At 57.7% G+C, this 114,051-nt stretch carries 111 protein-coding genes, 1 other RNA gene and 1 riboswitch (1 of these 113 only partly in view); of the genes, 40 read left to right on the forward strand and 72 right to left on the reverse strand.

The features are described from left to right. Positions 1-137: 137 nt before the first annotated feature. The 3 genes from fusA to rpsL are packed head-to-tail and all read right to left on the reverse strand — an operon-like array spanning position 138 to position 3,131. Positions 138-2,255: an elongation factor G gene (fusA, locus tag AC2FH8_RS12455; protein WP_281995384.1), complete on the reverse strand. Its 2,118-nt coding sequence runs from the start codon at positions 2,253-2,255 to the stop codon at positions 138-140. Positions 2,256-2,273: 18 nt separating this feature from the next. After that, a complete protein-coding gene (gene rpsG / locus AC2FH8_RS12460; protein WP_008756926.1) occupies positions 2,274-2,744 on the reverse strand; it encodes a 30S ribosomal protein S7 in 471 nt (156 codons plus the stop codon). A 15-nt stretch (positions 2,745-2,759) separates the two neighbouring features. Then, the gene (gene rpsL, locus AC2FH8_RS12465) at positions 2,760-3,131 is read right to left on the reverse strand and encodes a 30S ribosomal protein S12 (RefSeq protein WP_005621086.1); all 372 of its coding nucleotides are present in this window, start codon (positions 3,129-3,131) and stop codon (positions 2,760-2,762) included. A 386-nt stretch (positions 3,132-3,517) separates the two neighbouring features. On the opposite strand from rpsL, the gene AC2FH8_RS12470 reads away from it, so the two are divergent. Next, positions 3,518-4,324, forward strand: a complete 807-nt coding sequence (locus AC2FH8_RS12470) for a putative rhamnosyl transferase (RefSeq protein ID WP_281995385.1) — start codon at positions 3,518-3,520, stop codon at positions 4,322-4,324. On the opposite strand, the gene AC2FH8_RS12475 is transcribed toward AC2FH8_RS12470, so the two are convergent. The 5 genes from AC2FH8_RS12475 to rplJ all read right to left on the reverse strand — a co-directional run bounded on the left by AC2FH8_RS12475 (position 4,309) and on the right by rplJ (position 15,018). Next, the gene (locus AC2FH8_RS12475) at positions 4,309-5,196 is read right to left on the reverse strand and encodes a DMT family transporter (RefSeq protein WP_281995386.1); all 888 of its coding nucleotides are present in this window, start codon (positions 5,194-5,196) and stop codon (positions 4,309-4,311) included. The genes AC2FH8_RS12470 and AC2FH8_RS12475 overlap by 16 nt on opposite strands. A gap of 174 nt (positions 5,197-5,370) precedes the next feature. Next, complete coding sequence (gene rpoC, locus AC2FH8_RS12480) at positions 5,371-9,612, reverse strand: DNA-directed RNA polymerase subunit beta' (protein ID WP_271949832.1); 4,242 nt, start codon at positions 9,610-9,612, stop codon at positions 5,371-5,373. A gap of 49 nt (positions 9,613-9,661) precedes the next feature. Then, positions 9,662-13,795, reverse strand: a complete 4,134-nt coding sequence (rpoB, locus tag AC2FH8_RS12485; RefSeq protein WP_142636910.1) for a DNA-directed RNA polymerase subunit beta — start codon at positions 13,793-13,795, stop codon at positions 9,662-9,664. A gap of 250 nt (positions 13,796-14,045) precedes the next feature. Then, positions 14,046-14,420: a 50S ribosomal protein L7/L12 gene (gene rplL / locus AC2FH8_RS12490; RefSeq protein ID WP_142636911.1), complete on the reverse strand. Its 375-nt coding sequence runs from the start codon at positions 14,418-14,420 to the stop codon at positions 14,046-14,048. 79 nt (positions 14,421-14,499) lie between these two features. Further along, positions 14,500-15,018 carry a 50S ribosomal protein L10 gene (gene rplJ, locus AC2FH8_RS12495; protein ID WP_142636913.1) on the reverse strand — a complete coding sequence of 173 codons (519 nt, stop codon included), beginning with the start codon at positions 15,016-15,018 and terminating at the stop codon, positions 14,500-14,502. Positions 15,019-15,419: 401 nt separating this feature from the next. Between rplJ and AC2FH8_RS12500 the strand changes: the two genes are divergently transcribed. Then, positions 15,420-16,379 carry a phosphotransferase gene (locus AC2FH8_RS12500; protein WP_496689898.1) on the forward strand — a complete coding sequence of 320 codons (960 nt, stop codon included), beginning with the start codon at positions 15,420-15,422 and terminating at the stop codon, positions 16,377-16,379. 70 nt (positions 16,380-16,449) lie between these two features. Here AC2FH8_RS12500 and rplA read toward each other — a convergent pair whose 3' ends face one another. From rplA to AC2FH8_RS12555, 11 genes are all read right to left on the reverse strand, one after another. Beyond that, positions 16,450-17,148 carry a 50S ribosomal protein L1 gene (rplA, locus tag AC2FH8_RS12505; protein WP_142636917.1) on the reverse strand — a complete coding sequence of 233 codons (699 nt, stop codon included), beginning with the start codon at positions 17,146-17,148 and terminating at the stop codon, positions 16,450-16,452. A 1-nt stretch (position 17,149) separates the two neighbouring features. Next, positions 17,150-17,599 (reverse strand): 50S ribosomal protein L11, encoded by a 450-nt coding sequence (gene rplK / locus AC2FH8_RS12510; protein ID WP_085823307.1) that lies wholly within the window; start codon positions 17,597-17,599, stop codon positions 17,150-17,152. A 1,187-nt stretch (positions 17,600-18,786) separates the two neighbouring features. Next, entirely contained in the window at positions 18,787-19,650 is an 864-nt protein-coding gene (locus tag AC2FH8_RS12515) for an EamA family transporter (RefSeq protein ID WP_496689899.1), read from the reverse strand. Positions 19,651-19,653: 3 nt separating this feature from the next. Further along, a complete protein-coding gene (locus AC2FH8_RS12520; RefSeq protein ID WP_496689900.1) occupies positions 19,654-20,439 on the reverse strand; it encodes a phosphodiesterase in 786 nt (261 codons plus the stop codon). A gap of 207 nt (positions 20,440-20,646) precedes the next feature. Next, positions 20,647-21,180 (reverse strand): transcription termination/antitermination protein NusG, encoded by a 534-nt coding sequence (gene nusG, locus AC2FH8_RS12525; RefSeq protein WP_142637254.1) that lies wholly within the window; start codon positions 21,178-21,180, stop codon positions 20,647-20,649. 201 nt (positions 21,181-21,381) lie between these two features. Next, positions 21,382-21,579 carry a preprotein translocase subunit SecE gene (gene secE, locus AC2FH8_RS12530; protein ID WP_142636925.1) on the reverse strand — a complete coding sequence of 66 codons (198 nt, stop codon included), beginning with the start codon at positions 21,577-21,579 and terminating at the stop codon, positions 21,382-21,384. 70 nt (positions 21,580-21,649) lie between these two features. After that, positions 21,650-21,808, reverse strand: a complete 159-nt coding sequence (ccoS, locus tag AC2FH8_RS12535; protein ID WP_142636927.1) for a cbb3-type cytochrome oxidase assembly protein CcoS — start codon at positions 21,806-21,808, stop codon at positions 21,650-21,652. Between the two features lie 5 nt (positions 21,809-21,813). Beyond that, complete coding sequence (locus tag AC2FH8_RS12540; protein WP_496689901.1) at positions 21,814-23,991, reverse strand: heavy metal translocating P-type ATPase; 2,178 nt, start codon at positions 23,989-23,991, stop codon at positions 21,814-21,816. Between the two features lie 3 nt (positions 23,992-23,994). Then, entirely contained in the window at positions 23,995-24,453 is a 459-nt protein-coding gene (locus tag AC2FH8_RS12545) for a FixH family protein (RefSeq protein WP_271949816.1), read from the reverse strand. Between the two features lie 2 nt (positions 24,454-24,455). Beyond that, on the reverse strand, positions 24,456-25,883 hold the full coding sequence (gene ccoG / locus AC2FH8_RS12550; protein WP_271949814.1) for a cytochrome c oxidase accessory protein CcoG: 1,428 nt from the start codon (positions 25,881-25,883) through the stop codon (positions 24,456-24,458). A gap of 100 nt (positions 25,884-25,983) precedes the next feature. Further along, a complete protein-coding gene (locus AC2FH8_RS12555) occupies positions 25,984-26,859 on the reverse strand; it encodes a LysR family transcriptional regulator (protein WP_271949812.1) in 876 nt (291 codons plus the stop codon). A 100-nt stretch (positions 26,860-26,959) separates the two neighbouring features. Between AC2FH8_RS12555 and AC2FH8_RS12560 the strand changes: the two genes are divergently transcribed. Continuing rightward, positions 26,960-27,142, forward strand: coding sequence for a hypothetical protein (locus tag AC2FH8_RS12560; protein WP_142636937.1), 183 nt, complete (start codon positions 26,960-26,962; stop codon positions 27,140-27,142). A gap of 103 nt (positions 27,143-27,245) precedes the next feature. On the opposite strand, the gene ccoP is transcribed toward AC2FH8_RS12560, so the two are convergent. From ccoP to ccoN, 4 genes are read right to left on the reverse strand one after another with little or no spacing between them, the layout of a single operon-like run. After that, positions 27,246-28,109, reverse strand: coding sequence for a cytochrome-c oxidase, cbb3-type subunit III (gene ccoP, locus AC2FH8_RS12565; protein WP_142636939.1), 864 nt, complete (start codon positions 28,107-28,109; stop codon positions 27,246-27,248). Further along, positions 28,106-28,318, reverse strand: coding sequence for a cbb3-type cytochrome oxidase subunit 3 (locus AC2FH8_RS12570; protein ID WP_142636941.1), 213 nt, complete (start codon positions 28,316-28,318; stop codon positions 28,106-28,108). Before AC2FH8_RS12570 ends, ccoP begins: the two co-directional genes overlap by 4 nt. Before the next feature lie 11 nt (positions 28,319-28,329). Next, positions 28,330-29,058 carry a cytochrome-c oxidase, cbb3-type subunit II gene (gene ccoO / locus AC2FH8_RS12575; RefSeq protein WP_142636943.1) on the reverse strand — a complete coding sequence of 243 codons (729 nt, stop codon included), beginning with the start codon at positions 29,056-29,058 and terminating at the stop codon, positions 28,330-28,332. 14 nt (positions 29,059-29,072) lie between these two features. Continuing rightward, positions 29,073-30,680: a cytochrome-c oxidase, cbb3-type subunit I gene (gene ccoN, locus AC2FH8_RS12580; protein ID WP_142636945.1), complete on the reverse strand. Its 1,608-nt coding sequence runs from the start codon at positions 30,678-30,680 to the stop codon at positions 29,073-29,075. A 195-nt stretch (positions 30,681-30,875) separates the two neighbouring features. Between ccoN and AC2FH8_RS12585 the strand changes: the two genes are divergently transcribed. Beyond that, entirely contained in the window at positions 30,876-31,715 is an 840-nt protein-coding gene (locus AC2FH8_RS12585) for a universal stress protein (RefSeq protein ID WP_271949806.1), read from the forward strand. A gap of 28 nt (positions 31,716-31,743) precedes the next feature. On the opposite strand, the gene AC2FH8_RS12590 is transcribed toward AC2FH8_RS12585, so the two are convergent. Beyond that, positions 31,744-31,998: a GlsB/YeaQ/YmgE family stress response membrane protein gene (locus tag AC2FH8_RS12590; RefSeq protein ID WP_271949803.1), complete on the reverse strand. Its 255-nt coding sequence runs from the start codon at positions 31,996-31,998 to the stop codon at positions 31,744-31,746. Positions 31,999-32,070: 72 nt separating this feature from the next. Further along, positions 32,071-32,814 carry a transcriptional regulator FnrL gene (gene fnrL, locus AC2FH8_RS12595; protein ID WP_281973102.1) on the reverse strand — a complete coding sequence of 248 codons (744 nt, stop codon included), beginning with the start codon at positions 32,812-32,814 and terminating at the stop codon, positions 32,071-32,073. Between the two features lie 61 nt (positions 32,815-32,875). On the opposite strand from fnrL, the gene hemN reads away from it, so the two are divergent. Beyond that, complete coding sequence (gene hemN, locus AC2FH8_RS12600) at positions 32,876-34,231, forward strand: oxygen-independent coproporphyrinogen III oxidase (RefSeq protein WP_281995392.1); 1,356 nt, start codon at positions 32,876-32,878, stop codon at positions 34,229-34,231. Positions 34,232-34,438: 207 nt separating this feature from the next. After that, complete coding sequence (locus tag AC2FH8_RS12605) at positions 34,439-36,367, forward strand: elongation factor G (protein WP_271949797.1); 1,929 nt, start codon at positions 34,439-34,441, stop codon at positions 36,365-36,367. Positions 36,368-36,386: 19 nt separating this feature from the next. Here the strand turns inward: AC2FH8_RS12605 and AC2FH8_RS12610 are convergent, their stop codons facing one another. The 5 genes from AC2FH8_RS12610 to AC2FH8_RS12630 all read right to left on the reverse strand — a co-directional run bounded on the left by AC2FH8_RS12610 (position 36,387) and on the right by AC2FH8_RS12630 (position 42,751). Further along, complete coding sequence (locus AC2FH8_RS12610; protein WP_496689902.1) at positions 36,387-37,964, reverse strand: ABC transporter ATP-binding protein; 1,578 nt, start codon at positions 37,962-37,964, stop codon at positions 36,387-36,389. Next, positions 37,961-39,067 carry an ABC transporter permease gene (locus AC2FH8_RS12615; RefSeq protein WP_142636960.1) on the reverse strand — a complete coding sequence of 369 codons (1,107 nt, stop codon included), beginning with the start codon at positions 39,065-39,067 and terminating at the stop codon, positions 37,961-37,963. The genes AC2FH8_RS12610 and AC2FH8_RS12615 overlap by 4 nt, the downstream gene beginning before the upstream one ends. Further along, on the reverse strand, positions 39,068-40,153 hold the full coding sequence (locus AC2FH8_RS12620) for a microcin C ABC transporter permease YejB (RefSeq protein WP_142636962.1): 1,086 nt from the start codon (positions 40,151-40,153) through the stop codon (positions 39,068-39,070). A 9-nt stretch (positions 40,154-40,162) separates the two neighbouring features. Further along, the gene (locus tag AC2FH8_RS12625; RefSeq protein WP_496689903.1) at positions 40,163-42,067 is read right to left on the reverse strand and encodes an extracellular solute-binding protein; all 1,905 of its coding nucleotides are present in this window, start codon (positions 42,065-42,067) and stop codon (positions 40,163-40,165) included. 174 nt (positions 42,068-42,241) lie between these two features. Beyond that, the gene (locus tag AC2FH8_RS12630; protein ID WP_142637256.1) at positions 42,242-42,751 is read right to left on the reverse strand and encodes a c-type cytochrome; all 510 of its coding nucleotides are present in this window, start codon (positions 42,749-42,751) and stop codon (positions 42,242-42,244) included. A gap of 119 nt (positions 42,752-42,870) precedes the next feature. Here AC2FH8_RS12630 and AC2FH8_RS12635 point away from each other — a divergent pair, with 119 nt between their 5' ends. Beyond that, positions 42,871-43,704: a prephenate dehydratase gene (locus tag AC2FH8_RS12635; RefSeq protein ID WP_142636966.1), complete on the forward strand. Its 834-nt coding sequence runs from the start codon at positions 42,871-42,873 to the stop codon at positions 43,702-43,704. Between the two features lies 1 nt (position 43,705). Here AC2FH8_RS12635 and AC2FH8_RS12640 read toward each other — a convergent pair whose 3' ends face one another. From AC2FH8_RS12640 to nudC, 3 genes are read right to left on the reverse strand one after another with little or no spacing between them, the layout of a single operon-like run. Further along, positions 43,706-44,173, reverse strand: a complete 468-nt coding sequence (locus tag AC2FH8_RS12640; protein ID WP_496677811.1) for a GNAT family N-acetyltransferase — start codon at positions 44,171-44,173, stop codon at positions 43,706-43,708. A gap of 24 nt (positions 44,174-44,197) precedes the next feature. After that, positions 44,198-44,665, reverse strand: coding sequence for an SRPBCC family protein (locus tag AC2FH8_RS12645; protein ID WP_142636970.1), 468 nt, complete (start codon positions 44,663-44,665; stop codon positions 44,198-44,200). Positions 44,666-44,705: 40 nt separating this feature from the next. Then, positions 44,706-45,686, reverse strand: coding sequence for an NAD(+) diphosphatase (gene nudC / locus AC2FH8_RS12650; protein ID WP_496689904.1), 981 nt, complete (start codon positions 45,684-45,686; stop codon positions 44,706-44,708). 195 nt (positions 45,687-45,881) lie between these two features. Between nudC and AC2FH8_RS12655 the strand changes: the two genes are divergently transcribed. The 3 genes from AC2FH8_RS12655 (at position 45,882) to rsgA (ending at position 49,048) form a co-directional block, all read left to right on the forward strand. Beyond that, a complete protein-coding gene (locus AC2FH8_RS12655; protein ID WP_496689905.1) occupies positions 45,882-47,723 on the forward strand; it encodes a 5'-nucleotidase C-terminal domain-containing protein in 1,842 nt (613 codons plus the stop codon). 39 nt (positions 47,724-47,762) lie between these two features. Next, an RNA gene (gene ffs, locus AC2FH8_RS12660) (signal recognition particle sRNA small type) lies at positions 47,763-47,861 on the forward strand. Positions 47,862-48,019: 158 nt separating this feature from the next. Beyond that, positions 48,020-49,048, forward strand: a complete 1,029-nt coding sequence (rsgA, locus tag AC2FH8_RS12665) for a ribosome small subunit-dependent GTPase A (RefSeq protein ID WP_496689906.1) — start codon at positions 48,020-48,022, stop codon at positions 49,046-49,048. Positions 49,049-49,072: 24 nt separating this feature from the next. On the opposite strand, the gene AC2FH8_RS12670 is transcribed toward rsgA, so the two are convergent. After that, positions 49,073-49,930, reverse strand: coding sequence for an alpha/beta hydrolase family protein (locus AC2FH8_RS12670; RefSeq protein WP_271949780.1), 858 nt, complete (start codon positions 49,928-49,930; stop codon positions 49,073-49,075). Positions 49,931-50,069: 139 nt separating this feature from the next. Then, a riboswitch (cobalamin riboswitch) is annotated at positions 50,070-50,289 on the forward strand. A gap of 83 nt (positions 50,290-50,372) precedes the next feature. On the opposite strand from AC2FH8_RS12670, the gene AC2FH8_RS12675 reads away from it, so the two are divergent. Continuing rightward, positions 50,373-50,777, forward strand: coding sequence for a hypothetical protein (locus AC2FH8_RS12675; protein ID WP_271949778.1), 405 nt, complete (start codon positions 50,373-50,375; stop codon positions 50,775-50,777). Between the two features lies 1 nt (position 50,778). Here the strand turns inward: AC2FH8_RS12675 and AC2FH8_RS12680 are convergent, their stop codons facing one another. After that, positions 50,779-51,279 (reverse strand): protein-tyrosine phosphatase family protein, encoded by a 501-nt coding sequence (locus tag AC2FH8_RS12680; RefSeq protein ID WP_496689907.1) that lies wholly within the window; start codon positions 51,277-51,279, stop codon positions 50,779-50,781. 156 nt (positions 51,280-51,435) lie between these two features. Between AC2FH8_RS12680 and AC2FH8_RS12685 the strand changes: the two genes are divergently transcribed. The 4 genes from AC2FH8_RS12685 (at position 51,436) to AC2FH8_RS12700 (ending at position 54,994) form a co-directional block, all read left to right on the forward strand. Continuing rightward, complete coding sequence (locus tag AC2FH8_RS12685) at positions 51,436-53,187, forward strand: DNA polymerase III subunit gamma/tau (RefSeq protein ID WP_496689908.1); 1,752 nt, start codon at positions 51,436-51,438, stop codon at positions 53,185-53,187. A 143-nt stretch (positions 53,188-53,330) separates the two neighbouring features. Next, complete coding sequence (locus tag AC2FH8_RS12690) at positions 53,331-53,675, forward strand: YbaB/EbfC family nucleoid-associated protein (protein WP_142636987.1); 345 nt, start codon at positions 53,331-53,333, stop codon at positions 53,673-53,675. A gap of 64 nt (positions 53,676-53,739) precedes the next feature. Beyond that, positions 53,740-54,333 carry a recombination mediator RecR gene (gene recR, locus AC2FH8_RS12695; RefSeq protein ID WP_142636989.1) on the forward strand — a complete coding sequence of 198 codons (594 nt, stop codon included), beginning with the start codon at positions 53,740-53,742 and terminating at the stop codon, positions 54,331-54,333. A 295-nt stretch (positions 54,334-54,628) separates the two neighbouring features. Then, entirely contained in the window at positions 54,629-54,994 is a 366-nt protein-coding gene (locus AC2FH8_RS12700; protein ID WP_281995398.1) for a thermonuclease family protein, read from the forward strand. 141 nt (positions 54,995-55,135) lie between these two features. On the opposite strand, the gene AC2FH8_RS12705 is transcribed toward AC2FH8_RS12700, so the two are convergent. Beyond that, positions 55,136-55,765 carry a ribonuclease T2 family protein gene (locus AC2FH8_RS12705; protein ID WP_281995463.1) on the reverse strand — a complete coding sequence of 210 codons (630 nt, stop codon included), beginning with the start codon at positions 55,763-55,765 and terminating at the stop codon, positions 55,136-55,138. Positions 55,766-55,895: 130 nt separating this feature from the next. Between AC2FH8_RS12705 and AC2FH8_RS12710 the strand changes: the two genes are divergently transcribed. Both AC2FH8_RS12710 and AC2FH8_RS12715 read left to right on the forward strand, forming a co-directional pair. After that, entirely contained in the window at positions 55,896-56,654 is a 759-nt protein-coding gene (locus tag AC2FH8_RS12710; protein WP_142636995.1) for a DUF1013 domain-containing protein, read from the forward strand. Positions 56,655-56,705: 51 nt separating this feature from the next. Continuing rightward, entirely contained in the window at positions 56,706-57,095 is a 390-nt protein-coding gene (locus AC2FH8_RS12715; protein WP_142636997.1) for a hypothetical protein, read from the forward strand. A gap of 42 nt (positions 57,096-57,137) precedes the next feature. Here AC2FH8_RS12715 and AC2FH8_RS12720 read toward each other — a convergent pair whose 3' ends face one another. Together AC2FH8_RS12720 and AC2FH8_RS12725 are read right to left on the reverse strand one after the other, a co-directional pair. Beyond that, a complete protein-coding gene (locus tag AC2FH8_RS12720) occupies positions 57,138-58,169 on the reverse strand; it encodes a permease (RefSeq protein WP_271949736.1) in 1,032 nt (343 codons plus the stop codon). After that, positions 58,162-58,470: an ArsR/SmtB family transcription factor gene (locus AC2FH8_RS12725; protein WP_142637001.1), complete on the reverse strand. Its 309-nt coding sequence runs from the start codon at positions 58,468-58,470 to the stop codon at positions 58,162-58,164. Before AC2FH8_RS12725 ends, AC2FH8_RS12720 begins: the two co-directional genes overlap by 8 nt. 135 nt (positions 58,471-58,605) lie before the next feature. Here AC2FH8_RS12725 and pdxR point away from each other — a divergent pair, with 135 nt between their 5' ends. The 6 genes from pdxR to AC2FH8_RS12755 all read left to right on the forward strand — a co-directional run bounded on the left by pdxR (position 58,606) and on the right by AC2FH8_RS12755 (position 67,509). Beyond that, complete coding sequence (pdxR, locus tag AC2FH8_RS12730; RefSeq protein ID WP_281995399.1) at positions 58,606-60,066, forward strand: MocR-like pyridoxine biosynthesis transcription factor PdxR; 1,461 nt, start codon at positions 58,606-58,608, stop codon at positions 60,064-60,066. A 126-nt stretch (positions 60,067-60,192) separates the two neighbouring features. After that, positions 60,193-61,971 carry a sulfoacetaldehyde acetyltransferase gene (xsc, locus tag AC2FH8_RS12735; protein WP_496689909.1) on the forward strand — a complete coding sequence of 593 codons (1,779 nt, stop codon included), beginning with the start codon at positions 60,193-60,195 and terminating at the stop codon, positions 61,969-61,971. A 5-nt stretch (positions 61,972-61,976) separates the two neighbouring features. Further along, on the forward strand, positions 61,977-62,990 hold the full coding sequence (gene pta, locus AC2FH8_RS12740; protein WP_281995400.1) for a phosphate acetyltransferase: 1,014 nt from the start codon (positions 61,977-61,979) through the stop codon (positions 62,988-62,990). Positions 62,991-63,077: 87 nt separating this feature from the next. Continuing rightward, on the forward strand, positions 63,078-65,891 hold the full coding sequence (locus AC2FH8_RS12745; RefSeq protein WP_496689910.1) for a molybdopterin oxidoreductase family protein: 2,814 nt from the start codon (positions 63,078-63,080) through the stop codon (positions 65,889-65,891). Continuing rightward, entirely contained in the window at positions 65,888-66,637 is a 750-nt protein-coding gene (locus AC2FH8_RS12750) for a 4Fe-4S dicluster domain-containing protein (RefSeq protein ID WP_142637011.1), read from the forward strand. The genes AC2FH8_RS12745 and AC2FH8_RS12750 overlap by 4 nt, the downstream gene beginning before the upstream one ends. After that, complete coding sequence (locus tag AC2FH8_RS12755; protein WP_142637012.1) at positions 66,637-67,509, forward strand: dimethyl sulfoxide reductase anchor subunit family protein; 873 nt, start codon at positions 66,637-66,639, stop codon at positions 67,507-67,509. The genes AC2FH8_RS12750 and AC2FH8_RS12755 overlap by 1 nt, the downstream gene beginning before the upstream one ends. 99 nt (positions 67,510-67,608) lie before the next feature. Here the strand turns inward: AC2FH8_RS12755 and dapA are convergent, their stop codons facing one another. Continuing rightward, on the reverse strand, positions 67,609-68,481 hold the full coding sequence (gene dapA, locus AC2FH8_RS12760) for a 4-hydroxy-tetrahydrodipicolinate synthase (protein WP_142637014.1): 873 nt from the start codon (positions 68,479-68,481) through the stop codon (positions 67,609-67,611). A gap of 133 nt (positions 68,482-68,614) precedes the next feature. Between dapA and AC2FH8_RS12765 the strand changes: the two genes are divergently transcribed. After that, positions 68,615-70,579, forward strand: a complete 1,965-nt coding sequence (locus AC2FH8_RS12765) for a lytic transglycosylase domain-containing protein (RefSeq protein WP_142637260.1) — start codon at positions 68,615-68,617, stop codon at positions 70,577-70,579. Here AC2FH8_RS12765 and AC2FH8_RS12770 read toward each other — a convergent pair. Then, the gene (locus AC2FH8_RS12770; protein WP_496689911.1) at positions 70,553-71,422 is read right to left on the reverse strand and encodes a DMT family transporter; all 870 of its coding nucleotides are present in this window, start codon (positions 71,420-71,422) and stop codon (positions 70,553-70,555) included. The genes AC2FH8_RS12765 and AC2FH8_RS12770 overlap by 27 nt on opposite strands. Next, the gene (mnmC2, locus tag AC2FH8_RS12775) at positions 71,419-72,084 is read right to left on the reverse strand and encodes a tRNA (5-methylaminomethyl-2-thiouridine)(34)-methyltransferase MnmC2 (RefSeq protein WP_496689912.1); all 666 of its coding nucleotides are present in this window, start codon (positions 72,082-72,084) and stop codon (positions 71,419-71,421) included. Before mnmC2 ends, AC2FH8_RS12770 begins: the two co-directional genes overlap by 4 nt. A gap of 49 nt (positions 72,085-72,133) precedes the next feature. Here mnmC2 and AC2FH8_RS12780 point away from each other — a divergent pair, with 49 nt between their 5' ends. Continuing rightward, the gene (locus AC2FH8_RS12780) at positions 72,134-73,174 is read left to right on the forward strand and encodes an NAD(P)/FAD-dependent oxidoreductase (protein ID WP_496689913.1); all 1,041 of its coding nucleotides are present in this window, start codon (positions 72,134-72,136) and stop codon (positions 73,172-73,174) included. After that, positions 73,171-73,650: a GNAT family N-acetyltransferase gene (locus AC2FH8_RS12785; RefSeq protein WP_281995404.1), complete on the forward strand. Its 480-nt coding sequence runs from the start codon at positions 73,171-73,173 to the stop codon at positions 73,648-73,650. The genes AC2FH8_RS12780 and AC2FH8_RS12785 overlap by 4 nt, the downstream gene beginning before the upstream one ends. Here the strand turns inward: AC2FH8_RS12785 and AC2FH8_RS12790 are convergent. The 4 genes from AC2FH8_RS12790 to AC2FH8_RS12805 form a co-directional block, all read right to left on the reverse strand. Beyond that, positions 73,642-74,430 (reverse strand): HTD2 family dehydratase, encoded by a 789-nt coding sequence (locus AC2FH8_RS12790; RefSeq protein WP_281995405.1) that lies wholly within the window; start codon positions 74,428-74,430, stop codon positions 73,642-73,644. The genes AC2FH8_RS12785 and AC2FH8_RS12790 overlap by 9 nt on opposite strands. Positions 74,431-74,479: 49 nt before the next feature. Continuing rightward, positions 74,480-75,022 (reverse strand): NADPH-dependent FMN reductase, encoded by a 543-nt coding sequence (locus AC2FH8_RS12795; protein ID WP_142637034.1) that lies wholly within the window; start codon positions 75,020-75,022, stop codon positions 74,480-74,482. 114 nt (positions 75,023-75,136) lie between these two features. Then, positions 75,137-75,808, reverse strand: a complete 672-nt coding sequence (locus AC2FH8_RS12800) for a YiaD family glycine zipper/OmpA-like lipoprotein (RefSeq protein ID WP_281995406.1) — start codon at positions 75,806-75,808, stop codon at positions 75,137-75,139. A gap of 117 nt (positions 75,809-75,925) precedes the next feature. Continuing rightward, the gene (locus AC2FH8_RS12805; protein WP_271949714.1) at positions 75,926-76,618 is read right to left on the reverse strand and encodes a helix-turn-helix transcriptional regulator; all 693 of its coding nucleotides are present in this window, start codon (positions 76,616-76,618) and stop codon (positions 75,926-75,928) included. A 103-nt stretch (positions 76,619-76,721) separates the two neighbouring features. Between AC2FH8_RS12805 and AC2FH8_RS12810 the strand changes: the two genes are divergently transcribed. Continuing rightward, positions 76,722-76,907 carry a hypothetical protein gene (locus tag AC2FH8_RS12810; protein ID WP_142637040.1) on the forward strand — a complete coding sequence of 62 codons (186 nt, stop codon included), beginning with the start codon at positions 76,722-76,724 and terminating at the stop codon, positions 76,905-76,907. A gap of 2 nt (positions 76,908-76,909) precedes the next feature. Here the strand turns inward: AC2FH8_RS12810 and AC2FH8_RS12815 are convergent, their stop codons facing one another. After that, complete coding sequence (locus AC2FH8_RS12815) at positions 76,910-77,716, reverse strand: RluA family pseudouridine synthase (RefSeq protein ID WP_496689914.1); 807 nt, start codon at positions 77,714-77,716, stop codon at positions 76,910-76,912. Here AC2FH8_RS12815 and AC2FH8_RS12820 point away from each other — a divergent pair. Further along, positions 77,654-78,064, forward strand: a complete 411-nt coding sequence (locus tag AC2FH8_RS12820; RefSeq protein WP_496689915.1) for a nuclear transport factor 2 family protein — start codon at positions 77,654-77,656, stop codon at positions 78,062-78,064. The genes AC2FH8_RS12815 and AC2FH8_RS12820 overlap by 63 nt on opposite strands. Continuing rightward, positions 78,061-78,777, forward strand: a complete 717-nt coding sequence (locus AC2FH8_RS12825) for an SGNH/GDSL hydrolase family protein (RefSeq protein WP_496689916.1) — start codon at positions 78,061-78,063, stop codon at positions 78,775-78,777. Before AC2FH8_RS12820 ends, AC2FH8_RS12825 begins: the two co-directional genes overlap by 4 nt. Here the strand turns inward: AC2FH8_RS12825 and rarD are convergent. The 10 genes from rarD to AC2FH8_RS12875 all read right to left on the reverse strand — a co-directional run bounded on the left by rarD (position 78,768) and on the right by AC2FH8_RS12875 (position 89,840). Then, positions 78,768-79,670: an EamA family transporter RarD gene (rarD, locus tag AC2FH8_RS12830; protein ID WP_496689917.1), complete on the reverse strand. Its 903-nt coding sequence runs from the start codon at positions 79,668-79,670 to the stop codon at positions 78,768-78,770. The two genes, AC2FH8_RS12825 and rarD, sit on opposite strands and share 10 nt — an antisense overlap. Before the next feature lie 142 nt (positions 79,671-79,812). Next, positions 79,813-82,266, reverse strand: a complete 2,454-nt coding sequence (locus AC2FH8_RS12835; protein ID WP_142637045.1) for a GcvT family protein — start codon at positions 82,264-82,266, stop codon at positions 79,813-79,815. 89 nt (positions 82,267-82,355) lie between these two features. Then, positions 82,356-83,330, reverse strand: a complete 975-nt coding sequence (locus AC2FH8_RS12840) for a GlxA family transcriptional regulator (RefSeq protein WP_142637047.1) — start codon at positions 83,328-83,330, stop codon at positions 82,356-82,358. Positions 83,331-83,341: 11 nt separating this feature from the next. Further along, positions 83,342-84,232, reverse strand: a complete 891-nt coding sequence (locus AC2FH8_RS12845) for a homocysteine S-methyltransferase family protein (RefSeq protein ID WP_142637049.1) — start codon at positions 84,230-84,232, stop codon at positions 83,342-83,344. Between the two features lie 12 nt (positions 84,233-84,244). Next, complete coding sequence (locus AC2FH8_RS12850; protein WP_496689918.1) at positions 84,245-85,297, reverse strand: alcohol dehydrogenase family protein; 1,053 nt, start codon at positions 85,295-85,297, stop codon at positions 84,245-84,247. Between the two features lie 2 nt (positions 85,298-85,299). Continuing rightward, complete coding sequence (locus AC2FH8_RS12855) at positions 85,300-85,776, reverse strand: cupin domain-containing protein (protein WP_142637051.1); 477 nt, start codon at positions 85,774-85,776, stop codon at positions 85,300-85,302. A gap of 19 nt (positions 85,777-85,795) precedes the next feature. Then, positions 85,796-88,246 (reverse strand): GcvT family protein, encoded by a 2,451-nt coding sequence (locus AC2FH8_RS12860; protein ID WP_496689919.1) that lies wholly within the window; start codon positions 88,244-88,246, stop codon positions 85,796-85,798. A gap of 15 nt (positions 88,247-88,261) precedes the next feature. Further along, a complete protein-coding gene (locus tag AC2FH8_RS12865; protein WP_496689920.1) occupies positions 88,262-88,642 on the reverse strand; it encodes a GFA family protein in 381 nt (126 codons plus the stop codon). Between the two features lie 5 nt (positions 88,643-88,647). Beyond that, the gene (locus AC2FH8_RS12870) at positions 88,648-89,271 is read right to left on the reverse strand and encodes a LysE family translocator (RefSeq protein WP_496689921.1); all 624 of its coding nucleotides are present in this window, start codon (positions 89,269-89,271) and stop codon (positions 88,648-88,650) included. Next, entirely contained in the window at positions 89,271-89,840 is a 570-nt protein-coding gene (locus tag AC2FH8_RS12875) for a helix-turn-helix domain-containing protein (RefSeq protein ID WP_142637059.1), read from the reverse strand. Before AC2FH8_RS12875 ends, AC2FH8_RS12870 begins: the two co-directional genes overlap by 1 nt. Before the next feature lie 117 nt (positions 89,841-89,957). On the opposite strand from AC2FH8_RS12875, the gene AC2FH8_RS12880 reads away from it, so the two are divergent. After that, positions 89,958-90,227, forward strand: coding sequence for a DUF1294 domain-containing protein (locus AC2FH8_RS12880; protein ID WP_142637060.1), 270 nt, complete (start codon positions 89,958-89,960; stop codon positions 90,225-90,227). A 39-nt stretch (positions 90,228-90,266) separates the two neighbouring features. Here the strand turns inward: AC2FH8_RS12880 and AC2FH8_RS12885 are convergent, their stop codons facing one another. The 3 genes from AC2FH8_RS12885 to AC2FH8_RS12895 form a co-directional block, all read right to left on the reverse strand. Then, the gene (locus AC2FH8_RS12885) at positions 90,267-90,791 is read right to left on the reverse strand and encodes a GNAT family N-acetyltransferase (RefSeq protein ID WP_142637062.1); all 525 of its coding nucleotides are present in this window, start codon (positions 90,789-90,791) and stop codon (positions 90,267-90,269) included. A gap of 57 nt (positions 90,792-90,848) precedes the next feature. Continuing rightward, positions 90,849-91,316: a GAF domain-containing protein gene (locus tag AC2FH8_RS12890; RefSeq protein WP_271949692.1), complete on the reverse strand. Its 468-nt coding sequence runs from the start codon at positions 91,314-91,316 to the stop codon at positions 90,849-90,851. 73 nt (positions 91,317-91,389) lie between these two features. Next, positions 91,390-92,562 (reverse strand): thiolase family protein, encoded by a 1,173-nt coding sequence (locus AC2FH8_RS12895; protein ID WP_142637066.1) that lies wholly within the window; start codon positions 92,560-92,562, stop codon positions 91,390-91,392. A 100-nt stretch (positions 92,563-92,662) separates the two neighbouring features. Here AC2FH8_RS12895 and AC2FH8_RS12900 point away from each other — a divergent pair, with 100 nt between their 5' ends. From AC2FH8_RS12900 to AC2FH8_RS12910, 3 genes are all read left to right on the forward strand, one after another. After that, a complete protein-coding gene (locus AC2FH8_RS12900) occupies positions 92,663-93,001 on the forward strand; it encodes an STAS domain-containing protein (RefSeq protein ID WP_142637067.1) in 339 nt (112 codons plus the stop codon). Positions 93,002-93,033: 32 nt separating this feature from the next. Continuing rightward, entirely contained in the window at positions 93,034-93,474 is a 441-nt protein-coding gene (locus tag AC2FH8_RS12905) for an ATP-binding protein (RefSeq protein WP_496689922.1), read from the forward strand. 212 nt (positions 93,475-93,686) lie between these two features. Continuing rightward, positions 93,687-95,264: a gamma-glutamyltransferase family protein gene (locus tag AC2FH8_RS12910; protein WP_496689923.1), complete on the forward strand. Its 1,578-nt coding sequence runs from the start codon at positions 93,687-93,689 to the stop codon at positions 95,262-95,264. Positions 95,265-95,298: 34 nt separating this feature from the next. Here the strand turns inward: AC2FH8_RS12910 and hspQ are convergent, their stop codons facing one another. After that, a complete protein-coding gene (hspQ, locus tag AC2FH8_RS12915; protein WP_142637073.1) occupies positions 95,299-95,625 on the reverse strand; it encodes a heat shock protein HspQ in 327 nt (108 codons plus the stop codon). A gap of 80 nt (positions 95,626-95,705) precedes the next feature. On the opposite strand from hspQ, the gene AC2FH8_RS12920 reads away from it, so the two are divergent. Both AC2FH8_RS12920 and AC2FH8_RS12925 read left to right on the forward strand, forming a co-directional pair. Beyond that, a complete protein-coding gene (locus tag AC2FH8_RS12920) occupies positions 95,706-96,587 on the forward strand; it encodes an AEC family transporter (protein ID WP_496677830.1) in 882 nt (293 codons plus the stop codon). A gap of 60 nt (positions 96,588-96,647) precedes the next feature. Then, complete coding sequence (locus tag AC2FH8_RS12925; RefSeq protein ID WP_142637077.1) at positions 96,648-97,229, forward strand: transglycosylase SLT domain-containing protein; 582 nt, start codon at positions 96,648-96,650, stop codon at positions 97,227-97,229. Between the two features lie 12 nt (positions 97,230-97,241). On the opposite strand, the gene AC2FH8_RS12930 is transcribed toward AC2FH8_RS12925, so the two are convergent. The 4 genes from AC2FH8_RS12930 to AC2FH8_RS12945 all read right to left on the reverse strand — a co-directional run bounded on the left by AC2FH8_RS12930 (position 97,242) and on the right by AC2FH8_RS12945 (position 103,398). Continuing rightward, positions 97,242-97,838, reverse strand: a complete 597-nt coding sequence (locus AC2FH8_RS12930; RefSeq protein WP_142637078.1) for a LolA family protein — start codon at positions 97,836-97,838, stop codon at positions 97,242-97,244. A 39-nt stretch (positions 97,839-97,877) separates the two neighbouring features. Then, positions 97,878-100,766 (reverse strand): DNA translocase FtsK, encoded by a 2,889-nt coding sequence (locus AC2FH8_RS12935; RefSeq protein ID WP_281995414.1) that lies wholly within the window; start codon positions 100,764-100,766, stop codon positions 97,878-97,880. A 14-nt stretch (positions 100,767-100,780) separates the two neighbouring features. Continuing rightward, positions 100,781-101,962: an aminotransferase class I/II-fold pyridoxal phosphate-dependent enzyme gene (locus tag AC2FH8_RS12940; RefSeq protein ID WP_496689924.1), complete on the reverse strand. Its 1,182-nt coding sequence runs from the start codon at positions 101,960-101,962 to the stop codon at positions 100,781-100,783. A 107-nt stretch (positions 101,963-102,069) separates the two neighbouring features. Continuing rightward, entirely contained in the window at positions 102,070-103,398 is a 1,329-nt protein-coding gene (locus AC2FH8_RS12945) for an amidase (protein ID WP_496689970.1), read from the reverse strand. An 89-nt stretch (positions 103,399-103,487) separates the two neighbouring features. Here AC2FH8_RS12945 and AC2FH8_RS12950 point away from each other — a divergent pair, with 89 nt between their 5' ends. Next, entirely contained in the window at positions 103,488-104,714 is a 1,227-nt protein-coding gene (locus AC2FH8_RS12950) for an FAD-dependent monooxygenase (RefSeq protein ID WP_496689971.1), read from the forward strand. On the opposite strand, the gene AC2FH8_RS12955 is transcribed toward AC2FH8_RS12950, so the two are convergent. The 6 genes from AC2FH8_RS12955 to AC2FH8_RS12980 form a co-directional block, all read right to left on the reverse strand. Then, a complete protein-coding gene (locus AC2FH8_RS12955) occupies positions 104,711-104,896 on the reverse strand; it encodes a Trm112 family protein (RefSeq protein WP_142637084.1) in 186 nt (61 codons plus the stop codon). The genes AC2FH8_RS12950 and AC2FH8_RS12955 overlap by 4 nt on opposite strands. Further along, the gene (locus AC2FH8_RS12960; RefSeq protein WP_496689925.1) at positions 104,893-105,534 is read right to left on the reverse strand and encodes an LON peptidase substrate-binding domain-containing protein; all 642 of its coding nucleotides are present in this window, start codon (positions 105,532-105,534) and stop codon (positions 104,893-104,895) included. The genes AC2FH8_RS12955 and AC2FH8_RS12960 overlap by 4 nt, the downstream gene beginning before the upstream one ends. 27 nt (positions 105,535-105,561) lie before the next feature. Beyond that, positions 105,562-106,476, reverse strand: coding sequence for a thioredoxin (gene trxA / locus AC2FH8_RS12965; RefSeq protein ID WP_281995418.1), 915 nt, complete (start codon positions 106,474-106,476; stop codon positions 105,562-105,564). 75 nt (positions 106,477-106,551) lie between these two features. Beyond that, positions 106,552-107,340, reverse strand: coding sequence for an exodeoxyribonuclease III (locus AC2FH8_RS12970; RefSeq protein WP_496689926.1), 789 nt, complete (start codon positions 107,338-107,340; stop codon positions 106,552-106,554). 71 nt (positions 107,341-107,411) lie between these two features. Further along, a complete protein-coding gene (locus tag AC2FH8_RS12975; protein ID WP_496689927.1) occupies positions 107,412-107,804 on the reverse strand; it encodes a GFA family protein in 393 nt (130 codons plus the stop codon). A 228-nt stretch (positions 107,805-108,032) separates the two neighbouring features. Next, complete coding sequence (locus AC2FH8_RS12980; RefSeq protein WP_142637092.1) at positions 108,033-108,719, reverse strand: response regulator transcription factor; 687 nt, start codon at positions 108,717-108,719, stop codon at positions 108,033-108,035. A 163-nt stretch (positions 108,720-108,882) separates the two neighbouring features. Here AC2FH8_RS12980 and ribA point away from each other — a divergent pair, with 163 nt between their 5' ends. After that, complete coding sequence (ribA, locus tag AC2FH8_RS12985; RefSeq protein WP_496689928.1) at positions 108,883-109,977, forward strand: GTP cyclohydrolase II; 1,095 nt, start codon at positions 108,883-108,885, stop codon at positions 109,975-109,977. Beyond that, positions 109,974-110,474, forward strand: a complete 501-nt coding sequence (locus AC2FH8_RS12990) for a L,D-transpeptidase family protein (RefSeq protein ID WP_496677835.1) — start codon at positions 109,974-109,976, stop codon at positions 110,472-110,474. Before ribA ends, AC2FH8_RS12990 begins: the two co-directional genes overlap by 4 nt. On the opposite strand, the gene AC2FH8_RS12995 is transcribed toward AC2FH8_RS12990, so the two are convergent. Beyond that, a complete protein-coding gene (locus AC2FH8_RS12995; RefSeq protein ID WP_282021969.1) occupies positions 110,458-111,117 on the reverse strand; it encodes a YggS family pyridoxal phosphate-dependent enzyme in 660 nt (219 codons plus the stop codon). The genes AC2FH8_RS12990 and AC2FH8_RS12995 overlap by 17 nt on opposite strands. A 102-nt stretch (positions 111,118-111,219) precedes the next feature. Further along, positions 111,220-112,257 carry a porin gene (locus AC2FH8_RS13000; protein ID WP_281973064.1) on the reverse strand — a complete coding sequence of 346 codons (1,038 nt, stop codon included), beginning with the start codon at positions 112,255-112,257 and terminating at the stop codon, positions 111,220-111,222. 283 nt (positions 112,258-112,540) lie between these two features. On the opposite strand from AC2FH8_RS13000, the gene AC2FH8_RS13005 reads away from it, so the two are divergent. Further along, positions 112,541-113,029 (forward strand): DUF3576 domain-containing protein, encoded by a 489-nt coding sequence (locus tag AC2FH8_RS13005; RefSeq protein WP_142637277.1) that lies wholly within the window; start codon positions 112,541-112,543, stop codon positions 113,027-113,029. A gap of 71 nt (positions 113,030-113,100) precedes the next feature. After that, positions 113,101-114,051, forward strand: partial view of a leucine--tRNA ligase gene (leuS, locus tag AC2FH8_RS13010; protein WP_496689929.1) — the 5' end (the start) only. The gene runs 1,587 nt beyond the window's last position; 951 of the gene's 2,538 nt are visible here — the first part of the coding sequence; it begins with the start codon at positions 113,101-113,103; its stop codon lies beyond the right edge, outside the window.

Consider the following 114,051-nt stretch of genomic DNA (forward strand, 5'->3'; position numbering starts at 1 on the left):
GTCTTGCCGTGGTCAACGTGGCCAATCGTGCCGATGTTGACGTGCGGCTTATTACGCTCAAACTTTTCCTTTGCCATGATGGCCTCCTTTATCGGTAATGAAGGGAGCCCGCTAATCGAGCTCCCTCAAATTTTCGCTTATGCGTATTTCGCCTGGATCTCGTCCGAGATGTTCTGCGGAACCGGATCGTAGTGGTCGAACTGCATGGTGAACTGGGCACGGCCAGACGACATCGAACGCAAGGTGTTGATGTAGCCGAACATGTTGGCCAGCGGCACAAACGCGTCAATCGCGATGGCGTTGCCACGGTTTTCCTGCCCGGAAACCTGTCCCCGACGCGATGTCAGGTCACCAATGATGCCACCGGTATATTCTTCCGGTGTGATCACTTCGACCTTCATGATCGGTTCAAGCAGTTTCGCACCCGCTTTGCGCATGCCTTCGCGCATACCCATACGAGCGGCGATTTCAAAGGCCAGAACCGAAGAGTCCACATCGTGGAATTTACCTTCGATCAGGGCAACCTTGAAGTCGATCACAGGGAAGCCAGCCAGCGGGCCGCTATCCATGACGGATCTGATGCCTTTTTCAACGCCCGGGATGTATTCCTTGGGCACCGAACCACCAACAACACGAGATTCGAACGAATAACCTTCGCCCGGCTCTGTTGGGGTGATGATCATCTTCACCTCGGCGAACTGACCCGAACCACCCGACTGTTTCTTGTGGGTGTAAACGATCTCGGCTTCGTGACCGATGGTTTCGCGATAGGCCACCTGCGGCGCACCAATATTCGCTTCAACCTTGAATTCACGCTTGAGACGGTCAATCAGGATGTCCAGGTGAAGTTCGCCCATGCCCTTCATGATGGTCTGACCCGATTCCAGATCAGTTTCCACACGGAAAGACGGGTCTTCGGCGGCCAAACGGCCCAGACCCTGGCTCATTTTTTCCTGGTCAGCCTTGGTTTTCGGCTCAACCGCGATCTCGATCACCGGATCGGGGAAGGTCATGGTTTCCAGAACTACCGGATCGCCGGTCGAACACAGAGTGTCGCCCGTGGTGGTGTCTTTCAGACCTGCCAGCGCAATGATGTCGCCCGCGAACGCTTCGGTGATTTCCTCACGTTCGTTCGAGTGCATCATCATCATCCGGCCGATACGCTCTTTCTTACCCTTGGTCGAGTTCAGAAGCGTGTCGCCCTTGGACAGAGTGCCCGAGTAGATGCGGGTAAAGGTCAGCGAGCCAACAAAGGGGTCGTTCATGATTTTGAACGCCAGACCCGAGAACGCCATATCATCATCCGCACGGCGGGCGATGTTACGGGTTTCTTCTTCGTCACCGGGTTTGAAGCCCATGTAATCGACAACGTCCAGCGGGCTGGGCAGATAGTCGATCACAGCGTTCAGCAGCGGCTGAACACCTTTGTTTTTGAACGCCGAACCACCCAGAACCGGAACAAACGCGATTTCCAGAGTACCTTTGCGCAGCAGGGCGCGCAGGGTTGGAACGTCGGGCTCATTGCCTTCCAGGTATTCCATCATCGCGTCGTCGTCCATTTCGACGGCCGCTTCGACCATTTTACCGCGCCATTCGTCAGCCATGTCCTTCAGGCTGTCGCGGATCGGTGCTTTGACCCAGCTTGCGCCTAGGTCTTCGCCCTGCCACAGCCATTCTTCCATGGTGACCAGGTCGATCAGGCCTTCCAATTCGGTCTCTGCGCCGATCGGAATACCAACCGGAACAGCGCGTGCGCCGGTACGGTCTTCGATCATTGCAACGCAGTTGAAGAAGTCCGCGCCGATCTTGTCCATCTTGTTGACGAACACCATCCGTGGAACCTTATAGCGGTCAGCCTGACGCCACACGGTTTCGGTCTGAGGTTCAACACCGGCGTTTGCGTCAAGAACGCAGACGGCACCGTCGAGAACCGCCAGCGAACGCTCAACTTCAATGGTGAAGTCAACGTGGCCGGGGGTGTCGATGATGTTCAGGCGGTGCTTGGGCGAGTCAGCAGTTTCACCGTCTTCAGTGCGTTCCCAGAAAGTGGTGGTCGCAGCCGAAGTGATAGTGATTCCGCGTTCCTGCTCCTGCTCCATCCAGTCCATGGTGGCTGCACCGTCGTGCACCTCACCGATGTTGTGGGATTTGCCGGTGTAGTACAGGATGCGTTCCGAGCAGGTCGTTTTACCTGCATCGATATGCGCCATGATACCGAAGTTACGGTAATGGTTGAGTGTATATTCGCGTGCCATTTCAATAAGCCTCTGGAATTACCAACGGTAGTGGCTGAAGGCTTTGTTCGCCTCGGCCATCTTGTGGGTGTCTTCACGCTTCTTCACAGCGGTACCGCGGGACTGTACAGCGTCCAGCAGCTCACCGGCGAGGCGTTCTTCCATGGTGTTTTCGTTGCGGCCACGCGCAGCAGTGATCAGCCAGCGGATGGCCAGTGCTTCGCGGCGCTCGGGGCGCACTTCGACCGGAACCTGATAAGTTGCACCACCAACCCGGCGCGAGCGAACCTCGACCGACGGCTTGATGTTGTCGAGTGCTTCGTGGAACACTTCGACAGGGGCGCGCTTGATCTTGCCTTCAACGCGGTCAAAGGCGTTGTAAACGATGCGCTCTGCAACCGACTTTTTACCGTCGATCATCAGGTTGTTCATGAATTTAGTCAGTACCTTGTCGCCAAATTTGGCGTCAGGCAGGACTTCGCGTTTTTCGGCGGCGTGACGACGTGACATATCAGCCTCTCCTTCTTATTTGGGACGCTTCGCGCCGTATTTCGAACGACGTTGCTTACGGTCTTTGACGCCTTGGGTATCCAAAACACCACGCAGAATGTGGTAACGGACACCGGGAAGGTCTTTTACACGGCCGCCACGGATCAGAACAACCGAGTGTTCCTGCAGGTTGTGGCTTTCACCGGGGATGTACGAGATGACCTCGAACCCGTTTGTCAGGCGCACTTTGGCAACCTTACGCATCGCCGAGTTCGGCTTTTTCGGTGTGGTTGTGTAAACACGTGTGCAGACGCCGCGTTTCTGCGGGCACTGCTCCAGGTGCATGGACTTCGAGCGTTTTACTTTCGGCTGCCGCGGCTTGCGGATCAGCTGTTGGATCGTTGGCATTCCGGTTATATCCCCGTTTTGCAACACACATGACATGCACGCGTGATGCGTGCGGTTAAATTCGCTGCACTCGTGCGTCCACAAGCGCAAAACCCGCGAGCGTTCCCATTCCGAGGTGAACGTCGCGGTTTGTTATCAGAGGGCGCGAACGATAAAAGAGTTCGGGCCTTGACCAGTTCATTACTGAAATCGGTTTTGGGGCGGCCCCCGGTACCGAGATGTGGCGCGTAATAGGGGGAGTCGGACCCAGTGTCAACAGTACAGCTGATCCGTTCCACATCAGGCCGTTTCGCGCTGGAACCAAAGCTCATCCAGTCTTACCGCCCGTTGCAGGAACAGGTCCGTGCAGGCATAGTCAGCCCATTGGTCTGGACCACGGATGAATCATGCAAATACTTGGCCTGTGTCGTTTTTCCTATCCCGCCCATGGCGGCTTTCAGATCGAACACGAAACGATCGAGGACCGGCGCTCCTATCTGTATCAATCTGACCGGCTGGAAGAGCGGTTTCGCCTGTTTGAAACTACTAGCCTGCCCTGCATAAAAGAGCAAACCGACGAGGATTTTCAGTTTCTCATCGTGATCGGTACATGCCTGCCAAACCCGGCACGCGAACGTCTTTACGACTTAACAGCGGGCATGCCTCAGGTACAGATAATCGCACGCGAACCAAAGCGTCATCGCAGGGTCATGAAAGAAATCCTGAATTCAGCACGCACCAAACCGGACGCCCCCTGCATCCAGTTCCGCCACGATGATGACGATGCGGTTTCGGTCGATTTCGTTGAGCGCTTGCGCATCGCCGCAGATGAGGGTCAGGGCTTAATGCGGAACCACAGAACCGTTGCGATAGACTACAATCAGGGGTTCCTGGCCCGTTTCGGTGCTGATGGCATCAGGGCGGCACAGGTGTATCAACCTTTGCTGGGGGTCGGCTTTGCGATGTACTCCGACGGGGGGAGTGACTTGACGATCATGAATTTCGCGCATCACCGGATCGGAAATTTCATGCCCGTTATCAGCTATCCGGACGCACCTATGTGGGTCCGCACGCTTAACCAGTTCAACGATTCTCCGCATGCGCGAAACAGCAAGACCGAGCTGTCCCCCCTAACCTCTGAACAGGAAGGCGAATTCATCGCACGGTTCGCCATCGACCAGGACGCCGTTCGCCGCATTCATTCGGCAGATTGACGCGTCCTTTCACGGAACAGCATGAACATTCCTGCCCCAACCACTAAGGCCGCGCCCGCCATCGTAATCCTGTCGGGCCAGTCCCCAAATACGGCCCAGCCCAAACCCAACGCCCAGATCAGACTGGAATAACGAAACGGCGCGATAAAGCCGATCTCACCAGCGCGCATGACAATGACGCTGAACAAATATCCCGTCAGAACAAAGACTGCAGCACACGCTACCATCGAACCGGCGGCTGCCGGAACTGGAACCCAGCCCGAGACAGAGGTGACAAGAACCGCCGTCAATGTAATCGTCGCGGTTGTTGCCAGCGTTACTGCAAGTGATGGCACATGCACCGACATGCGTCGCGTAATCAAATCCCGGGCAGTTACCGAAGCAACTGCGATCAAAGCATATATCGCGTAGATGCTGAAACCATCCGTGCCCGGGCGAACGATCAGCAACATACCGGCGAACCCGAAAACGATGGCAAGAATCCGACGCCAACCGATATACTCTTGAAAAAACAACGCGGCTCCAAGTGTTACGGTTAATGGCAAGGCCAGCAGAATGGCCGTCACGTTTGCCAACGGCATATGCAGCAGCGCGACCAAAAAGAAAATTGTCGCCAACAATTCGGCGAGACAACGTGCCGCGACCAACCACTTGTCATGCCGCGGAAAGTTCAGATGCAACGCCCCATAGTACCGTGCCAGAAGATACACCAGAATGGTCGCCAAAACCCCGCGGATGGCAACCATCTGAAACAGCGGTATCTGGGCTCCGGCGGCCTTGATCAAAGTGTCATTGATGGTGAAGGCAGCCATGCTGCCCATCATCAGCAAAGCACCCCTGAAATTCGGCGTCACTCTTTTTGAACTCCGCATTTGGCCACGAAGTGCATTTGGCGGCGTTCAAGAAAGAGATGTCAATATGGCTCCGCTCGCCAATGCTCTGCTAGCATGACATTTCCAATGGCGCTTCATGCAGAGCCACACCCGAGCCTGAAATGAAAAGGCCCCGCGAAATCGCGGGGCCTGATCTTTGGAATGTAGGATCGCTTATTCGCGGCTTTCCGGTGTTTCCACCAGAACATCCAGCTCATCCCCGACCATATCGTCATCCATCATCGGCGCAGCCAGAGCAGCGGCGGCTTCGGCCTCTTCCCGGCGGGCTTCGATGACAACGTTGTCACGCGACTGCGCGACGCGCTGTACGCTTTGCGTTGCGCCACCGGTACCGGCTGGGATTAGACGACCGACGATGACGTTCTCTTTCAGGCCAACCAGTTTGTCTTTCTTACCCTGAACCGAAGCTTCGGTCAGAACGCGTGTGGTTTCCTGGAACGACGCCGCCGAGATGAACGAACGCGTCTGCAGCGAGGCTTTGGTGATCCCCAAGAGGATCGGCTCGCCCTGAGCCGGACGTCCACCGCGGGCGAGGGTCTTCTCGTTGGCCGCGTCGAACTCCTGCTTGTCGACATGTTCGCCTTTCAGCAGGGTGGTGTCACCTGAATCCAGGATCTCCCACTTCTGCAGCATCTGGCGCACGATCACTTCGATGTGCTTGTCGTTGATCTTCACGCCCTGCAGACGATAAACATCCTGCACTTCGTCGATCATGTAATCCGCCAGCGCTTCGACACCCATGATGGACAGGATGTCATGCGGGGCCGGGTTACCGTCCATCAGGTACTCACCCTTCTGGATGAAGTCACCTTCTGCAACCGGGATGTGCTTACCCTTGGGCACCATATACTCGATGGTCTCCATGGACTCGTCAGCCGGCTCAATGCTGATGCGACGCTTGTTCTTGTAGTCGCGGCCAAAGCGCACGTAACCATCGGCTTCTGCGATGATCGCGTGATCTTTCGGGCGACGAGCTTCGAACAGTTCGGCAACACGCGGCAGACCACCGGTGATGTCCTTGGTCTTGGCACCTTCACGCGGGATACGCGCGACAACTTCACCAGCTTCGATCTGCTGACCGTCTTCGATCGACAGGATCGCGTCCACCGACATCGGATAGTGAACCGGGTTGCCCGCATCGTTACGGACCGGTTCGCCATCTTCGCCAACCAGAATGATCTCAGGCTTGAGGTCGCTGCCTTTGGGGGCCGCGCGCCAGTCGATCACGATCTTCTGGGTCATACCGGTCGCATCGTCGGTCACGTCGCGGACAGCAATGCCCGAAACCAGATCAACATATTTCGCGGTACCGGACTTTTCGGCGATGATCGGCAGGGTGTAAGGATCCCATTCGAACAGCTTGTCGCCACGGTTCACCTTGGTGCCATCCTTGACGAACAGCTTCGAGCCATAACCCAACTTGTGGTTGGCACGCTCTTCGCCATGTTCGTCTTTGATCACCATCTTCATGTTCCGGCCCATGACCAGGCTTTCGCCCGCGGAATTGACCAGGATCTGCGGGTTCTCGAACGAAACGACACCGTCGTGGCTGGCTTCCTGGAACGACTGCTGACCACCTTGCGCAACACCACCGATGTGGAAGGTCCGCATTGTCAACTGCGTACCGGGTTCACCGATGGATTGGGCGGCGATGATGCCGACAGCCTCACCCGTGTTGACCATAGTACCGCGTGCAAGGTCACGACCGTAGCAGGTTGCACAGACGCCTTCCTCGGACTCACAGGTCAGAGGCGAACGGATGCGCATCGACGCAACAGCGGCCTCATCAATGATATCAGCCATACGTTCGTCAATCAGCTGACCCGCAGCGACCAGAACCTCATCGGTACCGGGACGCAGAACGTCATCGGCAGAGACACGGCCCAGCACACGTTCGGCTAGCGAAGCAACAACTTCACCGTCGTTTACCGCGGCTTCCGCAGTGATCGCACGCTCGGTTCCACAATCGAGCTCACGCACGATGCAGTCCTGTGCCACGTCCACCAGACGACGGGTCAGGTAACCCGAGTTCGCCGTTTTCAGAGCAGTATCCGACAGACCCTTACGGGCGCCGTGGGTTGAGTTGAAGTATTCAAGAACGGTCAGACCTTCCTTGAAGTTCGAGATGATCGGCGTCTCGATGATGTCACCGTTTGGTTTGGCCATCAGGCCGCGCATACCGCCCAGCTGTTTCATCTGAGTGACCGAGCCACGCGCGCCCGAGTGGGCCATCATGTAGACCGAGTTCGGTTCCTTTTCAGACCCGTCCTCTGCCCGATCCGAAGATGAGATCGTGCTCATCATCGCTTCGGTTACACGATCGTTACACTTCGACCAGGCATCAACAACTTTGTTGTACTTTTCACCCTGAGTGATCAGGCCGTCCATGTACTGCTGTTCAAAATCCTTCACCTGACTACGGGTTTCATCGACGATGCCCCATTTGTCATCAGGGATCACCATGTCGTCCTTACCGAACGAGATACCGGCGCGGAACGCTTCCTTAAAGCCCATCGACATGATCTGGTCACAGAAGATGACCGACTCTTTCTGACCGCAGTAACGGTAGACGGTGTCGATCACCTGCTGCACTTCTTTCTTCCGCAGCAAACGGTTGACCAGTTCGAACGGCGCCTTGTTGTTCATCGGCAGCAGAGCACCCAGGCGCACTCGGCCCGGAGTGGTTTCAAACCGCTGTTGAACTTCATTGCCTTCACTGTCGATCTGAGTAATCCGCGCAGTGATCTTGGTGTGCAGATGCACTTCACCGGCGTCCAGCGCGTGCTGAACTTCGTCGATCGAGCCAAAGACCTTGCCTTCGCCCGGCATACCTTCGCGTTCCAGTGTCACATAGTACAGACCCAAGATCATATCCTGCGAGGGAACGATGATCGGCGCGCCGTTTGCTGGCGACAGAACGTTGTTTGTCGACATCATCAGCACGCGGGCTTCCAGCTGGGCCTCAAGGCTCAGCGGGACGTGAACGGCCATCTGGTCACCGTCGAAGTCGGCGTTAAAGGCCGAACAGACCAACGGGTGCAGCTGGATGGCTTTACCTTCGATCAGAACCGGTTCAAACGCCTGAATGCCAAGACGGTGCAGGGTCGGCGCACGGTTCAGCATGACAGGGTGTTCGCGGATCACCTCGTCGAGGATATCCCACACTTCGGGACGCTCTTTCTCGACCAGTTTCTTCGCCTGTTTCACGGTCGAAGACAGACCCTTGGCTTCAAGGCGCGAGTAGATGAACGGCTTGAACAGTTCCAGCGCCATCTTTTTGGGCAGACCACACTGGTGCAGCTTGAGTTCCGGACCGGTCACGATGACCGAACGGCCCGAGAAGTCGACGCGCTTACCCAGAAGGTTTTGACGGAAGCGACCCTGCTTACCCTTCAGCATGTCCGAAAGCGATTTCAGCGGACGCTTATTGGCGCCGGTGATCACGCGGCCACGACGGCCATTGTCGAACAGAGCATCGACGGATTCCTGCAGCATCCGCTTTTCGTTGCGGACGATGATGTCAGGTGCGCGCAGTTCGATCAGACGCTTCAGACGGTTGTTCCGGTTGATGACGCGGCGATACAGATCGTTCAGATCCGAAGTCGCAAAACGACCACCATCCAGTGGAACCAGCGGACGCAGTTCCGGCGGAATCACCGGGATTACGGTCATCACCATCCACTCAGGCCGGTTGCCCGACTCAAGGAAGGATTCAACAACCTTCAGACGCTTGATGATCTTCTTGGGCTTCAGTTCACCGGTTGCTTCGGCCAGATCAGCACGCAGCTGTTCGGCTTCGGCTTCCAGATCGATCTGGGCCAGCATCTCACGGATAGCTTCGGCACCGATGTTCGCGGTGAACGCGTCCATGCCATAGGCATCCTGCGCGTCCATGAACTCTTCTTCGGTCAGCATCTGACCATAGGAGAGGTCGGTCAGACCGGGCTCGATGACGACATAGTTTTCAAAGTACAGAACGCGTTCCAGATCGCGCAGCGTCATGTCCAGCATCAGACCGATGCGGGACGGCAGCGATTTCAGGAACCAAATGTGTGCGACGGGCGCGGCCAGCTCGATATGACCCATACGCTCGCGGCGGACTTTCTGCAGGGTGACTTCCACACCGCATTTCTCGCAGACAACGCCGCGATATTTCATCCGCTTATATTTACCGCACAGACATTCGTAATCTTTGATCGGGCCAAAGATACGCGCGCAGAACAGACCGTCACGTTCGGGTTTGAACGTCCGGTAGTTGATGGTTTCGGGTTTCTTGATCTCGCCATAAGACCAAGAGAGGATCCGTTCCGGGCTGGCCAATGAGACCTTGATCTCGTCAAAGACCTTAGGCGGCGTCAGCGGGTTGAACGGGTTATTGGTAATTTCCTGGTTCATTTTGCGTCCTTACAAATTGGGATGGGATGAGTTTGGGGCGTTGCCGCCCCTACTCTTCCTCCGCATCCAGGAGTTCCATATTCAGGCCGAGGCCACGGACTTCTTTCACCAGAACGTTAAACGATTCCGGTACGCCCGCTTCAAAGTTATCCTCGCCCTTGACGATCGACTCGTACACTTTGGTCCGGCCGGCGACGTCATCCGATTTCACGGTGAGCATTTCCTGCAGGGTGTAGGCGGCGCCGTAAGCTTCCAGAGCCCAGACTTCCATCTCACCAAAGCGCTGACCACCGAACTGCGCCTTACCACCCAGCGGCTGCTGGGTAACCAGGCTGTAAGGCCCGGTTGAACGCGCGTGGATTTTGTCATCCACAAGGTGGTGCAGTTTCAGCAGGTACTTGATGCCCACGGTCACCGGACGTGCAAACTGCTCACCCGTACGACCGTCGAACAGAACCGACTGACCGCTTTGCGAGAAGCCCGCGCGCACCAGAGCGTCATTGACGTCTGCCTCTTTGGCGCCATCAAAGACCGGAGTCGCGATTGGAACACCACGGGTCACGTTGCCCGCAGCCTCGATCAGGTGACCCTCGTCCATGCCAGTGATGCCTTCTTCATAGACATCGTCGCCATAGGCCAGCTTCATTGCTTCGCGAACCGGGGTCAGGTCGCCAGAGCGGCGATATTCACCCAGCGCGTCGTCGATGTTCAGACCCAGACCGCGCGCGGCCCAACCCATGTGGGTTTCAAGGATCTGACCAACGTTCATACGCGAAGGAACACCCAGCGGGTTCAGACAGAAGTCAACCGGCGTGCCATCGGCCAGGAACGGCATGTCTTCCATCGGAACAACCTTGGAAATTACACCTTTGTTCCCGTGACGACCGGCCATCTTATCGCCCGGCTGCAGCTTGCGCTTCACGGCGATGAAGACTTTGACCATCTTCATCACACCCGGCGGCAGGTCGTCGCCGCGACGAACCTTCTCGACCTTGTCTTCGAAACGGGCGTCCAGAGCACGCTTTTGCACTTCGTACTGCTCGTTCAGAGCCTCAACGATCTGTGCGTCCTGCTCATCTTCCAGCGCCAGCTGCCACCACTGACCACGGGTCAGGGTTTCCAACAGGTCCTCGGTGATCACCGACCCTGGCTTGACGCCTTTCGGGCCTTTGACCGCGGTTTTACCCATGATCAGGCCTTGCAGACGCGCATAGATGTTGCGGTCCAGGATCGCCAACTCGTCGTCCCGGTCACGGGCCAGACGTTCGACTTCTTCCCGCTCGATCTGCAGCGCACGCTCGTCTTTCTCGACGCCGTGACGGTTGAAGACGCGGACCTCAACGACCGTACCGTAATCGCCCGGCTTCACGCGCAGCGAAGTGTCGCGTACGTCAGATGCTTTTTCGCCAAAGATAGCGCGCAGCAGCTTTTCTTCCGGGGTCATCGGGCTTTCGCCCTTCGGAGTGATCTTGCCGACCAGGATATCGCCCGGTTCAACATCCGCGCCGATGTAAACGATGCCCGCCTCGTCGAGGTTACGCAGCGCTTCTTCACCGACATTCGGAATATCGCGGGTGATCTCTTCCGGACCCAGCTTGGTGTCACGGGCGGCGACTTCAAATTCCTCGATATGGACCGAGGTAAAGACGTCGTCACGCGCAATACGTTCCGAGATCAGGATCGAGTCTTCGTAGTTGTAACCGTTCCACGGCATGAACGCGACGACCACGTTCTTACCCAGGGCCAGTTCACCCATATCGGTCGACGGACCATCAGCAATGACTTCGCCCTTCTGGACGGTGTCACCCACTTTGATCAGCGGACGCTGGTTGATGCAGGTGTTCTGGTTCGACCGCTGGAATTTGCGCAGACGATAGATGTCAACGCCAGCGTCGCCCAGTTCCAGATCCTCAGTCGCGCGGATAACGATACGCTGGGCATCGACCTGATCGATGATACCGGCGCGTTTCGCCTGAATCGCAGCACCTGAGTCAATCGCAACCTTTTCCTCGATTCCGGTACCAATCAGCGGTGCCTCGGCCCGCAGCAGCGGAACCGCCTGACGTTGCATGTTCGAGCCCATCAGAGCGCGGTTAGCATCGTCATTTTCAAGGAACGGGATCAGCGATGCAGCAACCGATACCAGCTGTTTTGGGCTGACGTCGATCAGGTCCACATTCTCGCGCGGGGCCAGAGTGTAGTCACCTGACTGACGGGTCGAAACCAGATCGTTGATGAACTTGCCATCCGAATCCAGTGTCGCGTTCGCCTGTGCCACCGTGTGACGCATTTCCTCGGTCGCGGACATGTAGTGAACCTCATCAGTCACCTCGGCGTCTTTGACGACACGGTACGGTGTTTCGATGAAGCCATACTTGTTCACACGGGCAAAGGTCGCCAGCGAGTTGATCAGACCGATGTTCGGGCCTTCCGGCGTTTCAATCGGGCACATCCGGCCATAGTGTGTCGGATGAACGTCGCGCACCTCAAAGCCCGCACGCTCGCGTGTCAGGCCACCGGGGCCAAGCGCCGAAAGGCGGCGTTTGTGGGTAACTTCCGACAGCGGGTTGGTCTGGTCCATGAACTGCGACAGCTGCGACGAGCCGAAGAATTCGCGGACAGCAGCAGCAGCCGGTTTCGCATTGATCAGGTCCTGAGGCATGACGGTGTCGATCTCGACCGACGACATACGCTCTTTGATCGCGCGCTCCATGCGCAGCAGGCCAACGCGGTACTGGTTTTCCATCAGTTCGCCGACCGAACGCACACGACGGTTGCCGAGGTGGTCGATATCGTCGATGTCCCCTTTGCCGTCACGCAGTTCAACCAGAGCCTTGATGCAGGCCACGATGTCTTCGCGGCGCAGGGTGCGCAGCGTATCGGGCGCATCCAGAGCCAGACGCATGTTCATCTTTACACGGCCAACGGCGGACAGGTCATAGCGCTCGCTGTCAAAGAACAGCGTTTCGAACAGCGCCGAGGCCGCTTCGACGGTGGGCGGCTCACCCGGGCGCATGACGCGATAGATATCCATCAGCGCTGTGTCGCGGCCCATGTTCTTGTCTGCCGCCATGGTGTTGCGCATGTAGGGGCCGACATTGATGTTGTCGATATCCAGAACCGGAATATCAGTGACGCCCGCGTCGATCAGCTCTTTCGCGGTGCCTCCGATCAGCTCGCCGTCTTTGTCGTATTCCAGCGTCAGCTCATCACCAGCTTCGACATAGATCGCGCCGGTTTCTTCGTTGATGATGTCCTTGGCGACAAACTTCCCGACGATGTGATCGAACGGAACCAACAGCTCGGTGACGTTGCCTTCATCGATCAGCTTCTTGACCGCGCGCGGGGTAACTTTCTTGCCCGCTTCGGCAATCACTTCACCGGATTTGGCGTCGATCAGGTCATAGGTCGGACGCGTACCGCGTGCACGCTCGGGGAAGAACGGTGCTATCCAGCCCTTCTTCTTGTCCAGCTTGTACGACACCGTGTTGTAATAGGCGTCCATGATCGCTTCTTGATCCAGACCCAGCGCATACAGCAGCGTTGTCACAGGCAGTTTGCGGCGACGGTCGATACGGGCGAACACGATGTCCTTGGCGTCGAACTCAAAGTCCAGCCAGCTGCCGCGATACGGGATGATGCGGCAGGCAAACAACAGCTTGCCCGAGGAATGGGTCTTGCCCTTGTCGTGGTCAAAGAACACACCGGGCGAACGGTGCATCTGGGACACGATCACACGCTCGGTACCGTTCACAATGAACGTCCCGTTTGGTGTCATCAGGGGCATATCCCCCATGAACACGTCCTGTTCCTTGATGTCTTTGACCGACTTGGCGCCAGTGTCCTCGTCGACATCAAACACGATCAGACGCAGAGTGACTTTCAGCGGCGCGCTGTAGGTCATGTCGCGCTGCATGCACTCTTCGACGTCGTATTTGGGTTTTTCCAAATCGTATTTCACGAACTCCAGAACGGAGGTTTCGTTGAAATCCTTGATCGGGAAAACCGACTGGAACACGCCTTTGATGCCTTCGCCGTCTGTCGGCACATCTGCATCGCCGGAGCGCAGGAATAGATCATATGAAGATTTTTGTACCTCAATGAGGTTCGGCATCTCCAGCACTTCGCGGATTTTGCCGTAATATTTCCGAAGACGTTTCTGGCCAAGGAACGATTGAGCCATGTCAGATGTCACCTTTCGATGTTCTCAGCGGACAAAGACACCGTCGGGCCCCGGTGCCTTGCACATTAGAGACAACACGTCCGGATCAATTCGTGGCCACCGTCCCGAATGGCGGCCTCCCGATCCATGAACCGCGTCTTAGAAAACACCCCAATCCATGAGGTCCTTTCTAAGACAGGTTCGGCTGGACCCGGATTTCTCCGGGACCAGCCAAATTTCCGGTGCATCTGCGATGCACCAAAAGACTGACTTAGGCCAGTTCGACCTCGGCGCCAGCTGCTTCCAGCTTGCCTTTGATGTCTTCGGCTTCGTCTTTCGACACAGCTTCTTTGATCTTGCCGCCAGCTTCGACCAGCTCTTTGGCTTCTTTCAGGCCCAGACCGGTGATGCCGCGAACTTCTTTGATCACGTTGATTTTCGAAGCGCCGGCGTTCTTCAGAACGACGTCGAATTCGGTTTTTTCTTCCTCAGCTGCGCCACCGGCGTCGCCACCGGCTGCCATGACAACTGCGCCGCCTGCTGCGGGCTCGATGCCATATTCGTCTTTGAGGATGGTTTTCAGTTCTTGTGCTTCCAGCAGGGTCAGACCCACGATGCTTTCTGCGAGTGCTTTCAGATCAGCCATTTTATCAGCTCTTTCCGTTTACAGTGTGTGTTCCAACGTCAGGGTGACTACCCTACGCAGATCATTCAGTGCCAACCGCTTACGCAGCTTCCGCCTTCTCTTCGATGGTGGAAAGGATGCTTGCGATGTTGCTTGCAGGTGCGCCAATTGCGCCAGCGATGTTCGAAGCAGGTGCGCCCAGCATGCCCGCGATAGTAGCAATAAGCTCCTCGCGCGAAGGCATTTTGGACACGGCTTCAACGCCGGCACGATCCAGAGCGTTCTCACCCATTGCACCGCCAAGAATTTCGAACTTTTGGTTCTCTTTGGCGTAGTCCTGGGCCACTTTGGCTGCTGCCACAGGGTCCTCAGAATAGGTCAGAACGGTCATCCCCGTCAGCAGGTCGGCAATGCTTTCACATGGCTTTCCGTCGAGGGCGATTTTGGCGAGCCTGTTCTTGGCAACACGCACGGCACCACCCGCGTCACGAGCACGTGCGCGAAGGTCCTGCATCTCGGCAACTGTCAGACCGGCGTAGTGTGCAACCACTACGACGCCAGAGCTTTCGAAGATTTGGCCGAGCTCGTCGACCACTTTCTCTTTCTGGGCTCTATCCACAGTTTTCTCCAAGTTAGGGGTGATATCTCACCCCGGCTCATATTTGCCGCAGCTTACGCTCCGGCGTTCAGGTCCGTTGTTACGGGATTAGCCAAAATTCGCCCGAGGATCGAAGCCCTCAGAATTCTTTGGTCTTACCCGTCTCAGGCAGGGAATTAAGGGGTCAGATGACACCACCCACCGTCTTGGACGAAACAAAATAAAGCGCACGACGAATCGCACGCTTTACTTCGCAGCTCTCTTTATGGCAGTTACGCCGGGTTTCCAAGGGGTAAATTGGGCCGAAACCGGAAATGATCGAGCAGCGCAGCCGGCATCGGAACAGTGTCCTAGATTGACATGTTCCATACGCTGAGGTCCAGTCTGGCTAAGCCCCTTTCTTCTTAGGTATCCATCCCTGAATGCTGACTCTCACCACAGACGAATACGAACGCGCGCGCGGCTTTGTTCAGGAGTTCCTGGATCAAACGCCAGAGGATGGACCGGCGGGTTTCGAGTGCGTCTATCGTTCTCATGATTTTGCGGGCTCGCGTATAGTGCTCAGGGTCCGAGGTGCGCGCCAGGACTATGCCCTAAAGGTCGATACGGAATCGCCCGGGACGGGACGTTTGCGCGATGAGTTTGATATGCTCAGAAAGCTGACCGACCACTTTGCGCAGTACGAAACCGCGGGGGTTGTCGATCCAGTCTATATTTCACCGGGTGAGGCGTTTTTTGTGACGCAGTTTATTGACCGCCCCACCGCTGCGGATCTTATCCATAACAGCCTGGATGACGACCAGATCGGCCGCATCTATCGCCGCGCCGGATCGTGGCTGAACGAGCTGCACAGCTTTCAACCCATCAAGACCTATGATTTCCGCCCTAGCTGGATGATCGACAGGCTTCAGGCTTTGCTACGTCTTGCCCCGGACATAGCACAGCCCTGGGGGCGGAATATGGTACAGCATCTGACTGACGAGGCATTACAGCTAAAAGGCACCCCTGAACTGCTGGTCCTTGCACACGGAGATTGTCACAGTCAAAATCTGATCGTCGGGCAAGGCGAAATGATCGGCCTGGATTTTACCGAAACGCGGGAAAAGCTGGCTGTATATGATATTGTCGACTTTCTAAAGTCCGATATCTTTCGTGATGGCACTGGTGATCAGATTGATCCAAGCGGCATCCTGAAAACGAACAAAGACATGTTCTTTCGCAAATATCGCCATCCAATTCAGATGGACGTTTTGGATATGTGCATGCGCGCACGTCTGGCGATGGATTGGCTGGACCTATGGCGATTGGACAGAACCTGCAGCGAATACGAGAGCTTTCGCAGAGACCGCCTGAACCTGCGCCTGCAAGCCGTGTATGAGTGAGGGCTGAAAAAGAAAGACCCGAACAGCCTTCACCGTTCGGGTCTAGTCATTTTAGCTATAGGCTAGGGGCTTATTCGCCCGCAGCAGCAGCCACATCCAGAGTCACGCCCGGGCCCATGGTCGAGCTCAGCGCGATTTTCTTCATGTAGGTGCCTTTGGCGCCTGTTGGCTTGGCTTTGGCAACAGCGGTCACAAATGCACGAACGTTTTCTGCCAATTTGGCTTCGTCGAAGGACGCTTTGCCAACGCCAGCGTGCACAACGCCGCCTTTTTCAGCTTTGAACTGAACTTCGCCGCCTTTAGCTGCTTCTACGGCCGCTTTCACGTCCATGGTCACAGTGCCAACCTTGGGGTTCGGCATCAGGTTGCGGGGGCCCAGAACTTTACCAAGACGACCAACGATGGGCATCATGTCCGGGGTTGCTATGCAACGATCGAATTCAATGGTGCCGCCCTGAATGGTTTCCATCAGGTCTTCTGCGCCGATGATGTCCGCGCCTGCTTCTTTCGCTTCGTCAGCCTTGGGGCCACGAGCGAATACAGCAACGCGCATTGTTTTACCGGTGCCATTCGGCAGGCCAACAACGCCACGAACCATCTGGTCCGCGTGACGGGTGTCAACGCCCAGGTTCAGAGCGATTTCGATGGTCTCATCGAATTTCGAAGTTGCGTTGGCTTTGACCAGGGCAACTGCTTCTTCGACCGACAGGTTTTCCTTGCCAGCGACAGCTTCGCGCGCAGCGCGGGTACGTTTACCGAGTTTTGCCATCTTACTTCACCTCGATGCCCATAGAGCGGGCCGAGCCCAGGATGATCTGCATTGCGCCTTCGACGTCGTTGGCGTTCAGATCTTTCATTTTGGCTTCGGCGATTTCGCGAACCTGCTTCGAGGTCACGGATGCCACGGTCTCACGACCTGGGTTTTCCGCACCACGGGGGCGATTACGCTTGCCAACCGGCTTCAGGCCAGCTGCTTTCTTCAGGTAATAAGACGCTGGTGGCGTCTTGATGTCCATGGTGAAGGACTTGTCCTGATAATAGGTGATCACGGTCGGGCAAGGCGCGCCTTGCTCCATGTCTGCGGTCTTGGCGTTGAACGCCTTGCAGAATTCCATGATGTTGATGCCGCGCTGACCCAGCGCCGGACCAACTGGCGGCGACGGGTTCGCCTGACCTGCAGGAACCTGCAGTTTCATTGTACCAGCAAGCTTCTTGGCCATTTGGTTTTCCTTTCAACTAAAGTGAAACGCGTTTCACCCAGATTATGTTGCGTGGTCCGATCCGGGATCGCGATCCCGGTAATCTCCCACGAGAGAATCTCGCCCAAAGACGATAGAGGCGGCATTTACAGGGGAACGGAAGTGTTGGCAAGGGTTTGAATCACGGCCTGAAGCAGCCACATCGAACCCAAACCGACCCTCGCACAAATGCTAAGCAACAGCAAACCAGCATCTGTCATCGCCCAATGAGATTGCACCCGCTACATGCACAACCTTGCGGGCTATCAGAGCAACTTAGCAGCCGCCATAGTTCTTGTTTCCACTCGCCGTGATTGTGTAGGTTCCGCCTCTTGGACCCGTGTAGCATCGTGAGGTCACGCGCCTAACGCTGGCAACCGGTCGGCGGTACGAAGATACTCTCCTGATCTGAGCACCCCACTCACACGCGAGACCATCGCCATCAAGATCCATATTATGTGGATCAGATACAGGTCCACCAGAGGCTAAGAAGAACCTTTGCGCTGCTGCGCCATTCGGAAAGTCATCACAATCATAGTCACCCCCTGCTGCCTCGGATGAAAACGGTCGCTCGTAGGATTTGGTCCCAGCTGTAGACAGGCTGTACTGACCATAATTGCTATAACCACATTGGTTCACTTTTCGAGCAGCCAGCTCTGCTTCGATCATCAGTTTCCCCCGCAATGTCGTACTTGGGAGCCGATATGCGGAACACAGCTCTGCGGACGATGCGCGCGCTACTTTCGAGGACAACACTTCGGGTGACAAAACATCAGCGGTACACGCAGCCAAAATCAAGAAAACAAAATAGATGAACGCACGCATGAAAAACGCCTTGTGGTCACTTTTCGAAAAAAACATTCGGTCAAATCAATAGGGCAGTTTTGTACCAACCCAGATCATCAATGTAAACGTTCAGCCAGCCAAGATCCTGCACTGGCTAGGGCAATGCGACGCCTCAAAATCCACCGAATAAATTTTGCCTCCTGCCTCTGGTCATCCACGCCCTCGACCATCCCGTCGAAATCCACGAATGGACCAGAGTAGGCCGTGATCTACTCGCCGATTTCAAACGAGATCATCAGCTTGGGCGCTTCGCCACCTCGCCGAGTGATGTAGAAAACCTGGTGCACCTCTGCCTTGCTTGCCAGTTGTCGCGCAAAGGCTAATCAGGACTGTGTGATTGCCAATATCCCAAGCGCGATCAGGCAGGCCCAGCCGATGCGGTGAAGAAAGCGCGGCTCTTTCAGGACGAGCGCGGCAAGGACTACGGATACCGGAATCGAGGCCTGCCGGACCGCGCTGACAGGTGCGGCCTCGGCGCCTAACTGGAAAGCTTTCAGGATAAAAAGGTAGGATAGATAGGACGCAATCCCTGCGAATACGATCCGCCACGGGGCGAGTGTCCAGCCTCGTACCACGCCTAGAAATGGGGTCGACATATGGCGATCTTCCCAGGCCCGGATGCCGGCAAGGGTCAATGTCACCAGGATATAACAGTAGAACAGGAAAGGCGCGGGGGTTGTTTTTTGCATAGCGCCTGCATCGCTCAGCGAATAGGCGGCCGAGCCAAGCATCGCCATGACAGCCAGCGCAAAAGCCTTGTGATCATGCAGCAATCCGCCCGGAGATTTCTGGATCATCAGGTTGCCCATCAGGACCAGCGAAATCCCTACAAGGATGAGCCACGAATACTGTTGATCCAGCGCAAGCCAGCTAAAGGCAACGATGGCAATCGGCGAGGACCGGATGACCGGATAATACACCGAAAGGTTGCCCCGGCGCAGGGCTGAAAGCGTGCCATAGTAATAAAAGCTCAACCCCAGGGAAGAAACCAGCACCAGAGGCCAGACCTCGCGGCTGAGGGTCAGGGGCTGGCCAACCAGTCGGGCGTGAAGTGCCGCAAGAATGACCCAGGTCAGCGCTACACCAACATAACAGGACACCGGATGCGCCGTGTCTTTCAACAACAGATCCCGCAGCGGATGTGTCGCCGCCGAAATCAGAACCAGAACAATCAGGCCAAGTTCCATATCTCAGGTCTGATGAAGCGGATTGCGCTGCAGAAAGGTGTTATAGTGCACAGTCATCTGGTCGTCCGCGATCTGCACAACACCATAGGCTGGCGGTTCATCACAGAATTCCCCGTCAACACTGTCGGCAGTCAGAGGGATTTGGTGATTGAGGCTGGGCAGGCTGGTGAACGGGATGCCACGCCAGTTCACATAGGTCATGCGATGGACATGCCCATAGAAGACGTGGCGAATGTTACGCCCGTGACCGAGTGTTTCAAAAAACACTTCGGCTTCGACCAGGCGGATGTCGTCCACATAGGGAATGCCGATGTCAAAAGGCGGGTGGTGCATGAACAAATAGCAGGGCTTATCCCCCGCCGAGATCAGCTGTTCTTTCAGCCAATTCAAGCGCAAGGTGCACAGCTGGCCTTCATGCATATCCGCACCGTCTTTTGTCGTATCCAGAAAGATAAACTTTCCCGCGTCGATCTCGATGCTGTGCTGAACAAAGCCATTTGAATCCACAGGGTCATCCGTAAAGACCGTTCTGAAAACCTTACGATCATCATGGTTGCCGATCATCAGGTGACAAGGAAGCTGGAAACCGTCCAGATGTGACTTGAGCACCTGATAGGCTTCAGCCCTTCCAAACTCGGCCAGGTCGCCGGATATCACGCAAAACGCTGCATCCGAATGCCATTTGGCGATATCCTCAAGGCAACGGGCAAATTGGGTCGAAGGAACGCCGCCATTCAGGTGCCCGTCTTGGTCAACAAGGTGGATATCTGTGATATGTATGAATTTCATCTACCTGCCCACTTGCCTTGCATGGTTGTCCAAATATGCCAGGCGGCCGGGTTCCATCCCGATTGGATACGACAAAGATTATCCAGATTTCGACAGATCAGTTCCGCCCTGATTTGCCCAGGTCTGATAACGGGCTGAAGGCTCCAAAACAAGAAACGCCGCAGTGCCCAGGGCAACGCGGCGTTGTCAAATTTCGCTAATTGGAAATTAGCTTTGTTTGGTGACCTGAGTGAAGTCCAGCTCGACCGGGGTTTCCCGACCAAAGATCGAGACCGAGACCTTCAGCTTCTGGTTATCGTCATCCACACCTTCGACCATGCCGTCGAAATCTTCGAACGGACCGTCATTCACCTTGACCTTCTCGCCAATCTCGAACGAGATCATCAGCTTGGGCGCTTCTTCGCCCTCCTGGACACGGTTGAGGATCTGGTTCACCTCGGCATCGCGCATCGGCATCGGGCGGCCTTGCGGACCCAGAAAACCAGTGACCCGGTTGATCGAGTTGACCAGGTGATACCCTTGATCCGACATTTCCATATGTACCAGCACGTAACCCGGCATAAAGCGACGTTCGGTTGTGACTTTCTTGCCCCGGCGCACTTCGATCACCTCTTCGGTGGGCACCAGAACTTCGTCAATGTCATCCTCAAGGCCCTGCTCGGCCACCGACGTGCGGATCTGCTCTGCGATCTTCTTTTCGAAATTCGAAAGAACGCTGACCGAGTACCACCGTTTCGCCATGAACCTGTCGTCCTTGTTTGCCTTCGGCCGCATTCCATGTACCGGAAAAGCCGTTATTGAAAATCTGTCGCGTCACCCGGAATAAAAAGCGGCGCACAGCCCGAATCGCCGCACGCCCATTCCGAATAGTACCGCGTCACCTACTCTGACATCGCAAGCTGTGCAAGGGGGCAGCGACGTTTCCGACCTGCCCGGCCCGGTTTAACCGAACATGCCCAGAATCAGCTGCAGGCCACCACGAATACCAAGATCGACCAGCGCAAAGAACACAGCCGTCAGTGCTGCCATGATGAACACCATGACCGTGGTCAGCAACACCTCGCGGCGGGTTGGCCAGACGACCTTTGAAACCTCGGCACGGACCTGCTGAATAAACTGGATCGGATTCATAGTTGCCATTTGGCTTTGTTCTCTCTGCTAGCGGATGGGCCGGACATAACCGGGCATTGAGGCAATTTCAAGGGGGCCGTCAGGGCTTGGGCTTATCGTCCCATTCGTCGCTTAGAATGCGGCGCGCATCGCCTTCGGGGTCGTCATACTGGTTCGACCGAACGGTATAGATGAACGCAAACAGGCCAACCCCTCCCAAAAGCAGGGAAATCGGTATGAGATAGGCCAGAACTTCCATTCAGATCACCTTAGCCGCAGCGCGTTCAGAGAAACGGTAATGGACGAGGTCGACATTGCCAATGCCGCGATCAGCGGCGTGGCTAGGCCCGCAACCGCCAGTGGCACTGCAATGATATTATAGATGGTTGCAATACGGAAGTTCTCGCGAATCCGTTTCGTTGCCTTAACCGCAGTATCGCAGGCACCCGCAATCGGCGACAGGTCGTTACCCAACAGCACGATATCGGATGCCACGCGCGCAGCATCTAGCGCCGAGGCCGGTGAAATCGACACATGCGCCGCGGCCAGCGCCGCCGTGTCGTTCAGCCCGTCACCAACCATCAGGACGTGGCAGCCTTGATCCCGCAGGCTTTGCACATGGGTTGCCTTGTCCTGCGGCAGGGCCTGCGCAATCCATGTCTCAATCCCCAGCTTACCGGCCAGCGTCTCAACCGCGCCTTGCGTATCGCCCGAGATCAAAATGACCTTTTTCCCCTCATCGCGAAACGCCTGAACCGCCTCAGCCGCACCGGCGCGCAATGTGTCCGAGAACAAGAACACTGAAGGCGCCCGCCCTGCTAACGACAGCCAGGCCGCAGTTTGTTCAGCCTCTTGCCCACCGGTCCATTCGGCGCGTCCCATACGCACGGGATGGTCCTGAAAGATGCCTTCGGTGCCGTACCCCGGAACTTCAGAGATCCCCTCGACATTTGCGGGCGTGACCCCCGCTTGACGGGCAGCCTGCGCCAGCGCAACAGAGAGCGGGTGCGACGAGGCCTCGGCCAGTGCCAGTGCGATTTCCAGATCGCCGGGCGCATGATCCGCAAGATTGGTCAGCTCCGGCGTTCCCGAGGTCAGCGTTCCCGTCTTGTCGAACACAACCGTATCCACCTCGGCGAGGCGTTCCAGCGCTGTGGCGTGTTTGATCAGCATCCCTTTGCGGAACAACCGGCCCGAGGCCGCCGTCGTCACCGCCGGTACGGCCAGACCCAGCGCACAGGGGCAGGTGATGATCAGCACCGCCGCTGCGATATTCAGCGCGGTGCGGATATCGCCGGAATAGATATACCAGCCCAGAAAGCTCAGCGCCGACAGGATATGCACGCCCGGTGCATAAAGCTTGGCTGCCTTATCCGCCAGCGAAGTATAACGCGACCGCCCAGATTCCGCGATGGCCACAAGATCGGCCATGCGGTGCAGCGATGTATCCTCACCCACAGCTGTCGCCCGTACGGTCAATGGACCCGTTAGATTTACCTCGCCAGCACTGACCGTCAGACCGGTTTCCGCAAATACCGGCAAGGTTTCACCCGTCAGCAGCGATCGGTCGAGCTCGGATTGCCCGGAAACGATTTCGCCATCCACCGGCATTCGGCCTCCGGGACGTACCAGGATCAGATCACCCACGCTCAGCGTTGCGACGGGCACCTCAACTTCTTGACCATCGGCCAGCCTGATCGCGCGCGGAACTTCCAACGCGGTCAACTCCTCGGCTGCGGATCGGGCGGCGGCGCGGGTACGGTAGTCCAGATAGCGTCCGGCCAGCAGAAAGAACGTCAGGGTCAGGGCGGCGTCAAAATAGGCGTGCTCACCACTCAGCGCGGTTTCCCACAGCGATGTGGCCAATGCCAACAGGATTGCCAACACGATCGGCACATCCATATTCAGGCGACCGACGCGCAAGGCGCTCCAGGCATTGGCAAAGAAGGGCTGCGCCGAAAACGCGATCGCAGGCAAAGCAATCGCTGCCGAAATCCAGTGGAACATGTCGCGCGTTGCATCGGTTGCCCCTGACCAGACAGAGACAGACAGCAACATTACATTCATCGAGGCAAAACCAGCCACCGCCAACCGCATCAACAGGTCGCGACCAGCTTTGTCGGACTGCGTGGCAGACAGGGATCCAGGGTCCAGCTCGTGCGCCTCAAAGCCTACGCGTTCAAGCACCGGGATCAGATCGGCGGCGCGCAGATCGGGCGCGGCTTTGACCATCGCACGTTTCAAGGTCAGGTTCACGCGCGCGTCCTCGACCCCGGGCTGGGCATTCAATTCACGCTCGACCGTGGCAATACAGGCCGAGCAGTGAATTCCCGGCAATGACAGCGCGATCTGCACATCCTGCGGGATCGGCCTTGCGGGCTCTACCGGGGCGGCGATACAGCCGGGGCAAGCTGCGGTGCCAGAGGACATCTGCGCAGACATCCCCTAGCCTTTCACATAAAGCGGCACGCGCTGTGCAAACTCGGCCCCGCTGTGATCTTTGGCAACCAGCCGAATGTTCCAGTTGCCCGGACCCAGCGATGCCGGAGTCGCATATGCAGTCCCGTCGAATATGAAATCAGGAGCAAAATCATCTTTGACATGGGTCGCGCGGCCCACAACGGCCTGCAGGTCAGCCACCTTGACCGGTGCGCCCGTCTGATCGGTTATATGCAGGATCAGCAATCCGCCCGAAATCTCGGCGCGGATAAACCAGCCCAGCGCCTGATGTTCCTTCAGGCGTTCGTTGAATTCCTGGCTGGCGACATAGGAATTCTTGACCTCGAGCCCCGGAAAGGTCTTCACCGCGCTATAGGCCAGAACCAGGTTCACCGTGATGATCACGCCAAAGGATGCAACGAACACAGCAAGCGCATGTTTGCCGGTGAATTTACGTTCAGCCATGTTCAGTTCCCTCGTCCGTTAAACGTGGTGTCCTTATAGGCGCGCTCACCGCTCTGCAGGTCTTCGACCCAGATGCGGACCGGCGTCGTATCCAAAGTTGCTGGCCCGGTGTCGCCCGATGCGACGATGTAAACACGGGTCAACTGTGCCGTATCCGCCGTCACATTGACAGTCTCACCTTCAACCCCCTCGATCTGTATCTTCAGGGCCGGATCACCGGACAGGGTCAGTTGGAATGGGCGGTCCTCGCCATGTTTGTTCCGCAGTCGTACATCATAAGTGTTACGGATAGTTCCGTCAGAAAGGGTTACAAATGTCGGGTTTCGCACCGGCGCTACGGTCAGATCAATGTCAGAACGGATGAACAGGGCGAACAAAAGCGCGAAGCCAACCGCAGACCACATACCCGTATACATGATGGTCCGAGGCCGCAGGATGTGTTTCCAGACATTCTTGGGCGGATGACCGGCGCGTTCACTCGATTCGTCGCTCAACGCCATGTAGTCGATCAAGCCACGCGGCTTGCCAATTTTGGCCATCATGTCATCGCAAGCGTCGATGCACAGCGCACAGGTGATACATTCAAGCTGCTGACCGTCGCGGATGTCGATACCGACAGGGCAGACATTCACACAGGCCATGCAATCAATGCAGTCCCCAAGATCGGAATCCGCGGTCCGCTTGCCTTTGCCGCGCGGTTCACCGCGCCATTCGCGATACCCAACCACCAGAGTATCCTCGTCCATCATCGCGGCCTGAATGCGCGGCCAGGGACAGGCGTAAATACAGATCTGCTCGCGTGCGAACCCACCAAACAAAAAGGTCGTCCCCGTCAGGATCAATATGGTTGTATAGGCGACCGGATGTGCATCTCCGGTCACTAGGTCACGGACCAGCGTTGGCGCATCCGCGAAATAGAACACCCAGGCACCACCCGTTGCCAGACCAATAAACAGCCAAGCGACCCATTTGGTGACACGCAGCCTTGCTTTGTGGAAATCCATCTTTTTCTGACGATGCAGGCGCAGACGGGCGTTTCGATCACCTTCGATCCAGCGCTCGACCAAGATATACAAATCAGTCCAGACGGTCTGCGGGCAGGCATAGCCGCACCACACGCGCCCCAGCGCCGATGTAAACAGAAACAGGCCCAGACCGGCCATGATCAGCAACCCGGCCACGAAATAGAACTCGTGCGGCCAGATCTCGATCCAGAAAAAGTAAAAGCGCCGGTTGGCCAGATCCAGCAGCACCGCCTGGTCCGGGAGGCTGGGACCGCGATCCCATCTGATCCAGGGTGTGACGTAATAGATCCCCAGCGTGACCGCCATGATGAACCATTTCAGGTTGCGAAACGGGCCGGACACGCGGCGGGGAAAGATCGGTTCGCGCGCTGCGTATAGGCTGGGGGCGGGGTCGGAATCGCTCACGGGCTGGCTCCAGATGTAGCTGTTCTACGGCGTCTTCTTCCAGATCATACGGGCAGCCACTTTGACATGGGTCAAAAGCGCATCGTAAAGACACCTTTTGTCACATCTTACCAGCTTGCCGCCTGAGCCACCTGATAAATATCTTCACCCCAGGACGAAGCGGCATATTTCCGGTGACAATATGGTATCCGCGCCCGTCGGGTTCGCGGAACAGTTCGACCAAACGACCCGCAATGATATCCGCTTCGACAAAATGCCGCACGGTGGCCGTCACACCCTGCCCGGCGCGCACTCCCTCAAGCAGCAGGTTTCCCGGCAAGGCGATGCGGCCAGCGCCGGGGCTATGGCCCACGCCGTGACGGGCCAGCCATTGCGTTGCCTCCGTTGTGCCGAACTCCTCAAGCCAGGGCAGACGGCTGAGTGCTTTAGGTGTCACAGGTGCCCGCCCAGTCAACAGGGATGGCGCGGCGACAATCACGATCGGACTTTGCAACAGCAGTTCGGCCGTCACATCGGGCCAGTCCCCTGCCCCATATCTGATCGCCAGATCCACGCCGCCCGGGCGCAGATCGACCAACCGGGGCGAGGGATCCAGCGCAAGGTGAATGCCTGGATGCTCGGCCTGAAATGCGGGCAAGCGCGGCATAAGCCACGAAGCTGCGAAAGAGGCCGTCAGCGATACGTGGACCGGGCGATCCTCGGTTGCACGCTTCAGGTCAGTGACCGCCGCACCTATGGCCCCAAATCCCAAATGCAGGGCACGCGCCAGAACCTTGCCCTCGGCCGTCAGGGTCATGGATTTACCGGATCGGTCCAGAAGGGCCAGATCCAGGTGTTTTTCAAGCGCACGCAGTTGTTGGCTGATCGCTGCGTGACTGACATTCAGCGACGCCCCTGCCTGAACAACATTTCCAGTCTCAGCAAAGGCAGAAAAGGCGCGCAAAGCCGCAAGCGGCGGCATATCCATCCAGTTCATCTGTAAGTCCTACTTACATATTGGAATGGTAATTGAGTCGCATTTATCAGGCTAAAGATCAATCCTGATAACAGCGGCAACACAATCCAGGAGGGATCAGATGCTTGCGATACTGGCACGAAGTTTCATGGTAGCCACCAAAACAGAGGCTAACGGCAAAGGCACTGGCACAGATAGCCGCGACCTTGCGCGCGGCAGTTGGCTGCCGGACCATCACTGGTGGATTGAAAAGTCTGGCCCGCGCGAAAAGGCGCATCTGGACTGCACCAATGGGGGCCTGTAGTCTGAAAATAGTAGCACCGGCTGTTCAGGAAACGCGCGAACAGAGAGAACAGCCGGTGCCTTAACCTTCGGGCGGCGAACCGTCCGAAGGTATTCTTTTGGCCTTACTGACCGCCACCCAACTGGTGGACATAGGCCGTCACAGCGCGGATCTGCGCGTCGGTAAGGCGGTTTTCCCAAGCAGGCATTACACCGAAACGGCTATTGGTCACGGTCTCAGTCAATGCCTCTGCGTCGCCACCATAGAGCCAGATCGCATCGGTCAGGTTGGGTGCGCCCTGAAAGACGTCACCAGTGCCATCCTCGCCATGACAGGACGAACAGTTATCTTCGAAGACGACCTTGCCTGCCTGCGCAGCTACGTCATCAGTCTGCGCATTGGTCAGGGACATCACGTATTGAACCACTTGGGTGATCTCGTCATGTTCCAGGATTTCGCCAAATGCAGGCATTTCGGAATAGCGCGCATCGTCGCTTTCCTCGTTGCGAATGCCATAGGCGATTGTGGTCTCGATATCCTCAAGCGAACCGCCCCACAGCCAGGCGTCATCCAGCAGGTTCGGGAATCCCGGTGCACCCTGCGCGCCTGAGCCGTGGCATTGCGCACACCAGGTACGGAACACCGCGCCCCCGGCATTCGCCGCGTATTGCTGCAGTTCGGGATCTGCCGAGATATCTTCAAGCGATGTTTCCACAAGCTTGGCGTTCCAAGGGGCATTCGCCTCTTCAAACGCAATCATCTCTTCTTGTACCAGAGCGCGAGAGGACCAGCCCAAAACGCCAGCAGTGGCGGATTGAACCAAGGGCCATGCGGGATACATGATCGTATAGATCACCGCCCAGAAGATGGTGGCGTAGAATGTCCACAACCACCAGCGCGGCATCGGGTTTTCGAATTCTTCGATACCATCCCAGCTGTGGCCGGTTGTACTCGGATCACCCGGCTGTTTTTCAGGTGTCTTGCTCATTGCCGCGCCTCCTTGGATGTGGCGGGATTGTCGTCGCCCCGCAGGGGCGCTGGTGCATCATCATGCCGAAACGGGATATTCGCGGTGTCCTTGTATTCCTTGCTGGAACCCGGGCGAAAAACCCAGATTATGATCCCAACAAAGAAAACAAAGAGCAGCAGCAACATCCAGCTATCCGCGAATTGCCGTAAGAGTGTATATTCTTCCATCACACCCTCCTTTACCGGTTCGCGTCCGGGGTGAAGGTCGAGAAATCGACCAGCGTTCCCAGCATCTGCAGATAAGCGACCATCGCATCCGCTTCGGTCAGCTCGGGCTGACCATCGAAGTTCCGCACGCTGACCTTGTCACCATAGCGTTCCAGCAGGCCGTCATAGTCACTGTCGGGATCGGCCTGCGCCCGGAAATCCGCCACGGCGTTCTCCAGCATCTCTTCGGTATAGGGCGTGCCTACCAGCGCATTCGCCTTCATGACATCACCGATATACTTACCGTCAATCTTGCGATGCTCGAGGAAGCCGTATTTCGGCATTACAGATTCAGGCACCACCGACTGCGGGTTGCGCAGGTGATCCACATGCCACTGGTCAGAATAACGACCACCGACACGGGCCAGATCAGGGCCGGTGCGTTTGGACCCCCACTGGAACGGATGATCATACATTGATTCAGCCGCCAGCGAGTAGTGGCCATAGCGCTCGACCTCATCCCGCATCGGGCGGATCATCTGACTGTGGCAGACATAGCAGCCTTCGCGGATATAGATGTCACGGCCCGCCATTTCCAAGGGGGTGTAAGGGCGCATGCCCTCCACCTTTTCGATGGTGTTCTCAAGATAGAACAGCGGGGTGATCTGCACGATGCCACCGATGGTCACGACCAGGAAGCTGAAGATCAGCAGGAGGGTCGCGTTGGTCTCGAGGATCTTATGTTTGTCGAGAATTGCCATTGCTCCGGCCCTCCTTATTCAGCCGGGACCGCGACGGTCAGGCTGGCCTCTTTGGCCGGCGCTTTCCGCACAGTCATCCACAGGTTGTAGCACATGATCAGCGCCCCAGCGAGGAACATGACCCCACCCAGAGCTCGCACCACATACATCGGGAACTTGGCAGCCACGGTGTCGGCGAACGAGTTCACAAGGAAACCGTTGGCATCCACTTCGCGCCACATCAGGCCTTCCATGATACCTGTCACCCACATCGACGCGGCGTAGAGCACGATGCCGATAGTGGCGAGCCAGAAGTGCCAGCTGACCATTTGCAACGAATACAGACGCTCACGCTTCCACAAGACAGGAACCAGGAAGTACAGAGCACCAAAGGTGATCATGCCGTTCCAGCCCAGCGCACCCGAATGCACGTGACCAATGGTCCAGTCGGTATAGTGGCTCAAAGAGTTAACCGCTCGGATCGACATCATCGGGCCCTCAAAAGTGGACATGCCATAGAAGCCGACCGAAATCACCATCATCCGGATCACCGGGTCCGTACGCAGCTTGTCCCACGCACCCGATAGGGTCATCAGGCCGTTGATCATGCCACCCCAGGACGGCATCCACAGCACGATCGAGAACACCATGCCCAGTGTCGAGGCCCAGTCGGGCAGCGCTGTATAGTGCAAATGGTGCGGACCAGCCCAGATATACAGGAAGATCAGCGCCCAGAAGTGGATGATCGACAGCTTGTAACTGAACACCGGACGTTCGGCCTGTTTCGGGATGAAATAGTACATCATGCCCAGGAAACCGGCAGTCAGGAAAAAGCCCACAGCATTGTGGCCGTACCACCACTGGATCATTGCGTCCTGAACGCCTGACCAGACGATGACAGATTTCGAACCCCAGATGCTGACAGGGATAGTCATGTTGTTGACCAGATGCAGCATGGCGACGGTAACGATAAAGGCCAGGTAGAACCAGTTCGCCACATAGATATGAGGCTCTTTCCGCCTGACGATTGTTCCCAGGAACACGGCAAGATAGGCCACCCAGACGATGGTCAGCCACAGATCGACATACCACTCCGGCTCGGCGTATTCCTTGGACTGGGTTCCGCCCAGCACATACCCGGTCGCAGCCAGCACAATGAACAGCTGATAGCCCCAGAAAACGAACCATGCCAGATTGCCGCCCCACAGGCGCGCAGCGCTGGTCCGCTGGACGACGTAGAAGGACGTAGCGATTAGTGCGTTGCCGCCAAAGGCAAAGATAACCGCCGATGTATGCAGCGGACGCAATCGGCCAAAATTCAGATATCCTTGTGCCCATTCAAAGTTCAGCACCGGATAGGCCAGCTGAAAGGCGATGAATGTCCCGGCAAGAAAACCAACCACGCCCCAAAAGGCCGTCGCGATTACGCCGTAACGGACCACATCGTCCATGTATTCGCCTGAACGATCTATGAGGATATCTGGCTCATCCGTGTTTCTAAGCGTCCAGATGAACAATCCCGCGGCGATCAACATCACCAGAATTGCATGCACCTGATACGCCAAATCGCGTGCATAATTGGTCCCGATCGCTGCAAACAGCACGATCAGACCAAGCACGATCAGCTTGATGTAATTTGACATATTGCGTCCCTTTGCCATGCTCCGCGCGATTCTTTTTTGTCGCGGAACCCATTTGACTGGTCGTTGTTTTGTCCGAGGACAGCCCAAACTGCTTTGATCTGTATCAAGACAGAATAGCGAATATTGTGACAAGGCTACAGAAATGATTTGGCCGGAATGTCGCGGACGGAACGGCCCTGGAGGCAAGAGGTCAAGATGGCGTATAAATCCCTTCTCACAGTTCTAACGGAAACGGAACAATCGGCCCCGGCGCTGGCACAAATGGCAGCCCTGGCCACAGCCCAGGATGCGCATGCCGAAGCCCTGTGCCTGGGGGTCGATCGCAGTCAGACCGGTTATTACTATGCTGGCGCCAACGCGCTGATTCTGCAGGAGACCCTGTCCCGCGCCAAAGCAGAGGCGGAGGACACCCTGCACTATGCAGAGACCTATCTGAACAGTTCCGGCGTACGCTGGTCTGCAGAAAGCGGCGTGGCCCAGATTGCCGATATTGGTCGCCACGTTGCCCATCGGGCGCGGTTCTCGGACCTTGTTATTCTGCCGCAACCTTACGGAAAAGACCGCAGCGTCGAAGCAGAGCCTATCGTCGAGGCAGCCATGTTCGAAGGTCACGCTCCGGTTCTGGTCATACCCGAAAACACGACGCCTTTTGACAAGCCCGGTACTGTCTTGGTCGGCTGGAACGAAAGCGTCGAGGCCATGCGCGCCATTCGCTGCGCCCTACCCTTCCTGATCGAGGCCGATCAGGTGCGGATCGTGGTGATCGACCCACCAACGCATGGGCCGGATCGCTCGGACCCCGGTGGGTTGTTGTCCCAGATGCTGTCACGCCACGGAGTTAAGTGCGAAATCGACGTGCTCAGCAAAACAATGTCGCGTGTATCGGACATCCTGAACCGCCATGCGACGGATACCGAAACAGATATGATCGTCATGGGCGCCTATGGGCATTCCCGATTCCGAGAAGCCATCCTGGGCGGCGCGACACGCAATATGCTGGAACAATCGACTGTTCCGGTGTTCATGGCACATTGAAACGGCAGAGCCGCCCAGCGGGCGGCTTTTACCCGCGTTTCACAAGGCCGATCAGGAAAAGCAGAATGATCGCCCCGATGGTGGCGAAAATAATGGACGAGACCAGACCGCCGCCAACGGCAAAGCCAAGGGCCGGGAAAATCACCCCCGCCAGAAATGCGCCAACTACGCCGACGATGATGTTGCCAATCAGGCCGAATCCCCGACCTTCCATGATTTTTCCGGACAACCATCCCGCGATGGCACCAATAAGCAGCATGGCCAAAAGGCTGCTGAATCCCATGACTTACTCCTGACGCAGTTTCACTGGTCCCACTAAACCACGGTTAAGACAACGGGTCACGCCGTATGTGAATCACACCAGATATCCGCCATCGGAATCGTCGCCTGCCTCTTCCATCAACCGGCCCATATCCGGAACAGATACACGGCGCTTTCCTTCTAGCAAGATGATCTCGTCTTTCTTCAAGGCGGATATCTGACGGCTGACAGTTTCCAGTGTAAGGCCAAGGTAGTCTGCCATCGCCTCGCGCGTCAGCGGAAGATCAAAAACGATTGGGCTGGAACTCCCGTTCTGCCCAATCGACGCATCCCGGCGCGCGATGATGGACAACAGGCTTGCGATTTTTTCGCGCGCAGTCTTGCGTCCCAGCACCAGCATCCATTCACGGGCAGCGTCCAGCTCATCCAATGTCATCTGAAGCAAACGATGCGCGATATGCGGAGTCGCACCCATCAGTTCTTCGAACGGCTTCTTACGGAAACAGCACATGACAATGTCAGTCGTTGCCACGACGTCGTAAGGCGCTGAATCTCGACCTGGACGACCGACGAAATCGCTGGGCAGCAAAAGGCCAACCATCTGCGTGCGCCCATCTTCCATGGTCTGAGTCAAAGAAGCGATCCCCGACACGACCGAGCCCACGAAATTCATCTGATCACCGGACCAGATGATTGTCTGCCCAGCCTCGAAGCTGCGATAATATTTAATACCTTCAAGAAGCTCCAGCTCATGAACATCGCAATGCGCACAGACTGCTCTGTGGCGGATTGGACAATCTTCACAGTTTGTATGATCGATTTTGAAAATCTGTGTCATGCGCGTTCCCACTTGATCTCTATCAAGGTTGCTAGGCGTGCCGTCCTCTAACGGTATCGCCATGATAGTTAAACCACAACTTGCAAAGCTTGGACTATTTGACGCGAAAGTACCGCGCTACACAAGCTATCCAACAGCCCCTCACTTCAACAATGATGTGGGGGTAAACCTTTACGAAGACTGGATTACCGGCATTAAACCCGGCAGCTCCGTCTCGTTGTACATACACGTGCCCTTCTGCCGCAGGCTGTGTTGGTTTTGTGCCTGCCGAACACAGGGGACGCAAACTGACAACCCGGTCATCGCCTATGTCGACGTCCTCAAGGCCGAGCTTGATCTGCTGGCCGCGCGCCTGCCTCAAGGCGTCACCCTCTCGCGTCTGCACTGGGGCGGCGGCACACCAACGCTGTTGAATCCCGATCTGATGCGAGATCTGGCCACACGCATTCTGGATGTTATCCCGCTGGGCCCGGGTGCTGAATTCTCGGTCGAAATCGACCCGAACGAGATTGACCAAGCCCGACTGGACGCGCTGGCCGAAGCGGGCATGAACCGTGCCTCGATCGGCGTGCAGGATTTCGACGATGAGATTCAGAAAACTATCGGTCGCGTCCAAAGCTATGACACCACGCGCGCAGCTGTGGACATGATCCGTGCCCGCGGCATTACCAGTCTGAACGCAGATATCCTGTACGGTCTGCCGCATCAGACCAAATCAAGGATGACTGAAAGCGTACAGAAACTGCTGTCACTGAACCCCGACCGCGTTGCGCTGTACGGATACGCCCACGTGCCGTGGATGGCCAAGCGGCAACAGTTGATTCCTTCGGACGCATTGCCCACGCCCGAGCAACGTCTGGAGCTGTTCGAGACGGCGCGTCGACTGTTCCTCTGGGATGATTACGCCGAGATCGGAATTGACCACTTTGCCACGCAGGATGATGGTCTGACACATGCGCTCAGGACCGGGCGACTGAAACGGAACTTTCAGGGTTATACGGATGATCAGGCCGAGGTGCTGATCGGTGTGGGCGCAAGCTCGATCTCGCGGTTTCCTCAGGGCTACGCCCAGAACGCACCGGCAACATCGGCCTATACGAAAGCCATCCGCGAGGGGCGCTTTTCGACCTCGCGCGGGCATTTGTTCAAAGGGCAGGACATTTTGCGCGCACGTCTGATCGAAGCGCTGATGTGTGATTTTCAGATCAATTCGGCTGAGATTCTGCGTGACCACAACATATCCGCCCAAGAGCTGAACGAGATGTTCCAGAAGGCCAATGCCGACTTCAACAATCTGCTACACGTCACCAAGGATGGCCTGTTCATTCCACCCGAGGCCCGGCCGCTGACCCGAATGATTGCCCGCAGCTTTGACGCCTATGACCTGAGCAAGGCAGGCCACAGCTCGGCGATCTGATCGCTTACAGGTGGGCCCGGTTGTGCGGCCCGCCGCTTAGATACCAGTACAGGGGCTTGACGCGAGCCTCTGGTTGTCTTCACACTTGGGCGGAACGATCCGAACCCTGAGGCAGGTGAATTCGCAGTCAGTCCTCGCCCACGCAGCCGTGTGGGTCGGCCCTTTTCGTGCAGGTATTACTGCAACCTGAAAAGAGGGACATCACTCATGCGCGTATTCACCGTCCTCGGCCCCAGCCAATCTGGCAAGACAACCCTGGTCGAGGCCATAAGCCGTCTCGACAACCGACCCACCACATTCGATGTCTCCGGAACCGTGCACTTGCACGGTTTTTCTTACTTGGACGAGCCCTGGTGCGCGATCGACGTGGACGGGGGCAGCGACAATCTGGGTTATGTCGGACCAGCCATGGCGATTTCGGATGCGGCGGTTGTGGTTGTCCCGCCGGACCCAGACGCGGCTGTCTTGTGCGCGCCCTATCTGCGGCTGGTTGAAGAGGCGGGCATTCCCTGTTTCCTGTTCATCAATCGGATGGACGCCCCAAATGGCCGTATCCGGGATATCATCGCCGCGCTACAGACCTACTGCACCCACCACATCGCCCTACGTCAGGTCCCTATTCGCGACGGCGAGACAATAGTCGGCGCGGTCGATCTGATCTCGGAGCGGGCTTGGAAATATCAGGAAGGCCAGCCCTCGGCCCTGATCGAACTGCCGCTCTCGGTCGAGGACCGCGAACAAGAAGCCCGCACCGAGCTGCTAGAGACGCTGTCGGATTTTGACGATCACCTGTTGGAGCAGCTGATCGAAGACAAACAGCCCGCAAGTGCCGAGATCTACGATCTGGCCGCGCAGGTTTTGCAGAACCACCAGTTGATCCCCGCCTGTCTGGGCGCGGCCAGCCATGGCAATGGCCTGACCCGCCTGATGAAAGCCCTGCGGCACGAAGCCCCTGAGTTCAACATTGCCGCCAACCGCGATGAGGCCACCGAGACTGCCCGCGCCATTGCGGGATTCGCGGACGTGAAGAAACATATCGGCAAGATCATCGTCCTTCGTGGCCTGGGAGATGGCGTGCGTGCGCATGAAGCTTTGGGAGGTGAGACAGTCGGCAATCTGACGACACTTGACGCCAAGACCCAGATTTCCGGGCTGGAGGCAGGTCAGATCGGGCTGGCCGTGAAATCCGATCACCTGATCCCCGGCAATGTTTACGACAGCAAATCCGAATCTCCGTTGCCGGAATGGGCATCATCACATCCAGTCGCCCAACGTCAGATCGTATCACCCGCGCATGAGCGAGATGACGTGCGCCTGTCGAACGCTCTGACCCGTCTGGTCGAGATCGACCCCGGTCTCCATCTGGAGCAGGATGAGCTGAGCGGCCATGCGGTGCTGGGCTCTCAAGGCCCGCAGCACATGCGCCGGATCACCGCCAAACTGGCCGAAGATTTCGGGATCGAAATCGTGGCCGACCCGATCGAGACCGCCTATCGCGAAACCATCCGTGCGCCCATCGAACACCGCCACCGTCACCGCAAGCAATCCGGTGGTGCGGGTCAGTTTGCAGATGTCGTGATCTCGGTCACGCCCATGCCGCGCGGATCAGGGTTTCAGTTCGAAGAGATCGTGAAAGGCGGTTCGGTGCCGCGCAACTATATTCCCTCAGTTGAACACGGGGCCAAGGACGCGCTGGAGCAGGGGCCTGAGGGCTTCCCTGTTGTTGATGTCAAAATCACGCTGAGTGACGGCAAACACCACAATGTGGACAGTTCCGATTATGCTTTCCGCACCGCAGGCAAGAACGCCGTACGCGAGGCGCTGCCTCAGGCCAAACCGGTGGTCCTGCAACCCATTCTGAACGCAGAGATTCACTTGCCATCCGATTTCGTCGGTGATCTTGTCCCCACGATCAGTTCCTTACAGGGTCAAGTGCTGGGATTCGAAGGCAACCCCAACGCTTCGGGCTGGGAGATTTTCAATGCCCAACTTCCTGCCGTGGCCGAGGATGAGTTGCATCGCACCCTGGCCAGCGCCACGCGCGGCACCGGTTGGGTAAAGTTAAGCTTTGATCACTATGAAGAACTGCGCGGCCCGATACCGAAAGCGGCAACGCGGGAAACCGCAAACGCGTGAAAAACACGGCGAGCGGGCTTCAGCCCGCTGCCGCAATCAATTCGCGGGTGTAATCTGTCTGCGCGTTTTCGAACAGGTCTTCGGCAGCGCCCATTTCAATCACGTCACCGTTCCGCATAACGATGACATTATGTGACATCGCCCGGACCACTTTTAGGTCATGGCTGATGAACAGATATGCCAACCCGTATTTCCGCTGCAGATCTCGCAGCAAGTCTACGATCTGCACCTGAACCGTCATGTCCAGCGCGCTTGTCGGCTCATCCAGCACCAGAAGTTTGGGACGGAGCACCATCGCCCGTGCGATGGCGATACGCTGCCGCTGCCCGCCCGAGAACTCGTGCGGATACCGGTCCATCGACGCCGGGTCCAACCCCACTTCGGTCATCACATCCGCCACCAGATCACGCGGGGAGCGGTGTGGATCAACCTTGTGGATTGCCAGACCCTCGGCGATGATTTGCATACAGGTCATGCGCGGGCTCAGGCTGCCAAACGGGTCCTGAAACACAATCTGCATATCCTTGCGCAAACGGCGCAATTCGCGTGTGGACCAACGGCGCACATCCTGGTCGCGAAAGGTGATACCACCCTCGGACGCGATCAGCCGCATGATGGCCAGCGCCAACGTGGTCTTGCCCGACCCGCTTTCGCCCACGATCCCCACGGTTTCGCCGGCGCGCACGCTGAGGCTGGCGTCATTCACCGCCTTAACATGGCCGACAGTTCGCTTGAGAAAGCCGCGCTGGATCGGGAACCAGACTTTCAGGTGATCGGTGCGGGCGACCTCTTCTGCATCCGCGGCGACCGGATCGGGTTGGCCCGACGGTTCGGCCGCCAGCAATTTCCGGGTATAGGGATGCTGAGGGTTCTCGAAGATGTCCGCGGTTGCACCGGCTTCGACAATCTCTCCGTCCTTCATGACGCAAACTCGATCGGCGATCCGGCGCACGATGCCAAGGTCATGGGTGATGAACAGCATCCCCATGTTTTCGGCTTTCTGCAGGTCTGCCAGCAACTCGAGTATCTGTGCCTGAATGGTCACGTCCAGCGCCGTGGTCGGTTCATCTGCGATCAGAATGTCCGGCTTATTGGCAAGCGCCATGGCGATCATGACGCGCTGCCGTTGTCCGCCCGAAAGTTGGTGCGGATAGCTGTCCAACCGATCCTGCGGATCACGGATGCCAACCTTGGTCAGCAGCTCGACAATCCGACCACGGGCCGCGTCGCCCACAACGCCCTGATGCAGCGCCAGCGATTCAGCCATCTGCTTTTGGATCGTGTGCAAAGGGTTGAGCGATGTCATCGGCTCTTGAAAGATGAAGCTGATGTCGTTGCCTCGCACATCCATGAGATGCTTCTCGGACGTTCCGATCATCTCTTGCCCGTCGTATTTCACCGATCCTTCGACAATCGCGCTGTCGCCCAACAGCGAAACGGTCGACAAGGCGGTCACAGATTTTCCGGACCCGGATTCCCCTACCAAAGCCACGGTTTCCCCACGATCCACCGTGAAGGACACGCCCTTGACCGCCGCACTGACCTGCCCGTCCTGCCGGAACGAAACCTTGAGGTTGTTTACATCCAGCAGGCTCATGAGAAGGTCTTTCTGGGATCAAACGCATCGCGGACGCCTTCGAAAATGAAGACCAGAAGCGACAGCATGATGGCAAAGGTGAAAAAGGCGGTAAAGGCCAGCCAAGGGGCCTGCAAGTTCTGTTTTGCCTGCAAGGTCAGCTCACCAAGTGACGGGGCCGAGGACGGCAGGCCGAAGCCCAGAAAATCCAGCGAGGCAAGCCCGCCAATCGTTCCGGTGACGATGAAGGGCATGAAGGTCAGCGTGGCGACCATTGCATTGGGCAGCATGTGGCGGAACATGATCGTCCTGTTGCTGACGCCCAACGCCCGCGCCGCCCGGACATATTCAAGGTTTCGCGCCCGCAGGAACTCAGCTCGGACAACGCCAACCAATCCGGTCCAGCTGAACAGGATCATGAGCAACACCAGCAACCAGAAACTGCGCCCTAGAATAGCGAACATGATGATGATCACATAAAGCGATGGGGTGGCCGACCAAATCTCGATGATCCGTTGAAAGATCAAATCCAGCCAGCCGCCAAAAAAGCCCTGAATGGCGCCTGCGAAGATACCGATCAGGCTGGCAACACCTGTGACCATCAGCGTGAACAGAATGGACAGACGGAACCCATAGATCACCCGTGCAAGCACATCGCGCTTGGTGTCATCGGTGCCCAACAGGTTCTGACCGTTGGGCGGCAGCGGGGCGGCGCCCGGCCGATCAACGCTGGTTTTGAAAGAGTATGGGATCAGCGGCCAGATGGCCCAGCCGCGCTCGAACCCGTCGGCGGCAAAGGATCCGGCCTCGATCTGCTCGATAATGCCGTCAGGATCGTCAAAGCACTGATCCAAACCGCCACTGTCTATCAGACAACGCACTTCGGGGTCGCGATAGATTGCTTCGGTTTGGAAATCACCGCCAAACTCGGTCTCTGGGTAGAAATTGAAGATCGGCGTATAAAGCTCACCGCGGTATTTCACGAGGATCGGTTTGTCATTTGCGATAAATTCAGCAAATAGCGACAGGCCGAACAGGATCGAGAAGATGATCAGCGACCAGAACGCCCGGCCATTGCGACGGAAGTTGCGCCACCGGCGCTGATTCAGGGGGGAAAGCGCCATTTACCCCTCCCGCTTTTCAAAGTCGATGCGCGGATCAACCAACACATACATCAGATCACTGATGATGCCGACCACCAGACCCATTAGGCCAAAGATAAACAGGGTCCCGAAAATAACCGGGTAATCCCGCGCCACGGCGGCCTCGAAGCCCAACCGGCCCAATCCATCCAGCGAAAAGATGGTTTCGATGATGATTGACCCTCCGAAAAACACACCGATGAAGACGGCCGGAAAACCCGCGATTACGATCAGCATCGCATTGCGGAATACGTGGCCGTACAGCACCCGGCTTTCGCTCAGGCCCTTGGCGCGGGCGGTCATGACATATTGCTTTTTAATCTCGTCCAGAAACGAGTTTTTGGTCAGCAAGGTGAGCGTTGCGAAGGCAGAGATGGTCAGCGCCAGGATCGGCAACGCGATATGCCAGAAGTAATCGGCAATCTTGCCAAATACACTCAGGCTGTCCCAGTTGTCCGAGGTAAGCCCCCGCAGCGGAAAGATCTGCCAATAGGACCCACCGGCAAATAGCACCAGCAGCAAAATGGCGAACAGAAATCCCGGGATGGCGTAGGCCACGATGATGGCACCACTGGTCCAGGTGTCAAAGCTTGATCCGTCCCTGATCGCCTTGCGAATACCCAGAGGGATCGACACCAGATAGGCAATCAGCGTCGACCAAAGCCCCAGCGAAATAGACACCGGCATCTTTTCCAGCACCAGATCGGTCACACTGATCGACCGGAAATAGCTCTCGCCAAAATCCAGAGTCAGGTAATTACCCATCATATTCAGAAACCGTTCCAAGGGCGGTTTGTCGAACCCGAATTCTTTTTCCAGTTCTTCGATGAATTCAGGCGGCAAGCCGCGCCCGCCGATATAGCGGTCATTTGTGCCGCCGGTCTGCTGTTCGATATCGCCGCCACCGCCAGCGATACCTTCAAATACATCTCCACCACCCTCCATCTGGGCGATGATCTGTTCAATCGGGCCGCCTGGCACAAACTGCACAAGGGTGAAGTTGACGATCATGATTCCCAGCAGTGTGGGAATGACCAGCAGCAGGCGTCTTAGAATATATGCTCCCATTTGGGCGGATTACCTCAAGGCGCCGGAGGATTTCAACTGGGCTTCCTGCTCGGCGTTGATCCACCACAGGTCTTCGACACCCAATGAATAAGGCGGCAGGTTTTCCGGGTATTCATACATGTCCCAATAGGCAACCCAGTATTTGCCCAAATACCAAGTGGGCACCATGATCCGCTTGGCCCGCAAAACACGGTCCAGGGCGCGAACATTGGCAAACAACTCTTCGCTGTTGGTCGCTGCCACGATGTTGTCGATCAACGGTTCAATATCCGGGCCATACGCACCGGACGGGTTGAATACGGAATACGAGGCCGCCTCGGTTCCGAATTGCTGGTACAGTCCCGTCGAAGGTTGCAGCGAACTTGGGTACCCGCCGAAAATCATGTCGAAATCCCGGTCACGGCGGCGCAGGGTGAATTGCGCATTGTCCACACGATTGTAGGTTGCATCTATGCCCATCGTCCTAAGGTTAGCGACAAATGGCTGGATGATACGATCAAGAGTCGGCTGGTCTGACAGAAATTCTATGGCCAGTACTTCACCGTTTTGATTGCGGCGGATACCGTCTTCACCCACCTGCCAACCGGCCTCATCCAGCAGCTTCATCGCGGCGCGCAGATTGCGACGATCATTCTGACGCTCGGCGCGGGATTCATGGGCAACGACCGGTTGGTCGGTCAGTACCGCAGGGTCCAGCGCATCGCCCAGGCTTTGCAGAACCTCCAGTTCACGCCCCTCGGGCAGCCCCGTCGCCTCTAGGTGAGTTCCCTGCCAGAATGAGTCGCGCTGCTGAAACAGGCCATATTGCAAGCTTTCATTCGTCCATTCGAAGTTGAACCCTAACTGGACGGCTTCGCGCACCTTGGGATCCTGAAATTGTGGCCGGTCCAGGTTCATGACAAAGCCCGAAGCGTTGGGGACATCCCCGTCTTCCAGCTCTACCCGAACCACTGTTCCGTTTGCTATGGCAGGAAAATCATAGGCCGTTGCCCAGCTTTTCGAGTTGTTTTCCTGGCGCAGTGTGAACGTGCCCGCCTTGAACCCTTCCATCGCAGCAATCGAGTCCGCGAAATATTCGATCCGGATGGAGTCATAGTTGTTGCGGCCAACATTCACATTAACGTGGTCGCCCCAATAGTCCGGGTTGCGCTTGTAGACGATGCGCCGGTTGATGTCATAGCTGTCCAAAACATAAGGTCCGGATCCGATACCGGGCTCAAGCCGGGATTTGTCGAGCCGCCGGTTTTCGGGGTCTGCCTCAAACCAGGCCTTGGAAAACACAGATGTCCCGGCAACCTGACTTATTAGGCCACGGCGCGGGATATCCGGTGCGAAATAGAATTTAACCCGATGATCATCCAGCGCTTCGGCACGCGGAATCATCTCGCGGACGGCGTCGGCATAGGATTTTAACCCCTGTTCCAGCAGCAGATTATGCGAAAACACAACATCTTCGGCAGTCACCGGGCTTCCATCGGAAAACCGCGCCTCAGGTCGCATGTTGAAGATGACCCAATCCTGGCTTTCCGGGTATTCAAGGCTTTCTGCCAGCAGACCGTAGTAAGTGGCCGTTTCATCATAGGACGCGACCATCAGGGATTCATACTGATCCGCAGAACGCGCACCCGCGCGTCCCTGCCGCGTATAGGGGTTGAAACTGTCAAATGTCCCTTGCGCTGCATAAGATAACTCTCCGCCGCGCGGCGCATCAGGATTTACATAGTCGAAATGGGCAAACCCTTCAGGGTATTTCAAATCGCCAAATTCCGAGAATCCGTGTCTTTTGATGATGGTCTCTTCGGCAAACAGTTGAGAGGTCATGAGCGCAAGCAGCAAAAAGCCGGTTATCGGTATGGTCAACCAACCTCTGAAATCCAATGCACGTGCCTGAACAATCTGTCGGTTGGATTCCATTTGGCTCATCCCCTGTTGCGTCACTTCTTATAGTCTTGCGCCTGAACGAAGCTAAAGGTCCAGCGTTGACTGATTCAAGTTTAGAATGCGTGAGCGCATTGTGAAGGTTTCTTCATACAAAAAAAGCCGCTGCACGGGGCAGCGGCTTTGAACTTCAGATGTGCCGGTGTGGCATCAGTTGCCGATTGTCTGCAGATAGGCAATCAGATCGGCACGGTCCTGCGGTTTTTTCAGGCCAGCAAAACTCATGGATGTGCCCGAGATATAGCTGCTTGGCTTGGTCAGGAAGGCATCCAGTGCTTCGGGTGTCCAGTTGCCGCCATGGGCCTGCATCGGTGCCGAATAGCCGGTAAAACCGCTGGCCGTTGCGACAGGGCGGTCAACGACACCATACAGATAGGGGCCTGTGCCGTTTGCACCGTCTTCCAGCTTGTGACACGCGGTACACTTGCGGAAAACTTTGGCGCCTTTTTCAACGTCGGCGGCGGCCAGCAGCTCTTCAAATACTACCTCTTCACCGTTGGCGCTTTCGCCTGCGCTTTCGGTTTCGATGATGTACGAAGCCGTCTCGCCATGGGCATCGGCGTGGTAAAGCTCTTCTGCGGCCCATTTGGCCAGAAGCAGCACCAGGAAGGTGCCAAACAGGCCTGCTGCGGCCTTGGTAACTGTCATCGTGTCGAACATTGATCGCGAGTCCATTTCAGCTGTCTGCGGGGTGTCTAAGGCTTCCCCTTACAAGAGGCAAGGTATAGACACCGCGACTAAACGCCCAATTCTGGAACTTGTTGCACGGAATCGACCAAATGACAAAACGTATCGCATTTCAGGGAGAACCCGGTGCCTATAGCCACGAGGCATGCCGAAACGCTCGTCCCGATATGGAGGCCCTGCCCTGCCGCACATTTGAGGATGTGATCGAATCAGTTCGGTCCGGCAAAGCAGACCTGGCGATGCTTCCGGTCGAAAATACGACCTATGGGCGGGTGGCCGATATTCACCGCCTGCTGCCCCATAGCGGGTTGCATATCATCGATGAAGCTTTTGTTCGCGTACACATCAATTTGTTGGCCGTCCCCGGTGCCAAGCTGAGCGACATCACCGAAGCGCATTCGCATCTGGTGCTGCTGCCACAATGCGCTGGGTTCCTGAAGCAGCACGGCATTCAGGGACGCGTCAGCCCGGACAATGCCCGCGCCGCGCGCGAGGTTTCCGAGGCCGCCGAACTGCATTCTGCTGCGCTGGCCAGCGAGTTGGCCGGAGAGATCTATAACCTGAACGTCCTGGCCCGCCATATCGAGGACAGCGACGACAACACCACGCGCTTTTTGATCATGTCACGCGACGCGGATCTGTCGCGGCGCGGGGCGCATGGGATGATCACCAGTTTTGTGTTTCAGGTCCGCAACATCCCGGCCGCGCTGTATAAGGCGATGGGCGGCTTCGCCACCAATGGTGTCAACATGACCAAGCTGGAAAGCTATATGGTCGACGGGTCGTTCACGGCCACGCAGTTCTATGCGGATATTGTCGGGCACCCAGATGACCGCAATGTACAACTGGCCCTGGAAGAGCTGGAACATTTCACCACCAATGTTGAGATTCTGGGCGTGTATCCAGCCGTCCAGCCGCGCGGCTAGCTCAGGCTAACTGGTATTTCTTGCACACCGCACCTTCATGTGACCGGTAACCGACAAATCCCATGGCCGCGTAATAGGCCAGGCCTTCGGCATTTTGCGCTCCAATGGTCGCGTCTATTGCAGGCAGACCTGCGGCTCGGGCCGCCAGCAGCGTTTTCTGAAACAGGGCCCGCCCGACCCCCATGCGCGCGGCTGACGGGCGTATATGTGTTCCGATGATGCCCCAACCGGCTGTTACGCCATAAGTGTTTCCGTCGACGGCCAGTATCAGCGCCTGAAAGCCCAATACCTGTGAACCCTGCACCGCCACGGTGCATTGGATGCTGCCGCAGTGGCTGATGTAATGCTCTTTGGCAAAACTCTCATCGCTGGGTTTGGTGCGCTTACCGGCGGTCACGATCTCTTGCAGGACCTCGGAAATACCTTTGGCGTCATCCACAACAGCGCTGCGCAATATCACATCAGACATTCAGGGCCTCTTGTCTCGGAATTCTCAAGAACCGTGCAGATGACGTTCTTCCATTTCCCGCGCGAATTCGCTGAGGCGGGCCTGAAACTGTCGCCGGAACCGCGACTGACCCAATCTGAGCGATTGCAGCAACAGCCGTGCAGGCAGGGATTTGGCCGATAGCGACATATCCACGGTCAGCCGGGTTCTACGTTGCGACAGGGCCAGAAACTCGACCCTGGTTGAGCCATTCATTCCCTTGCTTGCCGCCTCGAACCGCATATGGGTCGGTGGATCACATTCGGCCATATTGATTTCCACGCGCCGGGGCTTTCCGCGCATACGGAACTCGGTCTCCCAGGATGTACCGGGCACAACGCCCATATGCCCTGACAAACGCCGGACCTCGATCCCGCGGCGCATTGCCATCCGCTCGAACCGTTCGAAATCCGCAAACATTTCGAACACCGCGTTGACAGGGGCCTGAATATCTTCACGTGCGGAGAATTGCATGGTGGGTTATCGTTCTCTTGCCTATTCGCCCAGTATTTTGTCAGTCGAGCGTATCTGCAAGCCAGTTTTGCAGCAGAAAATGCGCAATCGCGCCTTTGCGCGCGGGCAGAAGGCTGGGATGTTCCCCAGCAAAGACCTGCATCATTTCAGCCTTATTCACCCATATAGCGTCTTCGATTTCAACCGGATCTATAGTGATTTCTTGCGACAATGCCTCGCCTGAACAGCCAAACATCAGTGACGCCGGAAAGGGCCAGGGCTGGCTGGAAAGATAGGTTACTTGCCCGACGGGGACACCGGCCTCTTCCATCACCTCTCTGCGCACCGCCGCTTCCAGCGTTTCTCCGGGTTCGACAAATCCGGCCAGTAGCGAATACATGCCTTCAGGCCATCCCGGGGATCGCCCCATCAGCACCGAATTCCCAAATGTGATCAACATGATGACGACCGGGTCGGTGCGTGGGAAATGCTGCCCCCCACACGACGGGCAACTGCGTTGCCATCCTGCTTGCGACATCTCGCTGGCGGCGCCGCAACGGGCGCAAAACCTATGGGTTTCATGCCAGGCGATGACCGCCTTGGCGGAAGCCGAAAGTTCGGCATCACGTGGGGAAAGGCGCGCCATGATGCGGCGCAATTCGACAAAAACCTGACCTTCAGGCAAATCCGGGTGCTGTTGCTCTGATCGGTCGAAGAATGCCCCAAGCTCGGACAGGTCAACGCCCTCGGGCATCCAATCGGATATATCAAAGGCAAAAACCGGAACTTCATCCGAGAGACCAAGCAATACTGGCGCTGGGACGATCCCACCGGGACCATTTGCGATCAGCTCATGCAAGACAGGTAACAAGCAGAGTTGATCAAGGGCCTCTCCTTGAACCAGCAGCTTTCCGCGCCACAGCAACAGGCATTTCGCTTTCGGATGTGCTCGCGCTGCTGCCATCGTGTCGACGTCTCCGCGAAGATGTGCGGCACGATCCAGCCCTGATCCACCAAACGTTACCTGTTCCGCGTTCTTCATTTAAATTCCTCTGGTTCGCCTGCACAGGGCTGCCATGACAGCTTCGGTGTTGCAACGACAATTCCACGACCGAAAACCGAGGCGATCCCGTCAAATTACCGCAAGTGCATAAAAAAATTTGCACTTACTATGCTTTTTGTTGAAGTTGTTATTCATAAAACTGCCAAAAGTAGAGTATAAAAAACAATTTCGCATTTGTCTGATCAGTCTGTAAGTATCCGGATTTTGGCGACCACCGATCTGCACATGAACCTGTGCAGTTTTGATTATTACGCGGATCAAGACGAACCTACGATCGGATTGACCCGAACGGCCAGCCTGATCCGGCAGGCGCGGAACGAGGCTGAGGCAGACGGAGATATCGTCTTGCTCTTCGACAACGGAGACGCTCTGCAGGGTACACCGTTGGGGGATTGGGCTGCCGATCCCGCCAATGCGCCGCACATCCTGATGCAGGCCTTCGGCAGCCTGGGATATGACGCGATTGGCCTGGGAAACCACGACTTCGGATTCGGGCTTCAATTCTTACAGCACGTTATCTCTGACGCCCCCTGCCCTGTGCTCAGCAGCAACGCCTTGCGCACGAATGGGCCTCAGATCTGGCAAGATCATGTCATTTTGCACAAAGAGATCCCTGGCTCGCCGACACCTATGGCCTTGAAAATTGGGGTTTTTTCGGTCCTCCCGCCTCAGACAGCGCAATGGGAGGCGCACAAGCTGCACGACACCCTTACCACTCAGGACATCCTGACTTGTGCGGCAAACAAAGTCAGAAAGCTCAAAGACGAAAATTGCGACCTGATCATCGCGCTGGCCCATACCGGTTTCGGACCGGACAGGTCACAACGGAATATGGAAAACGCGATTATTCCGCTGGCCGAAATCGAAGGTATCGACGCAATAATTGCTGGTCATTCCCATTTGACCTATCCCGTCAAGGCCGGCTCTGAAAACACTCTGGTGCATGGCAAACCAGTTGTCCTACCCGGAACGGCCGGATCACATCTGGGGGTGATCGACTTGAAACTTCACTCGGCAGAGCGCGGCGGCTGGACCGCTGGCGAAGCCCGGGCGGCGCTGCGACCGATATCTGCGGGGCGTCCCGACGAAATCGTATCACTGGCGCCCGAAGATCCGGAATTGTTGCATCTGTTTTCCTCTGGTCATGCCGAAACCCGCAGGCGAGCGGGCCAGCCGGTCGGCCGCACCCCGCACCATCTGCACAGCTATTTCAGCTTTTGCACCGAGGACCGTGGACTGAGGCTGGTCGCCGCCGCCCAGGCTGCCGCGTTACGTCTGTGTATGTCCGAAACCGACCTGGCAGACATTCCGATTTTATCGGCGGTTTCACCTTCGAAATTCGGCGGTCGGGCCGGGCCGCGATTCTATACGGATGTTAAGCCTGGCGAGATATTCCTGCGTAACGTGGTTGACCTGCATGTTTTTCCAAACGAATTGCAGGGTGTCATTGTATCCGGTGACCAAATCGTGGACTGGCTTGAGATGTCCGCAGCTGTTTTCAACCAGATTTCGACCGGATCTGCATCCGAACTTATTTGCGAAAATCGGGTGGGTCACAACTTTGATGTGCTATACGGGCTGTCCTGCAGAATTGATCTGACACAACCTCCGCGTTTCGACGATATGGGCACCTTGATCAACGCCGAAAACCGGCGCGTTTCAGAAGTTCTGGTCGGTGCCACCCCCATTGCACCGGATCAGCAATTTGCCGTCGCGCTTAACAATTATCGCGCCAGCGGGGGCGGGCATTTCCCATTTGCGGGTAATGCGCAACGTATCGACATGCCCATCCTGCCGGTCCAGCAAGCCCTGCTGGATTATCTGTCAGGCACCTTGGTCAGCGATCCGCTGGAAGAGGCCCAGAAACCCTTCAGAATCACCAGTAACACTGGTACGCAGGCGATCTTACGCACCGGTCCAAATGCCCACCGACTTCTGCAGGACATTCAGGAATTTGATCCACAAGTCCTTGGAACCGACGAAAATGGCTTTTTACGGATTCTTCTGACCTTCTGACGGGTTGTGTTTTTCCGGCCAACTGCCTATATCCACCCTCGAGAGGTTGGCGCGGGCGAGCGCCTCGCCAACCTGGTCAGATCCGGAAGGAAGCAGCCACAACGAGCCCCGCTTGGGTCGATGTCCAACCTCTCACTTACGCGCAACGACTGCCGCAGGAGGGACTTTATGATTGTAGCAATGACCCTTCGGGCAGAGCGTTTCCGGGACTAACCCCCGCTCTTGCCTGAACACGTTACCGATGGGTGCGCGTCTGCCACCCTGATGGTTTCCTGTATCTGAACACAGGCAGAACAATGTCCAAAACACTTTCGGACCTGGGATGGTCCTCTCATTTTGCAGCCCAACATGCTGTGAACCCTACCTGCACACCGCATCGCATCAACGCCGTCCATCGTGATCGCCTGATCGGCCTGAATGCGCTGGGCGACACATCTGATCTGACCCCTGACCGATCAACCGGCGAATTTGCGGTTGGCGATTGGATCCTTGCGGATGATCAAAACCGCATTCGGCATCTTTTGGAGCGCAAAAGCCTCTTGCAACGCCGGGCCGCAGGCACCGGTGCGCAGGTTCAGCTGATCGCGGCGAATGTGGACGTGCTGTATATCGTCAGTTCCTGCAATGCCGATTTCAATCTGGCCCGGCTTGAACGTTATCTGGCACTGGCGCATCAGGCCGGGTGCTATCCGGTTGTTGTCCTGACCAAGGCCGACAGCTGCCCTGACCCAGAGAGCTATGCCAGTCAGGCCAGTTCGCTGGTTCGGTTTCTGACCGTTCTAACCGTCAACGCGCTGGAGGCGTCAGAGATTGATCCGATCCTGTCCTGGTGCCCTGCCGGGCAAACTGCTGCTTTGGTCGGCTCATCCGGTGTCGGCAAAACCACATTGGCGAACGCCATGACTGGTCAGGCCGGGACAACGGCGGGGATCCGCGAGGATGACGCACGGGGTCGCCACACCACGACCTATCGTGCGCTTCACCCGATGCGAAACGGGGGGTGGCTGATTGATACGCCAGGAATGCGCGCCCTGCGTTTGATGGAAGCCCAAGACGGCGTGGATGAGGTTTTCTCAGACCTTCTTGAATTGGCTGCAAGGTGCCGGTTCTCAGATTGCCAGCACCAGGCCGAACCCGGTTGTGCTGTGCAGGAGGCGATTGCCAATGGCGTGCTTGAGCCCGACCGGCTGGCGCGCTGGCACAAGCTTCGGCGCGAAGATCAGAGGAATTCCGAAACCCTCGCGCAGTCACGGGCACGTGACAAAGCCTTTGGCAAAATGGTGCGATCCGTCATGAATGACAAAAAGTCCCGCAGCAGACACTGAGCGTGACAGAAAGGCGCCTCGTTTTCAGGCAATCAACCGGGGCCAAACCGCCCGGTTTCTGCGGGCAAAAGCGCCAATATGACCGATCTCAGGCGCTCCGAATTCATTCGGAGACAACAGATGTCGCCGCGCCTTTGGTCCATACAGATCGGCAAGCCGCCAGACAGCGTCTGGCGGCACCATCTGGTCGTCCTCGAAGGTGAACAGGTCCACCGGCGTATTCGATTGCGCCCATCTCGCTTCGGGCAGAGCGTCACCGATCTGCGGCACATAATTCTGCGGCGCCGTGCACCAGCTACGCCATTGCCAATAGACCGGACCAGGCAAATCGGCACCGATCCCCACCGCTTTGCCCGGCAGATAGCCCAGCGCATTCACTGCCAGACGCCCATGCACATGCCAGAACATCCACGCCAGCCCGCGATAGGGCCAGGGATGGTCGGACAGAGTAACCAGCCCCGAACATACACAGATCATCCGGTCGATCTGATCAATGTCTGGCTGCACCGGCCCCAGCAAGCCGCCAAGGGAATGACCGATGCTCCACTGCAAAGCGTCCGGGAACCGCCTGCGCATCTCAGCCCGTGCGGCGGGCATGTCGACCAAGGCCCAATCCGCCATGGTCACCTCAGAGGTTTTGAGTTTGTCGCGCAGCGAATGCCCGAAATCGCTGTAGTCATAGGTCAGACAGGCCATACCCTGTTCGGCGGCCAGCCAACGGGCAAAATGCTGGTAATATTCGCGCGGCACTGCAGTTGCGCTGTGAATCACCACGGCGATCTTCGGCTCGGTTGCAGGCAGATACAGCCGTGCCGACAGGCTGGCAGAGCATGAGGCAAAGTCAAAGTCCTTAGTCTGGACGCAGGGCGTGGTATCAAGCATGGCGCTTCCGACAAGTTCTGAACTACTCGGTTCACTCAACAATCGGCCCGATTTCGGCCACCAGAGTCAAGATTTCATCAAGATGACCAAACGTCCGGTTTGCACCCCAACAGGTGGCTTGACTCGGGGTCTGCATAGCCGCTAGCGATGTGGTGATGGTTCTTGCCCCGGAATTGGGGCGGGATGAAAAGGGAACACGGTGCGGTCTGCCCCGGCGATGTCGGAAAGGGCCAACTCCGCGACTGCCCCCGCAACTGTAAGCGGTGAGCAATGCCGAAATACCACTGGCCCCAGGGCTGGGAAGGTCGGCAAAGCGACGACCCGCAAGTCAGGAGACCTGCCATCGTATCGAAACCGAAACTCGGGCGGGGTGTCCGGGCAGGTCGTCAGCGCGCTGTCACACCTGATCCTCACCCTTCGTCCTGCGCGCGGAGGGCGCATTATGATCTGGAAGACAAAGACACATGAATTCACCGCAACCGTCTGTCAGAGGACCGGGAAACCCTGCCCCGCCCTGGCCCGAATGGCACGCGCCATGGCCGAGGCGATGGCGACGGCAACGCCTGCAGCATCCAAAACATTCGAGGTCGAAGGCACTAGCGATCTGACCCATTGCACCGAAGGCTGCACGGCCCGTTTTCGGGCCCAATCAGAACAGATCAGGGTCTATTGCGGCACCAGCACGGACACGCCGACAGAAATGCTGGACGCCTATGGCGACATGATGTTCGGGCCGGAGTTCATCCAGAAATCCGCTGGTTTTCTGTCAGAACCACCCTGTGCGATGCTCGACGTTTCGACTCTGCCGCCGCGCAGCGACAGTATTCCGTATCAAGTGTCTGCCTGATTCAGGGAAGGGTTCGGGCCGGCAACCCGGCCCAGTCCTTTTGCGCGTCGGTTTCCACCGCGCAGGGCCGCACCGCACGCAACCGCCGAAGCGCTTGGCCAGGCGCTTCGCCGCATTCCACCATTAGCCGCATCACAACCATCCCCGAGCGACCGCACCCACCGCGGCAATGCACCAGCACCTTGCCGCCACTGGCAAGGACATGTTGGGCGGCGGCGCTGGCTTGCGGCCAAAGCGCCTCAACCTCAGGCGTGGGGGCGCCGAAATCGGAGACCGGAAGGTGGACCCAGGCAATTCGTTCGCACTGCAGGTCCGCCTCGAATGACAACCCGCCGGAATGCTGGAACTCATCCAGAGTAGTCATCGAGATGACCAGGTCCGGCGCCCAATCTCGGATTACTGCGAAATCTCCAGCATAATCGCCCGTGACACCCGGCAGTGGGCACAGAGCGATCTGCCCTTTGCCCAATCCAAGAGGGTGAATTGCAAAACTCTCCAACACAGCTCCTTTTCCTGCATCACCACATGGGGCTGAGGCCCCTCATGATTTACCGGCTCTGATGCAACTTGCCAAAACGAAATTCCTTTTCGCGCGCGGTGGACGCGGACGGCGGGGGTCTCTACGCTGCAAACCTGACACGAATCCAACAGAGCAGACATGACCGACACGCCCAGCCCCGCCTATCAGGTTCTCGCGCGGAAATACCGCCCGGAAACTTTTGCTGACCTCGTCGGTCAGAACGCAATGGTGCGCACGCTGAAAAACGCGTTCGAGGCCGACCGGATTGCGCAAGCCTTCATCATGACTGGCATCCGCGGCACCGGTAAGACGACCACGGCCCGGATCATCGCCAAGGGCATGAACTGCATCGGTCCTGATGGGCAAGGCAAGCCCACGACCGAACCCTGCGGCCAGTGCGAACATTGCGTCGCCATCATGGAAGGCCGCCATGTCGATGTGATGGAGATGGACGCCGCCAGCCGCACCGGCGTAAATGACATTCGCGAAATCATCGACTCGGTGCGCTATCGTGCCGCCAGTGCGCGCTATAAGATCTACATCATCGACGAAGTTCACATGCTTTCGACCAGCGCGTTCAACGCGCTGCTCAAGACGTTGGAAGAACCTCCTGCGCATGTGAAGTTCATCTTTGCCACGACCGAAATCCGCAAAGTCCCGGTGACTGTTCTGTCGCGGTGCCAACGATTTGACCTGCGCCGGATCGAACCCGAGGACATGATTGGCCTGCTCAATAAGATCGCAGCGGCTGAGAAGGCACAGATCGCGGATGATGCCCTGGCGCTGATCACCCGCGCGGCCGAAGGGTCGGCGCGCGACGCAACTTCGCTGCTGGATCAGGCAATCAGCCATGGGGCCGGTGAAACCAGCGCCGATCAGGTGCGCGCGATGCTGGGTCTGGCCGACCGGGGCCGGGTATTGGACTTGATGGAAATGATCCTGCGAGGGGATGCAGCAAGCGCGCTGACTGAATTGGGCGGGCAATATGCCGAAGGGGCCGATCCGCTATCCGTGCTGCGTGACCTGGCCGAAATCACGCACTGGGTTTCGGTTGTGAAGATCACGCCAGACGCAGCCGAGGACCCGACGGTTTCCCCTGATGAACGTGCCCGTGGTCAGCAAATGGCCGAGGCCCTGCCAATGCGCGTTTTGACCCGGATGTGGCAGATGTTGCTGAAAGCGCTGGAAGAGGTATCGGCCGCGCCAAATGCCATGATGGCTGCTGAAATGGCCGTTATCCGCCTGACCCATGTTGCCGACTTGCCCAGCCCCGAAGAGCTGATCAAGCGCCTGCAGGACAACCCGCCACCGCCTCCGAATGGTGGTCCGGGCGGTGGTATGGCCGTGCCCTCTCAGGCTCCGGTACCAGCGGCATCATCTTCTTACGTGTCCGCAACTAGCAGCCCCGCCGGCGCGCCGTCGGCCGCTCTGGCCCATGATATCCAATCGGCGCTGGCACGGTATCCGAGTTTTGACCACGTGGTTGAATTGATCCGCACCAATCGGGATGTGAAACTTCTGGTCGAGGTCGAAAACGGGGTGCGGCTGGTTTCTTACCAACCGGGGCGGATCGAATTCACCCCGACACAAAACGCACCCACAGATCTGGCAGCGAGACTGGGTTCGTCGCTGCAACGATGGACTGGCAACCGCTGGGCTGTGTCGATTGTAGCCGATGGTGAGGTTGCGACCATCGCCGAGATTCGAGACGCCGCCGAGCTGGCGTTGAAAGCAGAGGCTGAGAAACACCCGTTGGTTCAGGCGGTGCTCATGCAATTTCCGAAGGCACGCATCAAGCGGATTGAAACACCGGAAGAACGTGCCGCCAAAGTGGAAACCGAGGCGCTGCCCGAGGTCGAAGACGAATGGGACCCGTTCGAGGAAGACTGAAACCGTCTCATCTGACCCAACTGGAAACCTCCCGGGCCCAACGGGAGGAAAGGCCTTGACGACGGGCGGGAGCCAGCTCGGCCCTTGTGCCGCGCCGACCGCGCCCGTATTTAGGCGTCAAACCGGATATTAGGAGAATACCGATGCTCAAAGGACTCGGCGGCCTGGGTGACATGGCCAAGATGATGAAATCCGCGCAGGATCTACAGACCAAGATGACGGATATGCAGGAAGAGCTGAATACCATCATGGTTGTCGGCGAATCCGGTGCAGGGCTGGTCAAGGCAACAGCCACGGCCAAGGGAGAGCTGAAAGGTCTCGATATCGACCCGTCAATCTTTAACGGCGACGACAAGGAAGTGGTCGAAGACCTGATCCTGGCCGCCGTCAAAGATGCTCAGGCCAAGGCCGCAGAACGGTCGCAGGCTGAGATGGCTAAGCTGACCGAAGGTATGGGCCTGCCCGCAGACATCAAGCTGCCGTTCTGATAGGCACTCCTGACGAAATACCGGCCGGGCCCAACTGCCCGGCCCTTATGCAGGAGCAAGCGCAGTGAGTTCGAACAGCGATATCGACAATCTGATCGACCTGATGGCCAAACTGCCAGGCCTCGGCCCACGTTCGGCCCGTCGCGCAGTGCTGCATTTGATCCGCAAACGCGCCCTTCTGCTGACACCGCTTGCGGACGCGATGCAACAGGTTGCCATCACTGCCCGTGAGTGCCTGAATTGCGGCAATGTAGGCACTTCGGATATCTGCGACATCTGCGATAGCGAAGTCCGCGCGACCGGAGAGCTGTGCGTCGTCGAAGACGTCGCCGACCTTTGGGCGATGGAACGCGCCGCGGTTTTCAAAGGCCGCTATCACGTGCTGGGCGGCACCTTGTCGGCATTAGATGGAGTCGGCCCGGATGAGCTGCGCATTCCTCGCCTCAAGGATCGGGTCACAGCCGAGGGGATCACCGAAGTCATTCTGGCGCTGAACGCCACTGTCGATGGCCAGACCACCGCGCACTATATAGCCGATCAACTGGACGGGCAGGTGCGCCTGACCTCGCTGGCGCAGGGCGTGCCGATTGGCGGCGAGTTGGACTACCTGGATGACGGGACGATTACGGCGGCGCTGAGGGCGCGGAAGGAGTTGTAGTTGAGCTTCGACACTTGGTCGAATTCAAATATCAAGTTTACACAAATACTGTATCCAGCCTAACATTCTACGCATCGATTAAGCAGATTTAGAATGCGTTTTTCATATGTTGAGATATATATTGAGGGCCCTGTTCGGATCATCGCGCAAACGATCCAGGGTGGTGCCCTTCCAACCAACTAAAAGACCTGCGATCACCAGAGCACGGCCGGTTCCGTCAAAGCAGCCGCCCTCGGCTTATCCAACCACACGGACTCTCAAAGGCAAGTGCCACGTAATCGACGGCGACACGATCGTGATAAGCGGCACCAAGATCAGGGTTGCCGGAATCGATGCGCCCGAGCTTGAGCATCCCTGGGGCAAGAAATCCAAGTTTGCGCTGATCAAGATGTGCAAAGGCATGGTGATCACAGCCGAAATCAAAGAAGAGGTTTCCTACGATCGGATCGTCGCCAAGTGCACGCTTCCAGATGGTACTGATGTCGCCGCAGAATTGGTTAAACTTGGACTGGCTCTGGACTGGCCCAAGTTTTCCGGCGGTGAATACGCGCATCTAGAGCCGGGCGATGCGCGAAAGAAACTCTGGCGGGCAGCCGCACGCCAAAAGGGAAACATGCGCGCGTTCCATTCCGAAGTAAAACCGAAACGCAATTCCGACTAGCTTTATGGTATCGCAGTGGCCCTGAGGACTTTGGAATAGCAAGGTAGGCCTTAGCCTCGGCACGATCTGGCTATTGAACAGGATGCGGTGGCAACAACGTAGAAGTTGCGATTACCCACCATCTCGCCTTTACCGCAAACCCTAACGAATCGGATCAAAAAGCGCGTCTTTGGCCGCGCAGTCCTTGATCACATCCCGGCCACACGGCACCGGATCAAGTTCGCGCGACAGGCACAGGCGCACCTCTTCGATATAGCCTTGTTTGCAGGTGACGGTGATCATGTCGCGCTCCAGGCCCGGATTGACCTTTAGAAACGCTTCTTCCACGACAGATGCGGGCAGTTTTACAGATGTGTCCAACTGGCGGAACACCTTTGGACGCTCGACCGACCCATAGGCCTGCCGCGACAAGGTGTAATAGTCCGAAGCGCTAAGGCCCGAGCAGGTGCCGTGCTTCTTCCACTGATGCCAGGCAAGGCCGGAACTGCCCTGAATATCTTCCATTTCACGGGTCATGGTTCGCGTCGGCGGGGCCTCGGCCGTGCGGCAATAAGATGGCCAGCCCTGATGGAATTGCGGCCAAAGCCCGTGTAGAATCCAGCCGTGATCATGCCGCACATCGCATTGATCGGACCCACGCGCGTCGCCTTCGCGCGCGCACCAGTTCGGCGACCAGCTAAGTGCCAGGACATAGTAGTCGAACGCCCCCGGTTTTTCACCCTCGGCAAGCACCGTCATTGCACTGAAAACCCATAGAACCAGCCAGCGCATTCGCCTCTTCCCTTCTTGCCCTGCCGCGACTATATACAGCCCAAGTTCCCCGACAACGGAAACCTGCCCCAAGATCACGGGGCCGCCGAATTCCGGCGACGGGAAAGATGTATGCATAGGAGACGGGCTGATGGCAAAACCGCTTATGGCCAAGGCAACAGCCGTATGGCTAGTAGACAACACAACGATCAGCTTCAAGCAGATCGCGGATTTCGTAGGAATGCACGAGTTGGAAGTGCAGGGCATCGCCGATGGCGACGTGGCCGCTGGCGTCAAAGGGTTCGACCCGATCGCCAACAACCAGCTTACGCAGGAAGAGATTGACGTGGCGCAGGGCAACCCGCTGCACAAGCTGAAGCTCAAGTTCAACCCCGCCGCCAGTGGCGAGGAAAAACGTCGTGGCCCGCGCTATACCCCGCTGTCCAAGCGTCAGGACCGTCCGAACTCGATCCTGTGGCTGGTCAAGTTCCACCCCGAACTCAGCGACGGTCAGATTGCCAAGCTGGTCGGCACCACCAAGCCGACCATCCAATCGATCCGCGAGCGGACGCACTGGAACATCTCGAACATGCAACCGATTGACCCCGTCGCTCTGGGCTTGTGTAAACAGTCCGAGCTGGACGCAATCGTGCAGAAAGCCGCCGCCAAGAAAGCCGCTGAAGGTGGCGTCATGAGCGATGATGAGCGCCGCAAGCTGGTTTCGACCGAACAGTCACTGGAAATGGACGCAGCGCCCAAAATTCCAACGGCGATCGAGGGTCTCGAGACCTTCTCGTTGTCTGATGACTCCCCCGAGGAGAAAGAAGAGCCGATCATCGACGCCGACAGTTTCTTCAACTTGCCCAAAGGCGAGGCCGAGGATGAAGACGAAAGCGATCCGCGTTTCTGATACGCAGACAGCCCCGGTCAAACTGGCCGGGGCTTTTTTGACGAGACTCTGATGCTGAACATACTGTCTGCCATTTTTGGCCCACACCGCGCCGTGACAATCTATGCCTTCCTAAGAACCTGGGGCCTGCTCGTGTTCGGTGTCGTAGGCGTTATCGCGGTTGCCGCAGCCCTGCTGTTGCTGAACGACGACGGCACGCATGAACACGAAGCCTTCATGACCGTCCCGGTTCTGTCCGCCACCGCTATCAACGGCGACCTCAAGAACGGGGTGATTGCCTCGGTACGTTTGCCCGACGGGTCCGCGACGTCGATCACTTCGACCGAGGCCCCGATTTCCCAGACCGTCGGCCAAAGCGCCTGTGTCGAAAAGCGGGTCTATGTGGAAAGCGGTGAACCAAGGTATCGCTTCAAACTTCCGCGCTATTGCGAAGCAAGCTGACAAAGCAAAACCGCCCGGTGTCCACACCGGGCGGTTTTTCCTTCAGATCATCTGAAAGATGATCCCTGCGATCACTGCGCCGACTATCCCCAGGCCCAGATAGGTCACAAACACTTTCGGCCTGACCAGCGACCATACCGCAGCCATGGCCGGGATCGAGCTGACCGCTCCCGCGATCATAAAGGACATTGCTGCCCCGGCGCTCATCCCCTGCTCCATCAGACCTGCCAATAGCGGCGGCGCGACGTATGAGTTCAGATAGGCCGGCATCCCAACAAGTGCCGCGATGATTATGGGCAACACGCCGTCTCCTCCGACCGCGCGTGCGATCAGATCAGCGGGTACATAATTGATCAGCAACGCCTCGAGAACATAGGCAAGCGCCAGCCATTTCAACAAGAACAGGCCGTTTCGAAAGAACTCGCTACGAAATCTATTCCGGCGCGCAGGGTCATGCCAGAATTTCCAGACCGGTTTGTCCTCTTGCTTAGGTCCACAACTGCCGCATCCAGTTGGTTGGTAGTTCCGCAAAGGTTGGGTCAACACACCGCTGCGCGTCATGGTGCGCACGACGAATCCGCCAAACAGGCCAAGTGCCACTGCGGCTACGGCTTTTCCGATAGCAAAGGGCCATCCCAATGCGCCAGCCGTAATCAATAGCGTCGGCGGGTCGATCAGCGGAGAGCTGAGCCAGAACGCCATAACCGCAGACAGTGGCGCCCCAAGCGCCAGTAAACCAGCAATGAACGGGATGACCTCGCAGGAACAGAATGGGGCCAACCCGCCAAATAGGGCAGCCAAAAGGATCATCCGCGTTTCGCGGCCTTCAAAGGCTCGGGCCACCATGACTTCGGCACCGGTGGCCTTGAGGTATGACAACAGCAGCACAGCAAACAGAATATATTGGCCGGTATGGGCCAGTGCCTTGCCGGCAAATGTTATCACTTCCGTTAGATTCCCAGGGTCGAGTATCGCCACCGCGATCAGAATGGCGACAATCACCGCCCATGGGGTTTTGATCAGGTCGAAGACAGCTTTGAACGGGGCCCGAGGGCTCTGAGTAAGGTCAGCCATCGTTTGCCGCCTTTCCAGTTTCGTCCGCACAACATTCCGACAGAATGAACTGCGCGAGGTTTCTGAGATGGTCATACCGGGCACGGTTGATCGTGGTGCGCCCGATCTTTTCCTGTTCGACAACATCACCGGCCGCAAGAAACCGGAGGTGATGGGCCAGCGTCGACGGGGCAATGCCGGTTCTCTCCTGGATTTCACCTACGGTGAGCCCGGCCTCTCCGGCGCGAACGAGTGTCTTGAGGACTTTCAGTCGCGCCTCTGACCCCATCGCCGAAAATCCTGCTGCAGCGGTTTCCCACATATCCACAACTCCAGTAAACTAGATTTCTAGTTATATAGAGGTATTGAAAGCTACCGTCAACAAATTCTGATCAGAATTCGTGAAAAGAGCGTGAGTCCAGATTGCTCAATCAATAAGGCCACTCTATAAGGTCTTATGGGGATATCAGTTGATACGTTCTTTCTAGAGCTGAATGGGCAAGGCACCTTGCAGGCCCAGATTCAGCAGATGATTGCAGAAGGCATCCTGTCAGGCCGTTTCCATGTCGGAGAAAAACTGCCCTCGTCGCGTAAACTGGCCACGCATCTGGGTGTCAGCCGGATCACCGTGACGTTGGCTTATACCGAGCTGTTGGCCAATGACTACCTGACCGCCCGGGGCCGATCTGGGTATTATGTGTCGGAAAATGCGCCAGTACCGCCTAAATACACGCCCATCCAACGGGGCACTGAGACCGTGGATTGGGACAAGGCGCTGGCCCGCCGGTTTGTAGATTCGGATGTGTTGCCCAAGCCCTGGAATTGGCGGGACTATACCTATCCTTTTATCTATGGTCAGGCGGACCGAACCCTGTTCGATCATGCCAACTGGCGGCTATGTGCAGTGCGGGCATTGGGGCACAAGGATTTCGAATCGCTGACCCGCGACTATGTCGATCAGGACGATCCGTTGCTGATCGAGTTCATCGCCCGCCACACTCTGCCCCGCCGTGGAATCTCGGCCCGCCCCGAAGAAATATTGATCACACTGGGGGCTCAGAACGCACTTTGGCTGGCGTCGCGCATTCTGCTGACTCACAATCACACCGCCGTCATCGAAGACCCCTGTTACTATGCGCTGCGCAGCCTGTTGAACCATTGGGACTGCGCGGTCGTACCCATTGGCGTGGACAAGGATGGCCTGCCACCCGAGGCGCTGCCCGATGAAACGGATGTCATCTTCACCACGCCCAGCCATCAGAGCCCGACAACCGCAACAATGCCGATCACCCGTCGCCGCCAACTTTTGGATCGTGCCCGGGATCTGGACGCAATGGTGGTCGAGGATGACTATGAATTCGAAATGGCGTTTCTGGGGGCGCCCTCACCCGCGCTGAAGTCCATGGACCGGGATGGACGTGTCATCTATGTGGGCAGCTTCTCAAAATCGCTGTTCCCTGGATTGCGCCTTGGTTACATGGTTGGATCCGAGCCGTTTATCCGCGAGGCGCGCGCGCTGCGCTCTTTGGTGCTGCGCCACCCGCCGGGCCACATTCAGCGCACGGCAGCGTATTTTCTGTCTCTGGGACATTACGATGCACAGATCAGGCGCATGTCCAAAGAGCTGTCCAAGCGGCGGGAGGCAATGGACAAGGCTATCGACGAATACGGGCTGTCGGTGGCGGGGCGCGGTGTGATGGGCGGATCTTCGATGTGGATGTCCGCCCCCGAACATGTCGACATGTCCCAGCTGGCACGCAGCCTGCAAAACCAAAGCGTTCACATCGAGCCTGGTGCACCGTTTTTCGCAGGGCCGGATAGGCCACAGAACTTCTATCGGCTCGGATACTCATCCATCGCGCCCGACCGCATCGCTCCGGGCGTGAAGCTGATCGCGGATGCCATCCAAACGCAGTAGCCCGCGTCTGGACCTAATCCGCATTTCGTTTTGGACCTAACGCCATTCCGTCCCTTGGGCCACAACCGTACCCAAAGGCTGGGCTGATCGTCCGGCTTCATCCACAAATCCGCGGAGACAAATCAGATGAAAATGACCACCGAAGAGGCCTTTGTAAAAGTTCTGCAGATGCACGGGATCGAGCATGCGTTTGGGATCATCGGTTCGGCGATGATGCCGATCTCGGATATTTTTGGAAAAGCTGGCATTACGTTCTGGGATTGCGCACACGAAGGCTCGGGCGGGATGATGGCTGACGGGTACACACGCGCCACCGGCAAAATGTCGATGATGATCGCGCAGAACGGACCGGGGATCACCAACTTTGTTACTGCCGTCAAAACCGCCTACTGGAACCACACCCCGCTGCTGCTTGTGACCCCTCAGGCCGCAAACAAGACCATGGGTCAGGGCGGTTTCCAAGAGATGGAACAAATGCGCATGTTCGCGGACTGCGTCTGCTACCAGGAAGAAGTACGCGACCCTTCGCGGATGGCCGAAGTTCTGAGCCGCGTTATCACCAAGGCCAAGCGCGCCTCGGCACCGGCACAGATCAATGTTCCACGTGATTTCTTCACTCAGGTTGTCGATATCGAACTGCCTGCCGTAGTTGAATTTGAACTGCCTTCTGGCGGCGCATCAGCCGTTACCGAAGCCGCCGCGCTGCTGTCGGATGCCAAGAACCCTGTCATCCTGAACGGTGCGGGCACGGTTCTGTCTGCGGGCGGCATCGAAGCCTCGAAAGCACTGGCCGAGCGTCTGGACGCCCCGGTTTGTGTTGGCTACCAGCACAATGACGCCTTCCCGGGCTCGCACCCGCTGTTTGCTGGCCCGCTGGGTTACAATGGCTCGAAAGCCGCTATGGAGCTGATAAAAGAAGCAGACGTGGTTCTGTGTCTCGGCACTCGCCTGAACCCGTTCTCGACTCTTCCTGGCTATGGTATGGAATACTGGCCGGCGAATGCAAAGATCATTCAGGTTGACATTAACCCCGACCGCATTGGCCTGACCAAGAAGGTATCTGTCGGTATTGTTGGCGACGCAGCCACTGTTGCAACCAATATCCTGGCACAGCTGTCAGACACCGCAGGTGACGAAGGACGCGATGCACGCAAAGCGAAAATCGCGGAAACCAAGTCACGCTGGGCGCAGGAACTGACTTCGATGGACCACGAGCAGGACGATCCGGGCACAACCTGGAACGAACGCGCCCGAGCAGCCAAGCCCGACTGGATGAGCCCGCGCATGGCGTGGCGCGCCATTCAGGCAGCCCTGCCGAAAGAGGCGATCATCTCGTCCGACATCGGCAATAACTGTGCCATCGGCAACGCCTACCCATCCTTTGAAGCGGGCCGCAAATATCTTGCCCCCGGGCTGTTCGGCCCCTGTGGATACGGATTGCCATCTGTCATGGGTGCCAAGATCGGTTGCCCGGATGTGCCTGTCGTTGGGTTCTCGGGTGACGGCGCCTTTGGTATTGCTGTAACCGAACTGACCGCAATCGGCCGCGATGAATGGCCCGCAGTCACCCAGATCGTTTTCCGCAACTATCAGTGGGGTGCTGAAAAGCGCAACTCGACCCTGTGGTTCGACGACAACTTTGTCGGAACCGAACTGGACACCAAAGTGTCCTATGCCGGTATCGCTCAGGCCTGTGGCCTGAAAGGTGTCGTGGCCCGCACACAGGACGAGCTGACTGCAGCCCTGAATCAGGCCATTGAGGATCAGAAGAATGGGATCACCACGCTGATCGAAGCCATGATCAACCAGGAACTGGGCGAGCCCTTCCGTCGGGACGCAATGAAGAAACCGGTCGCGGTGGCAGGCATCAGCAATGACGACATGGAACCGCAGGCGGGGGTATAATCCGCGTGAAACCGCTGCGCGCCATTCTCGGGACGGCCAGCGCGTCGGACAAGATCATCGCCCTGTCAGAGGGCGATGATCCCCGCGTCGTGGAAGGTGCGGTCAGGGCCGTAAAAGAGGACGTTGCACGGATCATCTTGATCGGCGACGGGGCCAAAATTTCGGCCCTTCTGGATGCGCATGAAGGATTTGATCCCACTCGGATAGACATTCTTGACCCGGCGCATTCCTCAATCACCCCGGAACTGGCTGAAGCGCTGTTTAATCGCCGCAAGCACAAGGGCATGACCCTTGAAGAGGCAGTGCAACAGATCACCAACAGGCTGACCTTTGCCGCCATGCTGGTGCATCAGGGTATCGCTGACGGCACCGTGGGCGGAGCGGTTGAAACCACCTCTGACACAGTTCGCGCGGCGTTGCAGATCATCGGAACAGCGCCGGGTACAACAATGGTATCCAGCTTTTTTCTCATGCTGTTCTGTCAGGATCATCACGAGGTCAAAGGCGCGCGCATCTTTGCCGATTGTGGCCTGGTGGTGGATCCAAACGCCGAAGAAATGGCGGAAATTGCCCGCGCATCAGCCGCATCCTATTCAGCTTTGACTGGAAACACGGCGCGTGTGGCGATGCTGTCTTTTTCCACCTCGGGAAGCGCCGAACACCCAAAAGTATCCAAGGTCGTCGAGGCAACCCGGATCGCACGTGAAAAAGATCCGAACCTTCTGATCGACGGAGAGCTGCAGTTCGATGCCGCCTTTGTCCCCGAGGTTGCGGCGCAAAAGGCGACGGATTCGCCACTGAAGGGCGAAGCAAATGTCTTTGTCTTCCCCAGCCTGAATGCGGGCAATCTGGGCTATAAGATCGCACAGCGCATCGGAGGGGTTGAGGCAATCGGGCCAGTCCTACAAGGCCTGGCCAAGCCGGCAAATGATCTATCGCGCGGCTGTACGGCAGAGGACATCCTTCACATGATCGCCGTGACTGCTGTTCAAGCACAACATGGCGAAAACGGAATATAAGTCTCGACAAGTCCGTGAAAAACAAATTTTATTCCGGTTCCCGGCAATACTCGGGGGAATACCGGTCTGCAAACTACAGGGGCGCCTATGAACCAGCCAGTGATTGACACCTCGCCCAAAGTCTCGGACGAGATCCGGCAGACCACCTGTTACATGTGCGCCTGTCGCTGTGGCATCAACGTTCACATGAAAGACGGCAAGGTCGCCTATATCGAGGGCAACCGAGACCACCCGGTGAACAAAGGCGTTCTGTGCGCCAAAGGGTCCGCGGGCATTATGCAGGTTAACGCGCCGTCGCGCCTACGCAAACCGCTGCGCCGTGTCGGCCCGCGCGGATCGGGCGAGTTCCGCGAGATCGAGTGGGACGAAGCGATCAGCACAGCCGTCGGCTGGATGAATGAGCTGCACGAGACAGCGCCGCAAAAGCTGGCCTTCTTTACCGGTCGCGACCAAAGCCAAAGCTTCACCAGCTTCTGGGCTCAGAATTTCGGCACCCCAAACTATGCGGCCCATGGCGGCTTCTGTTCCGTCAACATGGCCGCAGGCGGCATCTACACCATGGGCGGCGCGTTTTGGGAGTTTGGCCAGCCCGACTGGGACCACACCAAGCTATTCATGCTGTTCGGCGTAGCCGAAGACCACGACAGCAACCCGATCAAGATGGGCATCGGCAAGATCAAGGCACGCGGCGCACGGGTGATCGGTGTGAACCCGATTCGATCAGGCTATAACGCCGTCGCCGATGACTGGGTCGGGATTACGCCCGGCACCGACGGGCTGTTCATCCTGTCGCTGATCCATGTGCTGATGAAGGCCGGCAAGATCGACCTGGATTACCTCAGCCGTTATACCAACGCGCCTGTTCTGGTGAACGCATCCGAAGGCCCCGAGAAGGGTCTGTTCTTGCGCGATAGTGACGGCAAACCGCTGGTGATCGACCGGGCCACAGGCGAACTCACTGCGTTCGACAAGCCGGGCGTGCGCCCGGACTTGTCGGCTACTTACGAAAAGGACGGCGTCACCCATCGCCCGGTTTTCCACCTGATGGCCGAGAAATACCTAAGCGACGAGCACGCCCCTGAGGCCGTGGCTGACCGCTGTGGCATCCCGGCCAGTCGCATTCGCGCCATCGCGGCGGAAATCGCCCGCGTCGCCTTTGACGAGGCGATCGAGCTGGATCAGGAATGGACCGATTTCCGCGGCGAAACCCATGCTAAGATGATCGGTCGCCCGGTCAGCTTCCACGCCATGCGTGGCATCTCGGCCCATGCCAACGGGTTCCAGACCTGCCGCGCGCTGCACGTGCTGCAGATCATCCTCGGCACCGTCGAAGTTCCAGGCGGTTTCCGCTTCAAACCGCCCTATCCCAAACCAGTCGAGGCACACCCAACCCCGCATGGCGACCGCCGCCCCGGCAGACCCCTGGAAGGCCCCCATCTAGGCTTCCCCCGCGGGCCCGAAGACCTGTTGCTGGACGACTGCGGCACTCCCCAACGGATCGACAAAGCATTCACATGGGAAAACCCGATGTCAGCCCATGGGCTGATGCATATGGTAATCTCAAACGCCGCCGCCGGTGATCCCTACAAGATCGACACGCTGTTCATGTATATGGCGAATATGTCGTGGAACTCCTCCATGAACACCAAAGGTGTGATGGAGATGCTGACCGCCAAGACCGAAGACGGCAAATATGTCATCCCAAACATCATCTATTCCGATGCCTATTCCTCGGAAATGGTGGCCTATGCCGACTTGATCCTGCCCGACACCACCTATCTTGAACGGCACGACTGCATCTCGCTGCTCGACCGCCCGATCTGCGAGGCAGACGCCGCCGCCGACGCAATCCGCTGGCCGGTGATCGAGCCCGACCGCGACGTGCGAGGCTTTCAGTCGGTGCTGGTGGAACTGGCCAACCGCATGAGCTTGCCAGGCTTTACCAACGAAGACGGTACGCCGAAGTGGAAAGACTACGCTGACTATATCGTTAACCATCAGCGAAAACCCGGTATTGGCCCGCTGGCCGGGTTTCGAGGCGAAAATGGCGACAAAGAAGGTCGTGGCGAGGTCAACCCCGACCAGCTAAATCGCTACATCGAAAATGGCGGCTTCTACGTCGCGCATATCCCCGAAGGGGCGGATTACTACAAACCCTGGAACGCTGCCTATCAGGATTGGGCAGTGGGGATGGGTATCTACGACAGCCCGCAACCCTATCTGTTCCAGCTCTACTCAGAACCGATGCGCAAATTCCAACTGGCCGCCGAGGGTCATGGCGACCGCCAGCCCCCGGAAAATCTGCGCCAGCGCCTCAAGGACACCATGGACCCGCTGCCGATCTGGTACGAAACCGATCAGCAGGGCAATGAAGGTTTCACAATCAATGCCCTGACTCAGCGCCCGATGGCGATGTATCACTCATGGGGCACCCAAAACGCCTGGCTGCGCCAGCTACACGGGCGCAACCCGCTTTATGTGCCAACCAAACTGATGCGCGAACACGGGATGCAGGACGGCGACTGGGCCAAAGTGATGTCTCCGCACGGGGAAATTACTGTTCCGGTCATGGAGATGGCCGCGCTGAATGAAAATACTGTCTGGACTTGGAATGCCATCGGCAAACGCAAAGGTGCTTGGGCCCTGCAGGAAGACGCACCAGAGGCCACCAAAGGCTTTTTGCTGAACCACCTGATCCACGAACTGCTGCCGTCAAAAGGCGATGGAATGCGCTGGGCCAATTCTGATCCGATTACAGGTCAGGCGGCTTGGTTCGACCTGAAGGTCAGGATCGAAAAGGCGGCGCCACCTTCGGATGCAGAAAGCCAGCCCGAATTCAAACCGATCAAATCACCGGTCGGCACCGGACCAAAAGATCTGGCGTGGAAGGTAGGAAAATGACCCAGCTCCCCCAATCCACAGACAAGAAAATGGGTCTGGTCATCGACCTGGACACCTGTGTCGGCTGCCATGCCTGTGTGATATCCTGCAAAGGCTGGAACACCGAAAACTACGGGGCGCCCCTGTCGGATCAGGACGCTTATGGCGGCAACCCGTCCGGCACCTTCCTAAACCGGGTACATTCCTACGAGGTCCAACCCGAACAGGGTCACGCCCAGCTGATCCACTTCCCCAAATCCTGCCTCCATTGCGAGGACGCGCCCTGCGTCACCGTCTGCCCCACCGGGGCCAGCTATAAGCGGGTCGAGGACGGTATCGTATTGGTCAATGAAAGCGACTGTATCGGCTGCGGGCTTTGCGCCTGGTCCTGCCCTTACGGCGCGCGTGAGATGGATATGGCCGAGGGCGTGATGAAGAAATGCACCCTCTGCGTGGATCGCATCTATAACGAGAACATACCCGAAGTGGACCGCGTGCCATCCTGTGTGCGGACCTGCCCCGCCGGAGCCCGCCATTTCGGTGATCTGGGCGACGCAGATAGCGATGTCAGCAAATTGGTCGCCGAACGTGGTGGCATGGATCTGATGCCTGAAATGGGCACCAAGCCCGTTAACAAATACCTGCCACCTCGCCCTAAAGATCAGATCGAGGACCAGGTCGACATTCTCGCGCCCCTTCTGGCCCCGGTAGCCGAAGAGCCCAAGGGCTTTCTGGGTTGGCTCGACAAGACACTGGAGAAGCTCTGATGCATCCGGCCCCATCTGTCATTATCTTCACTACCTTGTCCGGTCTGGGCTTTGGGCTGCTGTTTTTTCTGGGCCTTGGGATGCCGGATGTCACCGGGTGGGTGGCCTTCGTATTCTATGCCATGGCCTTTGGCCTGTCGGTGGGCGGGCTGATGGCCTCGACCTTTCACCTGGGCCATCCTGAACGTGCGTGGAAAGCATTCACCCAATGGCGGTCAAGCTGGCTCAGCCGTGAGGGTTGGTGCGCAGTGATCGCCTTGATTCTTCTGGGCTTCTACGCGCTGGGCGCCGTCTTCTTTGGACAGCGTTGGGGTGTTCTGGGCGTCCTTGGCGCGTTGTTTTCGCTGGCAACAGTTTTCACCACCTCAATGATCTACACCCAGCTCAAGACAATCCCACGTTGGAACATGAAACTGACACCAATCATGTTTCTGAGCTTCAGCCTTGCCGGTGGCTCGCTTCTGGCCGGTCAGGTCAGCCTTGCCGTCCCTCTGTTGGTGGTCGCTGCCGTTGCGCAGACATTTTACTGGTGGCAAGGGGATAAGGCATTTGCGAACTCAGGAACAAACCTTGGCACCGCTACGGGTTTGGGGCAGCGCGGGGCGGTGCGTGCGTTTGAGCCTCCACATACAGGTACAAACTATCTTCTGCGCGAATTTGTCCACGTGGTTGGCAGGAAACATGCGGACAAATTGCGGGTCATCTCGTTTGTGCTGGCCTTCCTATTGCCGGTCATCCTGCTGATCCTGCCGTTCAACCACTTCTTCGCTCTTCTGGCTGCGCTGTCGCATGTGGCAGGCGTTGCAGTTTCGCGCTGGCTGTTCTTTGCGCAGGCCGAGCATGTCGTGGGTCTGTATTACGGCAAACGGTAAAGAAGGGGGCCAGCCCCCTTCTTGGCCCAGACAGGCCAATTCATCCCCCGAGGTATTTTTGGCCAGATGAAGATCGGATCAGGCCAAGAACACCCCTGGTTACAGCAGACCTGCGTGGTTCATGGCTGCGTCGATAGTAGTTTTGGTGCTGTCGTCCAACGTGGTCAGGGGCGAGCGAACTTCTTCGCTGCATAGGCCCAGCTTGCTGAGGGCGTATTTGGCCCCGACCAGACCGGGTTCGATAAAGATCGCCTCATGCAGAGGCATCAGGCGGTCCTGATAAGTCAGCGCTTTGGCATAATCCCCCTGCAGGGTGGCCTGCTGGAATTCGGCACAGAGCTTGGGCGCAACATTCGCCGTGACCGAGATACAGCCCACACCACCATGCGCATTGAAACCCAGCGCCGTGGCGTCTTCGCCCGACAGTTGGCAAAACTCAGGCCCGCAAGAGGCGCGCTGTTGGCTGACACGCCCCAAATCTCCGGTTGCGTCTTTAACCCCAACGATCCTTGGCAACTCGGCCAGCTCACCCATCGTCTGGGGAGTCATGTCGATGACGGAACGGCCTGGAATGTTGTAGATGATGATCGGAATATCGGCACAATCATGTAGGGTGCGGAAATGCTGAATTAGGCCCTTCTGGGTCGGCTTGTTGTAATACGGGGTCACCACCAGAGCGGCATTCGCGCCGACTTGCTGCGCAAATTGAACGAATCGGATCGCCTCGACAGTGTTGTTCGAGCCCGCACCAGCGATCACCGGGACACGACCGGCTGCGGCATTGACAACTTCTGCCACCACCGTTTCGTGTTCTTCATGGCTTAGGGTTGGGCTTTCACCGGTGGTCCCCACCGGCACCAAACCGGTCGAGCCTTCCTGAATTTGCCATTCCACCAAACGTTTGAGCGTGCCCAGATCCAACTCGCCATTCGAAAACGGGGTAACGAGGGCTGGCATCGAGCCTTTGAACATGACACGCTCCTTGCTGTGCGGTTAGCAATTTTTGCGCCTTGGGCAATCACATTCCTAGCAATGTGTGTTGATCCCGCCGGCGCAAGGTTTATCCTAAATGGCTCTATCCTTGGTTGGTTGGGAAATGCAAGGCATGACACGCGTTCTGGCGCTTTTGACAGCGGTGATTCTGGCATCCTTCGGGCCGGCCCAAGCCGACTCGGTGGGCGATCTGCGCGCTGGCATGTATGAAATGCGAAAGGGCGATTGGAACGCAGCGCTGCAAGAGGCAGGCCCGCGCGGATCTGTGTCACGTGACATCATCGTATGGCATTGGCTGCGCGAGGGGTTCGGAAGCTCGGGCGATGTGCTGGTATTTCTGAACCGCAGGCCGGATTGGCCGGGGCTGGCATGGTTACGGCGCGAAAGCGAACCCGCCTTTACCGGGGCGGACCCGGACCGGGTGTTGAAATTCTACGCCGACATTGCCCCGCAAACGGCGGAAGGGGCGCTGAATTTCGCCGTAGCGCTGAAGGCTAAGGGACGGCAGGGTGATGCGCAGGCGGATATCGTCACCGCCTGGCGTACGATGCCGATGGGATCGGGCCTGCAGAAAGACTATATCGAGAACTTTGAAACATTGCTGAAACCCCACCACGCGGCGCGGCTGGACCGGATGCTGTGGGACGGTCATCTGATCAGCGCAGGACAAATGCTGCCATTGGTGAATGACGATCAGCGCAAGCTGGCCGAGGCGCGGATTGCATTGCAAAAACGTGCGCCGGGTGTTGATGCCAAAGTAGGGGCGGTTCCCGATTCCGTGGCCGGATCGGCGGGGCTTGCCTTTGACCGCTTTGTCTGGCGAGACAAAAAGGAACTGGATGACAGTGCGATTGATCTGATGCTGGCGCGGTCATCCAGCCCGGATGCTCTGGGCGAGCCAGACAAATGGGCCGAGGGCCGTCGCCGGTTGGCCCGGCTTGAGATGCGCAACGGTGATATGAGCCGCGCATACAAGATTGCCTCTAGTCACCATATGACGCCGGACATGGGCTATGCCTATGCCGATCTCGAATGGCTTTCCGGGTTCCTTGCCCTGCGTCGGTTGAATGATCCCGCAACGGCTGTACGGCATTTCCAAAACTTCTCGGGCGCGGTGCAGTCACCGATTTCCAAGGGACGCGGCGGGTATTGGCTGGGTCGGGCCTATGCCGCGCAGGGGGATGCGGAAAAGGCTTATGAGGCCTATGCCATGGGTGCTGATCACCAGACCTCGTTCTACGGGCTTCTTGCCGCCGAACGGATAGGGCGCCCCTTCGACAGCGATCTGGCAAACCCGCGAAGGGCACCGCACTGGAAACAAGCGGAGTTTGCCGATTCCAGCGTTCTGGAAGCGGGGCTATTGCTGTTGCGCGCAGGTGAGGCAAACCTATCCGAGCGGTTCCTGACCCATCTGGTTGAGGGGCTCGACCCCGTTCAGGCAAGCCAACTGGGCGATCTGGTCATCGAACTGAACGAACCACATCTGGCGGTGATGATCGCCAAGCGCGCCGCGACCACCGGCGTTGTTCTGCCCGCCGCGTATTACCCGGTTCATCCGGTGGCAGATCTAGGCCTACCTATGGCAAAGGAAATGACGCTAGCAATCGCCCGGCGCGAAAGCGAGTTTGACCCGGTTGTCATCAGCGGCGCGGGCGCGCGCGGGCTTATGCAGGTAATGCCCGCGACGGCGAAAGTTGTGGCCCGGAACATGGGCATTCTAAGCAGCCACCAAACCGGAAAACTGACTTCGGACTGGCGATATAACGCCAAATTGGGGGCGAATTACCTGTCCGAGCTGGCAGCAGAATTCAACGGCAATGTGGTGATGATGGCGGCGGGGTATAATGCCGGACCGGGCAGGCCGATCTCGTGGATGAAACGCAATGGCGACCCGCGCCGGGGTGAGGCCGATATCGTCGACTGGATCGAATTCATACCCTTTAGCGAGACCCGCAACTATGTCATGCGCGTCGCCGAAAGCCTGCCTGTGTATCGCGCACGGTTGGGGCAGCAGGCGTTGCCGGTGCCATTTTCCGAAGAACTGATCGGGTCAACTCTGGCGTCGTTCGCGCCATAAGGTGAACAGTCCGGCGGCAATAACCAATGTGGCCCCTGCAACAACCGCGGGTCGCAAGCTTTCACCAAAGACCGAGATTCCCAGAATGGCGCTCCACATCAGGTGAAAATAGGCAAAGGGCTGCACGGCGCTGGCCTCGGCCATTTCGTAGCACTTAATCAACAACCAATGTCCCAGAACTCCGGTCAGGCAGAGCAGGCCCATCCAAAGCCAGTCACCGCCCTGCATAGGCTCCCAAAACCACACGCCCACGGCCGTCATGGCAACCGCCCCGGCGATGCCGGTCCAGAAAAAACTGGTGGCGGTAGTGTCGCGCCGCGCCGCATAGCGGGTCAGCAGGCCATAGACGGCAAACATCAGGGCCGAGATCAACGGGATCACCGCCCACGGATTGAACACTCCCACCCCGGGCTGCAGGATGATCAGCACGCCGATGCAGCCCACGCCGATGGCGGACCAACGGCGCCAACCGACCTTCTCGCCCAGAACGGGTCCGCTGAGCGCCGCCACCAGCAGGGGGTAACAGATAAATACGGCTTGGCTTTCGATCAGCCCCAGGATGGTAAAGGCATAAACCGCGACGCAGATCTCTCCGGCCAGAAGCACCCCGCGCAGGATCTGCAGCCCAAGCTGGTTGGTGCGGGCCGTGGCCGCGATACCGCCGGGTGCGCGCAGCGCCTGAGCGACGACAAACGCAGCGAAGAACCAATAGCGGATCATCACGACCATATAGGTGTTATAAGTCCCGGCCAGATGGCGCGAGATACCGTCCTGCAGCGCAAACACCACGGTAGCCGCGATCATCAGCGCGATACCGGCGCGGGTGTCGTTCTGTTGGGTCATGGCTTGACCGCCCGAGTCATGTGGCGCTTGCGCCCATAGCCCGGTGCGCGGGTGACGGTGAACCCTGCGTCCTCGAGCCCGCGCCGGACGAACCCGGCGGCGGTATAGGTGGCCGCAGAGCCATTGGGCGCCGTGTGATCGGATACCTGCTGCATCAGCTCTGCGCCCCAAAGTTCGGGGTTCTTGGCCGGAGAGAACCCGTCCAGAAACCAGGCATCGGCCTGCCCCGACCATACGGACAGGGTGGACCGCGCGTCGCCCTCGATAACCTCAAGCTGCAGGGTGCCCAGATCGCAGGTACCGCCCTGCCATTGGGACAGGAACCGGTCGGCCCAAGGGGACAACTCAGGAAAGGCGGCCAGAGCACGCGTCATGTCGTCTGGCGCCATTGGATAGGCTTCGAAACTGGTGAATGTCAGCGGGGTCGTTTGGCCAGCCTTTTCCCATTCGGACCAGACAGTCAGCAAGTTCAGGCCGGTGCCAAAACCAAGCTCGGCAATATGAAACCCCGGCGCAAACCGCGCGGGCAGGTCATTGCCCGCCAAAAACACATGCCGCGTCTCCTCCAGCCCGTTCTGCAACGAGAAATAGGGGTCGTCGAAACGGCCTGAGACAGGTATCTGCCCGTCTTTCCAGGTCAGTTCGGCGCGCTGGTCTGCCATCGGGGAATCCTGTAGCTAAGCGGCGCGACACTGAACAAGGAAAAGGGGAATGGCAATGGTCGATGTGACGGTGCGAGGCGCGGGCATTTTTGGCCTTTCGATCGCCTGGGCCTGCGCTAGACGCGGCGCAAAAGTTCAGGTCATAGATCCTTTTGGCCCCGGTGCCGGGTCCAGCGGCGGCCTTGTCGGGGCTTTGGCCCCGCATGTGCCCGAGAATTGGAATGCCAAGAAAGCTTTTCAATTCGAAAGCCTGATCATGGCCGAACCCTTCTGGAAACAGGTTGAGGCGACCGGAGGCGTCTCAGCCGGATATGCCCGGTTGGGTAGGCTGCAGCCCATCGCAGATAGCCGCACGCTGGATCTGGCCCATGCACGTACGGTCACCGCCGCAGAGCTATGGCAGGGGCGGGCCGAATGGCGCGTTGTTGCAATGGATGAGGTCGGGTCGTGGTGTCCTCCCAGCCCTACCGGCTTTGTGATCCACGACACGCTTAGCGCCCGGATGCACCCAAGGCGGGCATGTTCTGCACTGGTTTCGGCGCTGGAGGTGATGGGGGTTGAGGTCAAAACCGATGCGGCCAATCAAGGGCATATCATTCACGCCACCGGGCTTTCTGGCCTGCTAGAACTGAACGACGCCTTTGGCAAAACGGTCGGCAATGGCGTCAAGGGACAGGCGGCTTTGCTGCGGTTCGATGCCGGGGACGTCTCCCAGCTGTTTGCAGATGCCGTTCACATTGTCCCGCATGCAGATGGTACATTGGCCATCGGATCAACCTCGGAACGGGATTATGACAATCCGACCAGCACCGATGCGGCGCTGGATGATGTCCTGGACCGGGCCACACGGGCGGTTCCGGTCCTGCACGGTGCCGAAGTGATCGAACGCTGGGCCGGGATCCGACCCCGCAGCAAAAGCCGTGCGCCGATGTTGGGTGCACATCCGCTGTACGCCGGAGAATTCATCGCCAATGGAGGGTTCAAGATCGGATTTGGTATGGCGCCCAAAGTGGCAGAAGTCATGGCCGAACTGGTGCTTGAAGGGCGCGATGAAATCCCCGCAGATTTTCAACCCGAGGCTTCTTTGTGACCTCCCTCGACGACACCCCAGTTCGCCTGCAACCGGACGATCCGATATTGCCACAGGTGTTACGCCTGATCCGCCACAGCTTTGCATTCATGGAGGGGCGTATAGACCCGCCCTCGTCAATGCATCGCCTGACCGAGGAAACGCTTAGGCAACAGGCCCGCGACCACGAGGTTTGGATCATAGGCAATCGCCCGGATGCGGTCGTCTTTTTGACACCCAAACAGGACTGTCTGTATCTGAGCAAACTGGCTGTGGACGAAACCCGACGTGGTCAGGGGCTGGCACAGCGTCTGGTCGATCTGGCATCCGCGCGGGCGGTTGAAACAGGTATTGCGACGCTGGAACTGAAGGCACGGGTCGAATTGGTCGAAAACCATGCCTCCTTTGCCCGGATGGGCTTTGTCAAAACGGCGGAAACGGCGCATCCCGGGTTCACCCGGGCGACCTCGATTACCATGCAGAAACATTTAGGCTGAGGCTTCGGCAATCATACATTGGCGCCCGTCTGCCGCACGCACCCACAGGGTATTGCCCCTCCGGCACAGGCTCGCAGTTTCGAAATGCATCAATGCCGAGGTTGCGCGGAAAGAAAACTGCGCCAATGGGCCCATCACATCTTCCGCAAACAACATCAGGTGCTGCGCCAAAAGCGGGCCATGCACGACCAGCCCGGCATATCCTTCGACATCACGGGCATAGTCGATGTCATAGTGAATGCGGTGTCCGTTAAATGTCAGGGCCGAGTAGCGAAACAGCATTGTGCTGTCGAAGGACAGCTCGCGATGTTCGGTTTCATCCTGCCTGGCCAGTGGTGCCGGAGGGGTGGCCGTATCTGCCGAGGGGTCTTGGCGGTAAACCAGATCCTGCCATTCGGTCAGGCGCAGCGCACCGCTCTGCCAAACCTCGTGGCGCAACGTGACAAAGCCCAAGGGGCCGGTGCGTCCCGATTTCGAACTCGAACTTTCACATAGCGATCGCCGTTCGGCTAACTGACCTGCTATCAGAGGCGCGAAAAACTCCAAGCGTCCGCCTGCCCACATTCTGCGGGGTAAGCCCATATCGGGGATCAGGCCCCCGACTTTGGGATGTCCGTCGCGCCCAAGTTGGCCGGGTGGCTGCGGAGTCCAGAAGTACAGGTGATGAAAGAACGGCGGCAACGCAGTGCCGCCCCTCACAGTTGCCTGTTTCCCAAGCGCCATCTGCAACGCGCCAGCACGGGCTGCGTCCATCACATCTGTCTGAATTTCCATCGACATAGCGCAAGATTAGGCGGCCTGCCCCATACGGGCAAGCAAACCGGCAGTTTCAGAAACCGGCCTCTGACCGCAAGTTCCTCATCAAGGTCCGAAGGGCGTTTTCATAGCGTTCGTTAACCAGCTTGCCCTGCGCGTCGAATTCGTTCGAACTGTCGGCCAGATGAATTTCCGGCCCTTGCAAGATGCGCGTCTGGAACGGAACCATATAGCTGCGCAGTATCATCTGTGCACGTTCCCCGCCGGCACGACCCGCAGCGGCAGACATCACCGCAACCGGCTTGTTCGCCCAGGGCTTATCCTTGGTGCGACTTACCCAATCCAGCGCATTCTTCAACACGCCGGACGGCGCTTTGTTATATTCCGGCGTCGAAATGATCACCGCATCCGCACGGGCGATCTGACCGGCCAAAACCTGAACGCCCTTGGGGATGCCCTCGCCTTCTTCAAGATCGCCGTCATAGAGCGGCAAGTTCAGGTCAGCCTCGATATGGGTGCCCGGCTCAAACAGCCGCGCCGCCTCGCGAAGCAGTTTTCGGTTGGTGGCATTTTGGCGCAGCGAACCTGACAGGCTCAGAAGGATCGGTTCGGACATAAAGGTCTCCGTTCAGGCGTTTTCCAGAAGGTAGCTCCTGATCACCGCCAGCCAAAGCCCACTTGACGCGCAGTCAATGTGCAAAAACGGGCACCTTGACGGTGCCCGGTCACATCAGGTGTTGCCGTTGGGGATGATTTCGATATCAACCCGACGATTCCGCGCCTTCCCTTCGGGTGTGAGATTCGAGGCCGCAGGTCGGTTCTCACCCAAACCGATGGTGCTGATACGGGCCCCGTTCACACCATTGGCTTGCAGAACATCCGCCACGGACCTAGCCCGACGCTCAGATAGGGCCTGATTATAAGAGGCTTCGCCATCACTATCCGTATGGCCAATGACCTGAACGGCCGAGTTGGGATATCTCACCAAATTCTGACCCACCCGGACCAAATCAGAACGCAATGCAGGCCGTACGGTCGAGCTGTCGGTGTCAAAGGTGATGTCGTTGGGGACGGTAACAATCAGGCGGTCGCCCGCGTTGACGATTGTGATGCCGTCATTTGCCAGCTGCTGGCGCAACTCAGCCGCCTGACGGTCCAGTTGATTGCCGATAAGGCCGCCACCTGCCGCACCGATTGCACCACCAGCCAGCGCACCCAAAAGCGGATCCGAGTCGTTCGCAATGGCCCCGACACCGGCACCAACCAACCCACCCAAAAGCGCACCCTGTTTGGTATTTTGATTGGGGTCCGAGGGCAAGTTCAGCGTTCCGGGGTCGGTGCAGCCCGCCAAGAACAAGGCCGAGCAAAGCCCAGAAGAAACAACAAGCTTGGAAATCGTCATGATATCACCTTCTGCTCAGAGGCCCGTTTGCCGGGTCCCATTATTTGGCACAGTATATCGCCCTGCCCCCCCGCAGGCTCAAGCAACAATCAGGTGATATCGGCGAATACCCGCCGTTCAATGGGCCTCGGCAGGGGAACCCCATTGGTTCTGCTCCTGCCAGATCTCCCGCAGCGGCTGCCCTTGGCCGCAGAAATGATCGTCAACCATTTCGCAGGCCCAGACGCGATCGGTCCGAAAATGGCGAAAACCGTTGCGCAATTCGCACCACGCAACCAGCATCGTGCACTCGATATGATAGATCAGGGCAACCGGACGGACGACCCGTTCGGAGCGAACGTCTTGCGAGCTGACATATGTGAGGCGAAGCTTGCGCTCGTCCCGGATGGCTTCGCGGTAATTCACGACCGGGATACAGCCCTTGGCCGGATCATCAACCGGAGCCCCCCAAGGCGCGACCTGCAACCAGTCGGGACTTGCGCGCAGGCCTTCTATTTTCCGGCAAATGCGTTTGGCGGCCTCCTGCAGGGTACTGTCGCCGGTCCGTGCCAGCATTGACAGACCGACCCAAAGCGCCTCGACCTCTTCAGCGTCGAAGTTCAGTGGTGGCAAGTCATAGCCCCGCCGCATCAGATACCCGACGCCGGCTTCGCCCTCGATCGGTGTGCGTTGGGCCTGCAGTGCCGCGATGTCGCGATACACCGTGCGCACCGAGACTTCGAGCTTTTGCGCCAGCATCTCAGCGGTAACCGGAGCGTCGGCGGCACGCAGAATCTGGATGATTTCAAACAGGCGGGACGAACGGCGCATGGCAAACTCCGGTTTCTCTGCTGACACCTTAGCACACCCCCCTGACAACGCGCTGTCAGGAGTGATGCGGGATGCTGGTTCAACAATTCACAGGAGATTACTGATGCCCAGCCTCGACAATCACGTAATGATGACACTGCAACTGGGACGCTGGTCCCAGGACCATACCCTGCGCGCCTTTGAAATCGAACGCGAGATCATGGCCAGCCGCCAGCCCTGCGCCCCAAAGAAACGCACCAGACGGTTTTCGTTGGGCAATCTCAAGCTGCTTTGGACCAATCCCGCCTGAGCCTAGAACCCGGCCTTGGCGCGAAACTTCATCGACGTCCCGCTATCGGGGCTTTTCAGGCGCAATTCCTCGGAATGCAGCATGAGGCGCGGAAAGGCCCGTGCCTCACCTTTTGCATAGAACGGATCACCCAAAATCGGATGGCCCAGCGCCAGCATGTGAACCCTCAGCTGGTGCGAGCGTCCGGTTTTCGGGAACAGGCGTATGCGGGTGGTGTTGCCTTCGTATTTGACCACACGCCAATCCGTCACCGCAGGTTTGCCGGTCTCATGGCACACCATTTGCAGCGGCCGATTGGGCCAGTCGACAATCAACGGCAGATCAACGGTTCCGGTCTTTTCCTCGACCAGACCCCAGACGCGGGCGATATAGGTCTTGCGAGTCTGACGCTGTTCAAATTGCATGCTCAGATTGCGCTGCGCATGGGGCGTCTGGGCAAAAACCATCACGCCCGAGGTATCGCGGTCCAACCGATGCACAAGCAGCGCCTGCGGAAACGCCGCCTGCACACGGGTCAGCAGACAATCGGCCAGATGCTCTCCGCGACCCGGTACGGACAAAAGCCCCGAGGGCTTGTTCACCACAATCAGATGCGCATCTTCGTGCAGCACATCCAGCGGTGTTTTCGGGGGATCGTAGGTCTCGCTCATGCGGGTCTGCCTATCGCAAGCGACAACCTCCCGCAACGTCGCGCTTGCCTGAACTGAATAGTTCAGCAAATCATGCGACAACTCGGAGGAGAAACCATGCACCCGACAATCGAACAACTGAAAGATGTCATCACAAAAGGCGATGAAAGTCTGATTCACGAGTTTCTGGCAGAAGACGTGCGTTTTCTGCCGCCGACCTACTACAGCACCTGGGCCGGGCGCGAACCCGTGGCGGCTCTGCTGGGGCATGTGGGGCAGGTATTCTCGGACTTCAGCTATCGTCGGATCATGGGTGAAGGCAAAGACTGGGCGCTGGAATTTCAGTGCAAGGTTGGTGATCTGGATGCGGTTGGTGTGGACTTGATCCGGCTGAATGATGAAGGCTTGATCGAAAAGTTCGAAGTGGTCATGCGCCCACTTAAAACCATTGCAGCCCTGCGCACCGAGATGATGGCACGCGTGGCAAAAGACCCTCGCTTTATCAATTTCAGGGACGCTTTGGGTTGACCAAGCCTGCCCTGATCGGAGCTGATCAGTTTCTGAGATTACCGCTGTTGCCACTATTGGCGGCACAGGGGATTTCAGTTCGACGAAAGGCGCGGTTCCTGCCCGAACCGACCGGGCCGCGCGAAGGCCGTGAAGGGCGCGGCCCGCGTTTGCGGTTGCTAATCGCAGGCGACAGCTCGGCAGCAGGTGTTGGCGCTGGCACCCAGGCGCAGGCTTTGTCCGGGCAGTTGGTCGCACAGCTAGCAAAAAGCCACAGTGTCGAATGGCGGCTCGAGGCTATGACAGGGCATACAACGCTGGATACACTGAAACGCCTTGACGGTCTGACAGATCAATTTGATGCCGCCATTACGGCGCTTGGCGTCAATGACGTCACCCGTGGCGTCACTAAAAAGCGGTTTGTCGAACACCAATCCCGTCTGATGCACCTGATCACCGACCAGCTTGGAGCCCGGCGTGTCATTGTAACGGCCGTTCCCCAGATGGGTCGGTTTCCCGCCTTGCCGCAACCGCTTGCCTGGGTGCTGGGGCGTCAGGCAGCCCGCCTGGACCAAGGCCTGCAACAGATTGCGACCGGCTTCCCGCAAATCCGCCATCTGTCCATTGATTTACCCGATGACCCGGCGTTGGCCGCACCGGACGGCTATCATCCCAGCCCCAAAGCCTATGCGATCTGGGCGCAAAAGGCCGCCGAATTGTTGCGTCAGGCCTGAGCCCGTATCTGCCGGATCATCGGGATCGAGTAGACCACAAGTGCGGCCCAGATCAGCGGAAACGCAATCATGCGGCCGCGGTCAATCTGCTCTCCAAAAACCGCGATGGCAGTCACAAAAATCATGGTCGGCGCGATATATTGCAGGATGCCCATCGTCGACAGGCGCACCAGCTTGGCACCATTGGCATAGATCAGCAACGGCACCGCGGTCACCACCCCTGCCCCGGCCAGCAGCATGGTGTCGGTTGCGACCAGCCCGAAATGCCCCGTCCCGTTGATCCCCAGCCAAGTCACATAAACCAATGCGGGGATCAGCAGGATCAGCACTTCCAGCAAGAACCCCTGATTTGGCCCGATGGAGAGTGAGCGTTTGAAGAAGGCGTAAAACCCCCAGCTGAACATAAGCCCCAGCGCCGCCCAAGGCAGGCTTCCGGCCTCTACAACAAGAACCACCACCCCGGCTGCGGCCAACCCAACAGCAATCAGCTGCGTCCGGTTCAAAGGTTCGCGCAGCAGCACCGCGCCCAGCGCGATACTGAACAGCGGATTTATGTAATAGCCCAGCGCTGCGTCCAGCGCATGCCCACTGGCAATCGCCCAGACATAGATCGCCCAGTTCACCGATATCAAAGCAGCTGTCAGGCAGGCCATACCCAGCATCTTGGGATCGCGCAGAGCTGACTTCAAATCCCGCGTCCGGCCCAGTGCGATCAGCAATAGCCCGGCCAAAGGCACCGACCAGATGATACGATGCGCCACAACCTCAACCGGCGCGATATGGGCCATCGCCTTCATGTATAACGGCAAAAAACCCCACAAAACATAGGCCGTTACCGCCAGAACAAGTCCTTTTGGCGTATCGGCATTTTGTGTGGGTGTTGCGTCAGCCATTGCGGATCTCCGGGAATACCGGTCGTCTTTACGGCAACCCGGACATACTTGGGAACCGCGAAAACTGTGAAGCAACCCATCAGGATATTTGATATGTGAGACCAGAACAAAGCCGGAGCGCCGCAGCGCTCCGACAATTTGATTACACTTTGACGCGTTCGGATTTCGGATCGTACATCGGTTTCAACGATGCCTCGGCCATTACCTTCACGCCGCACACGTCGATTTCATAGGTTGACCCCAGAACATCCGCCGCCTTCTCACCCTCGCAGGGCACATAGCCCATACCGATAGCGCCACCCAAAGTATGACCATAATTGCCCGAGCTGAGATAACCGACATATTCCCCGTCCCGCACGATCGGTTCATTATGGAACAACAGCGGTTCCGGGTCGGTCAGGCGGAACTGAACCAGACGGTTTTTGGGCCCGCTTTCCTTGCGGGCAATCACTGCTTCGCGCCCGATAAAGTCACAGCCTTTGTCGACCTTGATCGCAAAACCAAGCCCGGCATCCACGACGTTGTCCTCGCACGTGATGTCATGACCAAAATGGCGAAAGCCCTTTTCGATCCGGCAACTGTCCATCATGTGCATGCCACAGAGTTTCAGGTCCATGTCCTGACCGGCCTCATGCAGCGTTTCGAACACATGGCCCGCCATATCGGCGGACATGTAGATCTCCCATCCCAGCTCGCCCACATAGGTCACCCGATGAGCGCGGGCCAGGCCCATGCCGATCTCGATCTCTTGTGCGGTGCCAAAGGGGTTGGTCGCGTTCGAGAAATCCGCCGGCGAGACCTTTTCCAGCAAAGCGCGCGCATTGGGGCCCATCACGGCCAAAACGCCTTCGCCAGCAGTGACATCGGTTATGACCACGTTGAAGCTACCCACATGGCGCATCATCCAGGTCTGATCCGCCAGCCGCGTCGCCGCCGGGGTCACGACCAGATAGGCGGTCTCGGTCAGACGGGTCACCGTCACATCCGCCTCGATCCCGCCGGTGCGGTTTAGGAACTGGGTATAGACGATCTTGCCGTTCGGCACCGAATAATCGCCGCCCCCGATATAGTTCATGAACGCCTCGGCATCCGGCCCTTCAACGCGAATCTTGCCAAAAGAAGACATGTCGTACATGCCCACATTCTCGCGCACCGCGCGGTGTTCAGCAGCTGAGTTCTCGAACCAATTCTGACGTTTCCAACTGTACTGGTATTCGCGCTCCTGCCCCGGATTTGCGTACCAGTTTGCACGCTCCCAGCCCGCCAGTTCACCAAACACCGCGCCCTGCTCTTTCAGATGGTGATGGAACGGGGTGCGTCGCACACCCCGCGCGGTGGCCTTCTGGCGATAGGGGTAGTGGTCGGCGTACAGCAGGCCCAGCGTCTCTTTCGAACGCTCAAACAGATACTGCTTATTGCCCTGAAACGGCTGCATCCGGCTGATATCCACATCGCCCAGATCAAACGGTTTCTCGCCGCTATCCATCCATTCCGCCAGCGCCATGCCCGCACCGCCCGCAGATTGAATGCCGATCGAGTTGAAGCCCGCCGCGACCCAGACATTGTCCATCTCGGGCGCGAGACCGAGGTGATAGGCATCGTCGGGGGTAAAGCTCTCTGGTCCATTGAAGAATGTATGAATCCCAGCCTCGGCCAGCATCGGCATCCGGTTACACGCAGCTTCTAGAATGGGCTCAAAGTGGTCGAAATCCTCGGGCAGCTGGTCAAACTCAAAGCTCTCTGGGATGCCGTTCATCCCCCAGGGCTTGGCATTGGGCTCAAAAGCACCCAGCAGGATTTTGCCCGCATCTTCCTTGTAATAGGCGCATTCATCCGGCACCCGCAGAACCGGCAGTTGCGACAGTCCGTCAATGCCTTCGGTGACGATGTAGAAATGTTCGCAGGCGTGCAGCGGGACGTTCACACCGGCCATCCGGCCGACCTCATGCCCCCACATGCCGGCGCAGTTCACCACCATATCACATTCGATATGGCCCGAGCCGCTGCCGTCATCGGCAACCCAGTCCACGCCCGTCACGGTACGGCCCTGTTTGGTGATGTCGGTGACCTTCACCCGTTCCTTGGTAATGGCACCGCGTTGCCGTGCGCCCTTGGCCAGGGCCAGCGCGATATTGGCCGGGTCACCCTGCCCGTCCAGCGGAAGATAGACCGCGCCCTTGACGTCTTCGACATTCAGATGCGGATACATTTCCTTGACGCGCTCATTGGAAATCTCTTCGACCTCAACCCCAAAGGCACGTGCCATGGCAGCCAGGCGATAGATCTCTTCACGGCGTTCCTCAGTCAGTGCCACGGTAATCGATCCACAGCGTCTAAGCCCGGTGGACACGCCGGTTTCCTCTTCCAGCGCGCCGTAAAGCTCCTGCGTGTATTTTGCCAGTTTGGTCATGTTGGACGAGGCCCGCAGCTGAGCGATCAGACCCGCCGCATGCCATGTGGTGCCGCTGGTCAACTGCTTGCGTTCAAGCAGCACAACATCGCTCCAACCTTTCTTGGTCAGATGATAGGCAACCGAGCATCCGATGACGCCGCCGCCGATGATGACAACTCGGGCTTTGTTTGGAAGATCAACCATCCTGAGGTCTCCGCTGAATCAGGTTTTGGGCACGTTGCCATGGAAGATCGGCAATAAATGCACCAAAAGCGTCATGTTATAGGCGATTTTCACCTATGTGACGCAGCCCGTCTTTCGCGCCTCAGAACAAAGGGCGTGACCCCGAAAAAGCTTTTGTAAACCGAGGAGAAACCGTTCGGAAAGCCGCAGGCCAGACCGATTTCCCGAACGCTCATCGTGGTGTTCAGCAGCAGGTTGTTAGCCTTCGCCAGCCGCATCTCGCGATAGAAACCGTTTGGACTGGTGCCAAAGAAAGCTTTGAATTTTCGCTCAAGCGATCGGTTCGAAAGATTTAATGCCTCGACAATCTGCTGGATGGGTAAGGGGTCTTCGATATTGGCCTGCATCAGCTTGATACATTGATCCAGCTTGGCGTCCCCAGTAGCTGTCAGTTGCGCCCCCGAGAAAGGCTGCATCGATGAAAAGTCGCGGATATTTTCGTGCAGCATGATATTGGCCACCGTCATCTTGGCAGGCCCCGAGATGTGGCGTCCGATCACGGACAAAGCAACATCGGTTGTCGCCTCCATCCCTGCGCAGGTCACGACCTGGCCCTGTTCTGTGGCTATCGACAGCTTCGCCTCGAACCGGGCCCCGCGTTCACTCAGGAAAGAGGCGTTTTCCCAATGGGTCGCCATGTCTGCGGTGCCAAATTCGTCAATATAGCGGCTGGCAGCTTCGGCCAGCAAAAAGACCTGAGCGCCTCGGAACGTATAGTCCGATACAACCCGTCCGATAGACAGATCGGGGTGGTCAGGGTCGGAATTTCCGATCACAAACAGATAATCCGCCTTGGGATGGGTTGATACGGGTTCAGTTTGGACCGTCGCATCGCTGCTGCTGGCAATGGGCCCACCTTTCAGAGACCGATAGGTAAAGCTGAAGGGCGGGTTGGGGCAGACGCGGTTGGCCAGCCTCAGAACCTCAATCAATGCGGCAAGCTCCAACAGCACATAGCCCGGCGCGACCAGAACATCGAAATGTATCTGCGCCTTGTCGGTCAAGCTATCTGGTCGTTGCCGCATCTTTACCCCCTTCAGACGATGCTGTGGCCAGCAGCGCACAGCCGATCTGCCAGTCGCTGAATGTGATCGGGACCGACTTCGCAGCATCCGCCGATGATAGTTGCACCCTGCGCCACCCACCCCATCGCCTGATCAGCATATTCATCCGGCCCAAGGTCGTGGCGCTGTTGCAGCGCATCGACGGTTGGGGCGTCTTGTAGAAATTCCTGGGTAATCCCGGTGAAGCCATTGGCATATGCCCCAAACGGACGCCCGAAGGTGGCGATAATATTCAGCGCAGCGGGCACCGCCTCGGGGCGCGAGCAGTTGATCAGCACGGCCTCAGGCGTAAAGCGATCAACCAAAGATGCTATTCCCGACAATGGCTCACCCGACCGAAGCCGCGTCCCATCATCATCCATCACGGACAGCGCCAGCCAGACCGGCTTGTCTGCCTGTTCCGTTCCACGCAACGCGCCTTCGGCCTCTTGCACCGACGACACGGTTTCGATCAGGAACAGGTCAACGCGATCTGCCATCATCGCCACCAGTTCGGTGAATTTCTCTGCCGCCTCTTCGACCTCTGGATTCAGGTCCGGCCGGTAAGAGGCGAGAAGCGGACCCAAAGCCCCAGCGATGCGCCTACCCGCCGGGCGCGCACGCTCGGCCTGCGACAGGGCCGCCTCGATCAGATCTGGCAGCTGATCACCCAAGCCGACACGGTCCAGACGCGACCGGTGAACAGCATAGGTATTTGTCGTGGCCACAGTCGCACCGCGTGAGAAATAATCCGCATGCACATCCCCGACCAACTCGGGATGGTCCATCATCACCCGGGTCGACCACAAAGGCGTCGGCGCATCACCGCTGCGTTTGACCAGTTCCTGTCCGATAGACCCATCCAGAAGGGTTATATCTGCCATCAATGAACCTCCTCAGGGAACCAGAACCAGTTTTCCCGGAAACGTTTTTGACTGAAAGTCCTCTTGCGCCGTCGCAATGTCTTTCAGCGGATAGGTTTTTGAAATCAGGGGCTTGATCCGCCCCGCATTCATCAGTTCGACCAGGCGACCGAAGACTTCGAACGGCTGATGGGTGCTGCCGTGAATGGTAATGTCGCGCAGATAGATATCCCGCAGATCGGCTTGAACAATCGGGCCAGCAATCGCACCCGCAACGGCATAGTGACCGCCCGGTTTCAGCGCCAGGATCAGGTCAGCCCATGCAGGTCCGCCCACCACGTCAATGACCACGTCGAACATGTCGGTGGGCAGCGACGCATCCCGGTTGAACGTGGCGGTCGCGCCCTGGCTTTTCACCGCTTCGGCCTTGGCCGCACCGGTCACGCCCCAAACCGAGGCACCGCGCAGCGCCGCCAGTTGCACGGCGGCAAGGCCCACACCGCCCGACGCCCCGGTGATCAACACCTTTTGCCCGGCAGTCACAGCGGATCGGGTCAGCAAAGCCTCGGCAGTTCCGAAGGCGCAGGGGATAGCGGCAATTTCAATATCGGACAGGGGTGAGGCGCTGACATCGTAAAGGTCATCGGCCTGCACCAGACAATATTGCGCAAAGGCGCCGTCAATCTCGGACCCAAGCACGATGAAGCCTGTCGGGTTGCCCGGTCGCGGACGTGGCAGGTTGATCGGACAGGTCACGCGCTGGCCCGGGGTGAACCCGGTCTCGGGCCCCGCGATTTCGACGATGCCGCACAAGTCACCGCCCTGAATGCGCGGGAAATTCAGCGCGCCACCCCAGCCTCCGGCTTCGACCTCTTGATCCACCGCATCCGTAGCGCCGGTCACATCCGAGGAGTACCAGCCGATACGAGTGTTGATATCGGTGTTGTTCACCCCGGCTGCGGCCACACGGACCAGAACCTGCCCCGGCGCAGGGGTTGGGACGGGTATATCGTCACGCCATTCCAGCGCCTCGGGCCCGCCGTGACAGGTCAGGAATACACCGGACATCGTTTTAGGCAGTGTCATGATCAAACCTCGTCATCGGGATGAGGCGGCACAGAGCCCATCGGGACAATGTCATACCGCGCGTTCAATTCGGCCATTTTCGCCTCATCGGCGAAGTCCGCCTCGGTCATCTTGGCCAGCTCAGCAAGGAATCCGTCAAAACCGGCAGGCTGGAAAATCATCAGCATCTTAGCAGGTGCATTTCCAGCAACGCGGCAGGCATGCGGCACACCGGGCGGCACATGCATCGTGCTGCCCGGCCCACAGCGATGCCAGTCGCCATCAACATAGAAATCCACTTCGCCTTCCAGAAAATAGAAGCTTTCAGCATGGGTTTCATGGCGATGAAGGCCAAGCGCAAAGCTGGCCTTCAGATTGTCTTCCATGAGCGTATAGGCGCCATCAGTATCCCGGGTCGAAACCTTCACAAATGTGTGGTCATTTTCCCAGTCATAATTGAGGCCCTCTCCGGGCCCCCGTTTTGAATAGCGCATGCTCATGCAGGTCTCCTTCGGGCGATCAGGCGCGCAGCCGCTCGTTTTCTGGATCCCAGAGCGGTTTATCGTCCTGTACCACGGCGCGTCGCTTCTCACCGAAGATTTCGATTTCAAGCTCGGTACCTGCCACCGCCAATTCGGGACGGATCATGCCCAGCGCAATGGATTGGCCAACGCGATACCCCCAAGCGCCCGAGGTGGTTTCGCCAACGATCTCGCCGTTGTGCCAGATACAGGACATGTAGGGCGCATCCGCGTCACCTGCCTCAACCAACATAGTGGCAAACGCCTTTTTCACGCCCTGCTGCTTTTCGTTCAGGATCGCGGCCTTGCCGGGGAAGTCCTGCGGTTTGTCAAGTTTGACGAACCGTTCCAACCCGCCTTCCAACAGAGAGTAATCAGTGGACAGATCGCCTTTCCAAGCCCGATAACCCTTTTCGATGCGCAGAGAGTTCAGGGCGTACATCCCGAACGGTTTGGCACCAGCGTCAAGGATCGCGCCATAGATCGCGGGCATATGGTCGTTCAGCGCGTGAACCTCCCAGCCAAGTTCTCCTGCAAACGAGACGCGGATCAGGAATGCGGGCTGACCTGCAACCGTGGCCGATTGATGGGTCAGCCAGCCACTGGACAGGTCCGCATCGCTCAGCCCCGCCAGAATGTCGCGCGATTTTGGACCTGTCACGATCAGCGTGTCACGAGTGGTGGTGACATCCTCGACGGTGACGCCAGTGGGCATTGCCTCGGACAGGATATCGCGGTCATGCCATTGCGCTGTAGCGGCCGTGATCATGACGAACTCGTCATCGCCGAGACGGATACAGGACATTTCGGTCAGGATCCGGCCGCGACCATCTGAGATATAGACCAGGTTGATGCGACCCACCTTGGGCAAACCGCCGGTAACCAGCGACCGCAGCGCCTCGGCGGCACCCTCACCTTTTACGATGAAACGCGAAAATCCGGGCAAGTCCAATACGCCGCAATGATCACGGACAGCCTCACACTCTTCCTTGATCCGCTTCTCCCATGGCCCCGAACGGCCCCAGGTATGGGTCGCTTCTTCAGAGGTATCGTCGCCCGGTTGCGCAAACCAGTTGGCGCGTTCCCAGCCGTTATAGGGCCCCATCACGCCGCCCAATTCCTTGACCTTGGTGTGGACAGGCGACAGCTTTTTGTCGCGCGCGGCGGGCCATTCATGGTGCGGGAAATGCATGGCGTATTCGTTGCCATAGACCTCAAGCCCCTTCTGGTTGCAGTAATCCTGATCGGTGTAATCGGTGTAACGGCGCGGATCGACGGCCCACATATCCCACTCAGTTGCGCCATCGACGATCCATTCGGCCAGCACCTTGCCGGCACCACCGCCCTGCGCGATGCCGAAGGTAAAGGTATGCGCCTCAAACGCGTTGGTCACGCCCGGCATCGGGCCAACCAGCGGCAGCCCGTCCGGCGCGTAGGGGATGGGCCCGTTGATCACCCGACCCACACCCGAGGTACCCATCAGCGGCACCCGCTCCATCGCGTCGGTGACGATGTCTTCGATCCGGTCCAGATCATCATTCCATAGCTGGAAACTGAAATCCTCGGGCATCGGATCATCCTCGGTCATCCAGTGGCCCTTGCAGTTGGGCTCATAGGGGCCGAGGTTGAATCCGTTCTTCTCCTGCCGAAGGTAATAGGAGATATCCACGTCGCGCAGCAGCGGCAGCTTTTTACCGCCATTGGCCTTGGACCATTCCTCGATCTCGGGCACTTCGTCGGTCAGCAGGTACTGGTGGCTCATCACCATGGCCGGAACGGTGCGACCGCCGAAGGGCTTGAACCATTCACCCACGCGCTGGGCGTAATACCCGGCGGCATTGACCACGTGGTCCGCTTCGATATCGCCCTTCTCAGTATGCACGATCCAGGTCTTGTCTTCCTTCTGGGTCACACCCGTGGCCGGGCAGAAACGCAGGATCTTCGCCCCCATGTCGCGCGCACCCTTGGCCAGTGCCTGGGTCAGCTGCGCCGGGTCGATATCGCCATCGGTCGGGTCGAACAGAACACCTTCAAGGTCATGAGTTTCCAGGAACGGGTAATGCTCTTTGGCCTGTTCGGGTGACCACATCTCCATCTCGATGCCCTGATAACGGCCCATCGCCATTGCCCGCTCGAACTCCTGCACCCGCTCTTTCGAATGGGCCAACCGGATTGAGCCGGACTGGTGATAGTTCATCGGATAGTCGACCTCTTCACCCAGCCGCGCATAAAGCTCGGTCGAATAGCGCTGCATGTTCATGATCGCCCAAGAGGTCGAAAAGGTCGGCACGTTGCCAGCTGCATGCCAGGTCGACCCGGCGGTCAGCTCGTTTTTCTCCAGCAGAACACAATCGGTCCAGCCCTTTTTGGCCAGATGATACAAGGACGATGTCCCCACCACTCCGCCACCGATAATAACCACGCGGGCTTTTGTCGGAAAATCACTCATGTCTTTCAGTCCCTGTTACTGTGCCTCTTGAGGCAGATCGTCCGTGATGTCGTAGTAATCGCCTTTGTCAGCCACAAATATATGGCGGGCGAGGGTCAGTCCGGTGGGTGCATCCAGCGCCCCCATAGCAATGGCAATCCGGTCTTCGTCCTTATGCTGCCAGAACAGGTAAGAGCCGCAGGCGTTGCAAAATCCTCGTCGGGCGATGTCGGTTGCACGAAACCAGCTCAGCGTATCGCTGGCGGTGAAGGTGATGTCGTCTTGATGGGCCGAGGTCGAGGCCCAGACATGACCCGACTGTTTGCGGCATTGACCGCAATGACAGGCCGAGGCGGCAGGAAGATCGCCTTCGATCTTGAACGCAACCGAGCCGCACAGACAGGAACCTGTATGCATTTCGCTTATCCCCTAGCTGCTGGCGCGCTGGTGGTGCCCAGCAACACGCCATAAATGATGAAACAGGTGGCCATGACCCGGCGCACCCAGATGTTGAACACGGCCCCCAGCGCGGCCCGCCCCATAAGCGCACCTAGAAGAGTGAACCCGATGTAGCTGAGCGTTGTGATGATCAGCGCCGTTGGCATGATGACCAACATTTGCTCCCAGATCGGCACATCCGGCTGCACGAATTGCGAGAATGCAGCAAGATATCCCGCGACGCTTTTGGGGTTGATTGTCGCGACGGCCAGCGCGTGCAGATAGACATGCCTTGCAGGGCGTTCGAAAATAGGGGCGGGATTTGCTGCAGCCTTCCAGCCTCGGACACCCAGCCAGATCAGAAACCCTGCGCCCACCAGCTTGGCGATGAAGAATCCGGTGGGTGAGGCCGCGATCAAGGCCGTCACCCCAAGCGCCGACAAAACCAAAAAGGCGCTGGCTTGGGTCAGGATCGCCAAGACACCCAGCATCGCTTTTGCGAAGGGCAGGCTCATCCCGTTCGAGATACAGTTCACTGCGTTAGGCCCCGGTGTGGTTACAAACACCACCCAGAACAGCGCGAATATGGTCCAGGCCTCGAAACTCATCAGTACACCGGAGGTGCGATGACCCAGATGACCACAGCAGGCTCATCATGAGGGTTCGCCCAAATATAGGGTTCGTTCTTGATCCGAAAACTGTCACCGGGCCCAACCGAAAAGCTTTGCGCGCCGATGGTCAGATTCAACTGACCGGAAATCACATAGCCAACCTCTTGCGTGGGGCGGTCCGCCGGATTCTGCATCTTGGAATGCGGCTCAAAGGTGGAATGCACCATCTCAAAATCGTCAGTCAGATCGGGTGACAGCAGTTCCTCGATCAGACCTTCTTCGCCCGACCCCATAGGGCGGCGCGACCCGGCGCGCACGACATAGCCTTGTTCATTGGCGGGGGCGGCAGAATGGGCGAACAGCATGGACATCGGCACACCCAGACATTCCGCGATCTGACGCAGGTCTGAAATTGACGGTTCGGACTTGTCGCGTTCAACCTGGCTGAGCCATCCGACCGACCGGTTCAACCGCTCTGCGATCTCGGTCAGCGTCAACCCACGCGCCTTACGCAATGCGCGAATGTCGGCTCCGAGCGTTGCACTGTGGGGGGCTTGGCTGTTCACCGAACTCTCCGATATCTGGTGAAATTTTCCTCGTGTTTTTCACGATGCCGCGAATCGGTGAAAATTCCAAGCATTTTTTCACTTGGGAAAATCGACGCATTTAGCTATCCGTCAGCTATGTGGATTGCGGTTATATACCTGTGGGTCATCAACGGCCTGACTTTGCTGGCCTTTGGCTGGGACAAGCTGCGCGCCAGACGCAGAAAAAGCCGGGTTCCGGAACGCAGGCTATTGTGGCTGGCGGCACTGGGCGGCAGTCCCGGTGCGCTGGTCGGGCGTTGGATTTTCAATCACAAGTCCCGAAAAGGCCGGTTTTCCCTGTCGCTGTTTGCGATCTTTGCGACTCAGGTCGGGCTGGCATATTTCCTAATCACAGACATTCTGTAGTTGGCTTGATCCGCAAGCCACGTAAGATCCCGATGGGATCTAGGAAATGTCGCAGACATACATATCGGTATCGTCGGTGGAGTGAGCTGAGGATCGCGTGAACCCCGATTTCTGTAGCACACGGGCAGAGGCGGGATTGCTGTGCTCGACCCCGGCCAAAAACCGAATGGCGCGGCTCGTGCCGCAGGCCGCGATAAAGCCGGACACAAGTTCGGTTGCATAGCCACAGCCCCAGGCTCGTTCGGCAAACAGATATCCAAGGTGAATGGCTGGTGCGGCCTGATCTTCGGGTTCTGAGGCCAGTATCAGCAGTCCGATCAGCTGATTATTTTGCCTTAGCCGAACAAGAAGAACATCGCTTTCGGTCTTGCGTGCCGCGATCCAGTCGGTCATCCCGCTGGGCGTTTCTTCGACCTGCATCGAAGGCGGCAGGGGCTCAAGAACCGCTGGTGTCAGGACGGTTGCCAACTCGGCCGTCAACGCTGAAAGGCGACCAGCTTCAGAGACTTCCACTTGCCAGTGGCAGACGGCAAGCCGCTCTGTGGTGAATTGGTCCGGGATCATGCCTTGGCCAGTCGCAATTAGTATCCATTCCAGTCTAACAGACGGGCTGATTTTGCGTCAGGCCCCTCTTAACTCGCCCGAAAACGCCTTTGACAATATGGCAGACAGCTTTTCTGCGTCCTCATCCGTGAACGCATCAGGCTGGTCACTGTCGATGTCAAAAACCGCGATGACCTCGCCCGAGGCATTGCGCACCGGAAGCACCAGTTCGGACTGCGTAGACGAGGCGCAGGCGATGTGACCTGGAAACGCATGCACATCCGCCACCAACTGTACCTTTCCGGTCCGCGCCGCGGCACCACAGACACCGCGCCCGAAGGGAATAACCAGACACCCGTGACCACCCTGATAGGGGCCGATTTTCAAAATGCCCGGATCTGTTACGCGATAGAACCCCGTCCAGTCAAACCGATCATCGGCGTGATGAACCTCACAGGCGATTGTCGCCATCAGAGCAACTTGATCTGTCTCGCCTGCGGTTAGGGCGACGATTGTCTTGGTCAGCGTATCGTAATCAACGGTCATGGGGAGCGGGTCCGGTCAGTGATCTTGTAAACAGGTTCTACAGCACCGGACCTATGGTGGAATCGGCCCCGCGTCAAACGCGCTCAATCGCGATTGCAGTCCCCTCTCCACCACCGATGCAGATCGCCGCCACGCCGCGTTTCAGATCCCGCTTTTCCAACGCGTTCAGCAGGGTGACCATGATACGCGCTCCCGAAGCGCCGATAGGATGACCCAGAGCGCATGCACCACCATTCACATTTACCTTGTCACGCGTCAGACCCATCTCATGCATGAATGCCATCGGCACCACGGCAAAGGCTTCGTTTACTTCCCACAGATCCACATCATCATTGGACCAGCCGATTTTGGCCAAAAGCTTTTGCGCAGCGGGAACTGGCGCAGTCGTGAACAATCCCGGAGCCTGCGCATGGCTGGAATGACCCAGAATGCGCGCCCGAACCGAGAGGCATTGCGCTTCGGCGGCTTCAGCTGACGCCAGAACCAGAGCTGCCGCCCCATCAGAGATCGACGACGCGTTGGCCGCCGTCACCGTTCCACCCTTGCGAAAAGCCGGTTTCAGCGAAGGTATCTTTTCCGGGCGGGCGGTTTTCGGCTGCTCGTCCGCGGACTGCGTGACCTCGCCTTTCCTTGTACGGACGGTTACCGGAGTGATTTCACCGTCGAACGCGCCGCTGTCCTGCGCGGCCAGCGCGTTGGATAGGGACTGCAGGGCGTATTCGTCCTGCGCTTCGCGGGTGAACTGGAACGCCTCGGCACAGTCTTCGGCGAAAGTGCCCATCAGACGACCTTTGTCGTAGGCGTCCTCCAGCCCGTCCAGAAACATGTGGTCGACGACCTGAGCGTGCCCCAAGCGCGCACCCTCACGCATTTTGGGCAACAGGTAGGGCGCGTTCGTCATACTCTCCATCCCGCCTGCGATCATTGTGTTGGCATGGCCCAATGCGATCTGATCGAAGGCCATCATCGCAGCCTTCATCCCTGATCCGCACATCTTGTTGAGCGTCGTGGCCGGGACCTCTTGGCCCAAACCGGCTGCAAACCCAGCCTGACGTGCAGGGGCCTGACCCTGACCGGCTGGCAGAACGCAGCCCATCAGTACTTCGTCAACCGTTTCAGCACCGGCACCCTGCAGCGCGGCCCGGATCGCGGCTCCACCCAGATCGGCGGCAGAAACACCATCGAACATTCCTTGAAATCCACCCATCGGGGTACGTGCTGCTCCGGCGATTACAACTTGCTTCATCTGGGCGCTCCTAAATTCTTGTCATTCAATGGATACCGAATGGTAAGAATTCCCGTCTAGCGTATTTCTACGAGCGATTTCAGTTAAAGGACCGTCACGTATGGGCCTGTCCAGTACTACGACCAACAATATTCAAATAATTACTGTACAATCCAACCGGATTGATGCCGCAATGGCCATTCAGTTCAAAGAAAACATGCGCACGGAAACCGAAGGTGGGGCTGTGCGCGTGGTTCTGGATCTCAGCGGTGTCGAATTCATTGACTCCAGTGGTTTGGGCGCCATTGTTGCCGCCATGAAACAACTCGGGGCTGAACGGCGCCTGGATCTGGCAGGTCTTCAGCCTTTTGTGGAAAAGGTGTTTCGTCTTACGCGCATGGACACAGTGTTCAAGCTTTACCCAACGATGGATGACGCACTGTCCGGTGCGCCGGATTGAACACAAGGAGAAACTGAACAGGCGCAAGGCTAATGTGTAACGGCATCAGTTTCGATTTGAGCTTCGCTGCGACCGAGGTCGAAGCAAGCTCTGGCATTGCCAAGTTGAGCCAGGCACTGTCGTCCAAAGGGCTGCCTGCACACAAAGCGGCTGATGTCAGAATTGCCCTGGCCGAAGCCATTAACAATGTCGTTGAACACGCCTATGCCGGAACCACGCCCGCCACCGTAAAGGTACACTGCCGCCTGCATCAGAACTGGTTGGAAATCCTCATCTCGGATACCGGCAATCCCCTTCCTGGCTTTCGCGTACCAGAAGGTGCACCTGCACCTCTGGGGGAAAGACGTGAAGACCTGCCCGAGGGGGGATTTGGATGGTTTCTGATCCACCAACTGACCAGTGAAATCCGCTATGACCGTAGCGAAGGCTGCAACCGGTTGTCACTGCGATTCAGTTTTCTCGACCCGGATTAGGGCTATAAAACGTCACAATAAGGCCCTTTTCGAACCATTGTAGCGCCGCAAACAAAGATCAAAGTCTTAACTGTAGCTCAGATAGCTTCCCTCGGCATCGTATGTCACAGCCCCCACCCAGTGAACGATGCCGAGGAACTTCCCCTTTGATTTGACTGGACAATACCCGGACGCGCGATACCTTCTGCGCGATCACACGGGAAGGCAGCGCAATGCGGGATTTTCAGGCACCAGGCAGATCCGAAGTTTTTTCGACCGAAGGGATGTGCGCCACATCTCACCCGCTGGCAGCCCAAGCGGCCCTTGGCATTCTACAGCAAGGTGGCAACGCGATGGACGCAGCCATCGCCGGGGCAGTGCTTTTGGGATTTTGCGAACCACAAATGACCGGCCTGGGCGGAGATTGCTTTGTTCTGTACAACCGCGCCGGAGAAGATGAGGTTCGGGCCCTCAACGGCTCTGGCCGGGCACCGGCAGCAGCCAACGCTGGCAGCTTGCGCGATAAGGGACTGACTGCAGTTCCGCTCAATACACCGGATGCGGTCACCATTCCCGGCGCGGTCGAGGCGTTCTGCCAGCTGGCCGAAACCGAGGGCAAACTAGGGCTGGACGCCATCCTGCAACCCGCCATCCGCTATGCAGACCAGGGCGTGCCGGTCGCCCCACGTGTGGCTTTTGATTGGGGCCCGGGTGCTAACACGTTGCAGGGGGCAGCCAGGAACCACTATCTGCTGAAAGGAGACGTTCCAAAGACCGGAGACATGTTCCGGTCCGCCGGGCAGGCAGAAGTGCTGCGCAGAATCGCCAAATACGGACGAAAGGCGTTTTACGCGGGCGAGGTCGCCGAAGATATTATCTCGACCCTGACGGCCATGGGCGGGGTACACACAGCAGAAGATCTGGACGCGACCGCTGCCACACCCACAGTTCCGGTCGCAGGGCACTATCGTGGCTTGGACCTGCTGGAACATCCGCCCAATGGCCAAGGTGCAACCGCCCTTTTGCTGCTGAATATCCTCAAGAACTTTGACCTCGGATCCATGGATCCGCTATCCGCAGAGCGTCTGCATATCGAGGCCGAAGCCTCAAAACTCGCCTACGATGCCCGCAACAGGTTCATCGCCGATCCGGATCATACGACACACGCAGACAGGTTTTGGGACCAGACAACAGCCGATCGGCTGGCAGAGCTTATCAATCCAAACCATGCCATGCCCGCTGCTGCCCCACTGACCGAAGCCATTCACAAGGACACGGTTTATATCACGGTGGTCGACAGGGACAGGATGGCGGTATCGCTGATCTATTCGATCTTTCATAGCTTTGGATCGGGTATCGCCTCTGAGAAATTCGGCATTCTGCTGCAAAACCGCGGGTCTGGATTTACGTTGCAATCAGGCCATCCGAACGAGTTTGGCAGCGGCAAACGCCCGATGCACACGATCATTCCCGGCATGTTGAAACAGAAAGGCAAAATCCTGATGCCCTTCGGCGTGATGGGTGGTGCCTTTCAGCCCACAGGACATGCAAAGCTGGTCTCGCTGCTAACTGACGATGAGTTTGCGCTGCAGCAGGCCATAGACGCACCGCGGGCCTTTGCAGACGGACCTGTCTTGAAACTGGAACGCGGAATTTCGCGGAAGGTCGCGCAACAATTATCTGAAATCGGCCACAAAGTTCTGATTTCGGAAACACCTCTTGGCGGGGCTCAAGCGATCCGAATCCAGAAGAGCGGCGTTTTGCAAGGCGCAAGCGATCCGCGAAAAGATGGGTGCGCGCTTGGTTATTGACAGTATGGGCCCGGTTTCACCCGCGCTTCCATTTTTAGTTCAAATGGAAATGCAACGGATATGCGCCGTTTTCAAACGGACCAAACATATCGGGGATATCCGGATGCTCGACCGGTTCTCCGGACTGGTCGGCAATCAGATTTTGTTCAGAAACATAAGCAACATAGAAGGATTGGTCATTTTCCGCCAACAGATGATAAAACGGCTGATCCTTGATCGGCCTGCTGTCTTCGGGAATGGCCTGATACCATTCTTCGGTATTTGAAAACTCTGGGTCCACGTCAAAAATCACCCCTCGGAAGGGATGTTTTTTGTGGCGGACGACTTGGCCCAGCCGGTACTTTGCTTGTGTCTTTAGCATCACGTTTGCCCCCAAAGGTCTTACTACCCGTTTCCTCATAGGAATGCCAATCATTGATCTAAAATAATGGGAAACAGTCTGTGAACCTCTTACTGACAGTACTCGAAATCGTGGCCCCGGTCTTCCTCTTGGCGGGGATCGGGTTTGCCTGGGTCAAACTTGGCTTTGAATACAGGCTGCAATTTGTGACCCGCCTTGCGGTGACGCTCGCCGTGCCCAGCCTGATTTTCGTGGCCCTGATGCAAACCCAGATCCCGCCCGGAGAGCTGACCCGGTTCACTTTGGCCGCCATCACAGGCCATGTCGGGCTGGCGGTCGCATTTGGCGTATTTGTCCGGGCCAGCAAGCTGGAAAGGCGCACCTATCTGGCGCCGCTGATATTCGGCAACACGGGGAATCTGGGCCTGCCTCTGGCCATTTTCGCATTTGGGCAGGCAGGCTTGGGTTTCGCGGTGATATTTCTGGCCGTTACCGCCCTGTTTTCCTTTACTTACGGGATCTACCTGGTGGCGGGAAAAGGCGCTTTCGGCAAGGTAGCACGTGAACCCATGGTTTGGGCTACTCTGCTGGGGGCGCTGTTTCTGTGGCAGGGCTGGCAAACACCTGTCTTCGTGACCAATACGCTGGACCTGCTGGGACAGATGGCGATTCCGATGATGCTGATCACGCTTGGTGTTGCGATTGCGCGGCTGACCACCAGAAAGCTAGGGCAAGCGGTCTGGCTATCGGCGTTGAAACTGGTCGTGTGTTTTGCCCTGGCATGGGCAATCGCAAAAGGGTTTGATCTGGATAACGTCGCGTTCGGCGTTCTAGTGGTGCAGATGTGTACGCCGGTTGCCGTAACCTCATACCTGCTGGCCGAACGGTTCGAGGCGGATTCCGACGCTGTTGCCGGGCTGGTTATGGTCTCAACCCTGATGTCCGTCGGCGCTTTGCCTATAATTCTAGCTATTGTTCTGTAGCGATTGTGATTTCCTAATCGCTCAATCTGCGCTAGAATGAAGAAAAAAGGCACGAGGCACATGAGCAGAATTCTTATCGTACTCTTCGGGGTGCTGCTTTTGGCATCCTGCGGGGGTGGTTCCAAACAACCGCCCAGCAAGCTGAATGATGCATGCAGCATTGCACGTGAACGGCCGGAATACATCAAGGCGTTCAAAAGCACCGAACGGAAATGGGGCATCCCCGTTCACGTTCAGATGGCGACGATCTATCAGGAAAGCCGCTATAAACACGATGCGCGCACACCGCATCAATATGTTCTGGGTGTGATCCCGATGGGCCGCCAGAGCAGCGCCTATGGCTTCAGCCAGGCGCTGGACGGGACATGGGATGAGTATCAGCGCGAAACCGGCAAACGCCGGGCCAAGCGGGACCGTATCCGCGACGCTTCGGATTTCATCGGCTGGTACATGAACAAAAGCTATGAGCGGAATGGCATCCAGCCAAGCGACACGCGCAATCAGTATCTGGCCTATCATGAAGGCCATACCGGTTATGCCCGCGGCAGCCATTACAGCAAGACGTGGTTGCTGAACGTGGCCAATGATGTGGATGCGCGCGCCCGGATGTACCAGGCGCAACTGTCAGGCTGTCGTTACTGAACAAACAGCGGGTCAGCGATTGCCTGACCCGCTTCTGTTCTTGTTCGAAAACAAGCTGCTGCTTAGATTTTTTTCGGTATCAAGCTGTCCCAGCAGAACCGTTGTCTGTCCGCCTGCATTATCGTGGATCACCCATTTTCGCAGCTCAACCGGATCGCCAGTGAACATCAGCTCAATTCGACCGGAGTCAGGGTTTTTCGGGTCCTGTGCTGTCACGACAGTGGCCGTTCCGTCAAAGTCATGCCCAACCACCATATTAGCCTGACCCAGATCGACATTCCGTGCCAGAACCAGAGACAGAGGTGTTCGCTTTAACGGATACTGCTCGGGCGGTTGATTGGATTTCGGATCGAAAATCTGAACGGTGCCAGCGCGTGCCAACACAACGGCGCTGTCTGGCGGGTCATATTCGAACCGCATCTTTCCAGGCCGTGCGATCCACAGCTTTCCTGTGCTCAGTGAGCCATCATCATTGACCTGTGTAAATGTCGTCTCGACAGTTTTCAGACCATTCAGGTAATTCGATATCTGCGACAGCGGCAACTTGTCCGCAGCCCAGGCGGCGGGTGTGGCCAGTGTCAGTGCAAGGGCAAAAGCAATCTGTTTCATAAGACCCAGATAAGCGCTCTGCCCTTGTTATTAAATATCCTATTGCTCTGGCACCAGGATTTCGCGTTTTCCGACGTGATTCGCCGATGAAACAATGCCTTCGTCCTCCATCTGCTCAACCAGACGCGCAGCTTTGTTATAGCCAATGGCAAGTTTCCGCTGGATATACGAGGTCGAGCATTTGCGATCCTTGATCACAATCGCCACGGCCTGATCGTAAAGGGCGTCTTCGCCATTGGTGTTGCCCCCGGTGTTCAAACCCAAAACAGCGTCGATATTATCAGCCTTTTCCTCGGTCGGTCCATCGACCACACCGCTCATATAATCCGGCGGGCCGAATTGCTTCAGATGGTTGACGATTTCCTCGACCTCTTCATCCGAGACAAACGGACCGTGGCAACGTGTGATCTTCGCACCACCCGCCATATACAGCATGTCACCCTGCCCCAGCAGTTGTTCGGCGCCCATTTCACCAAGAATGGTGCGGCTATCGATCTTTGACGTCACCTGGAAGGAAATCCGGGTCGGAAAGTTCGCCTTGATCGTGCCGGTAATCACATCGACCGAGGGGCGCTGCGTGGCCATGATCAGGTGGATACCCGAGGCCCGCGCCATCTGCGCCAGACGTTGGATGCAGGCCTCGATCTCTTTGCCCGCGACCATCATCAGGTCGGCCATCTCGTCGACAATAACAACGATATAGGGCATCGACTCGGGTGCGAATTCCTCGGTCTCGAACATCGGTTCACCCGTTTCGTCGTCAAAACCGGTCTGGACCGTGCGGCTGAACATTTCGCCCTTGGACAGCGCGTCTTTCACGCGGCCGTTATAGCCCGCGATGTTACGCACGCCCATCTTGGACATCTTGCGATAGCGATCCTCCATCTCTCCCACGACCCATTTCAAGGCGACAACCGCCTTCTTCGGGTCGGTCACCACGGGTGAGAGCAGATGCGGGATGCCGTCATAGACCGACAATTCCAGCATCTTGGGGTCGATCATGATCAGGCGGCATTCATCCGGCGTCAGCTTATACAGCAACGACAGGATCATCGTGTTGATCGCCACCGATTTACCGGAACCGGTGGTCCCCGCGATCAGCAGGTGGGGCATCTTGGCCAGATTGGCCACAACGGATTCACCGCCAATATCCTTGCCCAGCGCCAAAGGCAGCGCCTGATTGCCGTCTCCGAAGTCACGGCTCGAAAGGATTTCGCGCAGCACCACCATTTCACGGTTTTCATTGGGCAGTTCGATCCCGATGACCGAGCGGCCCGGCAGGGTCGAAACCCGCGCCGAGAGGGCCGACATCGAGCGGGCAATGTCATCCGACAGACCAATAACACGGCTGGCTTTCAAACCCGGAGCCGGCTCAAGTTCGTACATGGTGACAACCGGACCGGGGCGGACGCTGACGATCTCACCTTTGACGCCATAGTCATCCAGCACATTTTCCAACATCCGCGCATTCTCTTCCAGGGCCTCATCGCTCAGGTGATGGCGCTGAATGCTGGAGGGGTTGGACAGCAGGCCCAGCGGAGGCAGTTCGAAATCGGAGTGCTTTTCTTCGAACGACAACGCGGGCTGGGCCTCGGCCTGGGCCCGGCGCGAGGGTGGCGGGGTGCGGCGCACGGGTTGAGCAACCACCGGCTTGCGCGGCTCGGCCACGGGGATTTTCATCGCCGGGCGGGCTTGCGGCATCTCATCGGCGTCATCCTCGAAAACGGCCTCGTCATCGAAATCCGGCTCGGGCGCAAAATCCTGATGCAACGGTTCCTGCCATTCTGTTTCAGGCTGCGCTGACAGCATCGGCTCGGGCGGCAGCCCGGTTGATGTCACTGGCGGCTCTGGCGGCAGTTCGTCGGCATGACCTGCATTCAGGATCAACGGATCAGGTCCACGGCCCCGCCCTTTGGTCAGCGGCAGGTCGGGATCGGGCTCAGGAGCCATCTCTCCGACTGCAACCTTACGGTTGCGCACGGCGGCAGAAATCTTTGAACGGATACGGTCCTCACCCGGCATTTCCTCGTAACCCGCGACAGGTTCACGGTCGATCAGCTCGGGTTCGGGCATAGGGTCCGGGCGGCGGATCAGATCAGGAATGCGCGACAGAAGGCCGGTCTTTACCGGTTCGGGCGCTTCCAGAAGTGGCTCGTTGAAAACAGGGTCTGCAAAGGCAATCTCGTCGTCGAACACGGCCCCTTCGGCGCGGGCCAACTTGCGTTCGTCCCATTGGGCACGACGTTCGCGCGCAGCCTCCGCTGTTGCGGCAGCCCCACGGCCCAGCAGATTCATCAATATGTCATAGGACATGACCAGCCCCAGCAGGAAGGCGCGGAACCCCTTGCGCACGTCATCCTTGGTGAAACCAAGAACAAACACGCCCAGCGTCAGCATCCCAATAGCCATCGCCAGAGACATCAGCTTGACAATAAAATGCGAGGATATGGGCAACAAGGTCAGGAAGGCACCCATGACCGTATCCCCAAACAATCCACCCAGACCAAAACTATGCGTTACGCGCCAAGCCTCACCCGGCACTAATGTCGCCGCATAGACCGAGACAATGGCGATCCAGATCGGTGCAAATATCAGGCGCGCGACGGCACGATCTTCACCGAAATGCCCGGCAAAACGCACACCCCAGCCGATCAAAACCAACGCGATGCTCCAACTGCCCCAACCGACAATCATGAACAATGGCGCCGCGATCGAGGCACCAACACGACCCATCCAGTTCTGCACTGGTGCATCCGTCGACACCATCCAGTTCGGGTCATCCGGTGTGTAGGACCAGATCATCGCCGCCGAAGCCAACCCAAGTAGGATCAGGGCGATGCCGATCAACTCTTTGCTGCGCCTTTCGATGGCGGCCTGAGTCGTGCTGTCCAGCAATGGATCGCGGTTGCGCGCGTTATATGATGCCATTTTGCCCTCGTACCTCACGAATAGATGCAGTCGCGGAGCGTGATCAGCCCCTGCCGCATCTCTGTTTTTGGGGCCACCATAGCGACCCGGATAAATTGCTCGCCCGGGTTTTGCCCCGGATCACCTTGAGAAAGATATGCACCCGGCAGCACCCGAACTCCGGTCTGCTGCCACAGTTTCAATGCGGTTTCCTCGCCATTCTCGACCGGCAGCCACAGAAAGAACCCTGCCTCGGGCGGCATATAGCCCTGGATGCTTGCAAACACCTGGTCTGCGATGGCGTATTTTTCCTGATAGAGCGCGCGATTCTCGTCCACATGCGCCTCATCGGCCCAGAGCCTTGCGGCGGCGGCCTGCAACGGCAGCGGCAATGGCGCGCCTGCATAATTGCGTAACTGCTTGACCCGCTTGATCGTTTCCGGCCCGCCTGCAATCAGGCCAGACCGCAGCCCGGCCACGTTCGACCGCTTTGACAGCGAGTTGAACAGGGTGATCCGTTCAGGATCAGCGCCCAGTTCCTTTGCGACCGTCAGAACACCTGTAGGCGCTGTGTCGCGGTAAATCTCGGAATAGCATTCATCGGCGAAGATGCGGAAATCATATGTTTCAGCCAACCGGATCAGCTCGACCCAGTATTCACGCGTGGCAACTGCGCCCTGCGGGTTGGCCGGTGAGCAGATATAAGCGGCGGCAGTGCGGTTCAGCACATCCGCGGGCAATCCCGCATAGTCCGGCAGATGATCTGTGGCCGCCGTGGCCGGGACAAAAACCGGATCAGCCCCGACCGAAATCGAAGCAACCATATACACCTGATAGAACGGGTTCGGGCACAGAATGACCGGCTTTTGCCCGTTTTTCTGCTCGGGGCACAGCGCCATGGCGGCGTTATACAGCCCTTCGCGCGTCCCGTTCAGGGCCATAACCTGCGTGTCCGGGTCCATCGTGACGCCATAGCGGCGTACAATCCAGTCAGTGATCGCGCCGCGCAGCTCGGCCGAGCCCTCATTCGGCGGATATCCCTGAAACCCGGCAGCGTTTTCCGCGATAACATCGCTGACCCAGGCAGGAAATGCGTGCATCGGCTCACCAATGGTCATGTGAATCACTTCACCGCCCGGTTGGTGATGATCCAACAGGGTGCGCAGGCGCGGGAATGCGTATTCCGGAAGGTTCGAAAACCGCTCGGGGAAATTCATAACTACTGCCTCAATATCGGGATCATTTCGCCCCGTTTTCAAGCAGGTTACAGGCCGGGCGGGGCTTCGTCCAGACAAAGAGGTGCCGAATCAGGGGATTGTGGCATTCAGGCCAATGCGGCCTCGGCCGCGGAACCAAGCCGCAAAAGCGCCTCTTCGGACCCCGGATAACCCATCATCATCAGCCCGCAGCCCGGTTTTCCGGTCGGCAAGGTCAGCGCTGCCAGCCCCATGAGGTTGCCGATCCGGGTGTTCCGCAATGCCAGCAGGTTTTCGGTGACGTAATAGTCATGATCGCTCATCAGCCGTTCAAGATTGGGCGGCAGGATCGGTGCAGTTGGGGCCAAAACGGCGTCAAACCCGGCAGTGGCCACGTCCCATGCACCGCGACACGCCTTCAGCCTCGACCAGGCTGCAACATAATCGGGGCCCGAAGCATTTCGTCCGGCACGGAACCGTTCGAGTATTTCGGGATACATCACATCTGGGTTGGCCTCGATCACATCTCGCCACAGGCCATAGGCTTCGGTGGTGTAAAGAACCCCCGACAGCCCCATCGCGTCGGTCAGTTCAGGGACCTCAAGAGGCAGGATATCTGCACCGGCCTCACGCAACCGATCCAGGGCATCCTCGTAAGCGACACGCGGCTCTGCGCGCAAATCATCCTTGGCGACAGTCTGTAAATCCGCGAAACGACGCCCCTTTAGATTGGCTCCGCGCAAATCAGCTGGCGTACCGCCCTCCAGCATGGCCAGCATATGGGCCGCATCTTCGACCGAGCGGGCCAGCGGTCCAACGGTATCAAACCGCAGGCACAACGGGACTGTACCCTCCAGGCTGACCCGCCCGGCAGTGGTTTTCAGCCCGACCAGATTGTTCCAGGCTGACGGTATCCGCACTGACCCACCGGTATCCGAGCCGATCGCGCAAGCTGCCAACCCCCAAGCCACGGAAGCCGCAGCCCCCGAGGATGAACCGCCGGGAACCGCATCCTCATCATCGATGCAGGGCGGTGTTCCGGTGATCGGGTTCAGGCCCAGACCCGAGAAAGCCAGCTCGCTCATATGGGTTTTGCCAAGACATACAGCGCCCATGGCACTGGCATTTCGCAGCACGACTGCATCAGTTTTGGGAACCCGGTCTTTCAGCAGTGCCGTTCCTGCCTCGGTGGCAGTCCCGGCAGTATCGAACAGGTCTTTCCAACTGATCGGCACCCCATCCAACAATGATCGGCGCAATCCCAGCTTGGCCCGCTCCTGCGCCGCCTCAGCCTCGGCTCGGGCGCGCGTTTCGGTCACGCGGGCATAGATACGGTCGCGATGCGGGTGGGCTGCTATCGCAGTCAGAAAGGTCTCTGTCAGTTCAACCGGGTCAATCTGGCCCATGCCAATGCCCCGACCCAGATCACAAGCCGTCATCGACAACCAATCCTGCATCACTGCCCCCTTCGATTTCTGCATTCCCAGCGACGGTAGCGACAGGACCGCACATGGACAATCCCGAATGGGCGCGCATAGTGCGCAGCATGGAACAGAGCTCGGATATCCTGATCGTCGGCGGCGGCCTGAATGGCCCTGCTTTGGCTTTGGCACTGGCACAAACAGGGCACAGAGTTACCGTCATTGACGCGCTGGCCGAAAAGGTTCGCAAAAATGCGGCTTTTGACGGCAGAGCCTATGCGTTGGCCCTGGCCTCGCAGCGCCTGCTAGAGGCGATTGGGGTTTGGACACGGGTTGCCAAACACGCCCAGCCAATGCTCGAAATCAAGGTCACCGATGGCCATGCAGGCGCTGGCCCGTCGCCGTTTTTCATGCATTTCGACCATGCCGAGATCGAAGAAGGTCCGATGGGCTTTATGGTCGAAGACCGCCACCTGCGCCGTGCCTTTCTGGACGCGATGGCCGCGGAAAAGGCCATTACCCAGATCAGCGGCAAGACGGTAGTGTCACAGCAGACCTCGGGAACAGGCGTCAGCCTGACATTGGATGATGGCGCGGTCGTCAAGGGTGCGCTGCTGATCGGATGCGATGGGCGTCGCAGCGGCACAGCGGAACGTGCCGGGATCAAACGCACAGGATGGGATTACGGGCAGACCGCGCTGGTCTGCGCCATCGAACATGACTTGCCGCATCACGGCATCGCGCATCAGTTCTTCATGCCACCCGGCCCTTTGGCCATTCTGCCTCTGACCGGCAATCGCAGCTCTATCGTCTGGAGCGAGCGAACAGAAATGGCCAAGCGCATCAACGCCCAGCCCGAGGAGGACTATCTGCAGGTCCTGCGCCCCAGATTCGGCGATTTCCTGGGCGAAATCCGTCTGGCCGGAGATCGGTTTACCTATCCGCTGAACCTGACCATCGCCAACTCTTTCATCGGAGAACGGATGGCACTGGTCGGAGACGCAGCCCATGGAATGCACCCGATTGCAGGCCAGGGCCTGAATGCGGGCCTGCGCGACGTGGGCGCTCTGGCCGAGGTGCTGACCCTGGCCGGACGGCGCGGGGAAGATATTAGTTCGCCACTGGTTTTGGAGCGTTTTCAGGAATGGCGACGGTTTGATACCGCGTCTTTGGCGATGGCGACGGATGTGTTCAACAAGCTGTTTTCCAACGACAATCCTCTACTACGGATCGGACGGGATATCGGGATGGGCGTCGTCGGGTCACTACCCGGCCTGCGTCGCGGTTTCGTGCGCGAGGCCGCCGGCCTGACCGGGGACCTGCCAAAACTACTGCAGGGTCGGGCGATCTAGTCCAGCTCGCGCGCCTCATCCACCAACATGACAGGAATGCCATTGCGGATCGGAAAGGCCAAACCCGCCGCTTTTGACACCAGTTCCTGCTTTTCAGCGTCATAATGCAGCGTTGTATGCGTCTTCGGACAAATTAGCGCCTCAAGCATGTGGCGGTCAAAAGCGTGTTCAACGGTGGTCATTGTAGTGTTTCCTCATTCGCTCCGCCGCGCATGGCGAATTCAATCAGTGTCACCAAAGTCTCGCGCCGGGTGCGCAAACAGGGAGCCTCTAGCAAGGCTTGTTTTTCTTCCGGATCAAAATCCAGCAACATCGACAGCGAATTCACAAGCAGTTCATCATTCGCGTCTTTCAACATATCCCAATCAGCCGACAACTTTCGCGACGAAAAGAACTTTTCCAACAGCTTCAAAAGCCCCACCCGATCAAACCCCTCGTCGTGCTCGACCTTGCCAAGATCACGGTCAAACCCGCGCCAGGCCACGTTACAACGGCGGTATGGGGTAAATGCATCCAACTCGGCCTGAATACGGAACCGGGAGATGCCGGTCAGAGTGATCAGATAGCGGCCGTCTTCAGTTTCGGAAAACTGCGTCACCCGCCCCGCGCAGCCAATTTGGTGCAGCTTGTTTTCGTTGCTTTGACAGGGATTCGGTTGAACCAACCCGATCAACCGTTCCTGGGTTTTCAAAGCGTCGTCCAGCATCTGCAGATAGCGCGGCTCAAATATATGCAGCGGCAAGCGCGATCGAGGCAGCAACAGCGCCCCGGGCAAAGGGAAAACGGATACCGTTTCCGGCAGATCAGCGGGATGCATCATGTACCCGAGTGTAGCCCTGATCCAGAATTAGGCAAATATCATCGAGCTGAGCTTGCGCCGCCCGTTCAGAACAATCGGATCATTGGGTTTGAGCGCATCAAATATCGTGAACAGCTGAGACTTGGCCGCGCCTTCGTTCCATTCACGGTCACGGCGGAACATTTCCAGCAGCTGCGCCACCGCCTCTTCAACCTCGCCATTGGCATGCAGGGCCTGCGCCAGATCGAACCGTGCCTGATGATTGTCAGGATCGGCCTCAACCGCTGCGGTCAATTCGGCCACCGGGCCGGCATCTGCAGCTTGCTTGGCCAGTTCCAATTGTGCGTTTGCGGCTTCAAGCTCTGGCGATGTGGAAATCTCCGCCGGGGCCCCGTTCAGAATTGCCTCGGCCTGCTCCAAATCGCCAGTGGCGATATGCGCGCGTACCAGCCCACCATAAGCGGTGGCGTGGTTCGGATCCTCACCCAAAATGGCAGCAAAGGTCTGAGCGGCATCCGCTGCGGCACCTTCGGTCAGCATTTCCTCGGCAGCCTCGACAGCATCGTCCAGTTGACCACCCGGGCTTTCGCCACCTGTCGCCTCGATCACGCGATCTACAAATGCTTTGATCTCGGATCCGGGCACTGCGCCCTGAAATCCGTCGATCGGTTGGCCTTTGTGAAAGGCATACACGGTCGGGATAGACTGAACGCGCATCTGTGAAGCGATCATCTGTGCTTCGTCCACATTGACTTTGACCATCTTGACCGCACCCTTGGCGGCGGTCACAGCCTCTTCCAACAGCGGGCCCAACGTTTTGCATGGGCCGCACCACGGCGCCCAGAAATCAACGATGACCGGCACGTCCTGCGAGGCTTCGACCACATCCGCCATAAAAGTGGCTTCGGTCCCGTCCTTGATCAGATCGGTGGCGGGGGTGTCTGCGCCGTTCAGAAGGTCCATGGCTGTCACTCTCTCGATTAAACTTGCGCTCTATATGCAGTCGCTTGACCCGGAAACCAAGGGCAGAGTTTTACGTCAGACGTCAAAGGTCGCAAAGACCGGGGCGTGATCACTGGGCTTTTCCCATCCGCGCGCGTTGCGCAGAACGCGGCTGGAATGGCCTGCATTCGAGATATCCGGGGTCGCCCAGACGTGATCCAGCCGCCGCCCCTTGTCGGCCACGTCCCAATCCCGCGCGCGATAGGACCACCAGCTATAAAGCTGCCCTTCGGGGATGTCCTGCCGGGTGACATCGACCCAACCGCCTGCGTCCTGCGTTTCGGCCAAAGCCTCGACCTCGACCGGTGTATGCGAAACGACCTTGAGCAACTGTTTGTGCGACCAGACATCATCCTCACGCGGGGCGATATTCAGATCACCAACAAGAATGGATTTTTCCGGCTTTTCCGCGTGGAACCAGTCACGCATATCGGTCAGGTAATCCAGCTTCTGGCCAAATTTCTCATTCACCTCACGATCCGGCACATCACCGCCCGCAGGGACATAGAAATTGTGAATCGTCACGCCGTTTTCCAGCCGCCCTGCGATATGGCGCGCATGACCGAGATCTGCGAAATCCTTGTCGCCCGCCTCGACCATTGGCAGGCGAGACAGGATCGCAACGCCGTTGTAGCCCTTTTGCCCGCGCGCAACTATGTGAGTGTAACCCAGTTCGGCAAACCCTTCGGTGGGGATCTTGTCCACCGGAGACTTGCATTCCTGCAGGCACAGAACATCCGGCGCCTCTTCGCGCAACAATTTCAGCACGATAGGCTCGCGCAGGCGGACCGAGTTGATGTTCCATGTGGCAAGAGTAAAAGGCATAGGGAATTCCTCTGTCGCGGTTGGCGCACCCTAACGCGGTGCTTTCACAGGTACCATCGTAAAAGAAATTATCAGGACGGATGCCCTGAGGATTGGGGCGCATCATCGCAAATCTCGTACCAATGCGGTTTCTCAGATACGGATTCGTGAAACTGGACTTTCAGATCAAACGGAGTGTCCAGCGCATTAGCCGCAATCGGAAAACTGTCCGCATCAGCCAGAATTTCACCAAGCGACGTCCCACAGGTATCGCAGAAACACCTGCCATATTTATAGGGCGGTTCAGGCTGGTAAGTGACAACTCGGTCCTTACCGTCCAGCCAAACAACATCATCTTTCTTGACGAAGACAACAGTGCTTGCACCTGCCTTCCGACAACGCGAACAATGGCATGTTCCCATAACCGGAGGTTCGCGGGTCAGTTGGAATTTTACGGCGCCACACAGGCAACTTCCATGAATCACTTTCGCCTCCAATTTTGCATTCCAGAAATAGAACATTACATGAACATATACTTTGTCGCAATCCGCTAGGAGCCGCAAAACATTTTGCAGCACAAACAAAAAAGGCCGGGCCATCAGGCCCGGCAGTCCAACAGGGAGGTACATGTCATTACCCGGACATGTACGGGTTGGGAGTAACTTAAAGATGTCTACAGGGTATCACTTTGATCCAAGTCAATCCACATCAAGTTACGATACCAAGCGATATCCACCCGATTCTGTGACCAAAAGGCGCGCGTTGGATGGATCGGGCTCGATCTTCTGACGCAGGCGATAGATATGAGTTTCCAGCGTATGTGTGGTGACACCGGCATTATAGCCCCAGACCTCATGCAGCAGAATGTCACGGGCGACGACACCGTCGGCGGACCGGTACAGGAACTTGAGGATATTGGTTTCCTTCTCGGTCAGTCGAATCTTGCGGTCTTCGTCGGTGATCAGCATCTTCATCGCCGGCTTGAACGTATAAGGCCCGAGCACAAATACCGCGTCTTCTGATTGTTCATGCTGGCGCAGCTGTGCACGGATACGTGCCAGAAGAACCGGAAACTTGAACGGCTTGGGAACATAGTCATTGGCACCGGCATCCAGACCCAGGATGGTGTCCGCGTCACTGTCATGACCGGTCAACATCAGGATCGGGCTTTTCACACCTTGCTTGCGCATCAGGCGGCACAGCTCGCGCCCATCCGTGTCGGGCAAGCCAACATCCAGAATGACCAGATCGTAAATCGCCTCGCGAGCCCGCTCCATCGCTGATGCCCCGTCCGATGCTTCGAATACATCAAAATCCTCGGTCATCACGAGCTGTTCGCTCAACGCTTCGCGCAGATCCTCATCATCATCCACTAGCAGGATTTTCTTTAGCTGTGCCATATCCGGTCCTCCTAAGCCCTTTTCCACCACTTGCGCGCGAAAGATGCAATCAACAAGGTTTGCTGCAACCGTTTCACGCCCTCGTGTCTCAGGATGAGGAATTGTTTCACATTTCCTTTTGATCAGGCTACATGAAGGGCTGATCGTTACAGGGTAACAACAGATGAGTCTTATCCCGGATATCTCGGAACTGCTTGCTCGGGCACGGGCTGACCTGCGCATGGGCTTGCCGGTCGCCCTGACGGATGACACCGGCTTTAGCGTACTGGCCATTGCGTCGGAAACGCTGAGCGCACAGCGGCTTGCCGACTTGCAAGGTCTGGGTGGCGATCCTGTTGTCGCAGTGACTGTCCGACGGGCCGAGACATTAAAGGCACGGGCCTATGACGGTGACCTGGCACGTGTGATCGTTCCGGCAGATGCCGATGTTGCCTGGGTACAGGCGGTGGCCGATCCCTCGGACGATCTGAACGCGCCTATGAAAGGCCCACTGATGACAGAGCGTCAGGGCAACGCCAATCTGCATCGCATTGCCATTGCTTTGACCAAGTCAGCCCACCTTCTGCCGGCGGCAATCGTTGTTCCTGTCCACGACGGCCGAACCTTCGCTACTGCACATGGCCTGACATGTATTGACCATACCCGCGCCGCGCCACATCTGTCGGATCGAAGCATTTTGAATGAGGTCGTCGCCGCCCGACTGCCGATGGAGGTATCCGAAGCCGGGCGCCTGCACGTTTTTCGCCCTGAAGATGGCGGCGAGGAACATTACGCAATCGAGATCGGCCGCCCCGACCGCAGCAAACCGGTATTGGCTCGGCTGCATTCGGCCTGCTTCACCGGTGATCTGATGGGCAGCCTGAAATGTGATTGCGGCCCACAACTGCGTGGGGCCCTGGCCCAGATGGGGTCTGAAGGGGCAGGAGTACTTCTGTATCTGAATCAGGAAGGCCGCGGGATTGGCTTGGCCAACAAGATGCGCGCCTATTTCCTGCAGGATCAAGGGTTCGATACAGTCGAGGCCAATCACCGTCTCGGGTTCGAGGATGACGAGCGCGATTTCCGTCTGGGCTCGGACATCCTGAAATTGCTCGGCTTCAGTTCCGTAAGGCTGTTGACCAACAACCCCGCCAAGATCGCGATGATGGAGAAGACCGGCATCGCCGTCACCGAGCGCGTCCCGCTGAAAGTCGGCGAAACTGCCCATAACCGCGACTATCTGGCCACCAAAGCAGCCAAGTCGGGACATTTGCTGTGACACCCGCAGATCTGGTTCTAACCCGCCGCGGCGTTCGTTTTCGCGGCGGGTATTTTCCCTGTTCGATCGGGAAAGGTGGGTTAAGCAACAGCAAGCGTGAGGGGGACGGCGCCACGCCGACCGGCTGCCTCAACATCGTTGGTATGCTGTACCGGCCCGACCGGCTCGCAAGACCGTCGCCTTGGGCCATCCCAATCGGTCCTCAGGACCTCTGGTCAGATGATGTGGAAGACACGCAGTACAATCATATGGTCAGCGCACCCTATCCTTTCAGCCACGAAAAACTCCGCCGCGCGGACCCGCTTTACGATCTGGTTCTGATCACTGACTGGAACTGGCCCAATGCGGTGGCCGGGCGCGGTTCAGCAATTTTCCTGCATCAATGGCGACGGCCCGGTTTTCCTACAGAAGGCTGCGTTGCCTTTCGGCGCGACCATCTGCGGTGGATCGCACGTCGAATCGAGCCAGGCACGCGGTTGATTATCCCTCAGGCTTAACTCGTTCACCGAAAATGGCCGAGCCGACGCGCACATGGGTAGCGCCAAGTGCAATGGCCTGCTCGAAATCGCTGCTCATCCCCATGGATAGCCCTTTCAGACCATTGCGTTCAGCTATCTTGGCAAGCAAGGCGAAATGCAGAGATGGCTCTTCCTCGACAGGCGGAATGCACATCAGGCCCTGAATCGGAAGGTCGAGCCCGCGGCAATCGGCAATAAATGCATCCGCCTCGGCGGGTAGGATTCCTGCCTTTTGTTCCTCTTCACCGGTATTGACCTGAATGAACAGGTCCGGACAAGTGCCGACCTCTTGCGCGAGCCGGGCCAGAGTATTGGCCAGTTTGGGGCGGTCAACAGAATGGATCGTGCTGAACAGATCCAACGCCTGACGGGCTTTGTTCGTTTGCAGGGGGCCAATCAGATGTAAATCGACATCCGGGTACTGCTGCTTGAATTCCGGCCATTTTCCGACGGCTTCTTGAACCCTGTTTTCACCAAAACAGCGATGCCCTAAAGCAAGCACTTCCGCTACACGCTCATTCGGCTGAACCTTTGACACGGCGATCAGCTTCACGGCCCCGACGTCCCGCCCCGAGGCAGTTTCGGCTTTGGTTATCCGGGCAGATATTTCTTGCAGCGACATTTGGGTCCTCGATCAGTTATGGGCGAAGAAAAACACTATGTCGGACAAAAAGAAAAGGGCAGGTCCGAAGACCTGCCCTTAAACTTTGCGGCTCAGATCAACTTAGAAGTTGAACTGTGCACCAAAGTCGGCACGTGTGGTCGAGTCGTCGCAGACGTCACAGTCGCTGACACCTACACCACCGCGCAGCGATACACCGCCACCCAGGTCGTAGATGGCGCCGATGCCGTACTGCTGCGTGTCCGCATCAGCGTTACCGTCACCGTAGGCGAAGGTCAGAGTGGTCGCGGCGCCAACATTGTAGGCACCCGATACACCCCAAGCAGTGCCGTCGGTCAGGTCGTTTTCGGTTTTATCGTCAGCAACAAACAGCGTACCCGAGAAGTCGCCGAATTCTGCACCCAGGGTGAAGACCAGCAGGCTTGGGTCGTCGCCAGCATCGCCCGCGTCAGTTTGACCATAGGCCAGCGCTGCAGTGATGTTGTTGAAGGTGTAAGTCGCGCTTACGTCCCAACGGTCAGCGCTCGTGGTGTTGCCACCGCCCTGGAAGATGGTCGCTTGATCGTACGACGCACCAAAGGCGAAGTCACCAACTGCGTACTGGAAGAACACAGCGTTCGAACCCGAACCGGTCGACGAGTAACCCAGGAAGCCATAGTCAACGGCAGAATACTGACCGATGAAGTTTTCCAGGCCAGGCTCGTTACCGTAGTAGTTTGCCAAGTTGTCGAAAGCACCAGCAACGTTGCCGGCGTCAACACGCAGACCACCGTAGATGACCGAGAAGCGCGCGCCGTTCAGGCCAGCCGAGTTGGCTTCGCCGGTGGACGAGTCTTCGTCAGCCTGCAGACGTACACGAGCCGAGAACTCAACGCCGCCATCGGTTTCGGCTGTGCCGTCGATGTTCAAGCGGAAGCGCGAGACCAGGATTGTGTCGTCAGTGTCGTTCGCGAACACGTTAACGTTCTGAACAGTTGCACTACTTGCAGTAGTGGTGGTGGTAGTGGTGGTAGTGGTGGCCGCTGTGCGGTCCTCCTGATAACCAATACCAAAACGGCCGTAGCCGCTGAACTTAACTTCGGCCGCTGCAACACTTGCGGTTGCAATCAGTGCGGTCGATGCGAAGAGAACTTTTTTCATCTTGTTTCCCTCGGTTTCAAAAGTTTTTTAACTCGACACGTGCTTAGGCACATGTCTCAGCACGGGAACCGTTTCGCCCTTTTTGCCCCTGTCACGCAAGCTTGGCATAAAAACTGACGCGCATTGGCCTAGAATTGGTGCAAGGATGCCACAGTCTGATTTGCCCACTGAATCAACCCCGAAGCCTGCTCTGGATGTGACAAGATTAAGCTTGTTGACGAACCAGACCTTGTCTAGGAGTAACGTGAATAACCTAAAACCAACGAAACGGAACCTGTCCAACATGCGCCTGCAGACAATTTTCGGTTTGATCATAGTGACAGCCGCGGTGTCGGCTTGCGGACAGAATCGCAACGCAGAACCCAGTGCAACGCCACTCAATGTGGATGGCGGTCGCTCGGACGAGCGTGAGCTGAACGATCCGAATCGCTCAACGATCTGGGATGTATTCAACACCGCAGACGCCGAGCAGGTTACCAATGTGAACCGCTATCTGTGGGCTGCCTCGCTGGATGTCCTTAACTTTCTGCCTGTGCAGGAAGTCGATCCCTTTACCGGTGTAATCGTAACAGGTTACGGCACGCCTCCGGGTGGTGGACGGCAATACAGGGCCACGGTTCACATCAGCGATCCCGCCCTGGCGGCACGATCCTTGTCGGTTGCGCTGCAGACCAGCGGGGGTGCCCCGGTCAGCGCGGCAACCACACGCGCAATCGAAGATGCAATCCTGTCCCGCGCCCGTCAGCTGCGCATTGCGGACAACAAGCTCTAGCAACCCGCTTCAAATCACAATATTACCACGCCGGGTTCATGCCCGGCGTTTTCATTACGAAGGACCGCACGATGTCGCGCTATTCGGCCACCGAAATCGAAGCAAAATGGCAAGAGGCCTGGGACAAGGCCGGAATCTTCACCGCCAACCACAAGGCGGACAAGCCGAAATACTATGTGCTTGAAATGTTCCCCTACCCGTCTGGCCGCATCCATATGGGACATGTGCGCAACTATACGATGGGCGACGTAATCGCGCGCCACAAGCTTGCGACCGGCCATAACGTGCTGCACCCGATGGGATGGGACGCGTTCGGGATGCCTGCAGAAAACGCTGCGATGGCTATTGGCGGTCACCCGAAAGACTGGACCTATGGCAACATCGCAGACATGCGCAGCCAGATGAAGCCTCTGGGCCTGTCCATCGACTGGTCCCGCGAATTCGCCACCTGTGACCCAGAATATTACGGCCAGCAACAGGCACTGTTTCTGGATATGCTGCAGGCCGGTCTGGTTTACCGCAAGAACGCGGTGGTGAACTGGGACCCGGTCGATATGACCGTACTGGCCAATGAACAAGTCGAAGGCGGGCGCGGCTGGCGTTCGGGCGCATTGGTTGAACGGCGCGAGCTGACGCAATGGTTCTTCAAGATCAGCGATTACTCTGAGGAATTGCTGGATGCGCTGAACACGCTGGAGAACTGGCCGGCAAAAGTGCGCCTGATGCAGGAAAACTGGATCGGCAAGTCGCGTGGATTGCAGTTTGGCTTTGAACGCGTCGATGGTGGTGAGCCAATCACCGTCTATACAACGCGCCCCGATACGCTGATGGGGGCGTCTTTCGTCGGCATCTCGCCAGACCATCCGATTGCCAAGCAACTTGAAGCCGAAAACCCCGAAGTGGCTGAGTTCGTTGCCGAATGCCGCAAGGGCGGCACCACGGAAGAGGCCATAGAGACCGCCGAAAAGCTGGGCTATGACACTGGTATCAAGGTCAAACACCCGCTGGATCCGAATTGGGAG

It is taken from the genome of Ruegeria sp. CDSC025 (genome assembly GCF_059610805.1).

Excerpts from the sequence above, each read along its gene's own strand:
- AC2FH8_RS12835 (WP_142637045.1), bottom strand. The coding sequence starts at position 82,266 with ATGGTTGATCTTCCAAACAAAGCCCGAGTTGTCATCATCGGCGGCGGC.
- AC2FH8_RS12860 (WP_496689919.1), bottom strand. The coding sequence starts at position 88,246 with ATGAGTGATTTTCCGACAAAAGCCCGCGTGGTTATTATCGGTGGCGGA.
- rarD (WP_496689917.1), bottom strand. The coding sequence starts at position 79,670 with ATGGCTGACGCAACACCCACACAAAATGCCGATACGCCAAAAGGACTT.
- AC2FH8_RS12945 (WP_496689970.1), bottom strand. The coding sequence starts at position 103,398 with ATGCAGGATTGGTTGTCGATGACGGCTTGTGATCTGGGTCGGGGCATT.
- hspQ (WP_142637073.1), bottom strand. The coding sequence starts at position 95,625 with ATGCTAAAGACACAAGCAAAGTACCGGCTGGGCCAAGTCGTCCGCCAC.
- AC2FH8_RS12870 (WP_496689921.1), bottom strand. The coding sequence starts at position 89,271 with ATGAGTTTCGAGGCCTGGACCATATTCGCGCTGTTCTGGGTGGTGTTT.
- rpsG (WP_008756926.1), bottom strand. The coding sequence starts at position 2,744 with ATGTCACGTCGTCACGCCGCCGAAAAACGCGAAGTCCTGCCTGACGCC.
- mnmC2 (WP_496689912.1), bottom strand. The coding sequence starts at position 72,084 with ATGGCAGACCAGCGCGCCGAACTGACCTGGAAAGACGGGCAGATACCT.
- AC2FH8_RS12475 (WP_281995386.1), bottom strand. The coding sequence starts at position 5,196 with ATGCGGAGTTCAAAAAGAGTGACGCCGAATTTCAGGGGTGCTTTGCTG.
- AC2FH8_RS12705 (WP_281995463.1), bottom strand. The coding sequence starts at position 55,765 with ATGCGCTGGCTGGTTCTATGGGTTTTCAGTGCAATGACGGTGCTTGCC.
- AC2FH8_RS12950 (WP_496689971.1), top strand. The coding sequence starts at position 103,488 with ATGGAACAGAGCTCGGATATCCTGATCGTCGGCGGCGGCCTGAATGGC.
- AC2FH8_RS12930 (WP_142637078.1), bottom strand. The coding sequence starts at position 97,838 with ATGAAACAGATTGCTTTTGCCCTTGCACTGACACTGGCCACACCCGCC.
- AC2FH8_RS12765 (WP_142637260.1), top strand. The coding sequence starts at position 68,615 with ATGACACGCGTTCTGGCGCTTTTGACAGCGGTGATTCTGGCATCCTTC.
- AC2FH8_RS12745 (WP_496689910.1), top strand. The coding sequence starts at position 63,078 with ATGAACCAGCCAGTGATTGACACCTCGCCCAAAGTCTCGGACGAGATC.
- ccoN (WP_142636945.1), bottom strand. The coding sequence starts at position 30,680 with ATGTCAAATTACATCAAGCTGATCGTGCTTGGTCTGATCGTGCTGTTT.
- AC2FH8_RS12605 (WP_271949797.1), top strand. The coding sequence starts at position 34,439 with ATGCGCGTATTCACCGTCCTCGGCCCCAGCCAATCTGGCAAGACAACC.
- nusG (WP_142637254.1), bottom strand. The coding sequence starts at position 21,180 with ATGGCGAAACGGTGGTACTCGGTCAGCGTTCTTTCGAATTTCGAAAAG.
- AC2FH8_RS12800 (WP_281995406.1), bottom strand. The coding sequence starts at position 75,808 with ATGACGATTTCCAAGCTTGTTGTTTCTTCTGGGCTTTGCTCGGCCTTG.
- fnrL (WP_281973102.1), bottom strand. The coding sequence starts at position 32,814 with ATGACACAGATTTTCAAAATCGATCATACAAACTGTGAAGATTGTCCA.
- AC2FH8_RS12500 (WP_496689898.1), top strand. The coding sequence starts at position 15,420 with ATGCTGACTCTCACCACAGACGAATACGAACGCGCGCGCGGCTTTGTT.
- rplL (WP_142636911.1), bottom strand. The coding sequence starts at position 14,420 with ATGGCTGATCTGAAAGCACTCGCAGAAAGCATCGTGGGTCTGACCCTG.
- AC2FH8_RS12570 (WP_142636941.1), bottom strand. The coding sequence starts at position 28,318 with ATGGAAGAATATACACTCTTACGGCAATTCGCGGATAGCTGGATGTTG.
- rplA (WP_142636917.1), bottom strand. The coding sequence starts at position 17,148 with ATGGCAAAACTCGGTAAACGTACCCGCGCTGCGCGCGAAGCTGTCGCT.
- AC2FH8_RS12970 (WP_496689926.1), bottom strand. The coding sequence starts at position 107,340 with ATGCCTTTTACTCTTGCCACATGGAACATCAACTCGGTCCGCCTGCGC.
- AC2FH8_RS12515 (WP_496689899.1), bottom strand. The coding sequence starts at position 19,650 with ATGGAACTTGGCCTGATTGTTCTGGTTCTGATTTCGGCGGCGACACAT.
- AC2FH8_RS12755 (WP_142637012.1), top strand. The coding sequence starts at position 66,637 with ATGCATCCGGCCCCATCTGTCATTATCTTCACTACCTTGTCCGGTCTG.
- AC2FH8_RS12590 (WP_271949803.1), bottom strand. The coding sequence starts at position 31,998 with ATGGGATTCAGCAGCCTTTTGGCCATGCTGCTTATTGGTGCCATCGCG.
- AC2FH8_RS12715 (WP_142636997.1), top strand. The coding sequence starts at position 56,706 with ATGCTGAACATACTGTCTGCCATTTTTGGCCCACACCGCGCCGTGACA.
- AC2FH8_RS12625 (WP_496689903.1), bottom strand. The coding sequence starts at position 42,067 with ATGGAATCCAACCGACAGATTGTTCAGGCACGTGCATTGGATTTCAGA.
- AC2FH8_RS12855 (WP_142637051.1), bottom strand. The coding sequence starts at position 85,776 with ATGAGCATGCGCTATTCAAAACGGGGGCCCGGAGAGGGCCTCAATTAT.
- AC2FH8_RS12640 (WP_496677811.1), bottom strand. The coding sequence starts at position 44,173 with ATGTCTGATGTGATATTGCGCAGCGCTGTTGTGGATGACGCCAAAGGT.
- AC2FH8_RS12690 (WP_142636987.1), top strand. The coding sequence starts at position 53,331 with ATGCTCAAAGGACTCGGCGGCCTGGGTGACATGGCCAAGATGATGAAA.
- AC2FH8_RS12820 (WP_496689915.1), top strand. The coding sequence starts at position 77,654 with ATGCACCCGACAATCGAACAACTGAAAGATGTCATCACAAAAGGCGAT.
- AC2FH8_RS12615 (WP_142636960.1), bottom strand. The coding sequence starts at position 39,067 with ATGGCGCTTTCCCCCCTGAATCAGCGCCGGTGGCGCAACTTCCGTCGC.
- hemN (WP_281995392.1), top strand. The coding sequence starts at position 32,876 with ATGATAGTTAAACCACAACTTGCAAAGCTTGGACTATTTGACGCGAAA.
- rpsL (WP_005621086.1), bottom strand. The coding sequence starts at position 3,131 with ATGCCAACGATCCAACAGCTGATCCGCAAGCCGCGGCAGCCGAAAGTA.
- AC2FH8_RS12610 (WP_496689902.1), bottom strand. The coding sequence starts at position 37,964 with ATGAGCCTGCTGGATGTAAACAACCTCAAGGTTTCGTTCCGGCAGGAC.
- AC2FH8_RS12795 (WP_142637034.1), bottom strand. The coding sequence starts at position 75,022 with ATGTCCGAACCGATCCTTCTGAGCCTGTCAGGTTCGCTGCGCCAAAAT.
- AC2FH8_RS12955 (WP_142637084.1), bottom strand. The coding sequence starts at position 104,896 with ATGACCACCGTTGAACACGCTTTTGACCGCCACATGCTTGAGGCGCTA.
- AC2FH8_RS12890 (WP_271949692.1), bottom strand. The coding sequence starts at position 91,316 with ATGACCGTTGATTACGATACGCTGACCAAGACAATCGTCGCCCTAACC.
- AC2FH8_RS12635 (WP_142636966.1), top strand. The coding sequence starts at position 42,871 with ATGACAAAACGTATCGCATTTCAGGGAGAACCCGGTGCCTATAGCCAC.
- rsgA (WP_496689906.1), top strand. The coding sequence starts at position 48,020 with ATGTCCAAAACACTTTCGGACCTGGGATGGTCCTCTCATTTTGCAGCC.
- ccoS (WP_142636927.1), bottom strand. The coding sequence starts at position 21,808 with ATGGAAGTTCTGGCCTATCTCATACCGATTTCCCTGCTTTTGGGAGGG.
- AC2FH8_RS12810 (WP_142637040.1), top strand. The coding sequence starts at position 76,722 with ATGCCCAGCCTCGACAATCACGTAATGATGACACTGCAACTGGGACGC.
- AC2FH8_RS12895 (WP_142637066.1), bottom strand. The coding sequence starts at position 92,562 with ATGAAGCAAGTTGTAATCGCCGGAGCAGCACGTACCCCGATGGGTGGA.
- rpoB (WP_142636910.1), bottom strand. The coding sequence starts at position 13,795 with ATGGCTCAATCGTTCCTTGGCCAGAAACGTCTTCGGAAATATTACGGC.
- rplK (WP_085823307.1), bottom strand. The coding sequence starts at position 17,599 with ATGGCCAAGAAGCTTGCTGGTACAATGAAACTGCAGGTTCCTGCAGGT.
- xsc (WP_496689909.1), top strand. The coding sequence starts at position 60,193 with ATGAAAATGACCACCGAAGAGGCCTTTGTAAAAGTTCTGCAGATGCAC.
- trxA (WP_281995418.1), bottom strand. The coding sequence starts at position 106,476 with ATGGACCTTCTGAACGGCGCAGACACCCCCGCCACCGATCTGATCAAG.
- ccoO (WP_142636943.1), bottom strand. The coding sequence starts at position 29,058 with ATGGCAATTCTCGACAAACATAAGATCCTCGAGACCAACGCGACCCTC.
- ccoP (WP_142636939.1), bottom strand. The coding sequence starts at position 28,109 with ATGAGCAAGACACCTGAAAAACAGCCGGGTGATCCGAGTACAACCGGC.
- AC2FH8_RS12670 (WP_271949780.1), bottom strand. The coding sequence starts at position 49,930 with ATGCTTGATACCACGCCCTGCGTCCAGACTAAGGACTTTGACTTTGCC.
- AC2FH8_RS12790 (WP_281995405.1), bottom strand. The coding sequence starts at position 74,430 with ATGTCGATGGAAATTCAGACAGATGTGATGGACGCAGCCCGTGCTGGC.
- AC2FH8_RS12900 (WP_142637067.1), top strand. The coding sequence starts at position 92,663 with ATGGGCCTGTCCAGTACTACGACCAACAATATTCAAATAATTACTGTA.
- secE (WP_142636925.1), bottom strand. The coding sequence starts at position 21,579 with ATGGCAACTATGAATCCGATCCAGTTTATTCAGCAGGTCCGTGCCGAG.
- fusA (WP_281995384.1), bottom strand. The coding sequence starts at position 2,255 with ATGGCACGCGAATATACACTCAACCATTACCGTAACTTCGGTATCATG.
- AC2FH8_RS12880 (WP_142637060.1), top strand. The coding sequence starts at position 89,958 with ATGTGGATTGCGGTTATATACCTGTGGGTCATCAACGGCCTGACTTTG.
- AC2FH8_RS12850 (WP_496689918.1), bottom strand. The coding sequence starts at position 85,297 with ATGACACTGCCTAAAACGATGTCCGGTGTATTCCTGACCTGTCACGGC.
- AC2FH8_RS12840 (WP_142637047.1), bottom strand. The coding sequence starts at position 83,330 with ATGCGGCAACGACCAGATAGCTTGACCGACAAGGCGCAGATACATTTC.
- AC2FH8_RS12685 (WP_496689908.1), top strand. The coding sequence starts at position 51,436 with ATGACCGACACGCCCAGCCCCGCCTATCAGGTTCTCGCGCGGAAATAC.
- AC2FH8_RS12545 (WP_271949816.1), bottom strand. The coding sequence starts at position 24,453 with ATGGCTGAACGTAAATTCACCGGCAAACATGCGCTTGCTGTGTTCGTT.
- dapA (WP_142637014.1), bottom strand. The coding sequence starts at position 68,481 with ATGTTCAAAGGCTCGATGCCAGCCCTCGTTACCCCGTTTTCGAATGGC.
- AC2FH8_RS12905 (WP_496689922.1), top strand. The coding sequence starts at position 93,034 with ATGTGTAACGGCATCAGTTTCGATTTGAGCTTCGCTGCGACCGAGGTC.
- AC2FH8_RS12725 (WP_142637001.1), bottom strand. The coding sequence starts at position 58,470 with ATGTGGGAAACCGCTGCAGCAGGATTTTCGGCGATGGGGTCAGAGGCG.
- AC2FH8_RS12780 (WP_496689913.1), top strand. The coding sequence starts at position 72,134 with ATGGCAATGGTCGATGTGACGGTGCGAGGCGCGGGCATTTTTGGCCTT.
- AC2FH8_RS12710 (WP_142636995.1), top strand. The coding sequence starts at position 55,896 with ATGGCAAAACCGCTTATGGCCAAGGCAACAGCCGTATGGCTAGTAGAC.
- AC2FH8_RS12885 (WP_142637062.1), bottom strand. The coding sequence starts at position 90,791 with ATGATCCCGGACCAATTCACCACAGAGCGGCTTGCCGTCTGCCACTGG.
- AC2FH8_RS12520 (WP_496689900.1), bottom strand. The coding sequence starts at position 20,439 with ATGAAATTCATACATATCACAGATATCCACCTTGTTGACCAAGACGGG.
- AC2FH8_RS12585 (WP_271949806.1), top strand. The coding sequence starts at position 30,876 with ATGGCGTATAAATCCCTTCTCACAGTTCTAACGGAAACGGAACAATCG.
- AC2FH8_RS12750 (WP_142637011.1), top strand. The coding sequence starts at position 65,888 with ATGACCCAGCTCCCCCAATCCACAGACAAGAAAATGGGTCTGGTCATC.
- AC2FH8_RS12470 (WP_281995385.1), top strand. The coding sequence starts at position 3,518 with ATGCAAATACTTGGCCTGTGTCGTTTTTCCTATCCCGCCCATGGCGGC.
- AC2FH8_RS12630 (WP_142637256.1), bottom strand. The coding sequence starts at position 42,751 with ATGTTCGACACGATGACAGTTACCAAGGCCGCAGCAGGCCTGTTTGGC.
- AC2FH8_RS12910 (WP_496689923.1), top strand. The coding sequence starts at position 93,687 with ATGCGGGATTTTCAGGCACCAGGCAGATCCGAAGTTTTTTCGACCGAA.
- AC2FH8_RS12540 (WP_496689901.1), bottom strand. The coding sequence starts at position 23,991 with ATGTCTGCGCAGATGTCCTCTGGCACCGCAGCTTGCCCCGGCTGTATC.
- AC2FH8_RS12865 (WP_496689920.1), bottom strand. The coding sequence starts at position 88,642 with ATGCATACAGGTTCCTGTCTGTGCGGCTCGGTTGCGTTCAAGATCGAA.
- AC2FH8_RS12560 (WP_142636937.1), top strand. The coding sequence starts at position 26,960 with ATGCTTGCGATACTGGCACGAAGTTTCATGGTAGCCACCAAAACAGAG.
- rpoC (WP_271949832.1), bottom strand. The coding sequence starts at position 9,612 with ATGAACCAGGAAATTACCAATAACCCGTTCAACCCGCTGACGCCGCCT.
- AC2FH8_RS12845 (WP_142637049.1), bottom strand. The coding sequence starts at position 84,232 with ATGGCAGATATAACCCTTCTGGATGGGTCTATCGGACAGGAACTGGTC.
- AC2FH8_RS12925 (WP_142637077.1), top strand. The coding sequence starts at position 96,648 with ATGAGCAGAATTCTTATCGTACTCTTCGGGGTGCTGCTTTTGGCATCC.
- AC2FH8_RS12555 (WP_271949812.1), bottom strand. The coding sequence starts at position 26,859 with ATGAACTGGATGGATATGCCGCCGCTTGCGGCTTTGCGCGCCTTTTCT.
- AC2FH8_RS12960 (WP_496689925.1), bottom strand. The coding sequence starts at position 105,534 with ATGATGCATCCCGCTGATCTGCCGGAAACGGTATCCGTTTTCCCTTTG.
- AC2FH8_RS12675 (WP_271949778.1), top strand. The coding sequence starts at position 50,373 with ATGATCTGGAAGACAAAGACACATGAATTCACCGCAACCGTCTGTCAG.
- AC2FH8_RS12645 (WP_142636970.1), bottom strand. The coding sequence starts at position 44,665 with ATGCAATTCTCCGCACGTGAAGATATTCAGGCCCCTGTCAACGCGGTG.
- nudC (WP_496689904.1), bottom strand. The coding sequence starts at position 45,686 with ATGAAGAACGCGGAACAGGTAACGTTTGGTGGATCAGGGCTGGATCGT.
- AC2FH8_RS12805 (WP_271949714.1), bottom strand. The coding sequence starts at position 76,618 with ATGCGCCGTTCGTCCCGCCTGTTTGAAATCATCCAGATTCTGCGTGCC.
- AC2FH8_RS12940 (WP_496689924.1), bottom strand. The coding sequence starts at position 101,962 with ATGAATTTCCCCGAGCGGTTTTCGAACCTTCCGGAATACGCATTCCCG.
- AC2FH8_RS12770 (WP_496689911.1), bottom strand. The coding sequence starts at position 71,422 with ATGACCCAACAGAACGACACCCGCGCCGGTATCGCGCTGATGATCGCG.
- AC2FH8_RS13000 (WP_281973064.1), bottom strand. The coding sequence starts at position 112,257 with ATGAAAAAAGTTCTCTTCGCATCGACCGCACTGATTGCAACCGCAAGT.
- AC2FH8_RS12995 (WP_282021969.1), bottom strand. The coding sequence starts at position 111,117 with ATGTCGCTGCAAGAAATATCTGCCCGGATAACCAAAGCCGAAACTGCC.
- ribA (WP_496689928.1), top strand. The coding sequence starts at position 108,883 with ATGAGTCTTATCCCGGATATCTCGGAACTGCTTGCTCGGGCACGGGCT.
- AC2FH8_RS12980 (WP_142637092.1), bottom strand. The coding sequence starts at position 108,719 with ATGGCACAGCTAAAGAAAATCCTGCTAGTGGATGATGATGAGGATCTG.
- AC2FH8_RS12720 (WP_271949736.1), bottom strand. The coding sequence starts at position 58,169 with ATGGCTGACCTTACTCAGAGCCCTCGGGCCCCGTTCAAAGCTGTCTTC.
- pdxR (WP_281995399.1), top strand. The coding sequence starts at position 58,606 with ATGGGGATATCAGTTGATACGTTCTTTCTAGAGCTGAATGGGCAAGGC.
- AC2FH8_RS12620 (WP_142636962.1), bottom strand. The coding sequence starts at position 40,153 with ATGGGAGCATATATTCTAAGACGCCTGCTGCTGGTCATTCCCACACTG.
- AC2FH8_RS13005 (WP_142637277.1), top strand. The coding sequence starts at position 112,541 with ATGCGCCTGCAGACAATTTTCGGTTTGATCATAGTGACAGCCGCGGTG.
- AC2FH8_RS12935 (WP_281995414.1), bottom strand. The coding sequence starts at position 100,766 with ATGGCATCATATAACGCGCGCAACCGCGATCCATTGCTGGACAGCACG.